This is a genomic window from Micromonospora radicis, from assembly GCF_003583405.1.
Taxonomy (GTDB): Bacteria; Actinomycetota; Actinomycetes; order Mycobacteriales; family Micromonosporaceae; genus Micromonospora; species Micromonospora radicis.
This window is the reverse complement of the sequence record NZ_QXEC01000002.1, coordinates 285,968-400,167: the sequence shown is the minus strand read 5'-3', so window position 1 is coordinate 400,167 and position 114,200 is coordinate 285,968. Positions and strand designations below refer to the sequence as shown.

Sequence of the window (114,200 nt, the reverse complement as noted above, 5' to 3'; positions counted from 1 at the left end):
CCGGCGCCCTGGTCAACGTGGCCGGTGTCGGCGTACTCAACCGCGCCGCCAACGACCCGGACGTGCAGAAGTTCGTGGACTTCCTGCTCGGCACCGAGGCGCAGACCTACTTCGCCGAGCAGACCTTTGAGTACCCGGTGGTGGCCGGGGTGCCCGGCCCGGCGTACGTGCCGGCGCTGGCCGACCTGGCGGTGCCGCAGATCGACCTGAACGACCTGGACACGCTGGACGCCACCGTGACCATGATCAAGAACTCGGGGCTGGTCCCCTGACCGCTCCGCCGACCAGCACAGGGCCGATCCGCACCGGGTCGGCCCTGTCCGGCGTACCCGGGCGGATGCGTCGGCTGGCGCCCCGGCCGGCGCTGCTCGCGGCCTCGACCGCCGCGGTGGCCGTCGCCCTGATCCCGCTGGCCTACCTCGCGGTGCGTACCGCCGAGGCCGGTTGGGACCGGATCGCCGCGGAGCTGTGGACCGAGCGGGTGGCGCTGCTGGCCCTGCGCAGCATCGGCCTCGCCGCGGTGGTCACCACCGGCTGCGTGCTGCTCGGCGTCGGCACCGCCTTCCTGGTCACCCGTACCGACCTGCCCGGCCGCCGGACCTTCGCGGTACTGGGTTCGCTGCCGCTGGCCGTACCGACCTACATCGCCGCCTTCTCCTGGGTCTCCGCGGCTCCCCGGCTGGAGGGGTTCTGGCCGGCGGCCCTGGTCCTCACCCTCTGCTCCTACCCGTACGTGCTGTTGCCGGTCGCGGCCGCGCTGCGCGGCGCGGACCCCGCGCAGGAGGAGGTCTCCCGGTCGCTGGGCCGCAGCGGCTGGCAGACCTTCACCGCGGTGACGTTGCGGCAGATCCGGCCGGCCACCGCCGCCGGTGCGCTGCTGGTCGCCCTCTACGTCCTCGCCGACTTCGGCGCGGTCGCCATCCTGCGCGCCGACACCTTCACCCGGGCCATCTTCATCGCCTTCGACCTGGGCTTCGACCGCACCGGAGCGCTGGTGTTGTCCAGCGTGTTGGTGGCCCTGACCCTGCTGCTGCTGACCGGTGAGACCGCCACCCGCCGTCGGGGTGCCCGGTACGCCCAACTCGGTGGCGCCCGGCGACCCGCGCCGCGGCTGTCGCTCGGCGCGGCTCGGTGGCCGGTCGTGGCAGCCCTGCTCGGTGTCGCCGGTCTCGCCCTCGGCGTGCCGGCGGTGAACCTGGCGCGACGGTTGGCGGCCGGCGTGTCCCGCCCGGGTGCGCTGACCGAGGTGCTCGCCGCAGCCGGCAACTCGTTGACCGTCTCGCTGGCCGGCGCGGCCCTGACCATGCTGCTGGCGCTGCCCCTGGGCCTGCTCGCGTCGCGGGCGCCCGGACCGCTGACCACCGTGTTGGACCGGCTGGCCTACCTGGCCCACGCCCTGCCCGGCGTGGTGATCGGGCTGTCCCTGATCTTCTTCGGCATCAACGTCGCGTACCCGCTCTACCAGACGCACTGGCTGCTGGCCCTGGCGTACGCCACGCACTTCCTGCCGCTGGCGGTCGGCGCGGTGGTCGGCGCGGCCGCGCAGTCCCCCGCCGGGCTGGAGGAGGTGGCGCGCTCCCTCGGGCGTGGTCCGTGGACGGTGCTGCGGACGGTGACCCTGCCGTTGACCCTGCCCGGCATCGGTGCGGGGGCGGCGCTGGTCTTCCTGGCGGGCATGAAGGAGCTGCCCGCTACCCTGCTGCTGCGACCCACCGGGATGAACACCCTGGCCACCGAGTTGTGGACCAGTACGGCCGTCGGCGCCTACGCGGCGGCGGCACCCTACGCGGCGCTGCTCGTGCTGATCTCGGCCGTACCCACCTGGCTGCTGGTCGCCCGCAGCGGACTGCTCGACAAGGAGAACCTGGCATGAGCGAGAGCGGAGCGGGAGAGCTGGCATGAGCGACGTCGTGCTCAGTGGCGTGGTCAAGCGGTACGGGCGGGTCACCGCCCTGGCCGGTGCGGACGTCAGCGTGCCCTCCGGTCAGCTGACCGCCGTACTCGGCCCGTCCGGCTGTGGCAAGACGACCCTGCTGCGTTGCCTGGCCGGATTCGAACGGATCGACGGTGGCGAGATCCGCATCGACGGTGACCGGGTCGCGGGCGGCGGCCGCCACGTGCCGACGCACCGGCGCAACATCGCCGTGGTGCCGCAGGAGGGCGCGCTCTTTCCGCACCTGAGCGTGGCGGACAACGTGGGCTACGGCCTGGACCGGGCGGCCCGCCGGTCCGACCGGGTCGAGCAGGTGCTGGCCCTGGTCGGTCTCGCCGGTTACGGCGCCCGGATGCCGCATCAGCTCTCCGGCGGGCAGCAGCAGCGGGTGGCGGTGGCCCGGGCCCTGGCGCCCCGGCCGTCGGTGGTGCTGCTGGACGAGCCGTTCAGCGCCCTCGACGCGGGGCTGCGGGCGGGCCTGCGGCAGGACGTACGCGAGGCGCTGCGCGCCGACGGTGCCACCGGCGTACTGGTCACGCACGACCAGGGTGAGGCGCTGTCGGTGGCGGACAAGGTGGTGGTGCTGCGCGACGGGCGGGTGGTGCAGGCCGCCGCGCCGACCACGGTCTACCGCGAGCCCGTCGATCCCTGGGTGGCCGGGTTCGTCGGCGACGCGGTGCTGCTGCCGGCGGTCGTCGAGCAGGGGGCCGCGCGGACCGCGCTGGGCGTGGTGCCGGTCGCCGGTCCGGTGACCGACGGTCCGGTGACCGTGCTGGTCCGGCCCGAGCAGGTGCGCTTCACCGCCGGCCCGGGCGCGGTCACCGCGACCGTCCTGCGGCACGACTTCCACGGTCACGACGCCCTGGTCGGGCTCCGGTTGGCCGACGGCACCCGGATCACCGCCCGGATCCTCGACGGCGCCGCCCCGCTGTCGCCCGGTGGCGAGGTCAGCGTGCAGGTCGACGGCGCCGCGCGGGCCTTCCCCAGGGACACGGCGGTGGGTCTGCCGGCGTCCACCGTGGTCGAACTGGCGGCGTAACCTCGCCGGCCGGTACCTGATCGGCGGTGACCGCGACGCGAAGCGGCCCGGCGGATCGCTGATCCGCCGGGCCGGTTCACATCCCGGTCAGTTGACCACGAACAGCAGGCGGTTCGGCGAGCCGGTGCCCGGGCTGGTGATCACGCCGGTGGTGGCGTTGTTGATCAGGTAGGTCTTGACCTGGGCGGGCGTCCAGGTCGGGTTGGCCGACAGCACGAGGGCGGCGGCGCCGGCCACGTGCGGCGAGGCCATCGAGGTGCCGTTGATCGTGTTGGTCGCGGTGTTGCTGGTGTGCCAGGCCGACGAGATGCTCGAGCCGGGCGCGAAGATGTGCACGCAGGAGCCGAAGTTCGAGAAGGACGAACGGGCGTCGGTGCTGGTCGTCGAGCCGACGGTGATCGCGGTCGAGGTGCGGGCCGGGCTGTAGTTGCAGGCGTTGGCGTTCGAGTTGCCGGCCGCCACGGCGTAGCTGATGCCGGAGGCGATCGAGTTGGCCACCGCGTTGTCGATCGTGCTGCTGGCGCCGCCGCCGAGGCTCATGTTCGCCACGGCCGGCTTGACCGCGTTGGCGGTCACCCAGTTCACGCCGTTGACCACGCTGGTGGTGGTGCCGCCGCCGGAGCAGTTGAGCACCTTCACCGCGACCAGGCGGACGGCCTTGGCCACACCGTACGTCGAGCCGCCGACCGTACCGGCGACGTGGGTGCCGTGGCCGTTGCAGTCGGTGTTGTTGCTGTCCACGGTGTTGGTGCCCCAGGTGGCCCGGCCACCGAAGTCGTTGTGCGTGGTCCGGATGCCGGTGTCGATGATGTACGCCCGGACGTTGGAGGCGGTGTTCGGGTAGGTGTAGGTGTTGCTCAGCGGCCGGTTGCGCTGGTCGATGCGGTCCAGGCCCCAGGTCGGGTTGTTCTGGGTGGCGTCGATCGACACCGCCTGGTCCTGCTCGACGTAGGCGACGGCCGGGTTGGCGGCGAGGCGGGCCGCCTGGTTCGGGGTCATCTTGGCGGCGAAGCCGGTCAGTGCCGCGCTGTAGACGTCGGAGACGCTGCCTCCGTACCGCTTGACCAGGTTGCTGGCCCGGTCCGGCACCGCGGCGCGGGCGGCCGACGAGCCGGCGGCACCGACCGCGTCGGTGCGCAGCACCACGAGGTAGCTTCCGCTGATCGCGTTCGAGGCACCGGCACCGCGGATCTCGCCGGTGGGTGCGGCGACCGCGGCGGTGGTGCTGGCCGCGGAGACGGCCGCCGCGGTGGCGACGACGGCGAACGCCCGGATGAGGCTGCGCCGCGCGGGGGATCCTGAGGACATCGTCTGCCTCCCTTACCTGGGCGGCCGACCGGGCTTCTGGCCGGGCGGTCCGCCCCGTGGACTGAGTTGCAGCAGATGCTAGCGTTGGATCGATGGATATAACAGAGATGCACTTCGATTGACTTTGAATGTCACGGGTGGTACCAGCCGGGCCCGACGTCACCAGGCAGGATGGCGGGGTGGACGGACACGACATGCTGCTCTCCCCCGCCGGTGTCGAGGCACTGCGGACCGCGCTGACCCGTACCAACTTCACCGCGGCCGGCATCGCCGCGCGGCTCGGTCCGCAGGCGACCGCGGCGGTGGCCCGCAACGACTTCCGGGCCGCCCTGCGCGCCACCACCGACGGCGACCCGCTCGCCACCCTGATCCGGGTGTTCATCTGCGAGCAGACCGAGCCGGAACCCGCCGTCGCCGCGGCCCTGGCCCCGTTGCCGATCGCCGACGCCCTCGATGCCGGGCTGGTCGAGCGGTACCGCGACGGGGTGCGGATGGGGCTGGACCTGGAACCGTACGGCGACGACTGGTGGGTGCTGGCGGACGTACCGGCCAGCGCCCGCCCCGGCCGTTCGCTGCACGCCGAGCACGTGCTCGGCATCGGCGGAGCGACCCAGACCATGATCGGCGCGGCGGTTCGTCGGCCGGTGGAGCGCGCACTGGACCTGGGCACCGGCTCCGGTGTGCAGGCGCTGCACCTGAGCACCCACGCACGGCAGGTCACCGCCACCGACGTGTCACCACGCGCGCTGCGCTTCGCCGCCACCACCGCCGCGCTCAACGGCCAGGACTGGGAACTGCTGCGGGGCGACATGGTGGCACCGGTCGCCGGTCGCCGCTTCGACCTGGTGGTGAGCAACCCGCCCTTCGTGGTCGGGCCGGGTGCCACCACCCACGTCTACCGCGACTCCGGCCGGGTCGGCGACGCGATCAGCGCCGAGTTGGCCGCCGCCGCGCCGGGGCTGCTCACCGAGGGCGGCACCATGCAGTACCTCGCCAACTGGGTGCACGTGTCCGGCGAGGACTGGGGCGAACGGGTGGCCGGCTGGTTCGCCGGCACCGGACTGGACGCCTGGGTCGTCCAACGCGAGGTCGCCGACCCGATGTCGTACGTCGACCTGTGGCTGACCGACGTCGGCGAGGCCGACCCGCAGCGGATGGCCGACTGGCTGGACTGGTTCGACGCGCACAAGGTCGAGGCGATCGGCTTCGGCATCGTCTCACTGCGGCGTGGCGGCCACGACGACCCGGTGCTGCGGGTCGAGGACCTGCGCCAGCGGGTCGAGGCGCCGCTGGGCGACCGGATCGCCACCTGGTTCGACCGCCACGACTGGCTGCGCGAGCAGGGCACCGAGGGGGTGCTGGCCGCCCGTTACCGCGCCACCGACGGCCTTCGACTGCACCAGGAGGCCACCATCGGCCCGGAAGGTTGGGGGGTGGACCGGCAGGTTCTCACCATGCCGCACGGACTGCGCTGGACCGAGGAGATCGACCCATTGGTGCTGGCCCTGGTCGGCGGCGCCGACGGGCGGCTGCCGCTGCGCGACCAACTCGCGCTGCTCGCCGCCGCGCACGACGTCACCGTGGACGAGTTGGCCGAGGCCGCCGGTCCGATCGTGGCGCACCTGGTCGAGCGGGGCTTCGTCGAGCCGGTGCGGCCGTGACGGCCACGGCGGACAAGGCTCGGTCCGAGGGCCGGGCGGTGGTGCGCTGATGCGGGCGGTGGTGCAGACCGTCGGCCGGGCCAGCGTCACGGTCGACGGCGAGGTGGTCGGCGCAATCTCCGACGGGCTGCTGGTGCTGCTCGGGGTGACCCACACCGACACCGCCGAGACCGCCCGGACGATGGCCCGCAAGGTGCACGAGCTGCGGATCCTCGATGACGAACGGTCGGCCGCCGAGGTCGGCGCGCCGATCCTGGTGGTCAGCCAGTTCACCCTCTACGGCGACGCCCGCAAGGGCCGCCGTCCGAGCTGGACCGCGGCGGCCCCGGCCGAGGTCGCCGAGCCGCTGGTCGGGGCGGTCGTCGAGGCGCTGCGCCAGCGGGGTGCGAGGGTCGAGACCGGCCGCTTCCGCGCCCACATGCTGGTCGAGAGCGTCAACGTCGGCCCTCGCACCGTCCTGCTCGACCTGTGCGGCGGCGCCTAGCCCTAGCCGAAGAGACCACGCCGCCGCAGGGACTGGCGCAACCAGTCGTCGAGTCGGGCCGCCCAGTCGGTCTGGTCGACGGTCGCGTACTCCACGGCGAACCGGCCGAAGGCGTCCCGCCCCGCGGTGAGCAGCCCACCGCGCCGGTCCAGTTCCAGCACCACCTGCAACTGCCCGGCACCGGCGACGAAGGTGACCTCCAGCTGGTTCATCGCGCCCGCGTACTGCGCGGCCGGGTAGAACTCGATCTCCTGGTAGAACGGCAGCGTCTGGTGTACGCCGTAGAGGTGTCCCCGCTCCACGTCGGCCCGGGCGAACCGGAAGCCGAGGCGCAGCAACGCGTCCAGGAGCCGCTGCTGGGCCGGCAGGGGGTGCACCGCCACCGGGTCCAGGTCGCCCTGGTCCAGGGCACGGGCCACCGCCAACTGCGTACGCAGCCCCACGGACATTCCCGGCAGGTGCTGCCCGTACAACACGGTGACCGGGGTCTCCCAGGGCACGTCGAACCGGAACGGAACGTCGTACCGCTGACCGGGCTCCAGCCGGAACGGCCCGGTGACCCGCTGCCGGTGGAACTGCTCGTCGGTGGCGTACCCGTTCTCGCCGCTGGCCACCTCGACCCGGGTGGAGAGCCCCAGGGCCAGGTACGACACGTCCACCGGGTGCTCGCCCCCGGTGACCATGACGGTGCCCTCCAGCCGGCCGCCCGGAAGGCAGTTCGGGTCGACCAGCACCGTCGCCACGGACGGGCCGCCGACGCCCATCGCCTGCCTGATCCGCTTGAAGACCACCGCTGCCTCCGTCGCCGGGTCGTCTGCCGCGCCACACCGACGGGCAGTCCCGTCGGCCGCAGGCACGGTAACCGGGTCGGACAGCGCCTATCACCGATTTGCCCGAACCCGTGGGTGAACGGCTGTCGGGTTCTCGATCGCCTCACTCCCGTTTTACGCCCCAACCGCCAAGCTGTGTTTCACCGGCAGAACGCGGCCGGGCGACAGAACGGGGAGACGGAGATGGCCCTGCAGATGATGGAGCACCGGATGCACGCCGGGACCGAGGCCGAGCCCGGCATGGACACCCTCACCGACCTGGACGCCACCGACGAGCGCGGCGTCTCCACCGACCTGGTTCGGGCCTACCTCAACGGAATCGGTCGGACGAAGCTGCTCACCGCAGCTCAGGAGGTCGACCTCGCGAAGCGGGTCGAGGCCGGGCTGTTCGCCGAGGAGAAGCTGGCCACCTGCACTCCGGTCTCCGTCGAACTGCGCGCCGACCTCCAGCTGATCGCCCGCGAGGGCCGGGCGGCGAAGAACCACCTGCTGGAGGCCAACCTCCGGCTGGTGGTGAGCATCGCCAAGCGGTACACCGGGCGGGGCATGGCCTTCCTCGACCTCATCCAGGAAGGCAACCTCGGCCTCATCCGCGCCGTCGAGAAGTTCGACTACACCAAGGGCTACAAGTTCTCCACCTACGCCACCTGGTGGATCCGCCAGGCCATCACCCGCGCCATGGCCGACCAGGCCCGCACCATCCGCATCCCGGTGCACATGGTCGAGCAGGTCAACCGGATGGTCCGGGCGCGCCGGGAGTTGGCCGTCTCGCTGGGCCGCGAGCCCACCGTCGCCGAGATCGCCCGCGCGCTCGACGTGCCCGAGTTCCAGGTGATCGAGCTGATCTCCTACGACCGGGAGCCGGTCAGTCTGGACCAGGCCGTCGGCGAGGACGGCGAGAGCGCGCTCGGTGACTTCGTCGCCGCCGCCGACCCGTCCGCCGGGCTGAACAACGCCGCCTCGCAGGGGGAACTGCGCAACGAGGTGAGCATCGTGTTGGCCACCCTCTCCCAGCGGGAGCAGGCGGTGATCCGGCTGCGGTTCGGGCTCGACGACGGCCGGCAGCGCACCCTGGACGAGGTCGGCCGCGAGTTCGGCCTGTCCCGCGAGCGGATCCGGCAGATCGAGAAGGTGACGCTGCTCAAGCTGCGGGCGCCGGAGCGGGCCCAGCGCCTGGAGACGTACGCCTGCTGACCCGGTGAGACGTCCACGATGTCGGCTTCGGCGGTTTCGCCGGGGCCGACATCTTCGTTGTCCTGCTTGACTCGGCCACACCGAGCCGGTAAACCTCTTGGTTATAGAACCGAGAGGTTATAGACAGTGCACATCGATCTGGACGCCACCTTCGCGGCGCTGGCCGACCCGACCCGACGGGCCATCCTCGCCCGGCTGGCCGGCGGCGAAGCGACCGTCACCGAACTCGCCGCGCCCTTCGCGATGAGTCAACCGGCGATCTCCAAGCACCTGCGGGTGCTCGAACGGGCCGGACTGATCAGCCGGACCCAGGTGGCGCAGCGACGCCCGTGCCGGCTGGAGGCGGGGCCGCTGCAGGAAGCCACCGCCTGGCTCGCGGCGTACCGCGAGCACTGGGCGCAGCGCTACCAGCGACTCGACGAACTGCTCGACGAACTGCGCGCGGGCGAGGAGGCCAGGGCGGGCGAGGAGGCCGACGCGGCCGAGCAGGCCAGGGCGGCCGAGCGGAGAGGCGGCGAGACGACGTGATCGACGACCACCTCGTCGTCGAGACACCCGGTGATCGGGAGATCGTGCTCAGCCGGATGTTCGACGCGCCCGCGCGGCTGGTCTTCGCCGCCTTCACCCGCCCCGACCTGCTGGTTCGCTGGTACGGCGCAGGCGGCTGGCGGCTGGTCGAGTGCGCGGTGGACCTGCGGGTGGGCGGGTACTGGCGATTCGTCTCCCAGGGGCCGGACGGGCAGCGGATGGGCCAGAGTGGGCACTACCGGCAGATCACACCGCCCCACCGCCTCGTCTACACCGAACTCTTCGACGACCAGTCGTACCCCGGGGAGACCCTGGTCGGCCACGACTTCACCGAACTGGCCGGGCGGACCACCGTCACCACCACGCTGCGCTTCGACACCCCGGACGGGCGGGCCACGGCACTGCGCTACCCGATGGCCCGCGGCGTCACCGAGAGCTACCTCCGGCTCGCCGAGTTGTTGGCGACGACAGCAGAAGGAAGATCATGAACTGGACCCTGGAAGTGGTGGTCGTGCCGGTCTCCGACGTGGACCGGGCCAAGGCGTTCTACGCCGACCAGGTCGGCTTCGTCGTCGACCACGACACCGTGATCAACGACGAGGCGCGGATCGTGCAGCTGACCCCACCCGGCTCGGGCTGCTCGATCGTGATCGGCAAGGGGGTCGTGCCGGACATGCCGCCGGGATCGTTGCAGGGGCTCCAACTCGTCGTACCGGACGTGCACGAGGCCCGCGCCGAGCTGCTCGACCGGGGCGTCGAGGTGAGCGAGGTCCAGGTGGTCGGGAAGAACCCGCGCCCGGTACCGGACCCGCTGGACAACGTCGGTTTCGTCTTCTTCGCCGACCCGGACGGCAACGCCTGGGCGGTGCAGCAGATCTCCAGCCGGGGTTGACGCCCAGGTCACAACCGGCGCGGACCGGTGTCGGGGCGGGCCGCCGCCGAGCCGATCCGGACGGTGGCGTGCAGCACCGACAGGCCGTCCGGGCGGGCCAGCACCGGGTTCAGCGTCAGGGCGCGGACCCGGGGCTGCTCGTCGGCCAGCCGCCCCACCCGCAGCAGCAGGTCGGCCAGGGCAGCGGTGTCCACCGGGGCGGCCCCCCGGTGTGCGCGCAGCAGCGGCGCCGCCCGGGGCGCCTCGACCAGTTCGGCGGCGTCGCGGTCGGTCAGCGGCACCGCCCGCCAGGCCCGGTCACCGAGCAACTCGGTGGCGACCCCGCCCAGTCCGAACCCGACGACCGGCCCGAAGGCCGGATCCTCCACCAGCTCCACCACGCAGGCCACCCCGGGCGGGACCATCGGCTGCACCAGCACGTCCGTGCCGAACGCCGCCGCCAGTTCCGCGTACGTCCGGCGTACGGCAGCGACGTCGGCCAGGTCGAGCCGTACCGCACCGAGGTCGAGCCGGTGCCGCAACCCACCCGCGGCAACCTTCAGCGCCACCGGGAAACCGAGCCGCTGCGCCGCCGCGACCGCCTCCTGCGCCGAGCCGACCCGGACCGACTCGACCACCTCGATGCCGTACGCGGCGAGCAACGCCGACCCGTCGGCGCCGTCGCCGCGCAGTGCCGCCTGCGCCGCAGCCGGGTCGACCCGGGGCAGCTCAGGTAGCGCCCCGGGCGGCCGACGCAGCCACTCCGCGTACGCGGTGACCCGGGCCAGGGCGCGTACCGCCTCCTCCACGCTCGGATACGCGGGCACGCCGGCCGGCGCCCGGCCGACCAGGAAGGTCGCCACCGCCGGCTTGGTGGCGGTCCGCGCGGCGGGCAGCGCGGCGGCGAAGTCCGCCTCGGTGCCGGTGAACTGGCCGGGCAGCGGCGGCGCGAAGAGGACCACCAGCGCGTCGACGCGCTCGTCGGCGGCGGCCGCGGCGAGCGCCTCGGCGAACTCGGCCGCGCTGGCCCGTGGCCCGACGTCACGGGGGTAGCCCGGTGCGACGGTCAGCCCCTGGGCGGCGCAGGCGGTGGCCGCCAGGCCGGTCAACGCCGAGGAGTTGCCCACCACACCGACCCGGTCACCGGCAGGCAGCGGCTGGTTGGCCAGCAGCACCCCGACGTCGAGCAGCTCGGCGACGGTGTCCACCCGGATCACCCCGGACTGGGCGAACAGTGCGCTCACCGCCAGCTCGTCCGGGCCGGCGGAGTCGCCCACCCCCGGTGGGCGGGCCGGCGAGGCCAACGCCACCACCGGCTTGTCCCGTCCGATGCGCCGGGCCAGCCGGGCGAACTTGCGCGGATTGCCGAAGGTCTCCAGGTACAGCATGATCACGTCGGTGGCCGGGTCGTCCTGCCAGTACTGCAGCAGGTCGTTGCCGGAGACGTCGGCCCGGTTACCGGCCGAGACGAAGCTGGACAGGCCGAGGCCACGGCGGTTCGCCTCGGCCAGCAGCGCCACCCCGAAGGCACCGGACTGGCTGAAGATGCCGACCCGGCCCGGCACCGGCAGGCGCGGGGCGAGGGTGGCGTTGAGGCGTACCGCCGGATCGGTGTTCGCCACCCCCAGGCAGTTCGGGCCGATCACCCGCATGCCCGCGGCGTGCGCCGCGCGGACCAGGGCCCGCTGCGTTGCGGCGCCCGCGACGCCCGACTCCGCGAAGCCGGCGGAGATGACCACCAGGCCGTGCACCCCGGCCGCGGCGGCGTCCGCGACCACCTCGTGCGCGGACTCCGGCGGCACCGCCACGATCGCCACGTCGACCGGCAACCCGGCGTCGGCCGCCGACGGGTACGCGGGCAGCCCGGCGACCCGCACCGCGCTGGGGTGCACCGGCACCACCGCGCCGGTGAAACCGCCGTCCCGCAGGTGCCCGAGCACCGCCGCACCGACCCCCTGACCGGTGGCGCTGGCCCCGTAGACGGCGACACCGCGGGGCGCCAGCAGCCGGGCGATGGAGCGGGCCTCGGTGCGGTGCTCACGCCCACGCTGCACCTCCAGGGTCGCCTCGGTCGGGGCGATCGGGAAGGTCAGGTGCACCACGCCGTCGGCGAACTGCCGCTGGAGTTGGTACCCGAAGTCGGCGAAGACCCGCAGCATGGCCCCGTTGGCCGGCAGCACCTCGGCGACGAAGTTGACGATGCCGGCCCGCCGGGCGGCGTCGGCGAGGTGTTCCAGCAGCACGGACCCGATGCCCCGCCCCTGGTAGGCGTCCTCGACCACGAAGGCCACCTCGGCGTCGGGCGCGGCCGGGCCGAGCCGTTCGTACCGCCCGACGGCCACGATCCGCTCGCCGGCCAGCACCACGAACGCCTCCCGGTCGACGTGGTCGACGTTGACGAAGCGCTGTAGGTCCCGCTCCGGGATGCGCGGGTACGGCGAGAAGTAACGCAGGTAGCGGGTGCGCTCGGAGAACCGGGAGTGCATGGCGACGACCGCCGGAGCGTCGGCGGGGCGGATCGGTCGCAATTGGACGGTGCTGCCGTCGCTGAGCAGTACGTCGACGGCTTGTTCGGCTGTGGTCACCTCGGGCGGCCCTCCCCCGGCCGGCTCAGTCGCGCGGATCGTACGGATCGAGGCCGAGCAGCGGGAAGACGGCCTTGCGGGTCGCCGCGATCGCCCGGTCCACCGGGCTCGGCTCACCGGTGGGCTGCCACGGCTCGTACCCCGGGTCGACGTCGTCGGTCATCCGCAACGGCACGTCGAGGCCGGGGCGGCGGGCCGCGGCCAACTCCCGCCACGCCGGTGGGGTCGGCGTGGCCGGTTCCAGCGGCGCGCCGGTGGCCACCGCCAACAGGTGCGCCCAGGCCCGGGGCACCACCTCCACCAGCGCGTACCCGCCACCGCCGGTGGCCACCCAGCGGCCGTCGCACAGCTCGTCGGCGAGCGCCCGCAGCGCCAGGTAGGTGGCCCGCTGCCCGTCCACCGACAGGTGCAGGTCGGCGAGCGGGTCGACGCGGTGGGCGTCCGCACCGCACTGGGTGAACAGCAGTTGGGGACGGAAGGCGCGCAGCACCGACGGGACGACCGCGTGGAAGGCGCGCTGCCAGTCGGCGTCCGCGGCGCCCGGCGGCAGCGCGATGTTGACCGCGGTGCCCTCGGCGCCCGGGCCGCCGGTCTCGTCCGGAAAGCCGGTGCCGGGGAACAACGCCAGCGGGGTCTCGTGCAGGCTGACGGTCAGCACCCGCGGATCGTCCCAGAAGATCTGCTGCACCCCGTCGCCGTGGTGCACGTCGACGTCCACGTACGCGATCCGCTCGGCGCCCAAGTCGAGCAGGCGGGCGATGGCTACCGCCGGGTCGTTGTAGACGCAGAACCCGGCGGCCCGGGCCGGCATCGCGTGGTGCAGGCCGCCGGCCACGTTCACCGCCCGGCGGGCCGCACCCCGCCACACCGCCTCGGCGGCGGCCACGGTCGCCCCGGCGACCAGGGCGCTCGACTCGTGCATCCCGTCGAAGACCGGGTTGTCCGAGGTGCCGAGCCCGAAGCCGGCGAAGAGCGGCTCCCGGGGGGCGATCCGCACCGCGTCCAGGTAGCGCGGGTCGTGCACCCGGGTCAGCAGCGCGTCGTCGGCCGGCGTGGGCCGCACCATCCGCACCCCGGGTCGGCGCAGGATGCCGAGTTCCCGGGCGAGCGCGACGGTCAGCTCCACCCGCACCGGATCGAGCGGGTGGTCTCCGAGGTCGTAGGCGAGCAGCGCCTCGTCCCACACCACCACCGTGTCGTCGGACATCTGCCCATGGTCGCACGCGGTCGGCTGGTCGGCCGGTCAGGCGTCGGCCGTACCGGAGGTGGCCACCGGGCGGTCCGGGTCGGCGACCCAGTTGCTCCAGGAGCCGACGTAGAGCGCCGCGTCCGGTCGGCCGGCGAGGTGCAGCGCGAGCACCGCCTGGGCGGCGGTCACCCCGGAGCCGCAGTACGCCCCGACCGGCGCGCCGGGAACGACCCCGGCGGCGGCGAACCGTTCACGCAGCACCTCGGCGGCGGGGAAGCGGCCCTCGGCGACGTACTCCGGCGCCGGCAGGTTCACCGCGCCCGGCACGTGACCGGCGACCGGGTCGACCGGCTCGTGCTCGCCCCGGTACCGCGGCGCGGCCCGCACGTCGAGCAGCAGACCGCTCTCGGCCGCGGCCAGCTCGGCGGCGCCGGCCGCGTCGAGCGCCGGCAGCGCACCGGGGCGGACGGTCAGGTCGCCCTCGGCCGGGTTCGGCTGCTCTGTGCTGGTCGGCAGGCCGGCGGCCAGCCAGGCCGGGTAGCCGCCGGTCAACACCCGTACCGGGCCGTGCCCGGCCCAGCGCAGCGTCCACCAGGCGCGGGCGGCGGACATGCCGTCCCCGCCGTCGTACACCACCACGGGGTGACCGGCGCGCACCCCGGCGGCCCGCAGCGCCGCCTGCAACGCGGCGGGGTCGGGCAGCGGGTGGCGGCCGGCCGGACCGGGCGGGCCGCAGAGTTCGGTGTCCAGGTCGACGAAGACCGCCCCCGGCAGGTGCCCCGCCCGGTAGTCGTCGCGGCCGGGCGGGCCGACCAGCCGCCAGCGGACGTCGAGCAGGGTGGGTGGGTCGGCCGTGTCGAGTTCGGCGGCGAGCCGCCCGGCCTCGACCAGAAGATCCTCGGTACCGGACATGAGGTCCAGTCAACACCATCGCCGGGGCCCGCCGCGGTTCGGCGACCGGCTGGGCAGGTGCGGCAGGGTACCATCGACCACTGGAGGGCCGCTGAAACCATGAAGTCTCACGACCTGGTCGATACGACCGAAATGTACCTGCGTACGATCCTCGAACTGGAGGAGGAGGGCGTGCCGCCGCTGCGCGCCCGGATCGCCGAACGGTTGCGCCAGAGCGGCCCCACCGTCAGCCAGACCGTCGCCCGGATGGAACGCGACGGCCTGCTCACCGTGGAGGGTGACCGGCACCTCACCCTCACCGCGCTGGGCCGCAACACCGCCGTGTCGGTGATGCGCAAGCACCGGCTAGCCGAGTTGCTGCTGGTCAACGTGATCGGGATGCCCTACGAGGAGGCCCACGAGGAGGCCTGCCGCTGGGAGCACGTGATGAGCGACGCGGTCGAGAAGCGGGTGTACGACCTGCTCAACCGGCCGACCCGGTCGCCGTACGGCAATCCGATCCCCGGCCTCGACGCCCTCGGCTCGCCCGGTCAGGCCGAGCCGGAGCCGATCGACGGTGAGCGCAACCTGGCCTTCCCCGGCCTCGCCGGCAAGGTCATCGTCCGGCGGATCTGCGAGAGCGTGCAGACCGACGCCGAGGTGCTCCGGCAGTTGCACGCCGCCGGCGTCGACCCGGGCGCCACCGTCACCGTGGCGCAGGAACGCGACGGGGTCTCCATCGACCGCTCCGGCGAGAGCGTCCGACTGCCCCGCGAGGTCGCCTCCCGGGTCTTCGTCGCCGCCACCTGAGCGCTCACGTCACGTACGGGCAGTGCCGGCAGCCCCGGCCACAGCAGGTGCCCCGGCGGGCCAGGAAGCCGGCCGTCAGCACGAACAAGCCGCTGGCCGGGTCGGGGTAGCCGGCCGCTCCGGCGGACAACGCGGCGGTGTGCGCGGCCAGGATCCGCGCCCGGTCCGGATGCCCGGGCGACAGCCGGGACGGATGCGGCTCGGTCAGGGGCCGATCCGCCAGGGGCAGGCGCTCTCCGCTCATCCGGGGCAGTCTAGGCACCGGCTGGGCGGGCGCATCCCGCCACCCGGTTGTCGATTCCCGCTGGCTCCCCCGGTCGCCGGGGCCGAGGATGAACAGCGACCCGAGGAGGAGCAACGATGCCCCAGTACGCAGTCCTGATCTACTCACCGGCCCCGGCCGACCCGCTGACACTCACGCCCGACTACGTGGCGCTGCTGGAGCAGTACCCGGCGCGGGTGGCGGAGCTGGGCGGGCAGATCGTCGCCGGGTACGCGTTGCAGCCGAGCACCGCGGCCACCGCGATCCGCGGCGACCTCGTCACCGACGGCCCGTTCATCGAGGCCAAGGAGGTGGTCGCCGGGTTCTTCGTGCTGGCGGCGCCGGACCTGGACGTCGCCCTGAAGATCGCCCAGCTCAACCCGGCCACCATCCACGGCGGGGTGGAGGTCCGGCCGCTGTTCGTGCCACCGGTCGAGTGAGCGGCGGCGAGCGCGGCGGTAAGCCGTCCACGACCGTCGAGGCCGAACGGGCCGTGGCCGACGCGCACCGCCGCGAATGGACCTTCGTTCTCGCCGCCACGGCCCGCGTCGCCGGTGACCTCGACCTCGCCGAGGAGTGCGTCCAGGAGGCGTACGTGGCCGCGCTCGACGCCTGGGCGCGAGACGGCGTACCGGACCGGCCCGGTGCGTGGCTCACCGCGACCGCCCGACGCAAGGCCGTCGACGTGCTGCGCCGACGGCAGGTGCTGCGCGCGAAACTGCCCCTGCTGGTGGAGCCCGAGGCCATCGAACCGGACATCCCGGACGAGGTGGCCGTACCGGACGACCGGTTGCGGCTGGTCTTCACCTGCTGCCATCCGGCGCTCGCCCGGGAGGCGCAGGTGGCGCTCACCCTGCGCCTGGTCTGCGGGGTGAGCACCGCCGACATCGCCCGCGTCTTCCTGGTCCCCGAACCGACCATGGCGGCCCGGATCACCCGCGCCAAGAAGAAGATCACCGCGGCCCGGATCCCCTACCGGGTACCCGAGGCCGCCGAGCTGCCCGGACGGCTGGACGCCGTGCTCACCGTCGTACACCTGCTCTACACCACCGGGCACACCGCCCCGACTGGCGGCGGCCTGGTCCACGCCGACCTGACCGCCCGCGCGCTGCACCTGGCAAGGACGCTGGCCACCCTGCTGCCCGACGAGCCGGAGGTACCCGGGCTGCTCGCGCTGCTGCTGCTCACCGACGCCCGCCGGGCCACCCGCGTCGACGCCGAGGGCCGGCTGCTGCGGCTGGCGGACCAGGACCGGTCCCGCTGGGACCGGGACGCCATCGACGAAGGGCACCGCCTGGTGCTCGACGCGTTCCGCACCGGACACCCCGGCCGGTACGCGGTGCAGGCCGCCATCGCCTCGCTGCACGCCCTGGCGCCCAGCTACGCCGCGACCGACTGGCCGCAGATCGTCCGGCTCTACGACACGCTGCTGGTCCGCTGGCCGTCACCGGTGGTCGCACTCAACCGGGCGGTGGCGGTGTCGATGGTAGACGGGCCCGAAGCGGCGCTGGCCGAGGTCGACGCCCTGGCACCGGACACCCGCCTCGCCGGCTACCACTACCTACCGGCGATCCGCGCCGAGCTGCTCGACCGCCTCGATCGCCGGGCCGAGGCCGCCGAGTCCTATCGCACCGCCCTGGCGCTTGTCGACAACGACGCCGAACGTGCCTTTCTCACCACCCGCCTGGCCGAACTCACCCCGCCCCGGTGACCCCACCCACCGGGAGCACCGAGGTCCGGACAGCGGGCGGCCCCGGACGAACCGTCGTCCGGGGCCGCTCGTTCGGGTGGCTGTCGGTCAGCTGCAACCGCTGGTGGAGCCGCAGCCCTCGCAGACGTAGCAGCTACCGGCCGGGCGCATCTTCGTACCGCAGGTGAAGCAGAGCGGTGCGTCGGCGGCCTTGCCGATCACGGCCTCCAGCAGTTCGGTGCTGGAACCGACCGACGGTGCCGGCTTGACCGCGGCGACGTCGGCGAGTTCCTGGGCCGGCTGGGCGATCGGGCCGGACTTCGGCTCCTCCGGCTTGACCTCCACCGGAGCGGAGGCGGCCATCGCGGTCAGGTCCGTGCCGTTGGCCTCCGCCTCGGCCTCGGCGGCCAGCTGGGCGGCCCGCTCCTTGGCGGTGAAGATGCCGATCTCGGCACGGCGCTCGTAGGGCAGGAAGTCCAGCGCCAGACGACGGAAGATGTAGTCCATCACCGAGGCGGCCATCCGCACGTCCGGGTCGTCGGTCATGCCGGCCGGCTCGAAGCGCATGTTGGTGAACTTGCTGACGTACGTCTCCAGCGGAACGCCGTACTGCAGGCCGATGGAGATGGCCACCGAGAAGGCGTCCATCACGCCGGCCAGGGTGGAGCCCTGCTTGGACATCTTGAGGAAGACCTCGCCGAGGCCGTCGTCCGGGTAGGACGAGGCGGTGAGGTAGCCCTCGGCGCCGCCGACGGAGAAGGAGATGGTCTCCGAGGGACGCTTCTTCGGCAGCCGCTTGCGCACCGGGCGGTACTCGACGACCTTCTCCACGACCTTCTCGACCTCGGTGCTGACCGGGGCCGGCTCGGCGGCCTTGTTGGGCTTCGCCACCGACAGCGGCTGGCCGACCTTGCAGTTGTCCCGGTAGATCGCCAGCGCCTTGAGGCCGAGCTTCCAGCCCTCGAAGTAGATCTTCTCGACGTCCTCGACGGTCGCCTGCTCCGGCATGTTGACGGTCTTGGAGATGGCACCGGAGATGAACGGCTGGACCGCCGCCATCATCCGGACGTGCCCCATCGGCGCGATGGACCGCTCACCCATGGCGCAGTCGAAGACCGGGTAGTGCTCCGGCTTGAGGCCGGGGGCGTCGATGACGTGGCCGTGGTCGGCGATGTGCTCGACGATCGCCTCGACCTGCTCCTCGGGGTAGCCGAGGCTACGCAGGGCGCGCGGCACGGTCTGGTTGACGATCTGCATCGAGCCGCCGCCGACCAGCTTCTTGAACTTGACCAGCGCCAGGTCCGGCTCCACGCCGGTGGTGTCGCAGTCCATCATCAGGCCGATGGTGCCGGTCGGGGCGAGGACGCTGGCCTGCGAGTTCCGCCAGCCGAACTTGTCACCGAGTTTGTTGCCCTGGGTCCACTGCCTGGTGGCCTCGCGGACCACGGCGGTGGCCACCGTGCCGGTCGGCTTGATCTCGTCGTTGGCGGCGGCGTGCTTACGCATGACCCGCTTGTGCGGCTCGGCGTTGCGGGCGTAGCCGTCGTACGCGCCGACCACACCGGCCAGCTCGGCGGAGCGGCGGTACGCCGTGCCGTTCATCAACGAGGTGATCGCGGCGGCCAGGGAACGGCCCTGATCCGAGTCGTACGGCAGGCCGGAGGCCATCAGCAGGGCACCGAGGTTGGCGTAGCCGATGCCGAGCTGCCGGTACGCCCGGGTGGTCTCGCCGATCTTCTCGGTCGGGAAGTCGGCGAAGCAGATCGAGATGTCCATCGCGGTGATGACCATCTCGACGCTGCGGACGAACTTCTCCACCTCGAAGCCACCGTCGGCACGCAGGAACTTCATCAGGTTCAGCGAGGCCAGGTTGCACGAGGAGTTGTCCAGGTGCAGATACTCCGAGCACGGGTTCGACGCGGTGATCCGGCCGGTCTCCGGGCAGGTGTGCCAGTCGTTGATGGTGTCGTCGTACTGCAGGCCGGGGTCGGCGCACTCCCAGGCGGCCTGGGCGATGGTGCGGAACAGCCCCTTGGCGTCGATGGTCTCGATGGTCTGCCCGTCGAGCCGGCCGCGCAGGTCGAAGCCGCCGCCGTTCTCCACCGCGGTCATGAACTCGTCGGAGACCCGGACCGAGTTGTTGGCGTTCTGGTACTGCACGCTGACGATGTCGGCGCCGCCCAGGTCCATGTCGAACCCGGCATCACGCAGCGCGCGGATCTTGTCCTCCTCGCGCGCCTTGGTGACCACGAACTCCTGGATGTCCGGGTGGTCCACGTCGAGGATGACCATCTTCGCCGCGCGCCGGGTGGCACCGCCGGACTTGATGGTGCCGGCCGAGGCGTCCGCACCGCGCATGAAGCTGACCGGACCGGAGGCGTTGCCGCCGGAGGAGAGCAGCTCCCGGGAGGAGCGGATCCGGGAGAGGTTCACCCCGGATCCGGAGCCGCCCTTGAAGATCAGGCCCTCCTCCTTGTACCAGTCCAGGATGGAGTCCATCGAGTCGTCGACGGCGAGGATGAAGCAGGCGCTGACCTGCTGCGGCGACGGCGTACCGACGTTGAACCAGACCGGCGAGTTGAAGCTGAACACCTGGTGCAGCAGCATCCAGGTCAGCTCGTGGGCGAAGACCTCGGCGTCGGCCGGGCTGGCGAAGTAGCCGTACTCCTCACCGGCGGTGCGGTAGGTGGTGACCACCCGGTCGATCAACTGCTTGAGCGACCACTCCCGCTCCGGGGTGCCCACCGCGCCCCGGAAGTACTTGGTGGTCACGATGTTGGCCGCGTTGACGCTCCAGCTCTCCGGGAACTCCACCCCGCGCTGCTCGAAGTTGATCGAGCCGTCCCGCCAGTTCGTCATCACGACGTCGCGCCGCTCCCAGGCGACCTCGTCGTACGGGTGGACGCCGGCGGTGGTCCAGACCCGCTCGACCTTGAGCCCCGCGCCCGCCTTGCTCCGTGCCCTGCTCGTTGTCACGCCATCCCCCGGCATCTCATCCGCCCCCTCGTCCGCGCGGCCCCGCGCGATCCGACTGTCACTAGCACTGAAGAAGTTCGTAAGTTCACTGCGCGGGGCCGGCGGCGGCGGTGGCCGCCTCGGCTCCCACGCCCGCACGGGCACGCGCGGCGGCCCGCAGCGTCTCGATCTCCCGCTCGAAGTCGGCGAGCGAGTCGAACGACCGGTAGACGCTGGCGAACCGCAGGTAGGCGACCTCGTCCAGGTCCCGCAGCGGGCCCAGGATGGCCAGGCCCACCTCGTGGCTGGGGATCTCGGCGGCCCCCTTGGCCCGGATGGTCTCCTCGACCCGCTGCGCCAGCAGCGCGATCGAGTCCTCGTCGACCGGACGTCCCTGGCACGACTTGCGCACCCCGCCGATGATCTTCGTGCGACTGAACGGCTCGGTCACCCCGCTGCGCTTGACCACCGCGAGCACCGCCTCCTCGACGGTGGTGAACCGCTTGCCGCACTCCGGGCAGGACCGCCGCCGACGGATCAGCTGGCCGTCGTCGGCCTCCCGCGAGTCGACCACCCGGGAGTCGGCGTGCCGGCAGTACGGACACCGCATTCGCCCGACCTCCTCGATCGATCACGGGGACACCCCGCCCGCCTCCGGGCACGCCGAATGGACGGCAGGGCCATCCCCGTAGGATGGCCGCCGGCTCGGCGGTACGGGAGTGCGGTCGGTAGTCGAACCCAACCTGTAGGCGACTTACGCCCGTGTGACTACTACATCTAGGGGTTGACCGTATGTCGCCAGCGATCCGCGGTCAAGTTGAACGGCGTGTCCGGCGCGTCACCCGACACCCCACCCGCTTCCCCCGTTCGCCGCAACCGGAGAGCCCAACGCCGACCGGTGGCCCCGGTTACCGTCCGCGCGCCATCGGATCCGCGACGCGCCGATCCGATCGAACACCCGTACGACCCGACGTACCATTTACCAGAACAGACGTACGACTGTCGCCCCTTTCCGGGTCGACGCGCGGAGAATAGGTCGTACAGATGTTTGAAAATGACCGATCTCACCTATACGGTCATGAACAGCCGGAGGCGACCATGGTCGACCAACTGTTCCGGCACCCACCGTACGCACCACGAGCCGCCGAGGCACCCAGCGCCGACCAGGGAGGACGGACGTGACCCAGGACCGGGCCAACCGGCCACAGAGCCCGCAGCAGAACAGCGAGGCGGGGCCGCCGGCGACCCGACGCCGCAGCGTCACCCGTGCCCGCACCGGGCAACCCGCCGTGCGCCCGGTGACCCCGGTGACCGGCTCCTACGCCGACCCGGCGACGGTCGACCTGACCGCCCGGCAGCGACGCATCCTCGACTTCATCCGCACCTGGGTGGAGCGGCACGGCTACCCGCCGAGCGTGCGCGAGATCGGCGAGGCGGTCGGGCTGGTCTCCCCGTCCAGCGTCGCCTACCAGCTCAAGGAGCTGGAGAAGAAGGGCTTCCTGCGGCGCGACCCGAACCGCCCGCGGGCGGTCGACGTACGCTCGCCCGGCGACGTCGACGACGAGCTGAGCCGCTCACAGCGTCCCACCCCGGCGTACGTGCCGATGCTCGGCCGGATCGCCGCCGGTGGGCCGATCCTCGCCGAGCAGTCGATGGAGGACGTCTTCCCGCTGCCCCGCGAGCTGGTCGGCGAGGGCGAGGTCTTCATGCTCCAGGTCAAGGGCGACTCGATGCTCGACGCCGCGATCTGCGACGGCGACTGGGTGGTCGTCCGGCAGCAGCCCACCGCCGACTCCGGTGAGATCGTCGCTGCCATGCTCGACGGCGAGGCGACCGTGAAGACCTACCGCCGACGCGACGGCCATGTCTGGCTGATGCCGCAGAACCCGGCCTTCGACCCGATCCCCGGTGACGACGCCACCATCATGGGTCGGGTCGTCGCCGTACTGCGCCGGATCTGACGCCCGGGCACCGCGACCGGTACCCGACCGCAGGTCAGTACCGGTCGCCCCGGTAGCCGTAGGTGCCGCCGGGCGGCTGGCCGTACGGCTCGGAGTTGTCCTCCCGGTAACGGCCCGACCGTCGACCACGGTGATCGGGGTCGACCGGGCCACCGCCCCGCCGGGGCGGCTCGGCACGGCCCCCGCCACGCGGCGGCTCCGCACGACCACCGCCAGCGCCGGGCGCGCCACCGGGTCGGCCGCCCCCACCGCCGCCGTAGACGCCACCACCGGCCGGCCGACCTCCGCCGCCACGTCCGCCGTAGACGGGTGCGGCCTCCCCGCCGGAGCGACCGCCACCCCCGCCGCCGTACATGCCGCCGGACGCCGGACGGGCACCGTTGCCCCCGCCGCCCCCGTAGACCGGCCCCGATCGGCCCCCGCCCGGGCGCTCACCGTTCGGCGAGCCGCCGTACCCGCCGGCGGCCGGAGCGCCGCCGTACACCCCGCCGCGTCCGCGGTCCTTCGCCCCACCGGGGCCGTCGTCCTTACCGGGGCCGTCGTCGTCCCGATCGCGGCCCTTACCGGCCGGGGCGGGTCGCTTGCGGGCCCGCAGGATGCCGAAGATGCCCGCGCCGACCAGCAACGCGCCGAGCACCCCCACGGAGGCGATCAGGTACGTGATGTCGTTGAGGGTCAACCCGTCGAGGAACGACTGGCCGGCGGACTTACGAGCCGCGTCCGGATCATCGGTCAGGTTCTTCGGGCCCTCGGTGGACGGGGCGTAGCTGAGGATGTCGACCGGCTCGTCGTCGTCCAGATGGCCGGCGTCGGAGACGGTCAGGAAGGTCTTCCCGTCGACGGAGTACGCGATGGCCTCGCCGAACGGGTCGGCCAACGCGGTGACCCGGGGCGTGCCGGTGGTCAGCGCGCCGACGATGTCGCCGTTCTGCACGTCGTACTCGAAGGCGTCGGCGTAGGTGCGCAGCACCACCCGGGAGCCGTCCGGCGAACGGGCGGCGCCGGTGATCGCCACGCGGCCGAAGGTGCTCAGCGGGTTCTCGGTGTCGGTCTTCGGCAGTTCCACCTCGCCGACCTTCTTCATCGGCACCGGCTCGGTGTCGCCCGTCTTCAACTCGCCGTCCGGGGTGAAGATCTCGGCCTTGCCGGCGGTCACCTTCGTGATGATCAGCGGCAGGTTGTCGTCGCCGATCACCAGTGCCTCGGCGTCGCGGGGCTTGCCGTCCGGGTACGACAGCCGGTGCAACTTCGGCTGCTGGTTGCCGCTGACCGGCATGCTCCAGACCGCCACCCGCTCGCGGCGCTGCCGGCTGGTGACGTTGTCACCGGTGTCGGCGATCCAGAGCGTCTTCTTGTCCGGCGAGACGGCGAGATCCTCGGTGTCGAAGGGCCCGGCGCCCGAGTACGGGACGTTGCGGACGACCTTGCAGTCCTTGTCGAGGTAGAAGACCTGCTTGCGATCGTCCCGGTCGGTGCTGTCGTTGATCACGATGTAGCCGGTGCGGGTGACCACCAGGCCCGACAACTCGCGCAGCCGCGGGTCGGTGACGCTGCACTGCTTCTTGCCCGCCTTCGCCAACGGAGACCCGAGCCCCGCCACCACCGCCGAGCCAGGTCCGGTCACCGCCGAGCCGGGGCCCGCCGCCACCGCCGGGCCGCCGCTACCGAGCGCGACGGACACCGCCCCGGAGGCGGGCGGCGGGGCCGCCACGGCGACACCGGTGACTGCCACGGTGGCCCCGAACAGGCCGAGCGCAACCGTGACCGAAGAAACAGTGCGGAGCATGAAAGAAGTGTCGCATGCCCGAAGTTTCCGCCGGGTGACGCCGCTTGAGCGTTACCCGGCGGTACGGACCGCCTGCACCGTGTCGCGGTACGGAGCCAGTTCGGCCGCGAGTGCCTCGTTGACCCGTACGTGCAGCATCGTCCCCTCCGGCAGGTGGGCGGTGCTGAGCACCTCGCCCTGTCGATGCACCCGGGCCACCAGGTCACCCCGGTCGTACGGCAGCACCGCGCGCACCTCGACCGCCGGACGGGGCAGCGACCGTTCGATGGTTTCGCGCAGCTCCTCGATGCCGCGACCGCGGTGCGCGGAGACGAACACCGCCTCCGGCCAGATCCGCTTGAGGTGCAGCAGGGTTTCCTCTTCGGCCGCGTCGGTCTTGTTGACCACCAGCAGCTCGGGCAGCCGGTCGGCGCCGACCTCGGCCAGCACCTCACGCACCGCCCGGACCTGCTCCTGCGGATCCGGATGGGTGCCGTCGACCACGTGCACCACCAGGTCGGCCTCGGCGACCTCCTCCAGCGTCGAGCGGAACGCCTCGACGATCTGGTGCGGCAGGTGCCGGACGAACCCGACCGTGTCGGAGAGGGTGTAGACCCGGCCGTCGGTCGTGGTGGCGCGGCGGGTGGTCGGATCCAGCGTGGCGAACAGCGCGTCCTCGACCAGCACACCCGCCCCGGTGAGCCGGTTGAGCAGGCTCGACTTGCCGGCGTTGGTGTAGCCGGCGATGGCCACCGCGGGCACCGCGTTCCGGGACCGGCGGGCCCGTTTGGTCTCGCGTACCGTGCTCATGGCCTTGATCTCCCGGCGCAGCCGGGCGATCCGGTGGCGGATGCGCCGCCGGTCCGTCTCCAGCTTGGTCTCACCCGGGCCACGCACACCCACGCCGCCGCCCGCGCCGCCACCGCGACCCGAACCACCGGTCTGCCGGGACAGCGTCTCGCCCCAACCACGCAGCCGGGGCAGCAGGTATTCCAGCTGGGCCAGCTCGACCTGCGCCCGACCCTCCTTGCTCTTGGCGTGCTGGGCGAAGATGTCCAGGATCAGCGCGGTGCGGTCGACCACCTTGACCTTGGTGCGCTGCTCCAGGTTGCGCAGCTGGGACGGGGAGAGTTCACCGTCGCAGATCACCGTGTCGGCGCCGGCGGCGAGCACCACCGCGCCGAGGTCGTCGACCTTGCCCCGGCCGATGTAGGTCGCCGGGTCGGGGCGGCTGCGCCGCTGGATCAGCCCTTCGAGCACCTGCGAGCCGGCCGTCTCGGCCAGCGCGGCGAGTTCGGTGAGGGAGTTGTCCGCGTCGGCCTGACTGCCCTCGGTCCAGACGCCCACCAGGACCACCCGCTCCAGCCGCAGCTGGCGGTACTCGACCTCGGTGACGTCGGTCAGTTCGGTGGAGAGGCCGGGGACCCGTCGCAACGCCTGCCGCTCGGAGAGTTCGTACTCACCGGTGGTGGTGTCTGGTTCGTCGTTGGGAACGTAGGTCTCCTGGTCTCGCAAGCGTCTCTCCCTGTCCGTTTCGGCGCACGTACCGATCAATCCTGACACGTGTCAACGCCCGTTGCACCTGCTATATGCCCACCGTCCGGCGCGGCAACAACGGGGGCGCCTGCTGACCGCCCGAGCAGGGCGAGTAGAAATGCGGACGAGCCGTTCAGCGCCGACGGAGGGACCAGCGTGGCCACCACTCGACTGCCCAGTGCCGGATTCTCGATCACGATCCGGATCGCCGTGCCCGCCGATGCCTCCTCGATCGGCCGCCTCACCACCTCGGTCGGTGAGGCGGGGGCGATCGTCACCGCACTGGACGTGGTCGACTCCGACCCGAACCACGTGATCGTCGACCTCACCTGCGACACCGCCGACTCCGGCCACGCCGACCAGGTGGTCGAGGCGCTGCGCGGGCTCGACGGCGTCGACGTGCGCAAGGTCTCCGACCGCACCTTCCTGCTGCACCTCGGCGGCAAGATCGAAGTGAGTCCGAAGGTCGCGCTGCGGACCCGCGACGAGCTGTCCCGGGCGTACACCCCGGGGGTGGCGCGGGTCTGCCAGGCGATCGCCGACAACCCGGCCGACGCCCGCCGGCTGACCATCAAGCGCAACACCGTCGCCGTGGTCAGCGACGGCTCGGCCGTGCTCGGGCTGGGCAACCTCGGGCCGGCCGCGTCGCTGCCGGTGATGGAGGGCAAGGCGGCGCTGTTCAAGCGCTTCGGTGGGGTGGACGCCTGGCCGGTGGTGCTGGACACCCAGGACACCGACGAGATCGTCGCCATCGTGAAGGCGATCGCGCCCGCGTACGGCGGGATCAACCTGGAGGACATCGCGGCTCCGCGCTGCTTCGAGATCGAGGCGCGGCTGCGCGAGGCGCTGGACATCCCGGTCTTCCACGACGACCAGCACGGCACCGCGATCTGCGTGCTGGCCGCGCTGACCAACGCGCTGCGGGTGGTCGGCAAGCAGCTCGCGGACGTACGGGTGGTGGTCTCCGGAGCCGGCGCGGCCGGCACCGCGATCATGAAGTTGCTGCTACGCCAGGGCGTCGGCGACATCATCGCGTACGACCGGCAGGGTGCCCTGCACCGCGGCCAGACCGGCCTGAACTCGGCCTGGCAGTGGCTGGCCGAGAACACCAACCGGGACGGCTACTCCGGTGACCTGGCCGGCGCGCTCGACGGCGCGGACGTCTTCATCGGGGTGAGCGCGCCGAACCTGCTCACCGGCGACGACATCGCCACCATGGCCAAGGACGCGATCGTCTTCGCGCTGGCCAACCCGGACCCGGAGGTCGATCCCCGGGAGGCCCGCAAGCACGCCGCCGTGGTCGCCACCGGCCGATCCGACCAGCCGAACCAGATCAACAACGTGCTCGCCTTCCCCGGCGTCTTCCGCGGCATGCTCGACGCCCACGCCGAGGAGTTCACCGAGGAGATGGCGCTCGCCGCCGCCCGGGCCATCGCCGACGTGGTCGGCGAGGAGAAGATCAACCCGACGGTCATCGTGCCCAGCGTCTTCGACTCCCGGGTCGCCCCGGCGGTCGCCGCCGCAGTCCGCGCCGCCGCCCAGAACCCGGCGATCACTCCCCCGCCGGCCGCCGACCCCGGCCCCGCCGACCTCCCCGAGATCGCCGCCACCGCCTCCGCCACCCCCTGACGGTCCCCCCACCCTCACCACCCACCCCCATCGGCGCCACCCGCCCTCGTCGCGCGACGATCACCCCCATCGCGCGACAGATCTTGCAGTTTCGGTCGGGGCAGAACGCCTGAAACTGGGCATTATCTCGACCGAAAGTGCAAGGTCGATGCGGCTCAGGCGCGCGGGCGCGGGACGCGGCTCAGGCGCGCGGGCGCGGGACGCGGCTCAGGCGCGCGGGCGCGGGACGCGGCTGGGCGGGGTGGTTAGGGGAGGGTCAGGGTGCCGGTGGCGATCAGGAGGGCGGGGCCGGAGAGCCAGCAGGAGTCGTCGGTGATGGTGACGGTCAGGCGGCCGCCGGGTACGTCGACGGCTACCGTGCCGACCTCCCGGGCCGCGTCGTCCAGGGCGACCGCGGCGACGGCGCAGGCGCCGGTGCCGCAGGAGAGCGTCTCGGCGGAGCCCCGTTCGTAGACCCGCATCAGCACGTGCCCGTCGATCCCGTCGATCGGCTCCGCCGGGGCGGTGAACTCGACGTTCACGCCGGATGGGAAGAGCGTCTGGTCGAAGCCGGGTGCCCGGGTCAGGTCCAGCCCGGCCAGGTCCAGCCCGGCCGGCACCGGGCAGACCAGGTGGGGGTTGCCGACGTCCACGGCCGTGCCGGGCAGGGTCAGGCCGCCCAGGGCGGCGGCTGAGGCCGCGTACCGCCGGGGGCGGCGCATCTCGACGGCGATGGCCTCGCCGTCGAGGCGGGCGTGGACCAGCCCGGCGCGGGTGGCCACCGGCAGCGGATCGGCGGTCGGCGTGGCCAGCCCGGTCTCCAGCAGGTAGCGGACGAAGACCCGGGCGCCGTTGCCACACATCTCGGCGAAGGAGCCGTCGGAGTTCCAGTAGTCCATGAACCACTCGGCTTCACCGGCCAGGGCGGCGCCGTCGGAGTGCTTGGCGGCGCAGACCACCCGCAGCACGCCGTCGGCGCCGAGCCCCCGCCGACGGTCGCAGATCGCCGCGACCAGCTCGGGCGTCAGTTCGAGCGCGCCGTCCGGGTCGGGCAGGATCACGAAGTCGTTGCCGGTGCCGTGTCCCTTGGTGAACTCCACGCCTCCATCATCGCGCAGCGTCGGTGAGGATTCGCAGCGCGGCCTCGACCAGTCCCGGATCGGCCGAGTCCCGCCAGTGCACCCGGGGGTCGCGCCGGAACCAGGAGCGTTGGCGGCGGACGAAGCGGCGGGTCGCCCGGATCGTCTCGTCGTGCGCCTCGCCCTCGGTCAGCTCACCGGCGAGGAAGCGCAGCACCTGCTGGTAGCCGAGGGCGCGGCTGGCCGTACGCCCGTCGGCAAGGCCCCGCCCGACCAGCGCCCGGGTCTCGGCGACCAGCCCGTCGGCCCACATCCGGTCGACCCGGGTCGCGATCCGTTCGTCGAGTCGGGCCGTGTCCAGGTCGACGCCGAGCTGGACGCTGGGGTAGTACGGCGTCGGTTCGGGCAGGGCGGCGGTGAACGGGCGACCGGTCAGCTCGATCACCTCCAACGCGCGGACGATCCGCCGGCCGTTGCCGGGCAGGATGCCGGCCGCCGCAGCCGGGTCGGCCGCGGCCAACCGGGCGTACAGCGGCGCCGGTCCGACCGCGGCCAGCTCCTCCTCCAGGCGTTCCCGGAGCACCGGATCGGTGCCGGGGAACTCGAACTGTTCCAGCACCGCCCGGACGTACAGGCCGGAGCCGCCCACCAGCAGCGGCACCCGGCCCCGGGCGACGATGTCGTCGACGGCGGCGCGGGCCAGCCGCTGGTACTCCGCGACGCTGGCCGGTTCGGTGACCTCCCAGATGTCGAGCAGGTGGTGCGGCACACCCGCCCGCTCGGCGACGGTGAGTTTGGCGGTGCCGATGTCCAGGCCCCGGTAGAGCTGCATCGAGTCGGCGTTGACCACCTCGGCGTCGAGGGCGTGCGCCAGGGCGATGCTCAACGCGGACTTGCCGGCCGCCGTCGGCCCGACCACGGCGACCACCGTGCCGGGGGCGATCACGGCCGCACCCAGTCCGCCACGAGGTAGCCCACCCCATAGGGCGCGCTGTGGTGGCGCAGTTCGCCGCGCCAGTCGCCGCCGGCCGCCCGGGCCGCGCCCGCGAGCACCTGCCAGGGCGCCCGACCGGCGACCCTGAGCTGCGCGGACCGGACCGGGTCCAGGTCGAGCAGCGCCTCGGCGTCCGCGTCGGCGAGGGCCTTCGCGACCATCCTGTCGTACGCCTCGGCGCGCGGGTCGGCGTAGCCGGGCGCCTTCTCGCCCCGGCAGGCCGACCCGTCCCCCATCACCAGCAGCGCCCACGGCTGGTTCGACCCGATCCGGGCACCGAGGGCGACACACGCCTCGACCGGCGCGTCGGTGGCGACGGTCGACATCCGCCAGCTCGTGGCACCGGCACCGGCGACCGGCCGGCGGCCCAGCAGCCACGCGCCGACGAGCAGGCTGAGCGGCAGGCGGTCGGTGCCGCCGCCCCGGTCGTCGGGCAGGCTGCCGAGCCGCACCTGCAGCGGCAGCCCCCAGGGCGCGAAGCTGCCCCGGAACGGGTAGTCGAGGTCGGCGGTGCGGTCGGCGGCGCCGATCACCAGGATGCGACGGGCACCCGAGTCCAGCAGCCGGCCGACCGCGTCGTCGCAGGCGGCGCGGAGGTCGTCCAGTTCGGGCGCGGCGGCACCGGCGACCTCGGGGACGAGCAGCGGCGGGTGTGGGCAGACGGCGGCGGCGACCAGTGGCACCCGGCAACCGTATCGGTCCGGCCGGGCCGCACCGGCGACCGAGGTGCCGTCGTTGTCGGGCCGGCCACGAAGCACCGGCGGCCGAGGTGCCGTCGTTGTCGGTCGGGCCGAGTCGCGAGGGCTTCGACACCGGCCCTAGGACACCGTATGGTCACGGTCGGCGATAGGCGCTCGACGTGGACCGGGGCGGACCTGTGACAATGCCCGGAGAAACTTGGCTGCGCGGTGGCGGGCCCGGGAGAGTCTCCCTGGGCACCGGGAGAACGAGGATGGGCACATGAGCGACTGGACTGCCTTCGGACGGGTGGACGCGGACGGCACCGTTTACGTCAAGACCGCCGACGGTGAGCGGGTGGTCGGATCCTGGCAGGCGGGAGCGCCGGAGGAAGGGCTGGCGCACTTCGCCCGCCGCTTCGCCGACCTGGTGACCGAAGTGGATCTGACCGAGGCGCGGCTCAACTCGGGCGCGGCTGACGGCAACCACTCCCTGACCACCATCCGCCGCATCCGCGCGTCACTGGCCGAGGCGCACGTGGTCGGCGACATCGACGCGCTCGCCGCCCGGCTGGACAAGCTCGCCACGGTGGCCGAGGAGAAGGCCGGTGAGGCCAAGGCCGCCAAGGAGGCCGCCCGCACCGAGGCCCTCGCGCGCAAGACCGCCCTGGTCGAGGAGGCGGAGAAGCTGGCCGCCGAGTCGACCGGCTGGAAGACCGCGGGCGACCGGTTGAAGGAGATCCTCGAGGAGTGGAAGAGCATCCGGGGGGTCGACAAGAAGACCGACGGTGAGCTGTGGAAGCGGTTCGCCGCCGCCCGCGACGGCTTCACCCGCCGGCGGGGCGCCCACTTCGCCTCCCTCGACTCGCAGCGCAAGCAGGCGCAGACGGTCAAGGAGGAGCTGGTCGCCGAGGCGGAGAAGATCAAGGACTCCACCGAGTGGGCGTCCACGGCCAACCAGCTCAAGGAGCTGATGAACCAGTGGAAGGCCGCGCCGCGCGCCTCCAAGGAGGCCGAGCAGCGCCTGTGGGAACGGTTCCGGGCCGCCCAGGACGCCTTCTTCACCCGGCGCAGTGAGGTCTTCTCGGCGCGGGACAACGAGCAGCGCGCCAACCTGGAACGCAAGCAGGCGCTGTTGGCGGAGGCCGAGGCCCTCGACGTCGACGGTGACCCGAAGGGTGCCCAGGCCAGGCTGCGGGACATCCAGGCACAGTGGCACGAGGCCGGCCGGGTACCCCGCGAGGCGGCGGCCGGGCTGGAGCGTCGGCTGCGCGCCGTGGACGAGAAGGTCCGCGAGGTGATGGACTCGGCGTGGCGCCGGACCACCCGGGAGGACAACCCGCTGCTGGCCCAGATGCGGGCGCAGGTCGCCGAGGCCGAGGAGCGGCTGTCCCGGGCCCAGGCCGCCGGTGACGCCCGGCGGATCAAGGAGGCCGAGCAGGCGCTGGCCGCCAAGCGGCAGTTCCTCCAGCTGGCCGAGCAGGCCGGCTGAGCAGAGCAGGCAAGCGCCGGCTCCGCCGAGCAGGCAAGCTGAGCCGAGCCGGCCGCTGCGACTGAGCCGACACGCGTAACGCCCCCGGTTCCCCGCGCGGGACCGGGGGCGTCGCGCATCCCGCGCCGCTGGTCAAGGCGTTGTTAGCGTACGACATTTACATCGACGCCGATCTGTGGTTACCTGAGGAAAGCGCTTGCCCCCCCGGGCGGGGCACGGGAGCCGTTCCGACCAGTTCATCCGACGGCAGGACCCACCAGCACGACCGCCACCGCAGCGTTGCCGCTGGGCACGGCAGCCACCGCCGCGGGGCGTACCTCCTGCCGACCGCACCGGACGACGCAGCCAGGCGTACCCACGGCGGACCACCACCATCCGGTCGCCGTACCAACCCGCGACGCGGACCCGTCCGGCCCATGCCGGCCACCGGTCCGCGACCACCAGCGTCTCGTCCGACCCGTTCCGTGAACCCAGAGGATGAGGAGAATGACCGTGCTTGCAATCGTCAAGCGGCGCCTGACCCGACGGCTGGCGGCGTTGGCCGCCACGGCTGTCGCGCTACCCGCGGCGCTCGTCGCGGTGACGGTGGCCCCGGCCTCGGCGGCGACCGTCGACACCAGCGCCTACTACGTGTTCGTCAACCGCAACAGCGGCAAGGCCATGGACCTGTGGAACTGGTCCACCGCCGACGGCGGCGAGATCCGGCAGTTCACCCGCGGCGACGGCAACAACCAGCAGTTCCAGTTCGTCGACGTGGGCAGCGGCTACTACCAGCTGCGCAACCGGCACTCCGGCAAGGTCGTCACCATTCCGAACTCGAACGACGGCGTGCAGGTCACCCAGGTGACCGCGAGCAGCGACACCAAGCAGCACTTCCGGCTCGCGGACTCCGCCAACGGCGACGTCCGGTTCATCAGCCGGCACAGCAACAAGGCCCTTGAGGTGTGGCAGTGGTCCACCGCCGACGGGGGCATGGTCTCGCAGTACGCCGACCACGACGGCGCCAACCAGCGCTGGCAGCTGATCCGGTTGGGCGGTGGCGGCACTCCCCCGACGAACCCGCCGAACCCGGCGCCGCAGACCGGGCTGGTCGGCTGGGCCACCCAGAACGGCGGCACCACCGGCGGCGGTAACGCCGGCACCACCACGGTCACCAACGCCTCGGCGCTGACCAGCGCGCTCAACTCCACCAGCGCGGCGGTGATCCGGGTGTCCGGCACCATCAACTGCTCGGGGATGCTGCGGGTGCGGTCGAACAAGACCATCCTCGGCAACGCGGGCGCGACGATCGTCGGTTGCGGCTTCACCATCAACGGCGACCGCAACGTGATCATCCGGAACCTGACCTTCCGGAACTGGGGCGACGACGCGATCAACATCGAGCAGTCGGCCACCAACATCTGGGTCGACCACAACACCTTCAGCGCCGGCTACGACGGTGCGGTCGACATCAAGCGCGGCTCCGACTTCATCACCGTGTCCTGGAACCGGGTCTTCGGCCACGACAAGTCGATGCTGCTCGGGCACAGCGACGACAACGCCAGCCAGGACGTCGGCCGGCTGCGGGTGTCGTACCACCACAACTGGTTCGACGGCAGCAACCAGCGTCACCCGCGGGTCCGCTTCGGCAACCCGGTGCACGTGTACAACAACTTCTACAGCAACGTGCGCGGCTACGGCGTGGCGTCCACGATGAACGCCGGCGTGCTGGTCGAGGGCAACTACTTCGAGAACACCCCGGACCCGTTCCACCGGGGTGAGGGCAACTCCGGGCCGGGTGGCCTGGTGGCCCGCAACAACCACTTCGTCAACTCGGGCAGCGGGCAGGCCGGTGGCAGCGTGGCCGGCATCCCGTACCCGTACACCCTGGACAGCGCGAGCAGCGTGAAGTCCATCGTGACGGGCGGCGCGGGCGCCGGCCGGATCTCGGTCTGACCCTGCGGCCAGGGCCTGTGTCGAAGTCCTCGGTCGAGCCGAGGCGGAGTCCAAACGGTGTCCAGCCAGGCGTCGCGCGAGCCGCCGCAGGCCGGCCCGGGACTTCGACACAGAGCCCAGGGCCGCGTAGCGCAGCCGCCACCGGGTTCCGCCGGGGTGTGGGTGGGCCCTGCCCCCTGAATACCGGGCCATTCAGGCAGCCCCAGGGCGGCCCCGAGTGGGGGTGGTGGGCCCTTTGCTCTGCTTCACTCCACGCAATGGTTTGGCCGGCTCAGCGATGCGTGGGTTGAAGCAGAGCAAAGACGCGCGGTGATGGGCGGTGGCACGGCCACACGCTGCCGGGCAGCAGCACCCGGAACCGGCGAGTGGCGGGTGGCGAGGTCAGGGTTGTCGGGTCAGGCCGACGATGGTGGCCAGGCGCGCGACGTCGGCCGCTGCGGGTCCGCGTTGGATGAGCTGGGCGAGGAGGGTACGAGCGACAGGGCGGCTGCGGACTTCGGTGGGGGCGATGCGGTCGGCGTGGAGCAGGGCTTGCCCGGCGCGGCTTGGCTCGCCGGTGTCGAGGTAGACCCGGGCGGCGTCGATGAGGTGGGCGGCGCGGTGTTCGGGCGGTAGGTGTTGCCAGCCCGCGCTGCGGGTGGCGTGAAGGTGGCGGTGGATGGCTTCGATGGTGTCGCCGAGTTGGTGTGCGGCGAGCACGCGGGCCACCTGGACGGCCGCCGGCCCGAAAGCGGTGTGGTGCGGGTCGGTGTCGCTGGCGCGTCGGTCGGCGAGAGTAGCGGCGTGGTCGAGCAGGTCGTGGGCGTTGCGGCGGTCGCCGTTGCCGGCGGCGGCGAGCCCGGCCTGGAGGAACAGGGTGCCGCGTACGGTTTCGTCGTCGGTGCTGTCCGCCGCGGTGAGGGCGGCGGTGAGCGCGAGGTGGTGGTGGCCGAGGGCGCGCAGCGCCTGTGCTACGGCGATGCTGGCGGCGGCGGTGAGGGCTGGACCACCGGCGGCGGCGCTGACGGCCCGGTCGGCGGCGAGCCAGGCGAGGTCGGGGTGGTCGAGTTTGATCAGTACGGCGGCGGTGATCCGGTTGGTGGACACCAGCAGGCTGCGGGTGCCGCGAGCGGCGTCGAGCAAGGCGGGTAGCGCGTCGAGGAGTTGCGGGTAGCGGGCGTGCTGGTAGGTCATCCAGGCGTACCCGACCTGCCGGCGCGCCTGGTCGGCCGTGACGGTGCGCTGGGGTCGGTCGCGGTAGCGGGCGAGGGCGGCACGAACCCCGTCGACCCCGTCCAGGCTGGGTGCGGTCGGTGGCGGTTGGCGTGGGCCGAGGAGCAGGTCCGGGTCGAGGCGCAGCACGTCGGCGATCTCCCGGATCACCGAGTAGCGGTCGAGCCGGCGTACGCCGCGTTCGATCTTGTCGACCCAGCTCTTCGACTTGCCGAGCCGGTCGGCGAACGCCTGCTGACTCATCCCCCGGCGGGCCCGCAGCTCAGCCACCCGCCGTCCGATGGGTACGGAGTTGTGGTCGCGTCGGTGCGGGCGGTTCATCGATCCCCCTGCACCGGCGGCGCGGCGTGCGTGGACTCCCCGCAGCGCGGACACCACCGCGACTTCACCTTGAACGCGAAGAGTCCAGCCACGAACCCCAGCAACACCCCACTGAGGATCATCATCACCAGCTCGACAACCACGAGCCCCCTCACCTCCCAGCGATGCCACATCGGACACACGATCTAAAACCAAGCCGTTGCGTGTGATAACCACAGTTGCGCATCACATGATGCAAAGCAAGGGACTGGGCATGATCTCCTAAATAAGCACGTGAGTCGGGGCAGACGAGCGACCCGGGCTTGGTGCAGAATCACTACATGCCTCGATTCGCACCCGCAACTCCGCGTTCCCGCCGACTCGGTCGAGAGTTGCGCAAGCTCCGCGATGCCAAGGGACTGACCGCAGAGGAGACTGCGAAGCTCGTTCGCTGTTCGACCTCCCGGATCAGCCGGATCGAGTCCGGCGAGATCAAACCCCGCGCCGGTGACGTCATGGAACTGCTGGTCACCTACGGCGTCCGGATCGACGACGAGCCCGGCACGTCACTGTTGGAGCTTGCCCGCGACCTGCGCGAAGAGGGGTGGTGGCAGCGCCTCGGTGGCAAGTACGCCACCTACATCGCCTACGAGACCGAGGCCGCCGAACTCAAGAACTTCGAGCCGATGCTGGTGCCGGGTCTACTCCAGACCGAGCGGTACGCCCGCGAAGTCAACATCATCGGCCGCGAGACCGACCCTGCAACCGTCGAGCAGCGGGTCACCGCACGCATGACCCGCCAGGAAGTCCTGCACCGGCAACCGACGCCGCTGCGGTTGCACGCCATCCTGTCCGAGGCATCCTTGCGGACCGAGGTCGGCGGGTCGGAAGTGCTGCGCGAGCAGCTCCACCACCTGGTCAAGGTCAGCCAACTGCCCAACGTCACGATCCAGGTGCTCCGCTTCGAAGCCGGCGCACACCTGGCGGACAGCTCCGGCTTCGCCCTGCTCAGCTTCGAGCACGACGACCCGCCGCTGGGCTACATCGAAACCCTGGCCGGTGAGCTGTTCCTCGAATCGAGCCGCGACCTGGCGCGGCTGTCAGCGGCGTACGACAATCTGAGGATGCTGGCGAGGTCGCCGGCCGAGTCGATGACGTTCGTCAAGGAGCTGAGCGAGCATGGAGCGTAACGTCTGGCGCACGTCGAGCCGTTCCGGCAGCAACGGCCAGTGCGTCGAAGTCCGCAACCGAGGCACCGAGATCGACGTACGCGATTCCAAGGCCCCCGCCGCCGGAACCCTGAGCTTCGCCCCTGCGGCCTGGGGCGCCTTCGTCAGCGGCATCAGGACGTACGGCACCCGCGCCTGAGCTGCGGCCGTCCGTGCCGTGTTCGCCGATCTTCACCACCTGAGCGCCGCCGGCGTGTCAGCCTTGGCCAGGGCTCGGATCAGGTCGCTGAGCGGTTGCCCGTTCTTGGCGTAGTTGCTCGAGCATGGCAGTGTCGGATGCCAGGTCCGGGTGGCCTACTTGGCGGTCGAGGTCGACGACCAGTTCAAGCTCACCGATGGCCTTGTCGAGATGTCCCTCGTCGCGATGGATCACCGCGATGTTGTATCGGGTGACGGCCTCGCCGGCACGGTCACCGACCTCCCGCGAGATGGCCAGGGCCTGCCCGAAGTAGGTGAGAGCCTGCTGCCGATCCCCCAGCCCGTCGTACACTGCACCGATGTTGGTTAGGGTGACAGCCTCGGCGACACGGTCACCGACCTCCCGCAGGATCGGCAGCGCCTGCCCGAAGTAGGTGAGAGCCTGCTGCCGATCCCCCAGCCCGTCGTACACGCGGCCGATGTTGTTCAGGGTGGCGGCTTCGCCGGCACGGTCACCGACCTCCTGCCGGATGGGCAGCGCCTGCCCGTAGTAGGCGAGAGCCCGTTGCCGATCCCCCAACCCGTCGTACACGAGACCGATGTTGTTCAAGGTGACAGCCTCGCCGGCACGGTCACCGACCTCCCGCACGATGGGCAGCGCCTGCCCGTAGTAGGCGAGAGCCTGCTGCCGATCCCCCAGCCTGTTGTACACGCGGCCGATGCTGGTGAGGGTGGCGGCTTCGTTGCCGTGGTCGTCGACCTCGCGATACAGGCGCAGGGCCTGCTCGTAGCTGTTCAGGGCAGGCCGGGGCTGCCCGGTGGCGGATTGCGCCCACCCCAGGTCATAACAGGCACCGGCGTCCGGGCCGAGGGTCAGGGTCGCGGTCGCGAGGGCCTCGACATCCGCGAACCGCGACGTGCGCAGCCACACCCTCGCCACCTGGCGACCGACCTGTCGGGCGATCGCCGGCTCCCGGCCTGCCACCGCCAGTCGGTGCACCTCCACCCACTGCGCAACCGTGGCCGCCGGCCCAACGCGAGTCAACGAATTCTCCACACCGGCCAGCACGATACGGCCGACACCGATCCGGCAGACCGCAACGACCAAGATCTGACAAAGACCGCACCAGCACGGTCGATCTAGGACGGTAGCGGTGGAGTCGATGCAGGTCAGTGCGAGGCGGCGCAGCCGGTCGTCGGCGCGGGCGCCACGGTCGGCGCGCCGACCGTGGGCAGCCCGAGCAACACCCCGGGGGTACGCGGCGACCGCCCGGCCTCGGCCGCGTCACCGGCCCGGGTCCGGCGGTGCGCCAGCGGTTCGCCGTCGGCGTTGAGATGGTGCGGCGCGGCGTAGCTGACCGTGGTGTGCACGATGTCGCCGGGCCGGATCACCCCCGCGTGGGAACCAGCGTCGAAGTGCACCAGGCGGCCGTCGCGGGCCCGGCCGGACATCCGGCCGGTGCGCTCGTCCTTGCGCCCCTCGCCGACCGCGACCAGCACCTCGACGGTCTCGCCGACCAGCTTGCGGTTCTCCGCCCAGGTGATCTCCTCGACGCAGGCGATCAACCGCTCGTAGCGTTCCTGCACGACCTGCTTGGGCAGCTGACCGTCCATCGTGGCGGCGGGCGTGCCGGGGCGCTTGGAGTACTGGAAGGTGAACGCGGAGGAGAACCGCGCCTCGCGGACCACGTCCAGGGTGCGCTGGAAGTCCGCCTCGGTCTCGCCGGGGAAGCCGACGATGATGTCGGTGGTGATCGCCGCGTCCGGCATCGCCGCGCGGACCTTCTCGATGATGCCGAGGTAGCGGTCGGCTCGGTACGAGCGGCGCATCGCCCGCAGCACGTCGTCGGAGCCGGACTGTAGCGGCATGTGCAGCGAGTGGCACACGTTCGGCGTCTCGGCCATCGCGGCGATCACGTCGTCGGTGAAGTCCTTCGGGTGCGGGCTGGTGAACCGCACCCGTTCCAGCCCGTCGATCTCCCCGCAGGCGCGCAGCAGCTTGCCGAAGGCGTACCGGTCGCCGAACTCGACGCCGTAGGAGTTGACGTTCTGCCCGAGCAGGGTCACCTCCAGCACGCCCTCGTCGACCAGGGCCCGCACCTCGCTGAGGATGTCGCCGGGGCGGCGGTCCTTCTCCTTGCCGCGCAGGGACGGCACGATGCAGAAGGTGCAGGTGTTGTTGCAGCCGACCGAGATCGACACCCAGCCGGCGTACGTCGACTCGCGGCGGGTGGGCAGCGTGGAGGGGAAGACGTCGAGGGATTCGAGGATCTCCACCTCGGCGGCGGTGTTGTGCCGGGCCCGCTCCAGCAGCACCGGCAGCGACCCGATGTTGTGAGTGCCGAAGACCACGTCGACCCAGGGCGCCTTGCGCACGATGTCGCCGCGGTCCTTCTGGGCCAGGCAGCCACCGACCGCGATCTGCATCCCCGGGTGCCGGTCCTTGACCGGCCGCAGATGACCGAGGTTGCCGTAGAGGCGGTTGTCGGCGTTCTCCCGGACCGCGCAGGTGTTGAACACCACCACGTCCGGGGTGTCGTCGGCCGCCCCCGCGCGGACGTAGCCGGCCTGTTCCAGCAGGCCGGAGATGCGCTCGGAGTCGTGCACGTTCATCTGGCAGCCGTAGGTTCGCACCTGGTAGGTGCGCGGGCTGCCCGCCGCTGCGGTAGTCATGACATGCACAGCGTATCCGGGCCCGGTGGCCCGGCCGGAACGAGGAGGAGCCGTGTGCCGAAGCATCAAGACGTTGCGTGAGCCGTACACCCCGCAGGTCACCGACGCGGACGTGGCGGCCGCGGCGCTGCAGTACGTCCGGAAGATCTCCGGGTTCCGGGCACCGGCGGCGCACAACGCCGAGGCGTTCGACGCCGCGGTGGCCGCGGTGGCCGCGGCCACCCGCACCCTGCTCGACGACCTGGTGGTCCGGGGCGGCACCCGCCAGGGGTGAGCCGGGCGCCGTCAGGCGGCGGCGAGAGCCGGGTTCACCGAGTCGGGGGCCCAGCGTGACCGGTGGCAACGGGACCAGCCCCGGCAGCGCGGGTCGGCCTCGGTGCACAGCCGGCGGTCGCTGAGGACCTCGCCGTCGTCGGTCTCCCGCACGTCGAAGTGCACCGGGCGGATGCTGCCGTCGGGGGCGACCAGCAGGTGCCGGGTCTCGTCGAGCGTGTCGTCCCGCAGCAGGCAGTTGCGGTCCAACTGCCGGGCCAGCGCCGCGATGCTGGGCAGTTCCGGCAGGCCGTCGGGCACGCCGTAACAGTCCACGATCGTGGCGAACTCGCCGGGTGCCTGCCAGACGTCGCAGACCACCGCGTACGTCGGCAGCCGTGCCGGGTCGGCGACCGCCAGCGGCATCACCACCCGACCGAGCGCGTCGGCCAGCGCCGGGTAGACCTCCACCGGTCGCACCTGGTCGATTCTCCAGTTCCACAGCTCGGTCATGCCGCCTCCTCGCTGTGCTCGTCCCACCGGCCTCGGATCGGGCCTTACAAACGATGGTGGGGGGCATTTGCCCCCAGGCGGGGGCAAGTTACCGGTCTGTGACCATTCTGGGCAAAATAACCCCCACGCCCATCGCCGTGAGTAGCGGGAAGATGACAGTTTATCGGGTATGGTGCGCGTTCCGCGAGCAACGCTCGCCACCGGCGCGCCCCGATCCGACCTCGCCGCGCCGACGCCGCCCGCCGGGTGTGCGCCGGTGCGGACCGGATGCGGCGATCAGCGCAGCACGACCAGGTGTTCACCGCGTGGCAGCAGCTCACCGATCACCGGGGCACCCGGCAGTTCCCCGGCCACCAGCAGGCCGCCGGAGGTCTGCGCGTCGGCCAGCAGCAGCCGGTCCACCTCACCCGCCGCGGCCAGGTCGGTCCACGGGGTCACCCACTCCAGGTTGCGGCGCGAGCCGCCGCTGACGTAGCCGTCACGGGCCGCCTCCCGGGCGCCGCCCAGGTACGGCACCCGGGCGATGTCGATCGCCACCGTCAGGCGGCTGGCGCGGGCCAGCTTCGAGGCGTGACCGAGCAGCCCGAAACCGGTCACGTCGGTGCCGCATCGCACCCCGGCCGTCACCGCCGCCCGCGCCGCGTCCCGGTTCAATGTGGTCATCGCGGCGACCGCCTCGGGAAAGCTGTCACCGGTGCGCATGTGCCGGGTGTTGAGCACACCGACGCCGAGCGGCTTGGTCAACGACAGCGGCACGCCGGGGCGCCCGGCGTCGAGGGTGATCAGCTCCTCGGGCCGGACCAGGCCGGTGACCGCCAGGCCGTACTTCGGCCCGTCGTCGTCGACGCTGTGCCCGCCGGCCAGGTGACAGCCCGCCGACCGGGCGACGTCGAGGCCGCCGCGCAGCACCTCCCGAGCCAGCTCCAGCGGCAGCACCTCCCGTGGCCAGCAGAGCAGGTTCAGCGCGACCAACGGTTCGCCGCCCATCGCGTACACGTCCGACAGCGCGTTGGTCGCCGCGATGCGGCCCCAGTCGTACGCGTCGTCGACCACCGGGGTGAAGAAGTCCGCGGTGGTCACCACGCCGGTCCGCGCGTCCAGCCGGACCACCGCCGCGTCGTCGCCGTGGTCGAGGCCGACCAACAGGTCGCCGGGGTCGAGGCCGACCAGCGAGTCCTCGGTGCCGGTGGCGGGGCCGAGGCCGGCCACCATCGCCTCCAGCTCACCCGGCGGGATCTTGCACGCGCATCCGCCACCACGGGCGTACCTGGTCAGCCGCACCGGCTCGGTCATCCTCACATGATCTCCGTCACCGCCCGCTCCCGCCACCCGACCCGGGCGATTCCGGACGCCCGGGCCCGATCCGCCACGGTGTTACCGCTCCGTGACCATCTGAGTTGCGTTCTGCCACGCGGCCCCGCCTACAGTGGCCGCTATCCCGGGGTCGACCGACCCCGAAAGCAACGAGGGGGACGGTGGACGACGTGACGACGGGCGAACCGCTCATCGTGCTGGACTCGGTCAACAAGTGGTTCGGGCCGCTGCACGTGCTGGACGACGTCTCACTGTCGGTGGGCCGGGGCGAGGTGGTCGTGGTCATCGGCCCGTCCGGCTCCGGCAAGTCGACCCTGTGCCGCACGATCAACCGGCTCGAGCCGATCAACTCCGGCACCATCACGTTCGACGGTCAGGCGCTGCCGGCCGAGGGCAAGCCGCTGGCCAAGCTGCGCAGCGAGGTCGGCATGGTGTTCCAGTCGTTCAACCTCTTCGCGCACAAGACGATCCTGGAGAACGTCACTCTCGGGCCGGTCAAGGTGCGCAGGGAGAAGCCGGCGGCGGCCCGCGAACGCGGTCTCGCCCTACTCGACCGGGTCGGCATCGCCAACCAGGCCGGCAAGTTCCCGGCCCAGCTCTCCGGCGGCCAGCAGCAGCGTGCGGCGATCGCCCGGGCGCTGGCCATGCAGCCCAAGGCGATGCTCTTCGACGAGCCCACCAGCGCGCTCGACCCGGAGATGGTGGGCGAGGTGCTGGACGTGATGACCTCGCTGGCCCGCGACGGCATGACCATGGTCGTGGTCACCCACGAGATGGGCTTCGCCCGGCACGCCGCCAACCGGGTCATCTTCATGGCCGACGGCAAGCTCGTCGAGGACGCCGCTCCGACGGAGTTCTTCGCCAACCCGCGCAGCGAGCGCGCCAAGGACTTCCTCTCCAAGATCCTCACGCACTAGGCATCTCAAGCGGAGCGGGCCGCGACCCGGCCGGCTCCACTCGAAGAAGGAGAAACAAGTATGCGAATGAAGCGGATGGCGGCTGTCGTCGCCGTTGCCGGCCTCGCGGTAGCGATGGCCGCGTGTGGCGGGGACAGCGACGAGGGTGGCACCGGCGCCGGTGGCGTCGTGGGCAAGGCCGAGGGCCAGAAGAAGCTGGTCATCGGCGTCAAGGCCGACCAGCCGGGCCTGGGCCTGCAGACCGGCAGCCAGTACGAGGGCTTCGACATCGAGATCGGGAAGATCATCGCGAAGGGCCTCGGCGTCGAGGAGAGCGGCATCGAGTGGAAGACCACCGTGTCGGCCAACCGTGAGCCCTTCATCGAGCAGGGCACCGTCGACCTGGTGGTGGCCACCTACACCATCAACGACGAGCGCAAGCAGAAGATCAACTTCGCGGGCCCGTACTACGTCGCCGGCCAGGACCTGCTGGTCAAGTCGGACTCCACCCTCACCGGTCCGGACCAGCTGGCCGGCAAGACGGTCTGCTCGGTCACCGGCTCGACCCCGGCCAAGCGGATCACCGAGAACTACCCGGACGCCAAGCTGGAGCAGTTCGACTCGTACTCCAAGTGCCTGCCGCTGCTGGAGAACGGCCAGGTCGACGCCGTCACCACCGACGACATCATCCTCGCCGGCTACGCCGCGCAGGACCAGTACGCCGGCAAGTTCAAGGTCGTCGGCAGCACCTTCTCCGACGAGCCGTACGGCATCGGCCTGAAGAAGGACGACACCGCCGGCTGCGAGAAGATCAACGAGATCCTCAAGGCCGCCGCCGAGGACGGCAGCTACAAGGCCGCCTGGGACGCCACCCTGGGCAAGAGCGGCACCCCCGCGCCGGAGCTGGACACCACCAAGCTGACCCACTGCGGCGCTGTCTGATCGAAACCGGAGCCGGCACCCCCTCGGGGTGCCGGCTCCGGCCTGCCAACGGCCGCCATCACGTGCCTCGGGAGCCGGAGCATGGACGTATTCACCGATCCGAAGAACTTCGAAGCGTACGTCTCGGGGTTTCTCTGGATCCTCAAGCTGACCGGCGCGTCCGCGGTCTGCGCGCTGGTGCTCGGCGTGCTGCTGGCCGCGATGCGGGTCTCCCCCGTACCCGTGCTGCGCGGCTTCGGCGCAGGCTGGGTCAACATCTTCCGTAACACCCCGCTCACGCTGGTCATCTTCTTCTGCTACTTCGGCCTGTACTCGACGCTCGGGCTGAGCCTGTCGCAGGAACTCGACCTCAACCGCTACTGGCTCGGCGTGATCGGTCTGTCGACCTACACCGCCGCGTTCGTCTGCGAGGCGATCCGCTCCGGCATCAACACGGTGCCGACCGGACAGGCCGAGGCGGCCCGCGCGATCGGCCTTTCCTTCGCGCAGACCCTGCGGATCGTGGTACTGCCGCAGGCCGCCCGGTCGGTTATCGCACCGTTCGGCAGCATCCTGATCGCGCTCTGCAAGAACGCCACGATCGTCGGCACCATCGGGTTGATGGAGTCCTCCAACGTGATGAAGGACCTGATCAACAGCTACGGCAACGCGGTCATCCTGATCTTCCTGGTCTTCGCCGGCACGTTCGCCGCGCTCCTCATCCCCACCGGCTACTTCTTCGGCTGGCTGGCCAACAAACTGGCGGTGAAGCGCTGATGAGCACCAGCAGCGTCCTCTACGACCACCCGGGGCCCCGCGCGCGGATCCGCAACACGGTGCTGAGCGTCATCTTCGGCGTCGCCGTACTCGCACTGCTCTACTGGCTCTACCGCAAGTTCGACCAGGCCGGTCAGTGGGAAGCCTGGCTGTGGAAGCCGTTCGCCGACCCGAAGACCTGGACGCAGTTCGTCCTGCCGGGCCTCTGGGCCACCCTCAAGGCAGCGTCGGTCGGCATGCTGCTCTCGCTCGCCTTCGGCATCATCTTCGCGGTCGGGCGGCTCTCCGAGCACTGGTGGATCAGTGTCCCGGCCGGCGCGGTGGTGGAGTTCTTCCGGGCCGTACCACTGCTGTTGATGATCTTCTTCGTCTTCTACGGCCTGCCGTGGGTGCTCAAGCAGCCGGTGAGCGCGTTCTGGGCCGTGGTGATCGGCCTGACCCTCTACAACGGGTCGGTGCTGGCCGAGGCGTTCCGGGCCGGCATCCGGTCCGTACCCAGCGGGCAGTCCGAGGCGGCGTACGCCATCGGCATGCGCAAGACCCAGGTCATGCAGTTGATCCTCATCCCGCAGGCGGCCCGGGCCATGTTGCCGATCATCGTCAGCCAGCTGGTGGTGCTGCTCAAGGACACCGCGCTCGGCTACATCGTGGCCTACCCCGAGCTGCTCCAGCGCGGCGTCAACGACCTCGCCGCCAACTACGGCAACATCATCCCCGCAGCGATGGTGATCGCGGTCATCTACATCGTGATCAACTCCCTGCTCACCTGGTTCGCCGGCTGGCTCGACCGGCGCAGCCGCACGCGGGCCTTCCGGGTACCGAGGCAGACCGCCCCGGCCGGCACGCCCGGCGCCACCCCCGAGGGCGGCGCCACGGTCACCGAGCCGCAGGGCTGAACCGAACACCACGACGCGGCGCCGGCCAACCTGGCCGGCGCCGCGCCCCCTCCGCACAGCTCAGCGGGCGATCTCGGTGACCCGGGACTCGCGGACCACGGTCACCCGGATCTGTCCCGGGTAGGTCAGCTCCTCCTCGACCTGCTTCGCCACGTCACGGGCCAGCACCGCCGCGCCGATGTCGTCGACGTCGTCCGGCTTGACCATCACCCGGATCTCCCGGCCCGCCTGCATGGCGAAGACCTTGTCCACGCCCTGCTTGCCGGCGGCGATCTCCTCGATCCGCTCCAGCCGCTTGACGTACGCCTCCAGGCTCTCCCGCCGTGCCCCCGGGCGCCCACCGGAGCAGGCGTCCGACGCCTGGGTCAGCACCGCCTCGACGGTCTGCGGCGGCACCTCGTTGTGGTGCGCCTCGATGGCGTGCACCACGTCCTCGCTCTCGCCGTACTTGCGGGCCACGTCCGCCCCGATGATCGCGTGACTGCCCTCCACCTCGTGGGTGAGCGCCTTGCCGATGTCGTGCAGGAACGCCGACCGCTTGATCAACGGCACGTCCAGGCGCAGCTCGGCGGCCATGATGCCGGCGATGTGCGCGGTCTCCACCAGGTGCTTGAGCACGTTCTGCCCGTACGAGGTGCGATAGCGCAACCGGCCCAGCAACGTGACCAGCTCCGGGTGGATCTCGGTGATCCCGACCGCCACCAGCGCGTCCTCGGCGGCCCGCTCACACAACTGGTCCACCTCCTGCCGGGCCAGGTCGTGCACCTCCTCGATCCGGTGCGGGTGGATCCGCCCGTCGAGCACCAGCTTCTCCAGCGTCAACCGCCCCACCTCCCGGCGCACCGGATCGAAGCAGGACAGCAGGACCGCCTCGGGGGTGTCGTCGATGATCAGGTTCACCCCGGTCACCGACTCGAAGGCCCGGATGTTGCGGCCCTCCCGACCGATGATCCGGCCCTTCATCTCGTCGCCCGGCAGGTGCAGCACGCTGACCACGCTCTCGGCGGTCTGCTCGCTGGCCACCCGCTGGATCGCGTCGACCACGATGTGCCGGGCCCGCTGCTCGGCGGTGGACCGGGCATCCGACTCGATGTCCCGCACCAACAACGCGGCCTCCCGCTTGGCCTGGCCCTCGATCGCCTCGACCAACTCGGTACGGGCGGCGTCGGCGGTCAACCCGGCGACCCGCTCCAACTCCCGCCGCCGCAGGTTCTCCGCCTCGGCCAGCTCCTCCTCCCGTACCGCGAGCGCCGCCTCCCGCTCGGCGAGCGCGGCACTGGCGGCGGTCAGCTGGCGTTCCCGCTCGGCGAGCCGCTCCACCTCCTCGGTGTGCAGCCGCTCCCGCTCGTCCATCCGGGCCGCCCGCCGCTCCACCTCGGCGGCCTGCTCCCGGGTGGTCGCGGCGAGCACCGCCACCTCCCGCTCACCGCTGCGCCGCGCTGCGGTCCGCAACTGCTCCGCGTCCGCCTCGGCCTGCTTGTGCGCCCGTTCGAGGACCGTGTCCGCCTCCGCCCGGGCGTCATCGAGCACCCGGCGGGCCTCCGCTCGGGCCGCCTTCGCCTCCGCCTTGGCCGCTGCCGCCTCCGTGCGGGCAGCCGCCGCCGCGGACTTCGCCACGTCGATCGTGCTGTTGACCTCGTCGGCGGCGGTACGCAACGCCGCCAGCGACTGCTCCTGGCGATCCTTCTCCGCGATGTAGGCCGGATCCTCAGGTGCCGGCGGCGCCTGCAGACCCCGCAGCAGCCGGGCCCCGAAGACCACCGCGCCCACCACCACCAGCGTCAACACCAGCACGGCGAGCAGGAGTACGACGTCGAACGCGCTCATGCCGGCACTCCACTACGTCGCGTACCGGCCGGCTCCGGCGACCGCCCTGAACTCTGCTCGTCCTCGTCGGCGGCCCCGGCGTCCGCGCCGCCGCAGGCGTCCCGCCCCGCACTCATGCCGACCCTCCGCCACGCCGCCGCGTACCGCCCGGCGCCGTGGACGCACCGAGCCGGACGATTCGCCCGCTCATGCCGGCCACCTGGACCTCTGCCGCCTCGCCATGGCGCGCCTCCCCTGAACGTCGCGCCGTAGGAACTGCCGGTGGGCACGCTCCTACGGCTCTGGACGCCCGACCGGAGCGCATGGCCGTGGGGTGGCTTTCTCCGCCGACGGTGCCCTCGGGACCGTCGGCGAGCCGGGTGCAGTTGTCACGTCGGCTCCGGACCGGCCTGTCCGGAGCTGACGTCAGCGGCCGATGATACCGGCCAAAGTGATGCAGTTCTGTTACGCGATCTATGTTGTGCGCTTAGCCTGCGCTTGGTCGGGCAATGTGAGCCTTTATGGCGAGGCTAGGTCTCCGGCGGCCTCCGGTCAAGAAGTCATGATCAAACCACCCGGACGGAGAGAAGTTGCATCATCACTCACTGTCAAACACGAGTCGGACGCCCGGGGACAAACAAGACGACTAGCGCGGCGCCCCGACCGTTCAGGCGGCACCCAACGCGACCGCAGCAGCCACCAACGCGGCATTGTCGGCAGCCGGCGACCCGTCGGGCAACAGGACCGTGTCCTCAAGACCGACCCGGGTGTCGAGACCCCGCCGAACCGCCTCGCCCAACACCGCCCACACCCGGGCACCCTCCGCGTGCAGCAACACCGCCGGACCGCCCCGCCCCAGCGCGTCGAGCATCGCCGCCGCGTCCGCCAGAGCCACCTCGGGCGAATCCGCCATGCACTCGACCAGCACCCGACCGACCGGCACCCGCCACCGCTGGTACGCCCGGACCGCCGCCACCGTCCACAGCCCGGCCTCCACCAGCACACCCCGCTCGTGCAGGGCCTGCGCGACCGCCTCCGCCCCCGGCTCGTGCGCGTTGACCGAGGCGAAGTCCGGCAGCACCGTCCAGGCGCGTACCGCGGCCACCCGGGCCAGCGGATCCGGCTCGATCCACGCCCCCGTACTCACCCCGACCGGCAGACCCGGCACGGCGGCCCGGATCGCCACCACCGCGTCGGCGATCACCGCCGGACGCAACGACTCGACCCCCTCGCCGGTACGCGGATGGACATGCACCGCGCCGACGCCCAACGCCGCACACCGGGCCGCGTCCGCTGCCAACTCGGCCGGACTCAACGGCACGGCGGGATGCGAGTCCCGGCCACGGCCACCGTTGAGGCACCCCTTCAGCATCGACCCTCCTCAGACGGCCCCCACCGCGGCGCCCTCCGGCAACCCTGATCACCCACACCATGGCACCGGAAACACCCGCCGGTCAGTCGATCGGGCCACCGGCCGCGGGATCCCCCTCGGCATCGGCGAGCGCGTCGGCGTCGATCTGCTCTGCGAACTCCGCCGCCTCGGCGCTCTGCGCGGCGAGCGCGTCCTTCACCGCCCGGATCGCCACCCCAGGCGGGTAACCCTTGCGGGCCAGCATGCCGACCAACCGCCGGAACACCGCCTCCGGCTCACCCCGAGCGGAGCGCAGCTTCCGGTCCACCAGCTCCCGCGCGGTCTGTGCCTCGGTGGTCTCGTCCAGCTCGCCGAGCGCCGCGCTCGCGGTGTCACCGTCCACCCCGCGCTGACGCAGCTCGTTGGCGAGGGCCCGGCGGGCCAGCCCCCGACCGGCATGCCGGCTGGCGACCCAGGCCCGGGCGAACGCGGCGTCGTCGATGATGCCGACCTCGTCGTAGCGGTCGAGGACCGCGTCGGCGGTCTCCTCGGAGATGCCCCGGCGGGCCAGCGCGGCGGCCAACTCGGCGCGGGTACGCGGGCGGACCGCGAGCTGCCGCAGGCAGATCTCCCGCGCCACCTCGGCCTCGTCCCGGGGCGCGGCATCGTCCCCGCCGGCCCGACCGCCGGTATCACCCTCGGTGCCCGGGTCGGACTCGCCGCCGGCCGCACGGCGGCCTCGACGGGGACGCGGTGTGGAGTCACCCGCACGGGGTGGGCCGGCATCCCAGCCCCGCCCCGTGCGGGCCCGTCGTCCTGCCACTGGTCAGGCTCAGAAGTCGACCGGCGGCAGCTCCGGGCCACCGGCGGCGTCACCCGCGCCGACCCCGACGCCGAGCTTCTCCAGGATCTTCTTCTCGATCTCGGCGGCCACGTCCGGGTTCTCCCGGAGGAACTCGCGGGCCTTCTCCTTGCCCTGACCGAGCTGGTCCCCCTCGTAGGTGTACCAGGCGCCGGACTTCCGGATGATCGCCTGCTCGACGCCGACGTCGATCAGCGAACCCTCGCGGGAGATGCCCTTGCCGTACATGATGTCGAACTCGGCCTGCTTGAACGGGGAGGCGACCTTGTTCTTCACGACCTTGACCCGGGTGCGGTTACCGACCACGTCGGTGCCGTCCTTCAGGCTCTCGATCCGCCGCACGTCGAGCCGCACCGAGGCGTAGAACTTCAGCGCCCGACCACCCGTCGTCGTCTCGGGACTCCCGAACATGACGCCGATCTTCTCGCGGAGCTGGTTGATGAAGATCGCGGTGGTCCCGGTGTTGTTGAGCACACCGGTGATCTTCCGTAGCGCCTGGCTCATCAGCCGCGCCTGCAGACCGACGTGGCTGTCGCCCATCTCGCCCTCGATCTCGGCGCGCGGCACCAGCGCGGCGACCGAGTCGATCACGATGATGTCCAGCGCGCCGGACCGGACCAGCATGTCCGCGATCTCCAGCGCCTGCTCACCGGTGTCCGGCTGGGAGACCAGCAGGGCGTCGGTGTCGACGCCGAGAGCCTTGGCGTACTCCGGGTCGAGCGCGTGCTCGGCGTCGATGAAGGCGGCGATGCCGCCGTTGCGCTGGGCGTTGGCCACCGCGTGCAGGGCGACCGTGGTCTTACCGCTGCTCTCCGGGCCGTAGATCTCGATGACCCGACCGCGCGGCAACCCGCCCACGCCGAGGGCGACGTCGAGGGCGATGGAGCCGGTGGGGATGATCGCGGTCTGCACGACCGGCCGCTCCCCCAACCGCATCACCGAACCCTTGCCGAACTGCTTGTCGATCTGAGCGAGAGCAAGGTCTAGCGCCTTCTCCCGGTCAGGACCTGCCGCCATCGTTGCCACCCCTGCCTTCGCCGGCGTCTTTCCTGAGCTTCGCGTCACGCGGGACACGCTAGGCGCTGGGTCCGACAGAAAACCAGCCGACGGGCCGTGGCCTGTGGACGAGCACCCCGCTGTGGACAATAGCCGAACAGGTGTACGACTCGGCAAGAGACACGCGGAAGTAACGAAACGACTGCTCAGCGTAGCCGGGTGGGGACCCGGTCGGGATAGGCGGCGACCACCGCCCGCCACACCACGTTGGTGCGTTCACCGGCGGCGAGCGCCTGCTCGATGGTCTGCCCATCGAGCTGCGACAGCACCTGGTCGCGGGCGATGCTGGCCGCGTATCCCGGCCCGAACGCCTCCTCCAGTCGCGCCCAGAAGTCGGTCAGCCGCACGATGCTCGCTCCTCCTCGTCCGGTGCGCCCGTCCGCACCGGACGCAACGCTAGCGCCAGCAGCGGGGTCACCGCGACCGCGGCGAGCAGGCTGAGCACCGGATAGCCCGCCACCTGCATGACAAACCCGCTGACCGCGCCGGCCAGCGCCCCGGCCAACCCCATCAGCAGGTCGGACAGGCCCTGGGCGACGGGACGGACCCCGTCGGGCACCGACTCCGACAGCAGGGTGGAGCCGGCCACCATGGTCGCCGACCAGCCGAGCCCGAGCAGCACCAACCCGACGGTGAGCCGGGGGGTGTGGTGCCCGGCGGTGCCGGTGACCGCGCAGGCGGCCAGCAGGGTGGCGATCCCGCCGAGGATGACCGCGCGGCGGCCGAACCGGTCGGCGAGCCAGCCGACCACCGGGGCCAGCGCGTACATGCCGGCGATGTGCAGGCTCAGCACCAGGCCGACCACCGGCAGCACCTCGTCGACGGCGTAGAACTCCCGCAGGTGCACCGGGGCCATCGCCATCACCGCCACCATCACCAGGTGGCCGACGGCCACGGCGACGATGCCGAGTCGGGCGGCGGGTCGGACGCGTACCACCGACCAGGCGGCGCGCATGCCGGCACCGCGGCGGGCCGGCGACGCCGGTGCGGCGAACGGCTCGGCCGCTACGCCGCCGGGCGCCGGGCGGGTGGCGGCGCCCACCGGACCGACCGGGCCGGTGGCACCCGCCGCGCCGGCCCCGGCGTCGGTGCCCGCCGTGCCAGCGGCGGCGGTGTCGGTGCCGCCCATCGCGGCGGCGGTGTCGGCGGCGGCGAGGCGGCGGGCGGTGAGCAGCGGGTCTGGTCGCAGCCCCAGCAGGATCACCCCGGCGGCGAGCACGAACGCGGCGGCGCTGAAGGCGAACGGGGCCGACAGCGCCGGCAGCCCCCAGCCGCTGCCGGTGCGGTCGGCGAGCGCGGCGAAGTTCGGTGCGGCCACCGCGCCGACGGTGGTGGCCCAGACGACCAGGGACAGCTGCCGGGCCCGGCGCCGGGGCGCGGCCAGGTCGACGGCGGCGTAGCGGGCCTGCAGGTTGGCGGCGGAGCCACCACCGAAGAGCAGCATGCCGGCGAAGAGCAGCGGCACCCATCCGGTCGCCGCGGCGAGCACCACCACGACACCGCCGAGAGCACCGACGGTGTACGCGAAGGCCAGGCCCGGGCGGCGGCCGTGCCCGGTGGTGATCCGGGTGACCGGTACGGCCAGCAGCGCACCACCGACGACGGCGGCGCTCAGCGCCAGGCCGGCCACGGCGGTGCCGGCGATCTCGGCGGCGAGCAGCGCGCCGACGGCGATGCCGATGGTCACCCCGATCCCGCCGATGATCTGGGTGGTGAAGAGCAGGCGCAGGCTCCGCCGTTGGATCGGTGCCCGGTCCGGTGGAGCGGGTGCGGTGGTGGTGGTCAGGTCGGTGCTCATCGGATCCGTGATGCCGCCGACCCGTGCGGCTATCCCCGCTGTGACGCCCTCGGACAGGGCGTTCCAGTCGCTACGCATGGTTCACCTTCCCGGGTTACCTGCCTTCGCCCGGCTGGGGCGGGCTGAGCGGGCAGCAGGACTCCGCCTCACCGTGCCAGAACTCCATCTCGACCCGGCAGCCGGTCCTGTGCAGCGCCGCGAGCGTGAACGTCACGTCGGCGCCGTCCATCATCCCCGCGGTCAGGATCGGGATGTGGTGGACGAAGCCCCCGGCGATCTGCTCGCAGGCGGCGGCGTAGGTGCGGGTGACGTGACCCTCGGTTCCCGGGGCATCACCCCGCCCCTTCCGCGGTCGAGCGGGCGCTTGCCCAGCTGAGGAAGCGCTCCCTCAGATCCTGCTCCGGGCTGAGCTGGGCAAGCTGCGCGCGGGCGTCCTCCAGGAGGGACGCGAGGTAGATCAGCAGGGCCGTTCGGTCGCCGCGGTACTCGACCAGCAGGGACAGCTTCGCCGGCTGGCAGGGCCACTCCGCACCACAGTTACGGCAACGCCAGAGCGGGCGCATCGCCTCGTGCGGCGTCAGCCGAGGCATCAGCGGATGTACCGCTCGATAGCGGTGGCGTCAGCGTCGGACAGCTCCTTGAACCAGAGGATCCGCCGCACGACGACCGGAGCCGACTGCCCCTGCTCGTCGGCCAGGTCGACCAGGGCCTCCCGCAGCAGGCTGGTGAGGAACCGCTCCATCACGTCCGCCTCGTCCTCCCGCACCCCGTCCTCGCCGCGCCAGAGGGCGCAGGGCCAGTTGGAGTTGCAGACGACGCACAACCAGCCGGGCCGGGCCGGGGAGTGCCGCAGGTAGTACGGCAGGTTCACGAGGAGGCTCACGAGCGGCCCCCGTTCGCCCGCCACTGCTGGGCTCGCGTCAGCCACCCGGCGCGGCCGAGGCTGTTCGGCGCGTCCCGGCGCAGATCCTCCAGCGGGAGCGCCTGGGTGGGCTGGCGCATCCAATCGGGCAGGCTCGCACCGCGCCTGCGCCGGGGCAAGCTCGGCAGGACCGTCCTCGGGCAGCGGAACCGACGGGCACGCATGGCTGTCTCCTCAAGGCTGCTTGGTGGAGGGGCCGCCCGGCAACGGGGGAAGCCGGGCGGCCCCGCTGGCAAGATCCGCCCGCGCCCTCCTCGGCAGGCGAGCGGATCCGCATGCGTGACAGTCTTGTAAGGACGGCACTACTCTCGGAAGGCACCTCGGGCAGGTGGGCGGCGCTGGCGGAGTGGGCGCATGGCATGCGGAGGGGTGAGTAGTTGATCTTTACCTTTGGGGGACGCTGAATGGCCGAGCTACCGCACCCTCTCGCCGCCTTCGTCGTGGCCGAGATCAGGCGCGCCCGGGGAACCAGCGGGATGACGCAAGAGGCGTTCGGGCGTGGCGCAGGCTTCTCCGCCTCGCACGTCAGCGCAGTGGAGGGCGGAACGCGAGCACTCACAATGGACTTCATCCGAGGCGCGGACCGAGCGCTGAACAACGGCGGGCTGTTCGAGCGCCTGGTAGAGAAGCTGGGCGTGCCGGCGTGGTTCCTGCCCTGGCTGGACGCCGAGCGCGCCGCCACCCAGCTCAGGTGCTTCCAGCCCAGCCTCGTCCCCGGACTACTCCAGACCACGGACTACGCCCGAGCGGTGATCCGCTGCGACGACACGCTCAGCGACGACGAGGTAGACAAGCGGCTCGCCGATCGGATGAATCGGCAGGAGATCCTGACCGGGGAGAGCGCCCCTCAGTTCGTTGCGGTGATCGCTGAAGCGGTGCTGCGCCGGGCCAGTGAGGACTTCCGCGACGTGATGGCCGGGCAGATAAAGCACTTGCTCGCGCTGGCCGAGCGACCCAACATCAGCGTGCACCTCCTTCCCGACGAGGTCAGCATGCACGTCGGGCTTACCGGCCCGTTCAGCCTTGCTCGGTCTCCGGAGCACCGCTGGCTCGGCGAGATGGAGAACCAACTCGGCGGGGTAGTGGTCGACAAGGAGGACGATGTGGATACTCTGCTCTCAAGGTGGGAGACGGTGCGCAACGAAGCCCTCCCCCGCCGTCAGTCGATCGAGCTGATGAAGGAAGTTGTGAACTCGTGGACCTAAACGGCGCTACGTGGCGCAAGTCAACTCGCAGTGGCTCCGGCGGCGGGAACTGCGTGGAGGTTGCCGACAACCTCCCCGGTGTCGTCCTGGTCCGTGACACGAAGGACCGCGACGGCGGCACCCTCCACTTCAGCCCCGACAACTGGCAGGGCTTCGTCAACCTGGCGAAGCAGATCGGCCCCGTGGGCTGACCCGACACAGAGCAGCCCCCCAGCGCGATGCCGGGGGGCTTCTTCGTGCCCACAGTGGCGCGTCGAACGCCACTGGCGGAGCCGGAGGATCTCCACTTCCGGAACCTGACAGTGCTCACGCGCTGAAACCGGTGGGTGGGGCGGGGCGGGCCGCGCGGGCCAGCGCGTCGGCCAACCCGGGCAGCTCGGCCTCGCCAAGGGCACTGACGGTGAGCCGCAGCGCGGGCGGCCCGGCGATGCGGTAGAGCGAGCCGGGGGCGGCCAGCCACCCGGCGTCCCGCAGCACGGTCGAGGCGACGGTCTCGTCGGTCACCGGTAGCCACACGTTGATGCCGCTGCGCCCGTGGGCGGGCAGACCCCGGTCGGCCAGGGCGGCGACCAGCCCGGTCCGCCGTCGTTCGTAGCTGTCGGCGGCCCGCTCGATCAGGGTGGCCACCGCCGGGTCCTGCCACAGCGAGAGGACGAGGCGTTGCAGCACGGTGGAGACCCATCCGGCGCCGACCCGGGCCCGGCCGGCCACCCGGGCGACGGTGATCTCGTCGCCGGCCAGCACGGCCAGTCGCAGGTCGGGGCCGAACGGCTTGCTCACCGAGCGCAGGAAGGCCCAACTCGTGGTGGCGCCGGCCAGCGGGTGCAGCGGTACGCGGGCCAACTCGGCCGCGTGGTCGTCCTCGATCAGCAGCAGGTCGGCGTACCCGGCGAGCAGGGCACGCAGCGCGGCGGCCCGGTCGGCGGAGAGGGCCGCGCCGGTAGGGTTCTGCGCCCGGCTGGTCACCACCAGCGCCCGCGCTCCGGCGGCGAGGGCGGCGGCCACCCCGTCGACCGTGGGCCCGTCGTCGTCGACCGGTACGCCGATCGGCCGCAGCCCCAGTGCCGCGATCAGGTCGAGCAGGCTGGCCCAGCCCGGATCCTCCACGGCGACCGGGTCACCGGGGCGCAGGTGTGCGCCGAGCAGGCGTTCGATGCCGTCGAGAGCGCCACCGGTGAGCGTGACCTCCGCCGGTGGCACCCCGTCGGCGGCCAGTCGCGTCCGGGCCGCCTCGGCGACCTCCGGCAGTACCCCGACGTCGGGGTAGCCGACCGGCTGACCGACGGCTGCGGCCAGCCGGGCCAGGTGCGGGCCCAGCGGCGGCAACAGCCGTGGGTCGGGTTCGCCACGGGACAGGTCCCGCAGGCCGGGGGCGGGTGGCGGGCGCAGCGCCGCGCGGCGGGCGGCGACGGGTGGGCGTGGTCGTACCCGGGTGCCGTGCCGGCCGGCGGTGACGACCAGGCCGCGTTGGCGTAGTTCGGCGTAGGCGCGGGCGACGGTGGCCGGACTGACGGCCAGTTCGGTGGCGAGGGCCCGGACCGGTGGCAGGGGGTCGCCGGGGGTGAGGGCGGCGTGGCGGATGCCCGATTCGATGCTGGCCGAGATCTCGGCGGCCGTCGCACCGGTTACCTGATAGCGTGCTGACACAAACAGAAGATTGTACTAGCACGAAGGTGGGAGCATGTACGCGCCAACCGCCCGCACCACCGCCAGCCGCTCCCGGGACCGGATGAGCTACGACCGGGACGCCGCACACGCCGTGCTCGACGAGGCGTACCACTGCGCGCTCGGGTTCACCGTGGACGGTGCGCCACGGGTGCTGCCCACCCTGCACGTCCGCGTCGGCGACACGCTCTACCTGCACGGCTCCACCGGAAGCCGGCCGCTGCTGGCCGCCCGGGGCGACGGGTTGCCGGTCTGTGTGACGGTCACCCTGCTCGACGGGCTGGTCTACGCCCGCTCGCAGTTCCACCACAGCGCCAACTACCGGTCGGTGATCGCGCACGGCACCGCCCGGCTGGTCACCGACGAGGCCGAGAAGACCGACGCCCTCACCGCCCTGGTGGAGAAGGTCGGCGCGGGCCGGGCCGCGGACAGCCGCCCGCCGAACCGGCGGGAACTGGCCGAGACCGCCGTACTGGCGCTGCCCCTGGTCGAGGTGTCGGTACGCGCCCGCGCCGGTGGCGTCGCCGACGAGCCGGCCGACCACGCGCTGCCACACTGGGCCGGAGTGGTGCCGCTGCGGGCGACCGCCGGGCTGCCCGAGCCGGACGACGGCGTCGCCGTGCCCGTGCCGGCGTACCTGCGGCCGGCCCGCACGCCGTGGCACGAGCCGGTTCCGCTGCGCGGCACGCACGTGCTGCTGGAACCGCTGGACCTCACGCACGCCGAGGAGTTGTTCGCCGCCACCGCCGATCCCGAGGTGTGGCGGCACTTCGGCACCCGTCAGCCGACCGACGTGGCCGCCCTGGCCGCGATCGTCCGGGGCTACCTGGCCGCCGGGCACCGGGGCGAGCAGGTGCCCTGGGTGCAGCGGTGCGCGGTGACCGGCGCGGTGGTCGGCAGCACCTCGTACTACGAGATCGACCCCGAGCGGCGGTCGGTGACCATCGGGTACACCTTCCTCGGCCGACCGTGGTGGCGTACCGGCATCAACACCGAGGCCAAGCTGCTGCTGCTCGACCGCGCCTTCGGCGAGCTGGGGGCGGTCCGGGTGGCCTGGCACACCGACATCCGCAACGAGCGGTCGCAGCGGGCCATCGAACGACTCGGCGCCACCCGGGAAGGGGTGCTGCGGATGCACCGGCTGCGCCCGGACGGCTCGTGGCGGGACACCGTGCAGTACTCGATGACCATCGACGAGTGGCCGAACGCACAGGTCAGGCTGCGGGAAAGGCTTCGCGCGCAGGCACCCGTGGCGCCATGATGTCCAGCGTGCTGGGGATCACCGACATCTGGACGTACGTGCTGGGCACCGTGGCCATCATCCTGCTACCCGGACCGAACTCGCTGTTCGTACTCTCCACCGCCGCCCGGCGCGGGGTGGGCACCGGCTACCGGGCGGCCGGCGGCGTGCTCGTCGGCGACGCCGTGCTGATGTTCCTCTCCGCCGCCGGAGTGGCATCGCTGCTCAAGGCGTACCCACCGGCCTTCCTCGTGATCAAGTACGCGGGTGCGGCGTACCTGGGCTATGTCGGGTTGACCATGCTGCGGGGAGCCTGGCGGCGCTGGCGGGACCGCAACGACCCGGACACCCCGCGACTGATCGACGCCGCGCAGCCGGCGGAGATGCGCAGCCCGTTCCGCAAGGCCATGATGATCAGCCTGCTCAACCCGAAGGCGATCCTGTTCTTCGTCTCGTTCTTCATCCAGTTCGTCGACCCGACGTACCCCTGGCCGGCGCTGTCGTTCCTGCTGCTCGGCCTGATCGCCCAGGTGACCAGCCTGCTCTACCTAACTGCGTTGATCTTCACGGGCACCTTCCTGGCCGTCCAGTTCCGCCGTCGTCGGCGGCTGGCGGCCGGCGCGACCACCGCCGTCGGTGCGCTCTTCCTCGGCTTCGGCCTCAAGCTCGCCGCCGGCTGAACGCCCGGGAGGATCACCGGCCGGCCGGCGACGGTCGGATGCCGTCGCCGCCACCGGGCGACCGTCAGGTGCCGTCGCCGCCACCACCGCCGCCGACGCCCGCGCCGCCGGCCGTGCCGCCCAGTCCGAAGCCGGGCGGGATCGGCTCGTCCGGCGGGCGGCTGACGTGGGCCGACTCGGTGATGGTGGCCGACCAGTCGGCGTGGGCCGCCGCGGCGGCGTGCCGGTTGATCGTCTCGCGCAGCCAGCCGTCCACGGTGGCCACCCAGTCCCGCCGTTCGGCGCCGACGTGCCAGATCCGGAACCGGCTGATGCTGGTGTGCGTGATGCCGGCCAGCGCCAGCCGCCGGTCGCACCAGAGGATCACCTCCAGGCCGGCGGAGTCGGTCACGAAGATCACCTCAAGCTCGGTGATCGGCCCGGCGTAGAGCGGGCCGACCCAGAAACCCCACCGCTGGTGCACGGGCAGCGTCTGCGCCACCCCGGGCAGCCGGCCGTCGACCAGGCCGGACTGGCGCGCGCTGAAGCCGAGGGTGTCCAGGGCGGCGAGCACGTGTTGCTGGGTGGGCAGCGGGTGGACGAAGACCGGCACCATGGCGCCCTGGTCCACCGCCGGTTCGATCGCCACCTCGGTACGCAACCCCATCCGCAGACTGAGCAGCGGTACGCCGCCGAGCGTGGTCAGCGGGGTCTCCCAGGGCAACGGGAACTCGAACGGGATCGACCGGGCCCGGCCCGCCCGCAGCACCAGCGGGCCGGCGACCTGCGCCGAGTGGAACTGCAACAACCGCCGGGGCGCCTCCGGATCGTCCGACTCGACCGTGCTGACCAGGCCGAGCCGGACGTGGTAGACCGGAACGTCCACGGAACCGGCGATCAGGTTCACCCGCCCCGGCAGTCGTAGCCCGGGGCGGGTGCTGGGATTGGCCAGCGCGGTCTGCACCGTCAGGCCCGTACCGCCCGACTCCGGTGACACCCCCGTCAGCCGCACCCGTGTCGCTCCTACCTGAGTCGGCGCACCGCGCGCGGAATTGGATCCGTCTCGTCGTCGAACTCCCCGATGACCTCCTCCAGCAGGTCCTCCAGCGCGACGAAGCCGACCGGTCGGGTCGGGCCGCCGCCGTTGCGGACCAGGGCCAGCTGGGACTGGCGGGCCCGCATCGCGGCCACCGCCTCGGTGACCGTCGCGGTGTCCGGCAGGGTGATCGCGTCGTTCATCAGATCCGCCGCGGTGGCGTCCGGCCGGACCGCGGTGGCCCGCACCGCCTCCCGTACGTGGACCAGGCCGCAGACGTCACCGGCAGTGTCCAGCACCGCCAGCCGCGACCGGCCGCTGTCCCGGCTGACCTGCTCGATCCGGTCCACCGGGTCGTCCCGGCGCACCGTCACCATCCGGTCGAACGGCTCCATCACCTGCGCGACCGTGGTCCCCTGCAACTCCAGCATGCTGGTCAGCAGTTCGTGCTGGGCGGCACCGAGCAGGCCGTGTTCGCGGGACTGCTCCAGCAGCATCCGCAGCTCGTCCGGGCCGTGCACCTGGGCCAACTGGTCCTGCGGGTTGACCTTCACCAGCCGCAGCAACGCGTTGGCGACCGCGTTGAGCACCGACAGCACCGGCCGGGCCACCCGGGCGAAGGCCCGGAACGGCAGGGCCAGCAGCAGCGCGGAACGCTCCGGGTGGGTGATCGCCCAGGACTTCGGGGCCATCTCGCCGACCACCAGGTGCAGGAAGGTGACCAGGCTCAGCGCGAAGATCAGCGCGACCACGTGACTGGCGCCGTACGGCAGGCCGACGGCGTGCAGCAGCGGGCTGATCAGCCGTTCGATCGCCGGTTCGGCCAGCGCACCGAGGCCGAGCGTGCACAGCGTGATGCCGAGCTGCGCGCCGGCCAGCATCAACGACAGCTCGCGGACACCGTCGAGGGCCGCCTTGGCCGCCCGACCGCCGCTGGCCGCCGCCTGTTCCAGGCGGTACCGCTTGCTCGCCACCAGGGCGAACTCGGCGGCGACGAAGAAGCCGTTGAGCGCCAGCAGGACCACCGAGGTGATCAGCGCGAATCCGGTGCTCATGCGGTCACCTCGTGGCCACGGGCGAGCTGCAGACGTACCGAGTCGGCCACGTGCCGGTCGACGGCGAGCACCTCGACGAGGGCTCGCGGCGCGACCCGGCCGTTGTCGCCGTCCACCGGCAGGTTGATCTCCAGCCGGTCGCCGACCTCGGGCACCCGGCCCAGCTCCCGCATGACCAGCCCGGAGAGGGTGTCGTACTCGGGGTGTTCGGGCAGGGAGATGCCGGTGCTGTCGGCGACCTCGTCGATCCGCCAGCGGGCCGGCACCACCCACGAGCCGTCCTCCTGCCGCGCGGGTGCCCGCTCGGGCGGGTCGTCCTCGTCGCGGATCGGGCCGACCAGTTCCTCGGCGATGTCCTCCAACGTGATCACGCCGGCGAAGCCGCCGTACTCGTCGACCACGCAGGCCAGCTGACGGTGCCCGGAGCGGAGCCGGTCCAGCACCGTCGGCAGCGGCAGCGTCTCCGGCACCAGCAACGGTGGGCCGGCCACCGCGCTGACCGGGGTGGTGGCGCGCCGCGCCGGGGGTACCCGCAGTACGTCGGCGATGCCGATCACGCCGACCAGGTCGTCGACGCCCTCCGCACCGCGGACCGGGAACCGGGACCGGCCGGTTTCGAGCAGCTCGACCACCCGGCTGACGTTCTCGTCGGCCCGTACCGTGTGCACGTCGACCCGCGGCACCATGGCCTCGCCGGCGGTCAGCTGCCGGAAGTCGAGCCCCCGGTCGAGCAGCGCGGACATCTCGGCGTCGAGGTGCCCCTCGAGCCGGGACTCGGCGATGATCTGTTCCAGATCCTCCGGGGTGGCGCCGCTGGGCAGTTCCTCGATCGGCTCGATGCCGACCCGGCGCAACAGCCGCACCGCGGCCCGGTCGAACAGCTTGATCAGTGGACCGGCGACGGCCAGGTACATCAGGGTGGATCGAGCCAGGGCCCGGGCGACCGGCTCGGGCCGGGCGATGGCTAGGTTCTTCGGCGCCAGCTCGCCCAGCACCATCTGCACGATGGTGGCGATCACCAGAGCCAGCGCCACCGACAGCGGCAGGCTGACCGAGGTGGGTACGCCGGAGACGCCGAACAGCTCGGCCAGGCCGGCGCCGAGGTAGGGCTCGGCCATGTAACCGACCAGCAGGGTGGTGACGGTGATGCCGAGCTGGGCACCGGAGAGCATGAACGACAGCCGCGCGGTGACTTCCAGGGCTCGGGCGGAGGCCTGGTCGCCCTCGACGGCGCGCTGCTTGAGCTTGCCCCGGTCGACGGCGACGTAGCCGAACTCCTGCGCGACGAAGTAGCCCGTCGCGACGGTCAGAACGATGATCAGAGTAAGACCGACGAAGATCAACACGGGACGCTCAGGGCTCCCGGGGCCGTCGGGTCGTATGGATGCCGGGGCTTACCCGGCTGGCTACTGCTGCCCTCCTGGGCAGAAGAGTCGATCATGCCGTCATTCTACCGGTCCGGCCGCCGCCACCGGCGGCATGCGGCGAGGCACCCCCGACCCGAGGTGGTGGTGCGTGGCGAGCCCTCCGGGCGGGCGTACCGACCGCGAAACCCGGCGGCGACGACGGCGACCCGACCCGGACTGACGGTGCGCGCGTCGATCACGACTCCGCCCCCTCCGCCCGCGCCACACCAAGATCACGAGCGGTCGGCGGGCGGTCGGCCAGATCGTCCGCTTCGAGCAGCTGTCGGTCCAGCCGCCCGGTGCGGTACGCGGCCCGTCCGATCATCTGGGCGGCGACCGGTGCGGTGGCCAGTTGGAAGAGGGCGATCAGCGCGATCATGCCGATGTCGGAGAGGGTACGCAGCCGCAGCGACACCCCGAGCAACAGCAGCAGCACCCCGAGGACCTGCGGCTTCGTCGCCGCGTGCATCCGGGTCGGCGCGTCCGGGAAGCGCAACACCCCGATCGCGGCGGCCAGGCTCAGCAGCGCACCGGCGACCAGACTGGCCGCACCCAGCCAGTCGGCCACGTCGCCCAGCGTCACCCCGCCGAGCAGGTCGGCGGCCGAGGCCACCCCGCCGAGCAGGTCGGCGGCGGCCGGGGTCAGAACACCGAGCCGGTCGGCGGCGGCCGGGGTCACGGCCGTTCCCGGACGGCGAAGCGGACCAGGGAGACCGAACCGACGAAGCCGAGCAGGGCGAGCACCACCAGCACCGGCAGCGTGGTCGCGTGCCGGTTGATCGCCGCCTCCGCGCCCACCGCGCCGACCATGGTGGCCAGCAGCATGTCGGCGGCGATCACCCGGTCCAGCAGCGACGGGCCGCGGTAGAGCCGGGTGAGGGCGAGCAGGGCGGTCACCGACAGCAGGCCGGCCAGGACGGCGATCAGGACGACGCTCACGAGGACTCCTTGTCGGCGGGACCGGCGGGGCCGGCGGGATCGGCGGGATCGGCGGGGCCGGCGGGATCGGGCCGGTCGGCCCGCTGGGCGGGATCGGCGTTGAGCCGGCGTACCTCGGCCGCCGAGCCGACCGCCGAGATGATCCGACGTTCCACCTCGCGTACCTGGTCGCGGGCGTCGGCGAGGTCGCTCGGTCGGCGTACGTCGAGCACGTGCACGTAGAGCGTCGCGCTGGCCCGGTCCACCTCGACGATCAACGTGCCCGGCACCAACGAGAGCGCCTCGGCGGTCAGCGCCAGGTTGAGGTCGGTGCGTACCCGCAACCGCACCGCGACGATGGCCGACCGGGGGACGTAGCCGGGCTGCACCGCGATCCGGGCCACATGTGCACTGGCCCGGACCAGCTCGACGACGAAGCTCGCGGCGAACACCAGCAGTCCACGTGGGCGCAGCCGACCACTGAAGGAGACCGGTGGAAGCGGGAAGAACAGCAGCACCACCGTGGCCACCGCCAACCCACCGAACAGGTTCGCCCAGCTGAAGTCGCCCCAGAGCAGGTTCCAGACCAGCACCAGCCAGCCGAGCGCGATCGCCTGGTCGCGCCACCGGCCCAGCCGGTCCCGGACCCGCCGGCCGGGCTCGACCGCCACGTCGGCGCCGGGGTCCGCGCCGGTCACGGCGGCCCGCCCAGTTCGGCGCCGGTCACGGCGGTCCGCCCGGCAGTACGGCGTGGATGTACGGGGTACGGTCGCGCAGGTCGATCGCGGCGCCGGTGGTCACGTCGAACAACGGACCGGCCACCACGGTCAGGCCGACCCCGAGAATGACCAGGACGGTGGTGGCGCCGACAGTCAACGCCGGCAGCGGCGCGGTCGACGGCACCGTCTGGCAGGGCGTACGCCAGAAGACCATGCTCCACGCCCGGCTGGCGACGTAGAGGGTGAGCAGGCTGGTCAGGGTGCCGACCGCCACCAGCGTCCAGGCCAGCGCGCCACCGGCGGCCACGCCGGCCTGGAGCAGGCCGAGCTTGCCGAGGAAACCGGAGAACGGCGGGATGCCGGCGAGGTTCATCGCCGAGACGAAGAAGAGCACCCCGAGCAGCGGCGTCAGGCGGGCCAGCCCGCCGAGCCGACGGAGGTCGGTGCTGCCGGTGCGCTGTTCGACCAGGCCGGCCACCAGGAAGAGGGTGGTCTGGATGGTGATGTGGTGCACCACGTAGAAGATCGCGCCGACGAGCCCGGCGACCGTGCTGAGCCCCACCCCGAAGATCATGTAGCCGATGTGGCTGACCAGGGTGAACGACAGCAGCCGCTTCATGTCCGACTGGGCCACCGCGCCGAGGATGCCGACCAGCATGGTCAGTCCCGCCACCACCAGCAGCAGCGTGCCGGCCTGCTCGCCGGGGAAGAGCAGGGTCTGGGTCCGGATGATCGCGTACACGCCGACCTTGGTGAGCAGACCGGCGAAGACGGCGGTGACCGGGGCCGGTGCGGTCGGGTAGCTGTCCGGCAGCCAGGCCGAGAGCGGGAAGACCGCCGCCTTGATGCCGAAGGCCAGCAACAGCATCAGCTGCAGGCTCAGCCGTACGCCGTCGGGCAGCGCGTCGAGCCGCGCGGCGAGGTGCGCCAGGTTGAGGGTGCCGGTCGCCGCGTACACCAGGCCCACCGAGATCAGGAAGATCATCGAGGCCAGTACGTTGACCACCACGTACGTCGAGCCGGTACGGATCCGCAGCGGGGTGCCGTTCAGGGTGATCAGGACGAAGCTCGCGGCGAGCAGCATCTCGAAGCCGACGAAGAGGTTGAACAGGTCACCGGCGAGGAAGGCGTTGGTCACGCCGGCGGTCAGCACCAGGTAGGTGGGGTGGAAGATGGCCAGCGGCGCGCTCTCGCCGGTCTCCCCCTGCCCCTGCCCGATCGAGTAGAGCAGCACGCAGAGGGTCACCGCCGAGGAGACCACCAGCATCAACGCGGCCAACTGGTCGGCGACCAGCACGATGCCGACCGGCGCGGGCCACGCGCCGATCTGGACCACCAGCGGCCCGTGCCGGTACGCCTGCACCAGCAGCACCGACGCCACCACCAGGGTGGCGGCCAGGCAGCTCACGCTGACCAACCGCTGCGGCAGTGGACGGTTCACCAGCAGCAGCGTCAGGGCCGCACCCAACAACGGCAGCAGCACCGGCAGCGGGACGAGTGCGGTCATCGCCACCCCCGCTGCGGGCGGCGCGCGTACCGGCTCATCGGGGCCCCTTCCCGCGCCACCGCTGCCAGGGCGCCGGCGTGTCGACCTGCTCGGGGTCGTCCTCCGGTGGCTCGCTGCCCAGGTCGGAGGCGGAGATCTCCTTACGCGCGGCGCGGCGCACGATCCGCTGGTCCTCGATGTCGTCGGGCACCTCGTCGTCGCCGGTCAGGAACCAGCTGCGATAGCTGATGGCCAGCAGGAACGCGGTGAACCCGAGGGTGATCACGATGGCGGTGAGCACCATGGCCTGGGGCAGGGCGTCGCTCATCTCCGCCGGGTCGGTGACACCGACCACCGGCGGGCCGCCGGACCGCCCGCCGAAGATGATCAGAAGGTTGACGCCGTTGCCGACCAGGATGACGCCGAGCAGGATCCGGGTCAGGCTGCGTTCCAGCAGCAGGCTCACCCCACAGCCGACGAGCACGCCGATCGCGACGAAGGACACCAGGTTGGCGCCGGACTCTCTCATCGGGACCCCCCACGGCGTTCCACGGCGAGCCCCCCCTGCGCCCCGCGACCGGCGGCCTCGATGTTCCGGTCCACCTCGGCGCCGAGGCTGCGCAGCACGTCCAGCGCCAGCCCGATCACCACGAGGTAGACACCGACGTCGAAGAAGAGCGAGGTGATCAGGTAGAAGTCGCCGACCACCGGCAGCCACAGGTCGACCTTGACGCTTTCCAGCGCGGCGCCACCGGCCAGCAGGGACGCCACCGCACCGCCGACCGCCAACGCCAGGCCGGCGCCGAGCACCGTGCCGGCACCCACCGGCGCGGCCTCGGCCAGCTCGTACCGGCCACCCGCGAGGTACCGCATGGTGAGCGCGAGGCCGGCCACCAGCCCGCCAGCGAACCCGCCGCCGGGCGCGTTGTGACCGGAGAAGAGCAGGTAGAGCGAGAAGAGCACCGCGGTGTGGAAGATCAACCGGGTGACCACCTCCAGCACGATCGACCGGTTCCGTTCGCGCAGGGTGGCGCCGCCCCGCAGCCACACCCGCCGGCCGGCGACCGGCTCACCCCGATCGGCCTCCAGCCGGCGCGGTCGCGGCCCGGTCCGGGACTGCTGGAAGACCAGGCTGGCCACCCCGGTGGCGGCCACCACCAGCACCGCCAACTCCCCCAGGGTGTCCCAGGCCCGGATGTCGACGAGCGTCACGTTCACCACGTTGCGGCCGTGGCCCTGCTCGACGGCCAGGCTCGGGAACCGTTCGGAGATGCTGGGTGCCTGCCGGGCCGAGGTGGCGGCCACGGCGAGGCCGGCGACCGTCAACCCGACCGTCAACCCGATCATGCGGCGGATCCAGCGGCTACTGCGCAACGGGCGTACCGAGAACCGCTCCGGCAGGCGCCGCAGCACCAGTACGAAGATCGCGATGGTCACGGTCTCCACCAGGAACTGGGTCAGCGCCAGATCCGGCGCCCCGTGCAGCACGAACAGCATCGCGGTGCCGTAGCCGGTCATCCCGACCAGCAGCATGGCGGTCAGCCGGCGGCGGGCCCCCACCGCGAGCAGGGCGCCACCGGCGATGACCACCAGCACCACCGGCTGCACCGGGCTCGACCACAGGTCGATCGAGTGCGCCCAGGGCCGGATCACCAGCAGTACCCCGCCGGGCACGGTGGAGAGCACCACCAGGATGAGGCCGAGGTACTGCGGCAGCGAGCCCCGCTGGGTGACGCTGGTGACGTCCACCGCGGTCCGGTCGAAGCGATGGGTGATCCACTCGTACCCCTGCTGGCCGGTCACCGGCGAGCGCACCCTTGCCAGCGCCGGGGCGAGCGGGCCGCGCAGCGCGAACAGCACGGCACCCCCGACCAGGGTCACCCCGGACAGGCCGAGCGGAAGGTGCAGACCGGGCCAGAGCGCCAGGTGCGCGTCGACCGTGCCGAAGAGTTCGGCGTACGGGTGCAGGAGGTTGTCCAGCGCTCCCGCCGCCGTACCGGCGACCAACCCGGCACCGGCCAGCACCGTCGGCGGCACCAGCATCGGTAGCGCCACCCGGCGCAGTCTGGTCGGCGCCACCCCGGGGCGGGCGCCGAACGCACCCCAGACGAACCGGATGCTGTAGGCCACCGTCAGCACGGTGCCGACGACCAGCACCGCGAGGACCAGCGGCCGGTCGGTGAAGGCGGCGAACACCGCCTCCTTGGCGACGAAACCGACCAGCGGTGGCAGGCCGGCCATGGACGCGGCGGCGAGCACCGCCACCCCGGCCAGGAACGGCGAGTCGCGCCACAGCCCGGACAGTTTCCGCAGGTCGCGGGTACCGGCACCATGGTCGATGACGCCGACCACCAGGAACAGCGCCGACTTGAACAGGGCGTGGGCGAGCAACATCGCCACGCCGGCCAGCGCGGCGTCGGCGGTACCGACCCCGACGGCCACCGCCAGCAGCCCGAGCTGGCTGACCGTACCGTAGGCGAGCAGCAGCTTCAGGTCGGTCTGGCGCAGCGCCGCCCAGCCACCCAGCACCATGGTGACCAGCCCGGCGACCAGCACCACCGGCCGCCAGGGGCCGACCACGGCGAGCATCGGGGCGAGCAGGCCGAGCAGGTAGATACCGGCCTTCACCATCGCCGCCGCGTGCAGGTACGCGCTGACCGGCGTCGGCGCCGCCATCGCCACCGGCAGCCACGAGGTGAACGGCAGCAACGCCGACTTGGACAACGCACCGAGCAGAATCAGCAACACCGCCACGACCAGGTACGGCCCGCCGGGCAGCGGCCGTTCGGCCAGTTCGGACCAGCGGTAGGTGCCGGCGTGGTGGCCGAGCATGATGAACCCCACCAGCATGGCCAGGCCGCCGAGGGTGGTCACGATCAACGCCTGGGCCGCGGCCCAGCGGGCCGACCGCCGCTCGGTACTGTGCCCGATCAGCAGGTACGAGAAGACCGTGGTCAACTCCCAGCAGACGTAGAGCAGCAGCAGGTCGTCGGCGAAGACCAGCCCGAGCATCGCCCCGGCGAAGCCGACCATCACCCCGGCGTACCGGGCCATCCCGGCGGCGTCGGGCGGGAAGTACCGCGCGCTGTAGACCAGCACCAGCGCGCCGACGCCGCCGACGAGCAGGGTCAACAGCCAGGACAGCGTGGTCGTCCGCAACGCCAGGTCCAGCCCCAGCTGCGAGATCCACGGGTACGTCTCGGCGACCGCGCCGCCCTGGGCCACGTCCGGCGTACGCAGCACCGCCCAGCCGAACGCGGCGGCGGGTGCGAGCGCCAACGGGTAGCAGGCACGCGGACCCCACCAACGCACCAGCAGCGGTGCCACGAGGGCCGCCACGAGGTGCAGGATCAGCAGTACCAGCACGCGCGCTCCCCGGTCGAGGTGGCCGCGGCGCCCGTTCCGCGTGCTTGGCGCCTAGAAGCGATCAAACGGCACTCCGGCCCCCAATGCCGCCAGTTTCCCGAGAAATACCCATATCTGGCGTCTAGGCGCCCCCACCCCACGCCCCGCCCCACGCCACCCCGTGCGTGCTCCACCCCACGCCACGCCCCCACGCCACCCCGTGCGTGCTCCACCCCGCCCCGCCCCACGCCACCTGTGCGTGCTCCACCTCACGCCCCGCCCCCCGCGCCACGCCACCCCGTGCGTGCTCCGCCCCACGCCCACGCCGCCCCATGCGTGCTCCACCCCACGCCGCCCCGTGCGTGCTCCACCCCACGCCCCGCCCACGCCACCCCATGCGTGCTCCATCCCACGCCCCACCCCACGCGCCACGCCGCCCCGCGCCACCCCGTGCCACGCCGCCCCGCGCCACCCCGTGCCACGCCGCCCCGCACCCGCACCCGCACCCGCACCCGCACCGCCCCACGCCCGACCCCGCGATCTTGCAGTATTGGACGGGATAAAAGCCGCTTCTCATACCAAACTTGCGACGGGAAGCGCAAGATCGCGAGGGCGGACGGCTCGCCCTGCCGCGTTGCCGCGCGCCGAGGTGGGTCGGCTCGCCCTGCCCCTTGCCGCCCGCTCTGCCGCCGGACGATGCGGGATGGCGGCTGCCCCTGCTCAAGGTCACGCTCGATCCGGGATCGAGGGGCCTCAACCGCGCTCGGAAAACACTCGATCCCGGATCGAGCGTGACCTTGCCGGCGCGGTGCCAGCCTGGGCGAGGCGAAGTACCGCGCAGAGGCTGATACCCCACGAACCTGTGGGGCAGGGCACGCCGCGAACCAATGACACAGGGCGGGGCCACCTCAAGCGCCGCGAACAGCCGGGCGGGGCAGGGTATGCCGCGAACAACGGGACGAGGGCAGGGCGCGCCGCGAACCACTGGACGAAGGCAGGGCCACCGCAAGCACCGCCAACCGCGGGACGGGGCGGAAGCGGATCGCGAACAGCGGAACCGGAGCCCATCGCGAGGAAATGGGGCGGGGCGGGAGGCGGCCGCGAACGGTGGAGCAGGAGACGGGCCGTGAACGGTGGAGCAGGAGGCGGCCGTGAACGGTGGAGCAGGAGGCGGCCGTGAGTGGTGGATCAGGTGCGCGAAGGGCTGGGAGCGTCGGCGTCGCGTACGGGGCGGCTCTCGACCATCAGGTCGGGGCGACCGAGCCGTCCGGCCGCCTTGTTGACCAGCCGCTGGGCGGCGGCCAGGGAGCGGACGGAGAGTAGCCGGCCGCGGCTCTCCCGGCGTAGCACGAAGTAGTGCACGGCAACCCGTACCTGCGCCCGGTCGGCGGCGCTGGCCTGGGCGGTGACGAGGACCAGTTCCCGCAGGCAACCGGCGAGCCGTTCGGCCAGTTCCAGGTCCGCGCCGTGCAGGCCGGCACGGAGGGTGGCGACGTGACTGTCGACCTTGCGGATCAGGACGTCGCAGTTGGACCCAGAGTTCCGCTCCTCGACGGCCATCCGATCCCCTCCACCGCTCACCACGCCGCGAGTGAAGTTACTTTATGTTGCCTGCTGCAATCAAGCAGTTAAGTGAGACTTAACGGATTGAACAGTCAAATAGCCGCGAGCGTCTTAACTCGTACACAACCGTACGGTCCAGCGTCGGCGGGTGTCGGTACCCGCAGGCAGGATGGGGGGCGTGGCGGATTCCATCGGAGGCTCGGGTGCGGCGGTGCTCTCCCGCTTCGGCACGGCGACCCGGGAGTGGTTCGGCGCGGCGTTCGCCGCGCCGACGGCGGCGCAGGTCGGTGCCTGGGCGGCGGTCGCCGCCGGGCGCCACGCCCTGGTCGTGGCGCCGACCGGTTCGGGCAAGACCCTGGCCGCCTTCCTCTGGTCACTGGACCGCCTCGCCCGTGAGCCGGCCCCGGCCGACGCCCGGCACCGGTGCCGGGTGCTCTACGTCAGCCCACTCAAGGCGCTCGCGGTCGACGTCGAACGTAACCTGCGTGCCCCGCTCGCGGGCATCCGGCAGGCCGCCACCCGGCTCGGGCTCACCCCGCCGGACATCACCGTCGGGATGCGTACCGGTGACACGCCGGCCGACGAGCGGCGGGCCTTCGCGCGTACCCCGCCGGATGTGCTCATCACCACCCCGGAGTCACTGTTCCTGCTGCTCACCTCGGCCGCCCGCGACTCGCTGCGCGGCGTCCAGACGGTGATCGTCGACGAGGTGCACGCGGTGGCCGGCACCAAGCGCGGTGCCCACCTCGCGCTCTCCCTGGAACGCCTCGACGAGCTGCTGCCCGCCCCGGCGCAGCGGATCGGCCTCTCCGCGACGGTCCGGCCGGTCGACGAGTGCGCCCGGTTCCTCGGCGGCGCCCGGCCGGTCGACGTGGTCGCACCGGCCACCGCCAAGACGATCGAGGTCAGCGTCCAGGTGCCGGTGGAGGACATGACCCGCCTCGACGAGCAGGAGGCACCGCTGGACGATCTCGCCGGCCCGCGTACGGCGTCGATCTGGCCGGCGGTGGAGGAACGGGTCTACGCGCTGATCCGGGCCCACCGCTCGACCATCGTCTTCACCAACTCCCGGCGCAGCGCGGAACGGCTCTGCGCTCGGCTCAACGAACTCGCCGCCGAGGAGACGACGCCCGAGCAGGCGACCGCGTCGGTCACCCGACCGGCCCGGACACCCGCGGAGATGATGGCGCAGGCCGGGGCGGTCTCGGGCGCCCCACCGGTGATCGCCCGGGCGCACCACGGCAGCGTCTCGCGGGAGGAACGGCGGCACATCGAGGAGTCGCTCAAGGCCGGTCAGCTGCCCGCCGTGGTCGCCACCTCCAGCCTCGAACTCGGCATCGACATGGGCGCGGTCGACCTGGTGGTACAGATCGAGGCGCCGCCCAGCGTGGCCGCCGGCCTGCAACGCGTCGGCCGGGCCGGGCACCAGGTCGGCGCGGTGTCCCGTGGGGTGGTGCTGCCCAAACACCGCGGCGACCTGCTCTCCTGCGCCGTGGTGGCGGAGCGGATGAGCGACGCCGCGATCGAGGAGCTGCACCACCCCCGCAACCCGTTGGACGTACTGGCCCAGCAGGTCGTCGCGATGGTCGCGCTGGACCAGTGGCGGGTCGGCGACCTGGCGGCGGTGGTCCGCCGGGCGGCGCCCTTCGCCGAGCTGCCCGACTCGGCGCTGCACGCCGTGCTGGACATGCTCTCCGGGCGCTACCCGTCGACCGCCTTCGCGGAACTGCGTCCCCGGCTGGTGTGGGATCGCGCCACCGACGTACTGACCGGCCGCCCCGGCGCGCAGCGACTCGCGGTGACCAGCGGCGGCACCATCCCGGACCGGGGCCTGTTCGGGGTCTTCCTGGCCGGGGCGGAACGCGCCGCCCGCGTCGGTGAACTGGACGAGGAGATGGTCTACGAGTCCCGGGTCGGCGACGTGTTCCTGCTCGGCTCGTCGTCCTGGCGGATCGAGGAGATCACCCCGGACCGGGTACTGGTCTCCCCCGCCCCCGGGCAGGCCGCCAAGATGCCGTTCTGGAAGGGCGACCAACCGGGCCGACCGGTGGAGCTGGGCCGGGCGATCGGGGCCCGGGTCCGCACGCTGCTGCGGCAGGACGACGCGACGGCCACCGCCACGTTGCGGACCGCCGGGCTGGACGACTGGGCCGCCGGCAACCTGCTGGCGTACCTGCGCGAGCAGCAGGCGGTGACCCGGTCGCTGCCGGACGACCGGACGGTGGTGGTCGAGCGGTTCCGCGACGAGCTGGGTGACTGGCGGCTGGCCGTGCACAGCGTCCTCGGCGCCCGGGTGAACGCACCCTGGGCGCTGGCCATCGGCCGGCGCCTCGCCGAACGGCACGGCGTCGACGCGCAGGTGCTGCCCGCCGACGACGGCATCGTCGTACGCCTGCCGGACACCGCCGAGAGCCCACCCGGCGCCGACGTCGTCGCCTTCGACCCGGACGAGATCGCCCAGCTGGTGGAGGAGTCGGTCGGCACGTCGGCACTGTTCGCGGCCCGGTTCCGCGAGTGTGCCGCACGGTCGCTGCTGCTGCCCCGCCGCGACCCGCGCCGCCGCCAGCCGCTGTGGCAGCAACGGCAACGTGCCGCCCAACTGCTCGACGTGGCCCGCGAGTACGCCGACTTCCCGGTCACCCTGGAGGCGGCCCGGGAGTGTCTCCAGGACGTCTTCGACGTGCCCGCCCTGGTCCAGGTGATGCGCGACCTCGCCGGCCGTCGGGTCCGGCTGGTCGAGGTGGAGACGCCCCGACCGTCACCGTTCGCCCGCTCCCTGCTCTTCGGCTACGTCGGTGCGTTCCTCTACGAGGGCGACGCCCCGCTCGCCGAGCGCCGGGCCGCGGCACTCGCGCTGGATTCGGCCCTGCTCGGCGAGCTACTCGGCCGCGTCGACCTGCGCGAGTTGCTCGACCCGGCGGTGCTCGCCGAGACCGAGCGGCAACTGCGTTGGCTGACCCCGCAGCGCCGCCCCCGCGACGCCGAGGACGTGGTCGAGCTGCTGCGCCAGCTCGGCGACCTGAGCACCGACGAGTTGGCCGAGCGTGGGGTGCCCGACGGGTGGCTGACGGAGCTGGCGGCCACCCGCCGGGTACTGCGGGTCCGCATCGCCGGGCAGGACCGCTGGGTGGGGGTGGAGGACGCCGGGCGGCTGCGGGACGCGCTCGGGGTGGCGCTGCCGGTGGGGGTCGCCGAGGCGTACCTCGCACCGGGCGCCGATCCGCTCGGTGACCTGGTCGCCCGGTACGCGCGTACCCACGCCCCGTTCGCGGCGGCCGGCTGCGCGGCCCGGTTCGGGTTGGGGGTCTTCGTGGTGGAGCAGGCGCTGCGCCGGCTGGCCGCCACCGGACGGGTGGTCTCCGGCGAGTTCACCCCGGACGCGGTCGGCACCCAGTGGTGCGACGCGGAGGTGTTGCGCCTGCTGCGCCGCCGGTCGCTGGCCGCACTGCGCCGGGAGATCGAACCGGTGCCGCCCCGGACGCTGGCCACCTTCCTGCCCCGCTGGCAGCAGGTCGGCTCCGCGGCGCGGGGGGTGGAGGCGGTGGCCGCCGCCGTCGAGCAGTTGCAGGGCGCGTCGGTGCCGGCGTCGGCGCTGGAACGGCTGGTGCTGCCGGCCCGGGTGGCCGACTACTCCCCCGCGTTGCTCGACGAGCTGTGTGCCAGCGGCGAGGTGGTGTGGGCCGGTGCGGGTGCGATCTCCGGCGGGGACGGCTGGGTCAGCCTCGCGTACGCCGACGTGGCACCGCTGCTGCTGCCGCCGCCGGACGACGCGCTGGCCCGCACGCCCCGGCACGACGCGGTGCTCGACGCCCTCGGCGACGGGCAGGCACTGTTCTTCCGGGCCCTGGCCGACCGGGTCGGCGCCACCGACGACGCCGAGCTGACCACGGTCGTCTGGGATCTGGTCTGGGCCGGGCACCTGACCAACGACACCCTGGCCCCGTTGCGTACGGTGCTCGGCGGCGGTGGCGCGCACCGGGCCCGCTCGGCTGTGGCGCGCAGCCGCTACCGGCGGCCGGGTCGGGTGGCCCTGCCCAGCCGCAATGGGCCGCCCACGGTGGCCGGCCGCTGGTCCCGACTGCCGGAGCGGGACACCGACCCGACCCGGCGGGCCGCCGCCCTGGCCGACGTCTTGTTGGAGCGTCACGGGGTGCTCACCCGGGGCGCGGTCGTGGCGGAGCAGGTGACCGGGGGCTTCGCCGCGGTCTATCCGGTGCTGGCCGCGTTGGAGGAACGTGGCGCGGCCCGGCGCGGCTACTTCGTCGACGGACTGGGCGCGGCGCAGTTCGCGGTGCCCGGCGCGGTCGACCGGATCCGCGCCCTGGCCGAGCCGCTGGGCACCGGGCCCACCCGGGGCGGCCCGGCCCTGGTGCTGGCCGCCACCGACCCGGCGAACCCGTACGGTGCGGCGCTGCCCTGGCCGGAGCGGGTGGTCGACTCCGGTGACGCGGCGCCGCCGGCCACCGGTCACCGCGCCGGCCGCAAGGCCGGCGCCCTGGTCGTACTTGTCGCCGGTGACCTGGTGCTGTACGTGGAGCGGGGCGGGCGCACGATCCTCTCCTTCACCGACGACGTCGACGCGTTGGCCGCCGCCGGCAAGGCACTGGCCGGCGCGGTCGGGTCCGGCGCGTTGGGGCCGATCTCGGTGGAGCGCGCCGACGGCGAGGCGGTGGGTTCGTCCCCGCTGCGCGACGCGCTCACCGCCGCCGGATTCCGTGCCACCCCGCGCGGCCTGCGGCTACGTGCCTGAACCGCCGCCCAACCGCCGCGCCAGAACCGCCCAACCGCCGCGCCTGAACCGCCGCCCAACCGCCGTGCCAGAGCCGCGCGGCTGCGGCCCGATCGGGACGGGCGGGCTCAGCGCAGGCCCGCCAGCACCTTCTCGTAGCGGGGGCGGTCGGCCTTCGGCGTGGGCGCCTCCAGGTAGTTGAGCACCACCGTGCCGCTGCGGTACGACGCACCGGTCCACCGCTGCGCCATGTCGTCGGCGCTGCTCTCGTCGGGGAAGACGTACACGGCGACGCCGTCGGTCACGACCAGCTCCGAGCAGCCCAACCCGAGCCCGTCCGGTCCACACTCGACGGCGCGGTCCCGGGAGTTGCCGGCCTTCAACCCGGCTTTGCGGAAGGCCGCGACGACGTCCCGGGCGCTGGGTGCCCCCGCCTGGCGGGGCGGCAACTCCACCGGCGGTGCACTCAGCGGCAACCGCTGGGCGCTGCTGCCGGCGCTCGGCGCGGCCGGCGCGGTGGCACCACCGACGGGCGCGGTGGCGGTCGGCGCGGTGGCCGGATCGGCCGGCGCCGCGGTGGTGTTCTCCGGCGGGCCGGGCGGTAGTTCCGGGGTCGGCCCGGTGGGCCCGGCGGACGGGGGCGCCGCCGGTCCAGCGGCGGGCGGGCGGTCCGGGTCACCGCCGCAGGCCGAGAGCGCGGCCGCAGCCGTGAGCAGGACGACGGCCGACAGGATCCGGTTGGTCACCCTGGCAGTCTGCCCAATCGGCCCGGTCTCGGGCAGTGGCCGGTCGGTCAGCGCCGCTGTCGCTTTTCCGCCACGATGGACGATCACCCGGGCCGTCGGCAGCGGCCGGTACCGGCCGTAACATCCGGTGTCGTGACGAGCAGTACGCGCAGCCCCGCACCGGCCGAGGTCGTCTCGTTGACCACCGACTACGGGCTGGCCGACGGGTTCGTGGCGGCCTGCCACGGCACCATCGCCCGGCTCGCACCGCGGCTGCGGGTGATCGACGTGACCCACCTGGTGCCACCGGGAGACGTCCGCCGGGGCGCGACGGTGCTCGCGCAGACCACGCCGTACCTGCCGTACGGGGTGCACGTGGCGGTGGTCGACCCGGGCGTCGGTACGGCCCGCCGGGGGATCGCCCTGGCCACGGCGGGCGGGCTGCTGGTCGGGCCGGACAACGGCCTGCTGCTCGACGCCGCCGACGCGCTGGGCGGGGTGGACCAGGCGGTGGAGCTGACCAACCCCCGTTGGCTGGCGCCCCGGGTCTCGGCGACCTTCCACGGCCGGGACGTGTTCGCGCCGGTCGCGGCCCGACTCGCGGTGGGCGCGCCGCTGCCCGAGGCCGGCCCGGCGGTCGACCCGTCGACGTTGGTGCGGCTGCCGGAGCCGGTGGTGCGTCCGGAGCCGCACGGGTTCGTCGCCGAGGTGTTGACGGTGGACCACTTCGGCAACGTCCAGTTGGCCGCCCCGGCCGATCTGCTGGCCGCGCTACCGGCCCGACTGCGGGTCCGCCCGGCGGGCGACCGGACCGGTGGACACCGGGCGGTGCACGGGCGTACCTTCGCAGACGTCCCGGTCGGCGCCCTGCTCGCGCACGTCGACTCGGCCGGCCGGGTCGCCCTCTCGGTCAATGGTGGCCGGGCGGCCGAGTTGCTCTCCGCCGTCCCCGGTACGCTGCTGCGGGTCGACGGACTCGCCGCCTCCTGACCGGTCCGGCGCCACACGCTCGAAACGTCCACTGTGGAAGGCTGTCGGGGTGGAAGATCGCTGGGTGCCTGCCGCCTGTCCCTGCTGCGCGTCCCGGACCGGCGGTGGCACCTGTCCGGTCTGCTTCTGGACCGACGACGGCCAGGGTGATGCCGACGCCGAGGTGGTGCGCGGTGGCGTGAACGGGGATCTGAGCCTGACCATGGCCCGGCTCAACTTCGCCGTCTACGGCGCCTGCCACCCCCGCTACCAGGACCTGGTGCGCGCTCCCCGGCCGGAGGAACTGCCCTGACGACGCGGCCGGGCCGGTGTCACCCGACACCGGCCCGGCTCGGCGTACCGAATCAGCAGGGCGACACCGAACCACCCCAGACCGCCGAGATGTACGCGTGGCTGACGAACTGCCCGCTGGCCAGCCGGTTCCACCGGTTCGTGGTGCGGTACGGACCGCTCACCGTCTGCCCGGTCACGTAACACTGGACGGGCACGTTGGCGTACCGGGCGGCCAGGCCCCGTGTCGCGTACGAGGTACCCGGGCCGGATCGGATGTTCAGCGGTCCGTCGCCGACCACCCCTCGGGGCCCGCTACCGGTCCACAGGTACGCGACGTCGACCCACGAGTTCGTGGTGAGCTGCAGCCCGTCCCAGAAGGTCCCGTCGGCCAGGTCGATGCCGGCCGGGTTGAGCACCACCCGACCGAACTGGTCCCGCCCGCCGTTGTAGCCGGACTGGTACGCGGCCTGCGCCTGCGGCCGGCCCTGCGGCAGGTCCTTCCAGTTCTCCCGTACCGCGCTGGGGTTCCAGTAGTCGTCGCGGGTGTTCCACGGGCCGACGTCCCAGACCGGCGCGTACTCGCAGCGGCTGCCGCTGGTGGTGCAGACCCGGACGGTGTAGTCACCGGAGTTGCGCGGGGACAGGCCACGGCGCGACGGCAGGGCCACGAAGTGGTCCCGGGGCGCCACGGTGTGCCCGTTGGCGGTCGTCTCGCCGACCAGGCCGATCCGGGTCGCGTACACCCGGTAGGTGGGGCCAGGGGTGGCGGCGGTGACGGCGACCCGGTCGGCGGTCAGCCGGACGGTACGCACCTCGGCGGTCGCGCCGGACGCGCCGGCGCTGAGCACCACCCGGGCCTGCACCTGGCGGACCGGCTGGTCGAAGACGGCGGCCGGGACGGCGTCGCGCCACTCGGTCCAGCCACTGGTACGCCAGCCACGGACCTGGACGGTGGCGGTGGCGCCGGACTTGGCGGCGGCGGCGACCTCGGCCCGCACCCGGGTCGCCGGGCGGCTGAGGTTCCGCGTCGGGGTCACCAGCATGCCCTCGGCGACGGCGCTGCGCGGAGCCGGTGCGGCAGGTGGCCGGGCGTCGGCCAGCCGCAGTCCGGTCCGGGTGTGCCGGACGTTGACGTCGTCGGCATCGACGACGGAGAGGTCGGCGTGCCAGCGGTCGGCCCGGGCGGCCGAGGCGGGTGCGGGTTGCAGGGACACGGTGAGTACCGCGGCCATGGCGAGCGTGAGGACAGGGATACGGGGAAACTTCATGGGCATTCCTCCAGATAGTTCCCCCGATAGTGCCTATATGCATAGATCCACTAGAAGGGCAGTACAGATAGCGATACACGTGAATTGGGCTCGGCTGGGGGAGAATGGCGAGATGCCCGAGGGTGACACCGTCTGGAACACCGCCCGCGTACTGACCCGCGCGCTGGCCGGCACCCGGCTCACCGGCACCGACTTCCGGGTACCCCGGCTGGCCACCACCGATCTCACCGGATGGCGGGTGGACGAGTGCGCCAGCCGCGGCAAACACCTGCTGCTCCGGCTGGCGGATCCGACCGGCGCGGACGGCTGGACCCTGCACTCGCACCTACGGATGGACGGCACCTGGCGGACGTACGCCCCCGGGGAGCGGTGGAGCGCCCGACCGGCGCACCTGATCCGGGTGGTGCTGCGCGCACCGACCGCGACCGCCGTCGGCTACCACCTGCACGACGTGGCCCTGGTACCGACCACCGAGGAGGACCGGCTCGTCGGCCACCTCGGCCCCGACCTGCTCGGCCCGGACTGGGATCCGGCCGAGGCCGCGCGCCGGCTGGCCGAACACCCCGAGGAGACCATCGCGGAGGCCCTGCTCGACCAGCGCAACCTGGCCGGCGTCGGCAACATCTACAAGTGCGAGGTGCTGTTCCTGCGCGGGATCCACCCCCGGACGCGCGTGCGGGAGGTGCCCGACCTGCCCGGCCTGGCCGCCCTGGCCCACGACCTGCTGGCCGCCAACCGGGGCCGGTGGGCCCAGAGCACCACCGGCTCGCTACGCCGCGGGCAGACCAGCTACGTCTACGGGCGGCGCGCCCAGCCCTGCCGCCGCTGCGGCACCGCCATCCGTAGGGAGGAACTCGGCGAGCGGGTCACCTACTGGTGTCCGCGCTGCCAGCCCGCCGCCGGGCCGGCCTGACCGTCCGACCAGGACGGCCCGGCCCACCTGGGCCAACACCCGATCGGCACGACACCCGCCCGACGCGACAGCCGGCCGGGGTGGCGTCCGACCGGGGTGGCGCGGGCCGACACGCCGAATGAGCAGCAGATTGACACGATTGGGTACTTCCTTAACCGGCCCGTCACGTCGCATGCTGCGGTTGAGCGCTCACGGATTGTCAACACAGTGCGCCGAGGTCCACCACGTCGGGGTGGTGGCCGGCACGCCCCGATCACCGGGAGAGCCATGGCCGTGTTCCGCAGACTCCGGTCGACCTGGCTCGACCGGGCCGCCCACACCGACCAGCCGGGCGTGCCCGCGGCCGTCCCCGACGCCCGAACCGACCCGGACCCGCCGGACACCGCCAGCAGCACCCCCGGCGACGACACCGCCAGCAACGCCCCCGGCGACGGCACCGCCACCACCGGCCGGATCGGCACGGCCGGCCGCCGGGGCGGCATCAGCACGACCGGCCACGCCGGCACCGCCACCCCGGCCAGCCTGGATCCGACCGAGACCCCCCGCTGCTTCGGCTCGGTACCCAACCACGCGTACAGCCCGCTGCCGGTCCTCGACGCCAGCGGGACCGTGCTGGCCGGCACCGGGATCCGCAAGTTCGTCGACCCGCTGCCCGGCCTCGGCGCCCTGGGTCGTACGCCGCTCGGCGCCCACCTGCCGGTCGCGGTACCCGACACCATCACCCATCCGGGCTGCGACTACTACGAGATCGGCCTACAGGAGTACACCCAGCGGCTGCACCGGGACCTGCCGGCGACCCGGTTGCGCGGCTACCGGCAGCTGAACCTGGGCACCGACGGCGACGGGCACAACACGGTCGTCCCGCCGCCGCACGCCTGGCACCTCGGCCCGGTCGTGCTGGCCCGCCGGGGCCGGCCGGTACGGATCAAGTTCATCAACCAGCTGCCCACCGGCCCGGCCGGCGACCTCTTCCTGCCGGTGGACGCGACCGTGCCCGGCGCCGGTGCGGGCCCGCTCGGCGGCCCGGCACCGTACCCGCAGAACCGGGCGGTGCTGCACCTCAGCGGCGCGGCCACCGGCTGGATCAGCGCCGGCAACCCCGGCCAGTGGATCACGCCCGCCGGTGAGATCACGCCCTACCCGACCGGGGTGGAGCTGAGCCACGTACCGGACATGGCGCACCCCGGCCAGGGCGCCACCACGCTGTACTACCCGAACGAGCAGAGCGGCCGGCTGCTCTGGTTCCACGACAACACGCTCGGGCTGTCCCGGCTGACCGTCTACTCCGGACAGGTGGGGCTCTACCTGCTCGGCGACGAGGCGGAGGAGCGGCTGGTCGCCGACGCGGTACTCCCCGCCGACCAGCTGCCCCTGGTCTTCGAGGACAAGACCTTCGTACCGGACGACGCGCAGCTCGCCGCCCAGGACCCCACCTGGGACCGGGACCGCTGGGGCACCCGGGGCAGCTTCTGGCACCCGCACGTCTACCAGCCCCGGCAGAACCCGTACCGGCCGGACGGCGGCAACCCCACCGGCCGGTGGGACTACGGCCCGTGGTCGCGTACCGTGGCCGCCGCCGACGGTTCACCCGCGGCAGCGGTACCGAATCCGCGCCACGACCCGGACGCCGACCCGGACGAGCCGCCGGAGGTACCCGGCGTGCCGCACCCCAGCGCCGTGCCCGCCGTGTACGGCGACACCGTGCTGGTCAACGGCGCCGCCTACCCGTACCTGGAGGTCGAACCCCGGGTGTACCGGTGGCGGATCCTGAACGCCTGCACCGACCGGTGGCTGAACCTGCAGCTGTACCGGGCCGGCTCCGACGCACCGATGTGGACGCCGCAGGGTCGGCTGTCCGACGCCGACGCCGGTGAGGTCCCGATGGTCGACGCCGTCGCGGCACCCGGCCGACCGGCCGACTGGCCCACCGACGGGCGGCCCGGTGGCGTGCCCGACCCGGACGCCCGCGGACCCGAACTGATCCGGATCGGCAACGAGTGCGGGCTGTTGCCGGCCCCCGTGGTGGTCCCCAACCGGCCGGTCGGCTTCCGGTACGACCGCCGCGATCCGACCGTGCTCACCATCGACGGACACGCGCTGCTGCTGGCCCCCGGGGAACGCGCCGACGTGCTGGTGGACTTCGCCACCGTCGCACCGGGCAGCACGCTGCTGCTCTACAACGACTGTCCCGCCCCGTTCCCCGCCTTCGACCCCCGCTACGACCTGCACAGCGCCGCGCCGGACCAGACCGCCGGGGGTGGCGCGCCGCCGGCCGTGCCCGGGTACGGCCCGAACACCCGCACCCTGATGCAGCTGCGGGTGGTCGGCACCCCGGCCGAGCCGTACGACCTGGACCGGCTGCGCCAACGCCTGCCCGGCGCGTACGCGACCAGTCAACGTCCGCCGATCGTGCCCGAGCCCGCGTACGACCCCTGCTTCGGCACGGTCACCGCCGGTCCGACCCGGATCCCGGTGCACGCCACGGCTGTCGAGTTCGTCCCGGCCGGCGCCGCCGCGCCGGTGACCCTGCCGCTGACCGTGAAGGCGGTACGGCAGGTCTTCGAGCCGGAACACGGCCGACTCACCGGTCGACTCGGGGTGGTGCACCCGCACGCCGGGCCGCGCGCCGAGGACGTGCTCGCGCTCGGGCCGACCGACCCGGCCACCGAGGTCCTGCACGTCAGCGACCCGGCCGTGCCGGTCGGTGCGCCCGGCGACGGCACCCAACTGTGGCGGGTACGCGGCACCGGACGGCAGAGCCACCCGATCCGCTTCGAAGGGTTGGACGTCCAGGTGGTCGGGCGGGTCGCCCGGGACGGCACGATCCGGGCGCCGCATCCGGGCGAGTCCGGCTGGAAGCAGATCGTCCGGGTCGACCCGGCCGAGGACGTGATCCTGGCGCTACGACCGGAGGCGCCGCCGCTCCCGTTCAAGATCGGCGACAGCGTACGGCTGCTCGACCCGGCCCGACCAGCCGGCGTACGCATCGGCTCCACCCCGGTCAGTCCGCTCGACGGACGGCCGGCGGCGGTGACCAACCAGCTGGTCAACCAGGGCTGGGAGTACCGCTGGTCGAGCGCCGCGGCCGGCGACCGCGACCAGGGCATGAGCCGGCCCCTGGTGGTGCGCGTGTCGCCCCGGGCACCCAGCGGCCTGAACGCCACCCCCGCGCCCGGTTCGGCGACCGCCCTACCGGCGATCAACCTGACCTGGACCGGCAACGGCAGCCACCCCCCGGCCACCAGCCAGCTGTTGCAGCGCGCCACCGACCCCACGTTCACCGGCGGGCTGACCGAGATCACCGTGGCGGCCACGGCGACCCGGTACACCGACGCCACGATCACCCCGGGCGTCACGTACCACTACCGCATCCGCGCCGAGAACGCGGCGAGCTGCTCCGCCTGGTCGAACAGTGTCCCCGCCGCGGTGCAGCTCGCCGCACCGACCGGACTGGCCGCGACCATCCCGCCGGCCGCGCCGCTGCGGGTCGCGCTGCGCTGGGCCAACCGCTCCTTCGCCACCGGCATCGACGTGCAGCGGGCCACCAACCCGACCTTCACCAGCGGGCCGGGCACCACCGCCATCGGTGTCGGCGACCACCACCTCGACCCGGCGGTCGCCCCCGACACCACGTACTACTACCGGGTCCGCACCACCTACCTGGGTGCCGCCTCGCCCTGGTCGACGGTGGCCACGGTGACCACCCCACCGACCCCCGGCGTACCGACCTCGGTCAGCGTGGCCACCAGCGCACCCGGCCCGGACACCGCGACCGTGGTGTTGGGCTGGGCGGCCAGCACCCCGGCCGGTCAGGGCGCCGGGTTCACCGTGGAACGGGCCCTCGACGCCGCCTTCACCCGGGAACCGGCCACCTTCACCGTCACCGGCCGGGGCTTCACCAACACCGGGCTGGCCCGGGGTGTCACGTACCACTACCGGATCCGCTCGTTCAACGTGGTCGGCGCCTCCCCCTTCACCGGCCCCGTCCCCGTCACCACCCCGGACTGATCAGGTTGACCGTCACCACAGGCCCCGACGCGTTGCCGCACTCGCTCACGCGAGACCTTGGACAGTTTCCGTTAGCTGCTAACGGAAACTGTCCAAGATCCCTGGCCTTCTCCCACTACGGGAGACCTTAGGAGTTACCGTGCCGCCGCAGCGTGAGCATCACACCCGCCCACTGAACGTGGGCGGGCGGGGTCAGCGGGTGGGGGCGGGGCGGCCACGGAGTTCGGACAGGGCCGAGGCGAAGCCGTGCAGCAGGTCGGTGGCCTCCGTCAGGCGGGCGGCGGCCGGGTGTTCGACCTCCGGGCGGTACTCCTCGGCGAGGTAGCCGGCAGCGGCCACCACCAGCCGCTCGTACGCCGCCACGCCCGCCTCCAGCTGGCCGGTCAGCGCCTGGTGCGCATCCGCCAGCGGGCCGCGCGCGTCCGCCGGGGCGAGCTGCACGGCCCGTTCCACGCTGGCCACCCGGTCCGCCAGCTCCCGCAATGACTGCTCGGCGGTCGCCGCCTCCGCCACGGCCGGCTCGGCGAGGCCGGTCAGCCGGCCGGACATCGACGCCATCGTCGCGGCGGCCCGGTCCAGCCGTTCCCACGGCCGCGCGGCGCTGGTGCCGCGCAGCGCACCACGGGAGCGGGCCCGGCGCACCTCGGCCACCACGCCCGCGCCGACCGGCAGCCGCTCCACGGCGGCGACCAGCCGGGCCCGGTTGCGGGCGGCGGCCTGGGCCGGGTCGAGAGCGGGCGGGGCCGGTTGGGCGGCCAGCGCCCGCAGGTCGGCCCAACGCCAGCCGGCCAGCGCCGTGGCGGCGCCCGCGGCGGCGGCCCAGAAGGCGTCGGCCAGCCCGATACCCGCGTACGGCGTCAGGATGACGGTGGCGCCGCCGAGCCCACCGGCCAGTACGCTCCACCGCCGGGCGGAGCGGCGTAGCTTGCCCAGCCGGCGGAAGTAGCGGGTGCGCTCGTCTGCGGCCACCGTCGCCTCCTCGATCCTCCGGTCAGCCGGCGGCGCTCGCGTCGCCGGTGCCCCGGTCCCGGTTCATGTTGGCCCGGATCTCGTCCAGCCGGGCGACACCCGGGTCGGCGGCCGCCGGCTGCGCGCCGCCGACCGCGCCGCGCCCGGCGGCGCCGCCCAGCTGCTCGCCGGCCATGCTGGCGCGGATCTGGTCCAGCCGGGCCGAACCGGCCACGTCGAGCGTGGCCTTCTGGATCTCCAGCATCCGCCCCTCGGCGGAGTTGCCGGCCAGCTCGGCACGGCCCATCGCGGTGGCGTAGCGGCGCTCGATGCGGTCGCGGACCTCGTCCAGGCTCGGCGTGGTGCCCGGCGCGGTGAGCGCGGACATCGACTCCAGCGAGGCGGCCACCGTCTCCTGCATCTTGGCCTGCTCCAGCTGGCTGAGCAGCTTGGCGCGCTCGGCGAGCTTCTGCTGGAGGATCATCGAGTTGTTCTCCACCGCCCGGCGGGCCTGGCCGGCCGCGGCGAGCGCCTGGTCGTGCAGGGTCTTCAGGTCCTCGGCGCCCTGCTCGGCGGAGACCAGTTGGGAGGCCAAGGTCTGCGCGGACTGCTCGTAGCGCCCGGCCTCCGCCTCGTCGCCCTTGGCCCGGGCCTGGTCGGCGAGGACCAGCGCCTGCCGGGCGTTGGACTGCAACCGCTCGACGTCGGACATCTGCCGGGACAGCTTCATCTCCAGCTGCCGTTGGTTGCCGATCACCGCGGCGGCCTGCTGGACGAGCGCCTGGTGCTGCCGGTGCGCCTCGTCGATGGCCTGCTGGAGCTGCACCTTGGGATCGGCATGCTCGTCGATTCGGGCGCCGAAGAGCGCCATCAGGTACTTCCAACCCTTGACGAACGGGTTAGCCATCTCCGCGGTATCCCCTCAGTAACGTCGCTGCGCCAGCCCTCACGTCGGGTGGCCCAGCTCGGCCACCGACGATGGTGGGTCCATCGTCCCAGCCGACCACCAGTACGGCATCCGTACCGGCGACGAGGGGACGTCCGCGATCAACCCTACGCGGCGGTCGCCACCCGAGACCATCGGCCGACGGGCCCGAGCGGCCACGGCACACTCAGGCGGCGCAGACCACATCCCGGTCGGCGCGCTCGGCGGACCGGACCCGGGTGCTGCGCAGGGTCGCCTTGAGCGGGGACTCCTGGTGCACCGAGACGGCCACACCGTCGCCGCTGACCTGGCGTACGCCCCGGCCGGTGGCCTTGGCGACCGCGGCACCGGCGCCCACCGGCGTCGGCTCGGCCGGCTCGTCCTGCACCGGCACCAGCACGCCCGGCAACTGCTCGGCGAGCGCCACGGTGTCACTCACCTCACGCAACAGCTCGGAGAGGCGGGCGCCCAACGCGTCGCAGATCGCGGCGAGCAGTTCGCTGGAGGGTTCCTTCTGGCCGCGTTCGATCTCGGACAGGTAGCCCAGGCTGACGTTGGCGGCCGACGAGACCTCACGCAGCGTGCGGTGCTGCCCCTGCCGGCGCGCCCGTAGTGCGTCACCGATCACCCGGCGTAGCAGGACCATCGCACCTCCCCTGAGGGACACGGTTCGCCCGGCCGTGCGGCCCGGCGGCGGCACCGGCTCCGTCGCCGGAGCCTTCCCGCAACCGTACCCGGTGCGAGCCGCCACGACATCCCGCCCCGCCCGGCTACTCCGCCGCGCGGGTACCGCGCCCGACCCCCGTGCCGGTCCGCACGTGCTCGGTGAGCAGCCGCAGCGCCTCGGTCACGCTGGCACCCCGGATCTGGTCCCGCCCACCGTCGAGGTCCAGTTGGCGCACCTCGGTACCGTCCGGACCGGCCACCGCGACGAAGACCAGCCCGACCGGCTTGCCGTCCTGCGGCTGCGGGCCGGCCACCCCGGTGGTGGCCAGGCCCCAGTCGGCCCCGCAACGGCGCCGGCCACCCTCGGCGAGCGCCGCCGCCACATCGGCGTCGACCGGCCCGCGCTCGGCCAGCAACGCTGCCGGTACGCCGGCCAGGTGCTCCTTCAACTCGGTCGCGTACACCACCAGCCCGCCCCGGTAGACGACGCTCGCCCCGGCGATCTCCACGATCGTGGCGGCGAGCAGCCCTCCGGTCAGCGACTCGACGGTGGCCACCGTCTCCCGCCGCTCGGTGAGGCGGTGCACCACCCCGGCCGCCGCGCTGCCCATGGCTCCTTCGGCTTCTCTGACACCCACGTCTGGCATCCTTCCCGACCGGGCCGGGTTCTACTCGCGCGGCGCCCGGACGCGGTGAACCCGGTGGCGGTGCACTCCGCTGGCGGCGCGCTCAGCCACGCGTCCTGCGCAGCCGCAGCGCCTGGGCGACGTAGTCGAAGCCGGTGGCGACGGTCACCACGACCGCGGCGGCCATGATCCAGGGACCGACCACGGCCAACGCGACCGGCATCGGCCACAGGTACCAGGTGATGGCGATGATCTGCAGGGCGGTCTTGACCTTGCCGCCTCGACTGGCGGCGATCACCCCGCGCCGGATCACCCAGAAGCGCAGCGCGGTGATGCCCAGCTCACGGGCGAGGATGAGCAGCGTCACCCACCACGGCAACCGGTCGTACCAGGACAGCAGGAGCAGGGCCGCGCCGGTGAGCGCCTTGTCGGCGATCGGGTCGGCCACCTTGCCGACGGCGGTGACCAGCGAGAACCGGCGGGCGATCCAGCCGTCCACCAGATCCGTCACCGAGGCGACGGCGAAGATCACGCAGGCGGTGACCTGCCAGCCGGGGCGCGTCATGCCGGAGACGGCGACCGAGGCCGCGAAGACCGGCACCAGCATCAGCCGCAGCGCGGTCAGCGCGTTGGCGGCGTTCAGCACCGGTACCCGGGCCACCACCGGCGTCGGCGTCGACCCCGTCGCGCCGGTCATCGGCCCCCGCTCGGGCAGCACACCGGACAACTCCCCCGCCTCGTCCTGGCCCGCGGTCACCGTACCGCGCCGGGCGCCGCCGAGATCATCTCCTCCGGTACGGCGACCAGGTCGACGCCCTCGGTGCCGGTCACCGTGGCGCGGACCAGGTCACCCGGGCGCAGCGCGGCCAGGTCGACCCCGCCGCCGTCCGGCGCGACCAGGGTGGTCGAGCCGTCCACCTCCGGCGCCTGGTGCGCGGCCCGCCCCTCGACGACGCCGCCGTCGACCGAGTCGACAAGCACCTCGACCGTCGAGCCGAGCCGGTCCTCGGCGCGCTGCGAACACAGCTCGTCGGCGAGGGCGCTGAGCTTGTCGTACCGGCGCTTGACGGTGGCCGCGGAGACCTTGCCGGCCAGCCCGGCGGCCTCGGTGCCGTCCTCGTCGCTGTAGTCGAAGACGCCGATCGCGTCGAGCCGGGCCGCGGTGAGGAACCGGACCAGTTCGTCGACGTCGGCCCGGGTCTCACCGGGGAAGCCGACGATGAAGTTGCTCCGCGCCCCGGCCTCCGGCGCCAACGCCCGCGCGGCGGCGAGCAGCTCCAGGAACCGGTCGGTGGAGCCGAAACGCCGCATCCGGCGCAACACCGGCTCACTGGAGTGCTGGAACGACAGGTCGAAGTAGGCCGCCACGCCCGGCGTGGTGGCGATCGCCTCGACCAGACCCGGCCGGGTCTCGGCCGGCTGGAGGTAGCTGGCCCGGACCCGGACGATGCCGTCGATCGCGGCGAGCTGCGGGAGCAGCTTCTCCAACGCCCGGGGGTCACCGAGATCCTTGCCGTACGAGGTGGAGTTCTCGCTGACCAGGACCAGCTCGCGGACGCCGGTCTTGGCCAGCCACTCGGCCTCGGCGAGCAACTCGTCCGGGGTGCGGGAGACGAAGGCGCCCCGGAAGGCGGGGATGGCGCAGAACGCGCAGCGCCGGTCGCAGCCGCTGGCCAGCTTCAGCGAGGCGACCGGACCGCTGTCGAGCCGGCGACGCAGCACCGTCCGCAGGTGCGCGGGGGTGTGCTCGTCGACGTCGGCGGCGCGGCCGTGGCCGGGCAGCGACACCGTGCTGTCCCGGCGGGCGACCGGGGTCAGCGGCAGCAGCTCCCGCCGGTCCCGGGGGGTGTGCGCGGTGAACTCGCGGCCTTCGACCACCGCGTCCAGCCGGGCGGCGATCTGCGGGTAGTCGTCGAAGCTGAGCACCGCCTGGGCCTCGGGCAGGCTGTCGGCCAGCTGCCGGCCGTACCGCTCGGCCATGCAGCCGGCGGCGACCACCTTGGCGCCGGTGTCGGCGGCGGCCAGCAACGTCTGGATGGAGTCCTGCTTGGCCTTCTCCACGAAGCCGCAGGTGTTGACCACCACCACGTCGGCGCCCTCGCCGTCGGTGGTCACCTGCCAGCCGTCGGCGTGCAGGCGGGCGGCCAGTTCCTCCGAGTCGACCTCGTTTCGGGCGCAGCCCAGGGTCAGCAGGGCGACCCGTCGGCCGTCGGCCGACGGCTGCGCCAGGTCGTGGTCCGGCGCCGGGTGCGCCGAGCTGGAGCCGGAAGGAGAGGTGGCAGACACCATCCGAGGGTACCGGGCCGCCGCGGCCGGCTCGGCGGGGCGGCCGCCGCCACACCGGCAGCCGGACCCGGCACGGCGGGTGGCGGCCCGGGTCAGCCGGCGGCGGCCGGGGCGAGGGTGCGGACCAGGTGGTCGAGGAGGAAGACCTCGGTGCCGGCCAGGCCGACCGAACAGAAGACCGAGAGCTGGTCCGCGTCGGTGCGGCCGGACGCCGCGCCGGCCAGCACCGCGCCCAGGTCACGCAGTCGTGCGGCGTACGGCGGTTCGGCGGCCAGCATCGGCGGGAGGTACGCCCCGGCCTGCGCCGGTGAGTCGGTGACCAGCACGGCGGCGGCGTCCAGCAGGTCGCTGCCGAACTCGGCGCGGCCCCGCTGTTTGAACCCGACCGCGTTCAGGTGGGTGCCCGGGGCCAGGTCGGCGGCGGTCAGCACCGGCGTCGGGCTGGTGGTGGCGAGCACCACCACGTCCCGGTCGCGTACCGCCGCCCGGGCGCTGTCCACGGCCCGGGCGCCGAGGCCGAGTTCGGCGCGGATCCGGGCGGCGAACGCCTCCCGGCGGGCCGCCGAGCGGCTGTACACGGTCACCTCGCGCAGCGGGCGCACGGCGGCGGTCGCCCAGACCTGGGTCCAGGCCTGACCGCCGCAGCCGATCACGCCGAGGGTGGCCGATTCCGGGCGGGCGAGGGCATCCACCGCGACCCCGCCCAGCCCGCCGGTACGCCGGGAGCCCAGCTCCTCCCCCACGGCCACCGCCCGCACCGCGCCGGTGCCCGCGTCGTGCAGCACCACCAGCTGTTCGGCCTCCGGGTGCCCGAAGGTGTCGTACGACCGATACCCGTACCACTGCCCGACCAACTGCCCGGCGGTGAGCACCAGCCGGCCGCCGGCCAGCGGTGCGGCGGTCCGCGGCGGTGCCACCAGCCGCCCCTGGTACGCGGCCAGCAACGCCTGACGCATCGCCGCCACCGTGGTCGCGGCGTCCAGGGTGGCGGAGACCTCCGGGTCGGAGACGAGCAGCGTCATGTCTCCATCGTGCAAGGTGAAGCGAGGTTGAGGTCCACTCGGGGTGATCGGGCTCACCCGCCTGCGGCGCCCGGCGCGGTGCTACGGTCGGCCCCGGTGGCCCGCGTGGCCATCCCGGACGAGTCGTGGGCGTACCCGGTCAGGCCAAGACGCCCCGTGGCTGGACCCGACTCGTCCCGGCGCCCCGGTGGCCCGGGCGGCCCCGAGAGGTGACCCGATGGCCTGGATCGTGCTGGTGCTCTCCGGACTGCTGGAGACGGCGTGGGCGGTCGCCCTGGACCGCAGCGCCGGCTTCACCCGACCCCTGCCCTCCGCCGTCTTCGCGGTCACGCTGGTGCTGAGCATGGCCGGCCTGGCGTACGCGCTACGGGAGATCCCGGTCGGCACCGGCTACGCGATCTGGGTGGGCATCGGTGCGACCGGCACCGCCCTGGTGGGGATGCTCGCGCTGGGCGAGTCGGCCAGCCTGCCCCGGATCCTGTGCCTGCTGCTGGTCGTCGCCGGGGTGGTCGGCCTGAAGATCTACCACTGACCGCCGCCGGGCAGCAGGTGCTTGGCGAGTCTCCGCAGTGGGTAGAGATCGGACGCCAGAGGCAGACTCACCATCCGGAGGCAGACATGGCCACCAGCACCGCCCGCTCGACCAGTGCCGCTCGCATCTGCACCATCGTGGGCTTCGTGTGCGCGGTACTCGCGCTGCTACTCAACCCGATCCTCTTCGGAGTGATCGGCCTGGTCCTCGGCGTCGTCGGCGCGGTGCTCGGCGACAAGCCGCTGGGCTGGTACGCCGCTGGCGCCAACGTGGTCGCCATGCTGCTCAGCATGCTGATCCTGAGCGCGCTCTGAGCACGCCCGACCAAGGGCCCGTCACCTGCGGTGGCGGGCCCGAGGTGTGTCCGGGACCGGCCGAACGGTACGCGGTCACTCGCCCGCGCCGCGCAGCCCCTCCAGGACCTCCTCCAGTTCGTCCGGCTTGACCAGCACGTCGCGGGCCTTGGAGCCCTCGGAGGGGCCGACCACGCCGCGGGTCTCCATCAGGTCCATCAGCCGGCCCGCCTTCGCGAAACCGACCCGCAGCTTGCGCTGCAACATGGAGGTCGAGCCGAACTGCGAGGTGACCACCAGTTCGACCGCCTGCACCAGCAGGTCCAGGTCGTCGCCGATGTCCTCGTCGATCTTCTTCTTGCCGTCCTGCGCGGGGGCCAGCACGTCCGGGCGGAACTCCGGCTCACGCTGGTCCTTGCAGAACTTGACCACGTCGTTGATCTCGCGCTCGGTGACCCAGGCGCCCTGGATCCGCACCGGCTTCGACGCGCCCATCGGCAGGAACAACCCGTCGCCCCGGCCGAGCAGCTTCTCCGCGCCCGGCTGGTCGAGGATGACCCGCGAGTCGGCGAGTGACGAGGTGGCGAACGCCAGCCGGGACGGCACGTTGGCCTTGATCAGGCCGGTCACCACGTCGACCGAGGGGCGCTGGGTGGCGAGCACCAGGTGGATGCCGGCGGCCCGGGCGAGCTGGGTGATCCGGACGATGGAGTCCTCCACGTCGCGGGGCGCGACCATCATCAGGTCGGCCAGCTCGTCCACGATCACCAGCAGGTACGGGTACGGGCGCAGCTCGCGCTCGCTGCCCGGTGGCGCCTTGATCTCGCCGTTGCGTACCTTCCGGTTGAAGTCGTCGATGTGCCGGACCCCGTTCGCGGCGAGGTCGTCGTAGCGCATGTCCATCTCACGGACGACCCACTCCAGCGAGTCGGCCGCCTTCTTGGCGTTCGTCACGATCGGCGTGACCAGGTGCGGGATCCCCTCGTAGCCGGTCATCTCGACCCGCTTCGGGTCGATCAGCAGCAGCCGCACCTCGTCCGGCGTGGCCCGGGTCAGAATGGACATCAGCAGGCTGTTCAGGCAGCTCGACTTGCCCGCGCCGGTGGCGCCCGCGATCAGGATGTGCGGCATCTTGGCGAGGTTGGCCACCACGTAGCCGCCCTCGATGTCCTTGCCGAGGGCGACCAGCATCGGGTGGTGGTCGCTGGTGGCGGCCCGGGAGCGGAGCACGTCGCCGAGGGCCACGTTCTCCGGGTCGGTGTTCGGGATCTCCACGCCCACCGCGCTCTTGCCCGGGATCGGGCTGAGGATGCGGACGTCCGGCGACTTCACCGCGTACGCGATGTTGCGGGAGAGCTGGGTGATCCGCTCGACCTTGACCCCGTGCCCCAGCTCGACCTCGTAGCGGGTGACCGTCGGACCACGGGTGAACCCGGTGACCGCGGCGTCCACGTCGAACTGCTCGAAGACGCCGGTCAGCGCGGCGATCACCTCGTCGTTGGCCTTGCTGCGGGTCTTCGGCGCGGCGCCGCTGCCGAGTATGTTCGCCGGGGGCAGGGTGTAGTCGCCGGCCAGGCCGGTCAGCGCCAACTGCTCGGCCCGGGTCGGCGCGGGCGAGTGCTCCGGCGGTTCGGCCGGCCTGCGGCTCGCCGGCACCCGGGACGGCGCCTTGCGTGGCAGAACGACGGTCTCCTGCAGGTCCACGTCGTCCAGGTCGTCGAAGTCGTCCGGATCGACCGGCGGTGGGGTCCGCTTCGTCGGGCGACGCCGGGCCGGCGCGGCGGTGGCCTCCTCGGTCTCCGGGTCGTCCTGGCCCACCACGGCACCGGCGAGCAGGCCGAGCCGCTCGGGAATCTTGTTGATCGGGGTGGCGGTGACCACCAGCAGGCCGAAGACGAGCAGCAGGATCAGCAGCGGTACCGCGACCCAGGCGGTGACCGCGCGTTCCAACAGGCTGCCCACACCCGCACCCACCAGGCCGCCGGCGAAGTCACGCTCGACCGGATCGACCGGCTGCTGACCGATGTGCAGCATCGCGGCGGTGGCGACCAGCATGGAACCCCAGCCGACCAGCCCCCGCCCCCGGTGCTCGGGGTCGCCGGGCTGGCGCATCAACCGCCAGGCACCGATGCCGAGCAGCACCGGCACCACGATCGAGATGGCGCCGAGGAAGAGCCGGACCGTGTCGGCCAGCCGGGCACCGACCGGACCGGCGGCCGAGAACCAGAGCGCCGCGGCGCTGAGCAGAGCGAGCCCGATCACGAACAGCCCGGCACCGTCACGGCGGTGCTCCGGGTCGAGGTCGCGGGCCGAGGCGGCCTGCCGGCCGGCGGCGCGTACCGCCCAGCCGACGCCGTGCGCCAGGCCCATCCAGAGCGCACCGACCGCCCGACCGACGTAGGCGGCCGGGCCCGGACCCCGGGCCGGGGCACGGCGACGCGCGGACGTGCTGGTCTTCTTGGCCGGTTGACGGGCACGGTTGTTCGCGCCACCGCGCGGCGACGCGCCGCGCCGCCGGCTCGCCTGAGAGGTACGGCCCGCCATAGCATCACCGTAACGGCGGGCCCCGCGATACGCCGGTCTTCCTGGTCGCGTCCGCGTGTCGCAGCGCGACCCCCACCGTGTGCCGTGATATCTGCCTGGCGAAGGGGTGCCGATGGCGTCGCCGGAGTTCGAGGACGATCTGGACGGTCCGCTGGCCGGGCACCCGGCCGAGCTGCGGCCGTTGACCCACGACCTCGTCGCCGCCGTGCTCGCCAACCGGGGGCACCCGGTGACCGTCGACCCCGGCGGGAGCCTGGTCGGCCGCTGGCCCGACGCGCACATCTGGTTCCTGCGCAGCGGTGACGCCGGGGAACTGCTCCAGGTCCGTACCGTCGCCATCCACCCCTTTCCGGTCGAGACCGTGCCCACGCTGCACGAGTTCTGCAACAGCTGGAACCGGGACCGGTTCTGGCCGAAGGCCTTCGTCCACGTCGACGACGCCGGCCGGGCCCGGGTCTGCGGTGAGGTGACCACCGACCTGGAACGGGGGGTCACCCCGCACCAACTGGACCGGCTGCTCGACCGGGGCGTCCGCGCCGGCTGCCGGCTGGTCGCCGAGGTGGGCCGGCTGGCGGGGACGGCGCGACCGTGACCGGGTGGACCACCGGCGGCCGGGCACGCCCACGATCCGCGCTGCCCGGCGGCGCGCGGGCCGATCGGCGGGCCGCCGACGCGCTGGTCGAGGCCCGGGACATGCCCGACGGTGAGGCCCGCATCGCCGAACTGGAACGCGTCGCCGCGCTCGCCGAGGCCACCGGTGACCCACGGGCCGCGGTGGACGCCTGGTCCGAACTTGTCGAGGCCCACCTGCGTGGGGGCGAACGCTGGCGGCTCGTCGAGCCGGTCCGGCGCTGCCTCGACGCGGCGACCCGGTCCCGCCCCCCGGCCGGGTCCGCCCACCGCGTCGGGCCAGACGACGAGACGTCACGGCGCTACCAGCGGTACGCCGTCGAGGCGCTGCTCGGCACCCCCCGCATCGGGCTCGACCAGGCCCGGAACCTGCTCGACGGGTTGACCGACCCGGTCCGGACCGACGACGAGTCGGCGCTGGTGGCCCAGTTGCGCTGCCGCGTCGCCGAGCACGTCGGCGACGAACCCGCCGCCCGGCACTGGCTGCGCCGTTGGCGGGCCGCCGCGCCGGACCCGGCCGCCGGCTGCCCCGACTGTCTGCCGGTACGCCAGGCCGAACTGCTCGCCGGTTGGGGCGACTGGGCGGAGGCGCTCGCCGCCGTCGAGCCGGTACTCGACGGCCCCGCCCACTGCACCGCCCAGCCGGAGGCGGCCCTGGCGGGCGCCTTGCTGCCCTGGTTGCGGGCGGGCGCGGCGCAGCGGGCGGCCCAGGCGCACGTCCGGGCGTACCGCCGGCACCGGTCGGCCCCCGACGGGTTCGCCCACCTCGCCACCCACCTGCGCTACTGCGCACTCGGCGGGCACCTCGACCGGGGGCTGGAGATCCTCGTCGAACAGTTGCCGCGACTGGACCAGCCGCACGACGACCTGTCCGTGATGGAGTTCGCCGCGGCGGGCGCGCTGGTCTGCGCCCTCGCCGCCGAGGGCCGCGACGACCGGACGGTACGCCGGCCGGCGTACCGGGGCCGGCCGGTCGCCGTGGTGCCGGTGACCGCCCTCGGTGCCGACCTGCTCGCCGCCGCCACCGCCCTGGCCGGCAGCTTCGACGCCCGCAACGGCACCGGTCACCAGTCCGGTCGGATGGCCGCCTGGCTGGCCGAACGACCGACCGCACCGCCGGTGCCGTTGCCCGACGACGACCCGGCCTCACCGACCGACGAGGCGAGCGACGAGGCGAGCGACGGGCCGTGGGGCACCGACGGGCCGTGGGGGCACCAGGGTGTCGGGGACGACGATTCCAGGGCGGACAGCGCCGGGGACGACGACGGGCCGTCGGCGCGGGAGGTGGGCGCGCTGACCGTGGAGATGATCACCACCGTGCTGGATCGGCGCGGCGACGGGTACACCCTCGACGCCGCCGGCACGGTGCTCGGCCGCTGGGGCGCCGCGGTGATCCAGTTCCGGCGGGCCGGGGAACGCGGCGACGTCCTGCACGCACGGGTGGTCGCCGACCGCCGGCTGCCGGCCACCCGCCGCGCCGAGGCGTACGCGTTCTGCAACGGGTGGAACCGGGATCGGCTGCTACCCAAGGCGTACGTGCACGACCCCGGCGACGGTGACCTGGTGCTCGCCGGTGAGGTCGCCACCGACCTGGCGTACGGGGTGGCCCCGACCCAGGTCACGGTCCTGGTCGACGCGGCGGTACGGACCGGCGTCGCGTACGCCGAGGCGGTCGCCGCGCTGCCCTGACCCCGAGCGGACCGGCCCCGGGTTCGGCCGCGGTGGCGGCCAACGGCGCAGGCGGCGGCGCGATCGGCGGCGCAGCGGACCCCGGCCCCGGCGGCGGGCCCGGCAGGTCCAGCACCCCGCCGGGCCCGACCGGATCAGCGCCGGCCGCTCAGCGAGCGGAAGTTCTGCGTGGTGACCAGGGTCAGGTTGTTCCGTTGCAGGATCTCGTTGACCGGCTGGTAGAACGTCGTGCCGCCACGGACGCAGTCACCCGAGCCGCCGGAGGTGACGCCCTGCGCCTGGTTGCCGGAGATCCACGAACCGCCGGAGTCGCCCGGTTCGGCGCACACGTTGGTCCGGACCAGGCCGCTGACCAGTCCTTCGGGGTAGCGCACGGTTGCGTTGCGGGCCTGCACCGTGCCGCAGCGGACCCCGGTGGTGGAACCGGACCGGCAGATCGACGAGCCGGCCGGCACCTCCTGGGAGCCGGCGACCCGGGCGATGCCGCCCCGGAAGTCGGTCACCTCCGGCAGCACCGTGGTGTTGCTGTTCACCTGAACGAAGGCCCAGTCGTCGCCGGGGAAGGAGGAGGCCCGGAAGACGCCCTGCGGTGATCCGTCGAAGTGGGTGGTGCGGTCGCCGACCCGGCCGCAGTGTCCGGCGGTGACGAAGCCACCCACCACCGCGAAGCCGACGGAGCAGCGGCCGGCGCCGTTCAGGTACGCCTCGCCGCCGCGTACGTCGACGAAGAGCCGCGGCTGCGCCTCGGTGGCCATCCGGACCGCCTGCCGGGGCACCCCGGCGCGGGCCACGAACCGCCAGCCGGCCGACTCGGAGCCCGGCTCGGCGAGCACCACGACGCTGTTCGAGGCGACGTCGACGTACCAGCCCGAGACCTGCTGAGCCCCGGCCGCGGCCCGGTCCATCCGGGTCTTCAACGCGTCGAGTTGCCCGACCCCGCGCTCGACCACCTTCGGTACCGCGCCGGTGGCCCGGACCCGCCGCGCCTCGGCGGGATCGGCGACCGCCACGTTGAGCTGACTGCCGTCCGCGCTGAGCCAACTGCCGCCGTAGTCCGCGCCGAGTTCGGTCCGCAACTGGTCGACCACCCCGGTCGCCCAGCGTTCGGTCTTCAGCCGCGCCGCGACCTGCGCCTGGTCCAGGCCCAGGTCGCGGCGCAGCGCCTCGACGACCTCCGGATCCGCGCCCTCGACCACCGCCGGGCCGGTCGGCGGCGCGCTACGCGGCGCGCCGCCGTCACCGGCGAACGACGGCAGGGTCACCGCCGCCGCCGCGCCCACCGCCGCCACCACGACACCGATGGCTGTGAATCTCCTGCGGTCCATCCGCCACGCTCCTCCCGGCCGGCGTGGGCACGCCTGCCGGGTCGGAGTACGGGCGAATCGCCCGAACGGTTCAGACTTCCACGACAGTGGGGACGATCATCGGGCGTCGGCGGTAGGCGTCGTTGACCCAGCGGCCCACGGTCCGGCGGACGATCTGCTGGAGCTGGTGCGGGTCGGTGATGCCGTCCGCGGCGGCCCGGTTGAGCGCCTCGGTGACCAACGGGATCACCGCGTTGAACGCCGCCTGGTCCTCGGAGAAGCCCTTGGCCGACACCGTCGGGCCGGCGACCACCTTGCCGGTGACCGAGTCCACCACGACGGTCGCGGCGATGAACCCGCCGTCACCGAGGATCCGCCGCTCGGTGAGCAGCGACTCGCTGACGTCACCGACGGCCAGGCCGTCGACGTAGACGTACCGGCTCTTGACGTGCCCGACCAGACTGGCCCGCCCCTCCACCAGGTCGACCACGTCGCCGTCCTCGCAGAGCACCACCCGGTCCGGCGCGACACCGGACTCGATGCCGAGCCGGGCGTGCGCGCGCAGGTGCCGCCACTCGCCGTGCACCGGCATCAGGTTGCTGGGGCGTACGACGTTGAGCAGGTAGAGCAGCTCACCGGCGGGGGCGTGCCCGGAGACGTGCACCTTGGCCACGTCCTTGTGCACCACCACCGCACCGGCGCGGGCCAGCCGGTTGATCACCCGATAGACCGACGTCTCGTTGCCGGGCACCAGCGACGAGGCCAGCACCACCGTGTCGCCCGGGGCGATGGTGATGTGCCGGTGGTCGCCGCTGGCCATCCGCCCCAGGGCGCTCATCGGTTCGCCCTGCGAGCCGGTGGACATCAACACGATCTGTTCCGGCGGCATCGAGGTCGCCTCGTCGAGGCCGACGACCAGCCCGGCGGGGATGTTGAGCAGCCCCAGGTCGCGGGCGATCCCCATGTTGCGCACCATGGACCGGCCGATCAGCGCGACCTTGCGGTTGTGCTCGACCGCCGAGTCGAAGACCTGCTGCACCCGGTGCACGTGCGAGGCGAACGAGGCGACGATGATGCGGCCCCGGGCCCGAGCGAAGATCGAGTCGAGGACCGGGCCGATCTCCCGCTCCGGCGTGACGAAGCCGGGGATCTCCGCGTTGGTGGAGTCCGACAGCAGCAGGTCGACGCCCTCGGCGCCGAGCCGGGCGAAGCCGGCCAGGTCGGTGATCCGGCCGTCCAGCGGCAGTTGGTCCATCTTGAAGTCGCCGGTGTGCAGCACCAGCCCGGCCGGGGTACGGATGGCCACCGCCAGCGCGTCCGGAATCGAGTGGTTCACGGCGAAGAACTCGCACTCGAACGGGCCGAGCCGTTCCCGGCCGCCCTCGCGCACCGTCAGCGTGTACGGCTGGATCCGCCGCTCGGCCAGCTTCGCCTCGACAAGTGCGAGGGTGAACTGCGAGCCGACCAACGGGATGTCGGACTTGTGGGCGAGCAGGTACGGCACCGCACCGATGTGGTCCTCGTGACCGTGGGTCAGCACGATCGCCTGGATGTCGTCGAGCCGGTCGAGGATGGGCCCGAAGTCGGGCAGGATCAGGTCGACGCCGGGCTGCTCCACATCGGGAAAGAGCACACCGCAGTCGACGACCAGCAACTTCCCGTCGTACTCGAAGACGGTCATGTTCCGACCGATGGCGCCGAGCCCACCGAGCGGGATGATCCGCAATCCGCCCTCCGGCAGCGGCGGGGGAAGTTGGGCCTCCTCGTTGTGCGCCTCGGTCACGCGTTCACCTCATTCTGCGACACCGTCACCCGGCGTCGGTACGGTCGTTTGATCATTCGGCAAGTGGCAGGCCCGCTGCCGCGCAGTCGGCGCGCAGCTGGGCCAGCTGGTCTTCGGTGGCATCCACCAACGGCGGCCGGACCGGGCCGGCCGGCAGGCCCTGCACGGTCAGCCCGGCCTTGACCAGGATCGTGCCCTGGGTACGGAAGATGCCCGTGAACAGCGGCAGCAGTCGACGGTGCAGCGCCAACGCGGTCGCCATGTCCCCCGCGTCGTACGCGTCGATCATCTGCTTGGTCGCGGCACCGGTGAAGTGCGTCGAGGTGCCGACCACGCCGACCGCGCCGACGGCCAGCGCGGGCAGGGTCAACGAGTCCTCGCCGCTGTAGAACGCCAGCTCGGTACGGCTGGTCACCCAACTGGTCGCGGTCAGGTCACTCTTGGCGTCCTTCACCGCGACGATCCGGCCGTGTTCGGCGAGACGGACCAACGTCTCCGTCTCGATCGGCACACCCGACCGGTGCGGGATGTCGTAGAGCATCACCGGCAGCCCGGACGCGTCGGCCACGGCGGTGAAGTGACGCAGCAACCCGGCCTGCGGCGGCTTGTTGTAGTACGGCGTGACCACCAGCAGCCCGTGCGCGCCGGCCTTCTCCGCCGCAGCAGACAGCTCGATGGTGTGCCGGGTGTCGTTGGTACCGACCCCCGCCAGCACCCGCGCGCGGTCACCCACGGCCTCCACCACGACGCGGATCAGCAGTTCCTTCTCGGCGTCGGTGGTGGTCGGCGACTCGCCGGTGGTGCCGTTGACCACCAGCGCGTCGTTGCCCTGCGTCGCGACGAGGTGGTCCGCCAGCCGGGCGGCACCGTCGAGGTCGAGCGCGCCGTCGGCGGTGAACGGGCTGACCATGGCCGTGATCACCCGACCGAAGGGGCGGGACACCGCCCGAACCGGTGTGTCAACGTGGTCGTGCGTCATGAAGACAACCTAGCGGACAGCCGGCGGGGGTCCGCCGGGGAAGGGCTCATGACCCCTCGGCGTGCGGGCGGACGGCCGTTCATGACCCTGGGCGTACGGGCGGGCGCCCGCTCAGGACTGCTGGGCGTACGGGCTGGCCGCCACCTCGGTGCCGTCGGGCAACGTGGAGATGGCGAAGTCGGCGAAGACGTTCGGCGCGACCCGCTGCAACTGCCGCAGGCACTCCACCGCCAGCTCCCGGATCTCCACGTCGGCGTGCTCGGTGGCGCGCATCGCGATGAAGTGTCGCCACGCCCGGTAGTTCCCGCTCACCACGATCCGGGTCTCGGTGGCGTTGGGCAGTACCGCACGGGCCGCCTGCCGGGCCTGCTTGCGCCGCAGTGTCGGGTTCGGCTCGTCGGCGAAGCGCTGCTCAAGCCCTTCCAGCAGCTCGTTGTACGCGCGTACGCTCGCTTCCGCCGCCTCGACGAACCGCTTGTGCAGCTCCGGGTCCTCGGCGATGACGGTCGGCTCGACCATCGCCGCGTCCCGCTCCGGCACGTACCGCTGGGACAGCTGCGAGTACGAGAAGTGCCGGTGCCGGATCAGCTCATGCGTGAACGAGCGGGACACGCCGGTGAAGTAGAAACTCACCGAACCGTGCTCCAGCACCGAGAGGTGCCCGACCTCCAGGATGTGTGCCAGGTAGCCGGCGTTGGTCGCGGTGACCGGGTTCGGCTTCTTCCAGCTCTGGTAGCAGGCCCGCCCGGCGAACTCCGCGAGCGCCTGCCCCCCGTCGGCATCCGTCGACCACGGCACGTCCTGCGGCGGGTCGAAGTGGGTCCACGCGATCAGCTTGACCTGGGGCTGCACCATCTCCGGCATGACGCGACTCTAACCCCACCCACCCCGCACGCCCTCCCCGCCCCGCCCCGCGCGCCCTCTCCGCCCCGCCCCGCACGAGATCTTGCACCTATGGTCGGCGAAGTGCACCCTTCACACCGTGAAGGGCGTGCGCGGGGGTTAGACGTATAGGGCGGTGAAGGGGGGCCAGGGGAGGTTGCGGGCCACCGAGAAGGCCAGCCAGGCGCCCAGGAAGACGCCGACCAGCTTCGGGCCCACCCGCAGCTCCGGCAGCCGCCAGCCGAACGCCTGCTTGCCCGCCCAGGCGACGAAGAAGTACGCCAGGAAAGGCAACGCGAGGACGAAGAGGAAGTGGTGCCGGGCGGCCGCCGGCAGGTCGGCGTGCAGCACGTACCAGAGGGCCCGAGTGCCACCACAGCCCGGACAGTCCAGCCCGGTGGTCAGCTTGAGCAGACAGGTCGGCAGGGCATCCGGCGCCGACCGGGTGGGATCGCTGAGCAGCGTGTAACCGATGCCGGCGGCGACGCAGCCGACCGCGGCCAGCGGCACCACCCAGCGCGGGGTGCGGTCGTAGAGCCGGGCGACGAACCGGGAGAGCCGGTCCGGCTCGGCCACCGGGTAGCCGGCCGGGTAGCCCGCCGGCCATCCACCAGGCCCGACACCGCCCGACCCCACACCATCAGGCCCGACCTCGCCCGGCCCGATACCGCCCGGCCCGAGAGCATCCGGTCCGGGACCGTGCGGACCGGCGCCGTCTGGCCCGGCAGCGAGCGGCTCGCCGGTCGGTGGCGGTGGCTGGGCAGCCGGTCGGTCAACACTCGTCACGAAGCTCACCGTACACCGGCGACGCCCACCAACGCGGCGGCCAGCGGGGCGGCCAGGTCGCCGGCGGCCGGCGGTGCCACCGCGTCCAGACCGAGCCAGCCGGCCAGCCGGTACAGCTCGGCGGCGAGCGCCACGGCCGTCTCGCCGGGATCGACGCCCGGCTCGGCCCAGGCGGCCGGCACCAGCAGTACCCCCGCCTTGCGGTCGGCCTTCAGGTCGACCCGGGCGGTGAACCGCTCACCCTGCCGGAACGGCAGCACGTAGTACCCGTGCACCCGCTGCGGTGCCGGCACGTAGATCTCGATGCGGTAGCTGAAGTCGAACAGCCGCTCGGTGCGGGCACGTTCCCAGACCAGCGGGTCGAAGGGGCTGACCAGCGTGTTGCCGCGGACCCAGCGGGGCAGCCGGGCGTCGGCGTGCAGCCAGGCGGGCTGGCGCCAACCCTGCACCGTCACCGGGCGCAGCTGGCCGGCGTCGACCAGGTCGGCGATGGCCTGCCGGGCCCCGGCCACCGGCAGGCGGAAGTAGTCGCGTAACTCCGCCTCCGCGGCCACGCCGAGCGAGCGGGCAGCGATGCCGACCAGCGTGCGGTACGCCTCGGCGTCGCTCGGGGTGGGCGCGTCGAGGACCGCCGCGGGCAGCACCCGCTCGGGTACGTCGTAGCGACGGGCGAACGAGGTGGTGCGCTGCGCGGCGCACACCTCGCCGGCCCAGAAGAGGTACTCCAGTGCCTGTTTCACCGCCGACCAGTTCCACCCCCAGTTGCCGGTCTGGCGCGGCGCGTCGTGCTCGATCTCGGCGACCGTGAGCGGGCCCCGGGCGGCCACCTCGTCGCGTACCCAGGCCACCAGCTTCGGCTGGTCCTGGGCGATGCGGCGCATGCCACCCCAGGCGTCGGAATGTGCCCGGGCCATCCGCCAGCGCAGCGCCGGATGCAGACCGACCGGCACCAGGGACGCCTCGTGTCCCCAGTACTCGAACAGCTCGCGGGGGCGTCGGTAGGCGGCCGAGTCGAGCAGCGCGGTCGGGTAGGGCCCGATGCGGCTGTAGAGCGGCAGGTAGTGCGCCCGTTGCAGCACGTTCACCGAATCCATCTGGATCAGACCGACCCGGTCGAGCACCCGGCGCAGGTGACGGCGGGTGGGCGCCGCGGTGGGCGCGGGGTCGGCGAAGCCCTGTGCGGCCAGCGCGATCCGCCGGGCCTGGGCGAGCGAGAGCGATTCCGGTGCGACCATCGCAGGCAGGCTACGCCAGACGTACGACACCCGTGCGCGACGCTGGACCTGCCGCGCCCGGCCGCGTAGAACGGCAGACATGCCGACCATCCGCCGGGAGCAACCCGCCGACGCCGAGGCGATCGCCCGGGTGCACGTGAACGGCTGGCGGGCCGGCTACGCCGGGATCATGCCGGACGAGGTGCTGGCCCGGCTCAACCCGGTCGCCTGGGCGCAACGCCGCCGCGATCTGGGTACCGCCGACCCGGAGCACCCCTTCACCACCCTGCTCGCCGAGACCGACGGCGTCCTCGCCGGGTTCACCACCTTCGGCCCGTACCGCAACGACCAGGACCGGGGCGACCTGGATCCGGCGTACGGCGAGGTGGTGGCGATGTACGTGGCGCCGGAGCACTGGGGCGACGGCACCGCGACGGCCCTGTTCGCCGCAGCCCGGACCGGACTGGTCGAGCGGGGGTGGACGGAGTACCGGCTCTGGGTGCTGGCGGACAACCACCGGGCCCGCCGGTTCTACCAGCGGGCCGGACTGTCACCGGACGGTGAGCGGTCGACCTACCAGGTGCCGCTGTCCGGCGGGCGTACGCCGCTCGATCTGGTCGAGCTGCGCTACACCGGCCGGCTCGCCGGGTGAGTCTGGACCGGCCGGCTCGCCGGGTGAGTCCGGCGCCGTCGGCATCGCGGCGGGCCGGCGCAGCGGCAGGAAGGCCAACAGCGCCAGGCTGATCCACACATAGGTGTTGCTGAACAGGAACCCGTCGATCCCGGTGAAGTCACGCTCCCAGGCCCAGACGATCCGGCTGGTCAGGAAGGCGTACCCGACGATCGCGGCGAGCAGCAGGAGACGGCGCCGCCGACTACGCGACGGCGCGGCCATGCCGTTGTCGACCAGCAGCAGCAGGCCCGGCAGCAGCCAGACCAGGTGGTGCACCCAGGTGACCGGGCTGACCAGGCACATCACCGCGCCGGTCAGAGCCAGACCGGCGGCGAAGTCCCCGGCGGACGCGGCGGCGCGGCAGCGCCACACCCACAGCGCCACCGTCGCGGCGACCAGCGCCAGCCAGGCCAGCGTGCTGGGGCTGGTCGGGTCGAGCCGGGCGACCACGCCCCGCAGCGACTGGTTGGAGACGAAGGCCAACTCGCCGACCCGGCCGGTGTTCCACAGCGCGGTGGTCCAGAACTCCCGCGAGGCGTCCGGGAACAGCGCCGCGGCCAGCACCGTCGCCCCGGTCGCGGCGCCCACGGCGGTGACCGCCGCGCGGACGCGGCCGGTGACCAGCAGGTAGACGATGAAGATGCCCGGGGTGAGTTTGATCGCGGTGGCCAGGCCGATGCCGACCCCGGCCCACCGGCTGCCGCCCGGCAACAGCCGGACCAGGTCCACCGCCACCAGGAACAGCAGCAGCGTGTTCACCTGGCCGAAGTTGATGGTCTCGCGCATCGGCTCGAAGGCCGCGGCCAGGCAGAGCGCCACCGCGAAGGCGAACCAGCGGGTCCAGCCGGCCCGCCGCGCCACCGGGTCGAGCAGCCACCAGATCAGTACGGCGCTGGTCGCCACACCGGCGGCCACGCTCACCACGATCGCCGCGTGCCAGGACAGGTACGCCATCGGCAGCATCAGCAACGCGGCGAACGGCGGGTACGTGAAGCCGTACTGGGTTCCCGGGCGCAGGTAGTCGTAGAGTTCCCCGCCATCGCGTGCCCACCAGACCAGCGCACCCCGGTACACCTGCAGGTCGAAGAAGCCGTGCCGGGCCGCCGCCACGGACAGGAAGGCGGCCACCGCGACGGCGAGCACGAGCACCGCGATGATCTGCCCGACCGTCCGCCTGGCACCCTGCGCCACCGTCGCCTCCCTCACCCTGCGTAGGCTGTCGTCCCATGGCTCTCGGGTTTGTCCGCCCGGCGCGTCCCGAGGACGCCGGCGAGATCGCACGTATCCAGCTCGCGACCTGGCGGGTCGCCTACCGACGGCTGCTGCCCCGGCAGGTGCTGGCCGACCTCGACGAGGCGTGGCTCGCCCAACGCTGGGAAGCGGCGGTACGCCAGCCACCCGGCGACAGCCACCGGGTGCTGGTCGCCGTCGAGCAGGCCGAGCAATCGTATCTGGTGGGTTTCGCCGCCTCCGGTCCGGTCGATCCGGAGGCGTTGGCCCCGAACGAGCCCGCCGAAGCGCTCGGACCGGAGGTCGTCGCGGTGACCGACCTGCTCGTGGAGCCGCGCTGGGGTCGGCGTGGACACGGCAGTCGGCTGCTCGCCGCCAGCGTCGACCTGTGGCGGGAGTCCGGTTTCACCCGGGCACTGGCCTGGGTGTTCGAGGGCGACCAGGCGTCCCGCAAGTTCCTCACCACCGCCGGCTGGGAACCCGACGGCGCGGGTCGTGCCCTGGACGTCGACGACATGCTGGTCCCCCAGCTCCGCCTGCACGTCGCCCTCCCCACCGAGCCACCCGAGGCGACCTGACCGGGGGCCCAGCCGAGCGATGCCGAGCGGTGCCGAGCCGAGCCGGCCGAGCCGGCCGAGCCGAGCGAGCCGGCCGAGCCGAGCGGCTACCCGGGCCGGTCGGCTTCAGAACGCTGATTTCACAGTGAAATAAAAATCTCACCATGAAATCACGCCGGTCCCCGGATCTGCTTTGGCCAGGATCCGCGGGCGGACCCGGCCCGGCGGCGCCCGGCCCGGCCGTGCATAACCCGACCAGGGCCGCTCAGTCGAGCAGGGGGTCCAGGGCGAGGGTCAGGCCGGGACGGCTGCGGACCGCGCGGACCGCGAGCAGTACGCCGGGCATGAACGAGACCCGGTCGTACGAGTCGTGCCGGATGGTCAGCGTCTCGCCGGTGGTGCCGAAGAGCACCTCCTGGTGGGCGACCAGCCCGGTGGCCCGGACCGCGTGCACGCGTACCCCGTCGAGGTCGGCACCGCGGGCGCCGGGCACCTCGTCGGCGGTGGCGTCCGGCACCGGCCCGAGACCGGCCTCGGCACGCGCCGCGGCGATCAGGCGGGCGGTGTGCGTGGCGGTGCCACTGGGCGCGTCGAGCTTGCGCGGGTGGTGCTGCTCGATGATCTCGACCGACTCGAAGTACCGGGCCGCCCGGGTGGCGAACTGCATCATCAGTACGGCGCCGATGCCGAAGTTCGGGGCGATCACCACGCCCAGGCCCGGCTTGCCGGCCAGCCAGCCGCGCACCTGGTCGAGGCGCTGCTCGGTGAAGCCGGTGGTGCCGACCACCGCGTGCACGCCATGGTCGACGCACCAGCGCAGATTGTCCATGACGACGTCGGGGGTGGTGAAGTCGACGACCACCTGCGCACCCGCGTCGGTCAGCTCGGACAGTGCGTCGCCCTGGTCGACCGTGGCCACCAGCTTCATGTCCGCTGCTCCGTCGACCGCTTTGCACACCTCGGCGCCCATCCGGCCGCCGGCACCCAGTACGCCGACCCGGATCGTGCCCTGTTCCCGCTCGTCAGTCACGCGGCACAACCTATCCCAATCGTGACGCCGACGACCCACGAGTAACCCACCGCCACGCGAGGTGGCCGGGGGTGCGGGTCAGGTGGGGAAGTCGGAGTTGGCGAACGGCCCCACCACGGCCAGGGACATCGGCCGGGCGAGCAGGTCGGCGGCGAGGGTGTTGACGTCGTCCAGGGTGACCGCGTCGACCCGGTGGAGCAGCTCGTCGACCGGCATCAGGTCACCGTAGAGCAGCTCGCCCTTGGCCAGCCGGCTCATCCGGGAGCCGGTGTCCTCCAGGCCGAGCACGAACGAGCCCTTGCTCATCCCCTTGCCGCGGGCGAGTTCGTCCTCGGTGATGCCGTGCGCGGCGGTCCGGGCCAACTCCGCCCGGGTCAGTTCGAGCACCTCGTTCACCCGCCCTGGCGCGCAGCCGGCATAGACGCCGAACAGGCCGCTGTCGGCGTACTGGCTGGCGTAGGAGTAGACCGAGTAGGCCAGTCCACGCCGCTCGCGAATCTCCTGGAACAGCCGGCTGGACATGCCGCCGCCGAGCACGTTGTTCAGCACGCCGAGGGCGAACCGCCGCTCGTCGACCCGATCGATGCCGGGGCAACCGAGTACGACGTGCGCCTGCTCGGTCTCCTTCGGCTCCACCACGGTGCTGGCGGCCCGGGTGCGTACCGCCGGGTTGGCCGGCCGGTACGGCGCGGGAGTCGCCGGGTCGGTGTCCAGCGGGCTGTCCCGCATCGCCTGCCGGACCAGCCGGACCACGGTGGCGTGGTCGAGGTTGCCGGCGGCGGCGATGACGATCTGCGGTGCCACGTAACGGCGCCGGTAGAAGGACTGGATCTGGCGGCGGGTCATCGGGGTGACCGTGTCGGCGGTACCGGAGATCAGCCGGCCCAGCGGGTGGTCACCGTAGACGGCCCGGGCGAACAGGTCGTGTACCTCGTCGCCGGGCTCGTCGTCGTGCATGGCGATCTCCTCCAGGATCACGCCCCGCTCGGTCTCCACGTCGGCCGGTTCCAGTACCGAGTCGGCGACCAGGTCGCACATCACGTCGATGGCCAGCGGCAGGTCCTCGTCCAACACCCGCGCGTAGTAGCAGGTGTACTCCTTCGTGGTGAAGGCGTTGGTCTCCCCGCCGACCGCCTCGATGGCCGAGGAGATCTCCAGCGCACCCCGCTTGTGGGTGCCCTTGAAGAGCAGATGTTCCAGGAAGTGCGCGGCGCCGGCCTGCGACCCGGTCTCGTCGCGGGAACCCACCGCCACCCAGATGCCGAAGGAGACGCTGCGCATCGCCGGGATCGCCTCGGTCAGTACGCGCAAGCCGCTCGGCAGCACCGTGCGGCGCACCGTACCGCCCAGCGGGTCCTCGCTCAACGTCCGGGTGACCGCCCGGGTCGAGCCGCCGGCCGCGCGCACGGTGCCGGTGGCGTGCCGGGCGCTGCCGGGCGGGGTCGCCGCCGGGCGAGCCGCGGGAAGGGACGAACGCCGGGTGCGACTCACGGCAACCTGCTTCCAGTACGAGAGGGGTGTTCGGTGACGAACCGGCCGGGCGACGATGTCGCCCGGCCGGTCAGCGGTTCAGTACAGCGGTGCGGAGATCAGCTGTGCCGGGTGCGACGCCGGGGACGGGAGTCGCCACCGCCCTCGCCACCGTCGCCGCCGCCCTCGCCCCGCTCTGGGCCACGGCCGCCCCGGTCGCCGCCACGCTCCCGGTCGCCCCGGTCCCGCGGGGCACGGTCGCCCCGGTCCCGGCCGGCCGGCCGGTCCCCGCCCTCCTCGGCGGCAGCCGGTGCCTCGGCACCCTCCGGGCGGACCTTGTCCAGGTAGATCTTGCCGCGCTGGTCGATGTCGGCGATTGCGACCTCGACCCGGTCGCCGACGTTGAGGAAGTCCTCGACCCTCTCGACCCGCTTGCCGTCGCCCACCTTGGAGATGTGCAGCAGGCCGTCGCGGCCGGGCAGCAGCGAGACGAACGCGCCGAACGGCGCGGTCTTGACCACCGTGCCGAGGAAGCGGTCACCGGCCTTCGGCATGGTCGGGTTGGCGATCGCGTTGATCCGCTCGACCGCGGCCTGCGCCGACGGGCCGTTGGTGGCGCCGACGTAGATGGTGCCGTCGTCCTCGATGGAGATCTCGGCGCCGGTCTCGTCCTGGATGGCGTTGATGGTCTGACCCTTCGGCCCGATCACCATGCCGATCTTGTCGACCGGGATCTTCACCGTGGTCACCCGAGGCGCGTAGTCGGACATCTCGGCCGGTGCCTCGATCGCCCGCTGCATCACGTCCAGGATGGTCTGCCGGGCCTCGTACGCCTGCTGCAGCGCGGCGGCCAGCACGTCCGACGGGATGCCGTCGAGCTTGGTGTCCAGCTGCAGGGCGGTGACGAAGTCCCGGGTGCCGGCGACCTTGAAGTCCATGTCACCGAAGGCGTCCTCGGCACCGAGGATGTCGGTCAGCGTCACGTACTGGGTCTTGCCGTCGACCTCGTCGGAGATCAGGCCCATGGCGATGCCGGCCACCGGCGCCTTCAGCGGCACACCGGCGGAGAGCAGGCCCAGCGTGGAGGCGCAGACCGAACCCATCGAGGTGGAGCCGTTGGAGCCGAGCGCCTCGGAGACCTGGCGGATGGCGTACGGGAACTCCTCGCGCGAGGGCAGTACCGGCAACAGCGCCCGCTCGGCGAGGGCACCGTGCCCGATCTCGCGGCGCTTCGGCGAACCGACCCGACCGGTCTCACCGGTCGAGTACGGCGGGAAGTTGTAGTTGTGCATGTAGCGCTTGGACTTCTCCGGGGAGAGGGTGTCCAGCGCCTGCTCCATGCGCAGCATGTTGAGCGTGGTGACGCCGAGGATCTGGGTCTCGCCACGCTCGAACAGCGCCGAGCCGTGCACCCGGGGCAGCACGCCGACCTCGGCGCTGAGCGGACGGATGTCGCGCGGGCCACGGCCGTCGATGCGGACCTGCTCGCGCAGCACCCGGCTACGCACCTCGGACTTGGTCAGCGAGCGGAAGGCGGCGGAGATCTCCTTCTCCCGCCCCTCGAAGCGCGGGCCGACCTCCTCCACCAGGCGGGCCTTCACCGCGTCCAGGGCACCCTCGCGGTCCGCCTTGCCGGCGATCTGCAGCGCCTCGGCGACGTCCGCACGGGCGAACTCGGCCACCGCGTCGTACACGTCGTCCTGGTAGTCCAGGAAGACGGGGAACTCGGCGACCGGCTTGGCGGCCACGTCGGCCAGCTCGCTCTGCGCCCGGCACAGCTCACGGATGGCCGGCTTGGCGGCCTCCAGACCGCTGGCCACGACCTCCTCGGTCGGCGCGGCGGCACCGCCGGCGACCAGCTTGGTGGTGTTCACGGTGGCCTCGGCCTCGACCATCATTATCGCGACGTCGCCGTCCGCCAGGGCGCGACCGGCCACCACCATGTCGAAGGTGGCCCGCTCCAGCTCCTCGTAGGTCGGGAAGGCGACCCACTGGCCGTCGACGTGGGCCATCCGGGTGGCCCCGATCGGACCGGAGAACGGCAGGCCGGAGAGCTTGGTCGACATCGAGGCGGCGTTGATCGCCACCACGTCGTACGGGTGCTGCGGGTCGAGCGCGAGGATGGTCTCGACGACCTGGACCTCGTTGCGCAGGCCCTTGACGAACGACGGGCGCAGCGGCCGGTCGATCAGCCGGCAGGTGAGGATGGCGTCCTCGCTGGGCCGGCCCTCGCGGCGGAAGAACGAGCCGGGGATGCGACCCGCGGCGTACATCCGCTCCTCGACGTCGACGGTCAGCGGGAAGAAGTCGAACTGCTCCTTCGGCTGCTTTCCGGCGGTGGTGGCGGAGAGGACGACCGTCTCGCCGAGCTGGGCGATGACGGAGCCGGCGGCCTGGCGGGCCAGCCGACCGGTGGAGAAGGTGATCTCACGGGTGCCGAACGACCCGTTGTCGATCACGGCGGTACGGGTTTCGGTGCCGAGTTTGGTCTCGGTCATGGTGCGGCAATGCTCCTTCGCATCGGGGGCCACGAGCGGGAGCTGTACCGACGGCCGGTCTTCGATCGAAGCGCCCGGGACCACCGGCGAGATGCCGGGGCGCCCGGAGGCCACTACCGGAGACCGGGTACGCCGACGGCTCCCCTGTCTGGGTGCTCGCGGCCCGTGTCTCGAGGTGGGACGCCGACGGGGAGCGGCCCGGTCAGGGCCGCTCCCCGTCACGTCACCGGCGCAGGCCGAGTCGCTCGATGAGCGACCGGTAGCGGTTGATGTCCTTCTTCTGCACGTAGTTGAGCAGCCGACGGCGGCGGCCGACCAGCAGCAGCAGCCCACGGCGGCTGTGGTGGTCGTGCTTGTGCACCTTCAGGTGCTCGGTGAGGTCAGCGATCCGCTTGGTGAGGACCGCGACCTGCACCTCGGGCGAACCGGTGTCGCCCTCGACGGTCGCGTACTCCTCGCGGATCTTGGCCTTGGACTGCTGGTCGAGCGCCATGTTCTCCCTGTTTCAGTGGGTTGTCGATGTGGTCGGCAGGGGCCAGACTCGGGCACCGCTACCGGACCGTCCTCGCACCCGCGGCGTCGAGCAGACATGCGAGGACCCACGTCGGTCAGCCGACGTCTCCGCCAGCCTACCAGCACCTCGTCCCGATCGCCCGGATGAGGCCCGTCAGGCCAGCGCCCGGCGGGTCCGCTCGACGTCCTGGGCGATCTGGGCGACCAGCGGCTCGATCGAGTCGAACCGGACCTGCCCCCGCAGGTGCGCCACGAAGTCCAGGGCGAGCCGCTCACCGTACAGGTCGCCGGCGAAGTCCAGCGCGTACGCCTCGACCCGACGCTCCCGGCCGGAGAAGGTGGGGTTCGTGCCGATCGACACGGCCGCGCCCAGCGGCTGCCGCTGCCCCCGCCGCACCAGCCGGGCGGCGTAGATGCCGTCGGCGGGGATCGCGGCGTACCGGTGGCAGAGCAGGTTGGCGGTCGGGAAGCCCAGCTCACGACCGCGCTGGTCGCCCCGGACCACCACCCCCTCCAGGCGGTGCGGGCGGCCCAGCGCGGCCGCCGCCGCGGCCACGTCGCCCGCGTCGACGCAGGAGCGGATGTACGTCGAGGAGAAGACGGTCCCGGCCTCGGCCACCAGCGGGGCGCCCTCGACCGCGAAGCCGAACGTACGGCCGAGGCGTTCCAGCAGCGCAACGTCCCCGGCCGCCCGGTGCCCGAAGCGGAAGTTCTCCCCCACCACGACCAGCGCGGCGTGCAGGTGCTCGACCAGCACGTCGTGCACGAACGCCTCGGCGGGCAGCCGGGAGAACTCGGCGGTGAACGGCACCACGCAGAGCACGTCCACCCCCAGCGCCTCGATCAGCTCCGCCTTGCGGGCCGGCTCGCTGAGCACCGCCGGGTGGGACCCGGGCCGGACCACCTCGGCCGGGTGCGGGTCGAAGGTGACCACGACCGACTGCACGCCCAGCTCGCGGGCCCGGGCCACGGTGTGCGCGATGGTCGCCTGATGGCCCTTGTGAACACCGTCGAAGACGCCGATGGTGACGACCGACCGCCCCCAGCCACCCGGCGCCGCGTCGTACCCCCGCCACCGCTGCATGCTGCTCCTCCCTGTCGTACCGCCGGCCGAGGCGGTCGTCCCGCCGCCGGCCGAGGCGGTCGTCCCGCCGCCGGCGTCCCGCCGGTCAGGCCGGGGCGAGCACGATCTCCGCACGGGCCCGGCCGGCCCGCTCGCTGACGATAGCGATCAACCCGCCGGCCGGATCGAAGACCGCGTACGGGCCGGTGTGGCCGACCGGGTCGAGCGGGCCGCCGTGGGAGAGCACCCGCGCCTCGTCCGCGGTGGCGTCCCGGCGCGGGAAGAACCGGCCGGCCGCGGCGGCCAGCGGCAGCTCGACCACCTCGGGGGCGCGTCGTTCCAGCTCGTCGAGGGTGGCGGCCTCGGCGAGGGTGAAGCCACCCACGGCGGTACGCCGCAGCGCGGTGAGGTGACCGCCGACCCGCAGCGCGAGGCCGGCGTCCCGGGCGATCGCCCGGATGTAGGTGCCGGTCGAGCAGGCCACGTCGACGTCTACGTCGACCACGTCCGGCTGGTCGCGCCGGATGGCCAGTACGTCCAGCCGGGACACGGTGACCCGACGGGCCGGCAGGTCGACGCTCTCGCCCTCGCGGACCCGCTTGTACGCCCGCTGACCGTTGATCTTGATGGCGCTCACCGCGCTGGGCACCTGGTCGATCTCGCCCGTCGACGCGCTCAGCGCGGCCCGGATCGCCTCGTCGGTCAGTCCGCCCGCGGGCGCGCTGGCGATCACGTCACCCTCGGCGTCGTCGGTGACGGTCGCCTGTCCGAGCCGGATGGTGGCGGTGTAGCTCTTGTCCGCGCCGATCACGTACGTGAGCAGGCGGGTCGCCCGGCCGACGCCGATCACCAGCACGCCGGTGGCCATCGGGTCGAGGGTGCCGCCGTGCCCGACCCGGCGGGTACGCGCGAACCGGCGGATCCGCGCCACCACGTCGTGCGACGTCATGCCGCCCGGTTTGTCCACCACGATCAGACCGTCTGTGCTCACGACGTGCAAGCCTGCCAGATCCGGTCGGCCGGGTCGGCGGCGGAGGAGCGCCGGGGGCGAAACCGGTTTCCTCGGCTGGTGACGGGGTGTCACGATGGGTGAATCGACGTCGACCGAGGCGAGGCGTCGACGGACCACGGGGAGACCACGATGACCAGGAACGGCAGACCCGCCGGGGCGACCGAGGAACCGGTCGGCCTGCGTACCCCCCGAGCACCGAGCACGCTGCCCGAGTGGATGCTGAATCCGCCACCGCCCCGACGCACCGTCGGGGTCCGGATCGGCCAGGCGGTCCGCGCGCTGCCCGGCGCCGAGCGGCTCCGCCGCCGCTGGCACCGGTGGCAGCTGCGGGAACGCCTCTACCAGCGGTACCCGAACGCGGTAAAGATCCTCGCCATGGTGATCTCCTGGTTCGTAATCATGATTCTGGTGTCGATCGCCTACGCCCTCTACGCCCAGGTCTGATCAGGCGACCCCGCTCGGGGTGCGCTCGGTACGGACCGCGCCGGTCACCGCCCAGGCGCCGCCACGCAGCCGCAGCAGCAGCCCGACCAGGCGGATCACCACGAACAGCAGCAGCCCGCCCCAGATGCCGCCGAGCCCGAGGTCGTAGGCGTAGGCCAGCCAGATCGCCGGCAGGAAGCCGCCGAACGCACCGGCCACGGTGAGGTTGCGCAGGTAGCGGATGTCCCCGGCGCCGATCAGCACCCCGTCCAGGGCGAACACCACACCCGCCAGCGGCAGCATCACCACGAACCAGGGCCAGGCCAGCAACGCCTGCCCGTGCACCGCCGAGTCGGAGCTGAACCAGGTCGGCACCACGCCGGTGCCGGCCGCGGCCAGCGCGGCGAACGCCGCGCCGCAGAGCACGCCGAGCCGGCCGATTCGCCGGGCCAGCGCCCGGGCCGCCGGGGCGTCGTCGGCGCCCAGCGCGGCGCCGACCAGTGCCTGCGCGGCGATGGCCAGCGCGTCGAGCACCAGCGCCGCGAAGAACCACAGCTGCACCGCGATCTGGTGGGCGCCCACCGCGGCGGCGCCGAACCGGGCGGCGACCGCCGTGGCGGACAGGAAGCTGGCCTGGAAGGCCACCCCACGGATCAGCAGGTCCCGGCTGAGCACCAACTGCTGGCCGATGACCCGGGGACGCGGGCGCAGCGCCACCCGCTCGGCCACCAGTGCGGCGGCGAAGAGCACACCGGAGAGGGTCTGCGCGATCACGTTCGCCACCGCCGAGCCGTTCAGGCCCATCCCCAACGGGTACACCAGGATCGGGCAGAGCACCGCGGAGAGCAGGTTGGGCCCGACCACGAAGAGCAGGGGCCGGCGGGTGTCCTGCACGCCGCGCAGCCAGCCGTTCCCGGCCGCGGCCAGCAGCAGACCGGGCGCACCGAACGAGGCGATCCGCAGCCACTCGGCGGCGGCCACCGCGACCTCGCCACCGCCGGCCAGTACGCCGGCCAGCGCGCCACCGCCGAACTGCATGCCGACGACGACCAGCAGGCCCACACCGAAGGCCAGCCAGGACGCCTGGACTCCCTCGGCGACCGCGGCGGCGCGATCACCGGCACCGAAGCGACGGGCGGCCCGCCCGGTCGTGCCGTACGCGACGACGGTGCCCAGCCAGGCGGTGAGGGTCATCACCGTCCCACCGACGGCGACCGCGGCCAGCGGTATCCGACCCAGGTGGCCGACCACGGCGGTGTCGACCAGGACGTAGAGCGGCTCGGCGGCGAGAACCACGAGGGCCGGCAGGGCGAGCGAGGCGATCCGGCGCGGCGAGGCGACCCGGTCGGCGGTGACGGTGGGCTGGCTCATCGCCGCTGATCGTGGCATGCGATGAGTAAGGACAGCAAGGGAGGACGGTACTTACCGGATGCGGCCCGCGCCACACCGGTCCGGCGGCGAGCCGGGCGGAAGGGAGCGGCCGGGTTGCACGGGGCGGGTCAGCCGGCGACGGGCGACCTGTCCGGCGGTGGCGCCGTACGCGCGAGACGGCTCGACGTCACCGCCGGTCGCGTACGGTCACTGACGGGTGTCCATGGAGGTCTGCAGGGCGCGGCGAGCCTGCTCACGGGCCTCGTCGGTGTTCTCGGGCTTGGGCTTGGTGGGCATGGTGGACCCCTTCCAGGGCGCGCACCACCGAGCGCGGCGGCGCGTCACGGGCGGGTGGCGAGAGCGCCCGGACACCGCCTCCGGGATCGCCGGAGCGGCGAGTGGGCGACGTGGCGGCCCGGGTCGATCGACCCTGGAGGGAAGCGGCGCCGGGTATGGCTCCGCCCTCCCTTGACCTGCACCAGAAAGGCGCCGGCCGATTCCCAAGTTATCGTTCAGGTCCACATGCTGCGCGCTGTTCCCGCGATCTGGACGAGTCGACTAGCCGTCAACGGGCCAGGAAATGCCAGCCGACCCACCACCAGAAGCCGAACAGGCCGATCCGCCCGACCGGCACCGGCCCCACCTCGTACCGCATCACGTACGCGCAGACCTCGCCCAGCGTCGGTATCCGCGACCCCTCCCGGCGAGCCAGCCACTCGACCAGCCCGAACAGGGCCAGCCCGACCAGGAATCCACCGATCGCCAGCGTCCGCATCATCGCCGCACCAGTCCCCAGAACGCCGACAGCCAGACCAGCCAACCGGCGGAACGCACCAGCCGGTCCTCCAGCAGGGGATCCGCCAGCCGGGAGAAGGTGGGGAAGTCGTCACCGGCCGCGGCGAAGAAGGTGGCCCCCTCGAAGACCCCGAAGACCAGCACCGGCAACGTCCACCAGACGGCGCCCGAGGCGAGCCGCTGCGGCGCCGGCCGGCGCGGCACCCGATTGGTCAGACCGAGCCAGATGAGCACACCACCGGCGCCGAAGACGTACAGGTTCGCCTCCGTCGAGAAGGACGGGAAACGACCGCCCACCAGGGAGAGCGCGACGAGCACCGGCACGCAGACGACCGGACGCTCCCAGGTACGGGGTGCCTCGACGGCGAGTTCGTGGGGTTGCTCCATCATGCGATTCTCCCCGTCCGGTCCAGGCTGGGAAACGTCAACACCCCCGGAGGCGACCCTGATCTCACCCCTGCCGGGCGACACCGCCGTCCGGCGCGGGAGCCGACAGCTCGACCCGGATCCGCTCGACCACCTCGTCGACGGTGCCCCGGCCGGTGAAGCCGGCCGCGAGCCGGTGCCCACCGCCGCCCAACGCGTCCGCCACCCGGGCCACGTCGACCGCGCCCTTGCTGCGTAGCGACACCGCCCACTCGGCCGGTCCGGTCTGCTTGACCACACAGCTCACGTCGGCCTCGGCGGTGCACCGGACCGGATCGATGAGCGCCTCCAGCACGTACGGCCGCTGGTCGTGCCGGGCCAGGTCGTCCAGCGTCGCGTAGGTCCACACCAGGCCGTGCCCACCGGCGGCGGCCGGCTCCAGCCGGGCCCGGCCGAGCACCTCGCCGAAGAGCCGCACCGCGCCGAACGGCCGGCTGTCGAACACCCGCCGTGAGATGTCACCCGGACGGATCCCGGTGGCCAGCAGGCGGGCCGCCATCTCGTGCACGGCCGGGGTGGTCGCGTCGAACCGGAACGAGCCGGTGTCCGTGCTCAGCGCCACGTACAGGCACTCGGCGATGCCGGCGTCGAGCGGGACGTCGAGCCGGGCCAGCAGCTCCTCGGCGACCACCGA

105 protein-coding genes and 1 riboswitch (2 of these 106 running past the window's edge) are annotated in these 114,200 nt (G+C 72.8%); of the genes, 39 read left to right on the top strand and 66 right to left on the bottom strand.

Annotated elements, in window-relative coordinates:
• The 3 genes from D2L64_RS04480 to D2L64_RS04470 form a co-directional block, all read left to right on the top strand.
• Positions 1-272 carry the end of an iron ABC transporter substrate-binding protein gene (locus D2L64_RS04480; RefSeq protein ID WP_119573478.1) on the top strand. 757 nt of this gene lie to the left of the window's left edge, so 272 of the gene's 1,029 nt are visible here — the last part of the coding sequence; its start codon lies off the left edge, out of view; the stop codon is at positions 270-272.
• Positions 273-337: 65 nt separating this feature from the next.
• The gene (locus tag D2L64_RS04475) at positions 338-1,873 is read left to right on the top strand and encodes an ABC transporter permease (protein ID WP_119573374.1); all 1,536 of its coding nucleotides are present in this window, start codon (positions 338-340) and stop codon (positions 1,871-1,873) included.
• Positions 1,874-1,898: 25 nt separating this feature from the next.
• Positions 1,899-2,972 (top strand): ABC transporter ATP-binding protein, encoded by a 1,074-nt coding sequence (locus D2L64_RS04470; RefSeq protein ID WP_119573373.1) that lies wholly within the window; start codon positions 1,899-1,901, stop codon positions 2,970-2,972.
• Positions 2,973-3,059: 87 nt separating this feature from the next.
• Here the strand turns inward: D2L64_RS04470 and D2L64_RS04465 are convergent, their stop codons facing one another.
• Positions 3,060-4,280 (bottom strand): S8 family peptidase, encoded by a 1,221-nt coding sequence (locus D2L64_RS04465; RefSeq protein ID WP_119573372.1) that lies wholly within the window; start codon positions 4,278-4,280, stop codon positions 3,060-3,062.
• Positions 4,281-4,459: 179 nt separating this feature from the next.
• Here D2L64_RS04465 and D2L64_RS04460 point away from each other — a divergent pair, with 179 nt between their 5' ends.
• Both D2L64_RS04460 and dtd read left to right on the top strand, forming a co-directional pair.
• Positions 4,460-5,941 carry a DUF7782 domain-containing protein gene (locus tag D2L64_RS04460; protein WP_199714393.1) on the top strand — a complete coding sequence of 494 codons (1,482 nt, stop codon included), beginning with the start codon at positions 4,460-4,462 and terminating at the stop codon, positions 5,939-5,941.
• Between the two features lie 49 nt (positions 5,942-5,990).
• Complete coding sequence (gene dtd, locus D2L64_RS04455; protein ID WP_119573371.1) at positions 5,991-6,425, top strand: D-aminoacyl-tRNA deacylase; 435 nt, start codon at positions 5,991-5,993, stop codon at positions 6,423-6,425.
• A 2-nt stretch (positions 6,426-6,427) separates the two neighbouring features.
• Here the strand turns inward: dtd and D2L64_RS04450 are convergent, their stop codons facing one another.
• Entirely contained in the window at positions 6,428-7,216 is a 789-nt protein-coding gene (locus D2L64_RS04450) for a sporulation protein (RefSeq protein ID WP_119573370.1), read from the bottom strand.
• 222 nt (positions 7,217-7,438) lie between these two features.
• Between D2L64_RS04450 and sigB the strand changes: the two genes are divergently transcribed.
• From sigB to D2L64_RS04430, 4 genes are all read left to right on the top strand, one after another.
• Positions 7,439-8,449 carry an RNA polymerase sigma factor SigB gene (gene sigB / locus D2L64_RS04445; RefSeq protein ID WP_119573476.1) on the top strand — a complete coding sequence of 337 codons (1,011 nt, stop codon included), beginning with the start codon at positions 7,439-7,441 and terminating at the stop codon, positions 8,447-8,449.
• 126 nt (positions 8,450-8,575) lie between these two features.
• Entirely contained in the window at positions 8,576-8,977 is a 402-nt protein-coding gene (locus D2L64_RS04440; RefSeq protein WP_119573369.1) for an ArsR/SmtB family transcription factor, read from the top strand.
• A gap of 56 nt (positions 8,978-9,033) precedes the next feature.
• Positions 9,034-9,465: an SRPBCC family protein gene (locus D2L64_RS04435; protein ID WP_199714408.1), complete on the top strand. Its 432-nt coding sequence runs from the start codon at positions 9,034-9,036 to the stop codon at positions 9,463-9,465.
• Positions 9,462-9,869: a VOC family protein gene (locus D2L64_RS04430; RefSeq protein WP_119573367.1), complete on the top strand. Its 408-nt coding sequence runs from the start codon at positions 9,462-9,464 to the stop codon at positions 9,867-9,869. Before D2L64_RS04435 ends, D2L64_RS04430 begins: the two co-directional genes overlap by 4 nt.
• A gap of 8 nt (positions 9,870-9,877) precedes the next feature.
• Here the strand turns inward: D2L64_RS04430 and D2L64_RS04425 are convergent, their stop codons facing one another.
• The 3 genes from D2L64_RS04425 to D2L64_RS04415 are packed head-to-tail and all read right to left on the bottom strand — an operon-like array spanning position 9,878 to position 14,534.
• Positions 9,878-12,433, bottom strand: a complete 2,556-nt coding sequence (locus D2L64_RS04425; RefSeq protein ID WP_119573366.1) for a bifunctional acetate--CoA ligase family protein/GNAT family N-acetyltransferase — start codon at positions 12,431-12,433, stop codon at positions 9,878-9,880.
• 25 nt (positions 12,434-12,458) lie between these two features.
• Positions 12,459-13,640, bottom strand: a complete 1,182-nt coding sequence (locus tag D2L64_RS04420; RefSeq protein WP_119573365.1) for an acetoin utilization protein AcuC — start codon at positions 13,638-13,640, stop codon at positions 12,459-12,461.
• 36 nt (positions 13,641-13,676) lie between these two features.
• Positions 13,677-14,534 (bottom strand): sulfurtransferase, encoded by an 858-nt coding sequence (locus tag D2L64_RS04415; protein ID WP_119573364.1) that lies wholly within the window; start codon positions 14,532-14,534, stop codon positions 13,677-13,679.
• 99 nt (positions 14,535-14,633) lie between these two features.
• On the opposite strand from D2L64_RS04415, the gene D2L64_RS04410 reads away from it, so the two are divergent.
• The gene (locus D2L64_RS04410; RefSeq protein ID WP_119573362.1) at positions 14,634-15,323 is read left to right on the top strand and encodes a metal-dependent transcriptional regulator; all 690 of its coding nucleotides are present in this window, start codon (positions 14,634-14,636) and stop codon (positions 15,321-15,323) included.
• Positions 15,324-15,327: 4 nt separating this feature from the next.
• On the opposite strand, the gene D2L64_RS04405 is transcribed toward D2L64_RS04410, so the two are convergent.
• Positions 15,328-15,567 (bottom strand): DUF5522 domain-containing protein, encoded by a 240-nt coding sequence (locus tag D2L64_RS04405; RefSeq protein WP_119573360.1) that lies wholly within the window; start codon positions 15,565-15,567, stop codon positions 15,328-15,330.
• A 116-nt stretch (positions 15,568-15,683) separates the two neighbouring features.
• On the opposite strand from D2L64_RS04405, the gene D2L64_RS04400 reads away from it, so the two are divergent.
• Positions 15,684-16,025 (top strand): YciI family protein, encoded by a 342-nt coding sequence (locus D2L64_RS04400; protein WP_119573358.1) that lies wholly within the window; start codon positions 15,684-15,686, stop codon positions 16,023-16,025.
• A 53-nt stretch (positions 16,026-16,078) separates the two neighbouring features.
• Positions 16,079-17,296: an RNA polymerase sigma factor gene (locus tag D2L64_RS04395; protein WP_233558766.1), complete on the top strand. Its 1,218-nt coding sequence runs from the start codon at positions 16,079-16,081 to the stop codon at positions 17,294-17,296.
• A gap of 87 nt (positions 17,297-17,383) precedes the next feature.
• Here the strand turns inward: D2L64_RS04395 and D2L64_RS04390 are convergent, their stop codons facing one another.
• Positions 17,384-20,266 carry a vitamin B12-dependent ribonucleotide reductase gene (locus tag D2L64_RS04390; protein WP_119573354.1) on the bottom strand — a complete coding sequence of 961 codons (2,883 nt, stop codon included), beginning with the start codon at positions 20,264-20,266 and terminating at the stop codon, positions 17,384-17,386.
• Between the two features lie 70 nt (positions 20,267-20,336).
• Positions 20,337-20,840 (bottom strand): transcriptional regulator NrdR, encoded by a 504-nt coding sequence (nrdR, locus tag D2L64_RS04385; RefSeq protein ID WP_119573352.1) that lies wholly within the window; start codon positions 20,838-20,840, stop codon positions 20,337-20,339.
• 568 nt (positions 20,841-21,408) lie between these two features.
• Between nrdR and lexA the strand changes: the two genes are divergently transcribed.
• Positions 21,409-22,191: a transcriptional repressor LexA gene (lexA, locus tag D2L64_RS04380; protein ID WP_119573350.1), complete on the top strand. Its 783-nt coding sequence runs from the start codon at positions 21,409-21,411 to the stop codon at positions 22,189-22,191.
• 34 nt (positions 22,192-22,225) lie between these two features.
• Here lexA and D2L64_RS04375 read toward each other — a convergent pair whose 3' ends face one another.
• On the bottom strand, positions 22,226-23,977 hold the full coding sequence (locus D2L64_RS04375) for an SMP-30/gluconolactonase/LRE family protein (RefSeq protein WP_119573348.1): 1,752 nt from the start codon (positions 23,975-23,977) through the stop codon (positions 22,226-22,228).
• A gap of 51 nt (positions 23,978-24,028) precedes the next feature.
• Positions 24,029-25,471 carry a GTPase HflX gene (gene hflX, locus D2L64_RS04370; RefSeq protein ID WP_119573346.1) on the bottom strand — a complete coding sequence of 481 codons (1,443 nt, stop codon included), beginning with the start codon at positions 25,469-25,471 and terminating at the stop codon, positions 24,029-24,031.
• 177 nt (positions 25,472-25,648) lie between these two features.
• On the opposite strand from hflX, the gene D2L64_RS04365 reads away from it, so the two are divergent.
• Positions 25,649-27,121 (top strand): NAD-dependent malic enzyme, encoded by a 1,473-nt coding sequence (locus D2L64_RS04365; RefSeq protein ID WP_119573344.1) that lies wholly within the window; start codon positions 25,649-25,651, stop codon positions 27,119-27,121.
• A gap of 245 nt (positions 27,122-27,366) precedes the next feature.
• Here D2L64_RS04365 and dapF read toward each other — a convergent pair whose 3' ends face one another.
• The 3 genes from dapF to D2L64_RS04350 are packed head-to-tail and all read right to left on the bottom strand — an operon-like array spanning position 27,367 to position 29,856.
• The gene (gene dapF, locus D2L64_RS04360) at positions 27,367-28,200 is read right to left on the bottom strand and encodes a diaminopimelate epimerase (protein ID WP_119573342.1); all 834 of its coding nucleotides are present in this window, start codon (positions 28,198-28,200) and stop codon (positions 27,367-27,369) included.
• 7 nt (positions 28,201-28,207) lie between these two features.
• On the bottom strand, positions 28,208-29,122 hold the full coding sequence (gene miaA, locus D2L64_RS04355; protein ID WP_199714406.1) for a tRNA (adenosine(37)-N6)-dimethylallyltransferase MiaA: 915 nt from the start codon (positions 29,120-29,122) through the stop codon (positions 28,208-28,210).
• A complete protein-coding gene (locus D2L64_RS04350) occupies positions 29,122-29,856 on the bottom strand; it encodes a class III extradiol ring-cleavage dioxygenase family protein (RefSeq protein ID WP_119573475.1) in 735 nt (244 codons plus the stop codon). Before D2L64_RS04350 ends, miaA begins: the two co-directional genes overlap by 1 nt.
• A 277-nt stretch (positions 29,857-30,133) precedes the next feature.
• Between D2L64_RS04350 and D2L64_RS04345 the strand changes: the two genes are divergently transcribed.
• Positions 30,134-31,342 (top strand): DUF349 domain-containing protein, encoded by a 1,209-nt coding sequence (locus tag D2L64_RS04345; RefSeq protein ID WP_119573340.1) that lies wholly within the window; start codon positions 30,134-30,136, stop codon positions 31,340-31,342.
• 486 nt (positions 31,343-31,828) lie between these two features.
• A complete protein-coding gene (locus tag D2L64_RS04340; RefSeq protein WP_233558752.1) occupies positions 31,829-33,277 on the top strand; it encodes a pectate lyase family protein in 1,449 nt (482 codons plus the stop codon).
• Between the two features lie 381 nt (positions 33,278-33,658).
• On the opposite strand, the gene D2L64_RS28215 is transcribed toward D2L64_RS04340, so the two are convergent.
• A complete protein-coding gene (locus D2L64_RS28215) occupies positions 33,659-34,810 on the bottom strand; it encodes a helix-turn-helix domain-containing protein (protein WP_119573338.1) in 1,152 nt (383 codons plus the stop codon).
• Positions 34,807-34,953, bottom strand: coding sequence for a hypothetical protein (locus tag D2L64_RS27490; RefSeq protein ID WP_199714410.1), 147 nt, complete (start codon positions 34,951-34,953; stop codon positions 34,807-34,809). The genes D2L64_RS28215 and D2L64_RS27490 overlap by 4 nt, the downstream gene beginning before the upstream one ends.
• A gap of 177 nt (positions 34,954-35,130) precedes the next feature.
• Here D2L64_RS27490 and D2L64_RS04330 point away from each other — a divergent pair, with 177 nt between their 5' ends.
• Complete coding sequence (locus D2L64_RS04330) at positions 35,131-35,979, top strand: helix-turn-helix domain-containing protein (RefSeq protein ID WP_119573336.1); 849 nt, start codon at positions 35,131-35,133, stop codon at positions 35,977-35,979.
• Complete coding sequence (locus tag D2L64_RS04325) at positions 35,969-36,157, top strand: DUF397 domain-containing protein (RefSeq protein ID WP_119573334.1); 189 nt, start codon at positions 35,969-35,971, stop codon at positions 36,155-36,157. The genes D2L64_RS04330 and D2L64_RS04325 overlap by 11 nt, the downstream gene beginning before the upstream one ends.
• Before the next feature lie 57 nt (positions 36,158-36,214).
• Here the strand turns inward: D2L64_RS04325 and D2L64_RS04320 are convergent, their stop codons facing one another.
• Positions 36,215-37,264, bottom strand: coding sequence for a tetratricopeptide repeat protein (locus D2L64_RS04320; RefSeq protein WP_233558751.1), 1,050 nt, complete (start codon positions 37,262-37,264; stop codon positions 36,215-36,217).
• A 62-nt stretch (positions 37,265-37,326) separates the two neighbouring features.
• Positions 37,327-38,829: a tRNA (N6-isopentenyl adenosine(37)-C2)-methylthiotransferase MiaB gene (gene miaB, locus D2L64_RS04315; RefSeq protein ID WP_119573330.1), complete on the bottom strand. Its 1,503-nt coding sequence runs from the start codon at positions 38,827-38,829 to the stop codon at positions 37,327-37,329.
• A gap of 52 nt (positions 38,830-38,881) precedes the next feature.
• On the opposite strand from miaB, the gene D2L64_RS04310 reads away from it, so the two are divergent.
• Positions 38,882-39,103 (top strand): DUF2277 family protein, encoded by a 222-nt coding sequence (locus D2L64_RS04310; RefSeq protein ID WP_119573328.1) that lies wholly within the window; start codon positions 38,882-38,884, stop codon positions 39,101-39,103.
• An 11-nt stretch (positions 39,104-39,114) separates the two neighbouring features.
• On the opposite strand, the gene D2L64_RS04305 is transcribed toward D2L64_RS04310, so the two are convergent.
• Complete coding sequence (locus tag D2L64_RS04305; protein WP_119573326.1) at positions 39,115-39,594, bottom strand: hypothetical protein; 480 nt, start codon at positions 39,592-39,594, stop codon at positions 39,115-39,117.
• A gap of 276 nt (positions 39,595-39,870) precedes the next feature.
• Positions 39,871-40,887, bottom strand: a complete 1,017-nt coding sequence (gene selD, locus D2L64_RS04300) for a selenide, water dikinase SelD (RefSeq protein ID WP_119573324.1) — start codon at positions 40,885-40,887, stop codon at positions 39,871-39,873.
• 182 nt (positions 40,888-41,069) lie between these two features.
• Here selD and D2L64_RS04295 point away from each other — a divergent pair, with 182 nt between their 5' ends.
• The 4 genes from D2L64_RS04295 (at position 41,070) to D2L64_RS04280 (ending at position 44,398) form a co-directional block, all read left to right on the top strand.
• Positions 41,070-41,825, top strand: a complete 756-nt coding sequence (locus D2L64_RS04295) for an amino acid ABC transporter ATP-binding protein (protein ID WP_119573322.1) — start codon at positions 41,070-41,072, stop codon at positions 41,823-41,825.
• 60 nt (positions 41,826-41,885) lie between these two features.
• Positions 41,886-42,746, top strand: a complete 861-nt coding sequence (locus tag D2L64_RS04290; protein ID WP_119573320.1) for a glutamate ABC transporter substrate-binding protein — start codon at positions 41,886-41,888, stop codon at positions 42,744-42,746.
• 81 nt (positions 42,747-42,827) lie between these two features.
• The gene (locus D2L64_RS04285; RefSeq protein WP_119573318.1) at positions 42,828-43,502 is read left to right on the top strand and encodes an amino acid ABC transporter permease; all 675 of its coding nucleotides are present in this window, start codon (positions 42,828-42,830) and stop codon (positions 43,500-43,502) included.
• Positions 43,502-44,398, top strand: coding sequence for an amino acid ABC transporter permease (locus tag D2L64_RS04280; protein WP_119573316.1), 897 nt, complete (start codon positions 43,502-43,504; stop codon positions 44,396-44,398). Before D2L64_RS04285 ends, D2L64_RS04280 begins: the two co-directional genes overlap by 1 nt.
• 60 nt (positions 44,399-44,458) lie before the next feature.
• Here the strand turns inward: D2L64_RS04280 and rny are convergent, their stop codons facing one another.
• From rny to D2L64_RS28210, 9 genes are all read right to left on the bottom strand, one after another.
• Positions 44,459-46,225: a ribonuclease Y gene (gene rny, locus D2L64_RS04275; protein ID WP_119573314.1), complete on the bottom strand. Its 1,767-nt coding sequence runs from the start codon at positions 46,223-46,225 to the stop codon at positions 44,459-44,461.
• A 646-nt stretch (positions 46,226-46,871) separates the two neighbouring features.
• On the bottom strand, positions 46,872-47,576 hold the full coding sequence (locus D2L64_RS04270) for a 3-keto-5-aminohexanoate cleavage protein (protein WP_119573312.1): 705 nt from the start codon (positions 47,574-47,576) through the stop codon (positions 46,872-46,874).
• 82 nt (positions 47,577-47,658) lie between these two features.
• Positions 47,659-48,378, bottom strand: a complete 720-nt coding sequence (locus D2L64_RS04265; RefSeq protein ID WP_119573310.1) for a regulatory protein RecX — start codon at positions 48,376-48,378, stop codon at positions 47,659-47,661.
• Positions 48,379-48,387: 9 nt separating this feature from the next.
• Positions 48,388-49,434 (bottom strand): recombinase RecA, encoded by a 1,047-nt coding sequence (gene recA / locus D2L64_RS04260; RefSeq protein ID WP_119573308.1) that lies wholly within the window; start codon positions 49,432-49,434, stop codon positions 48,388-48,390.
• A 185-nt stretch (positions 49,435-49,619) separates the two neighbouring features.
• Entirely contained in the window at positions 49,620-49,820 is a 201-nt protein-coding gene (locus D2L64_RS04255; protein ID WP_119573306.1) for a DUF3046 domain-containing protein, read from the bottom strand.
• Positions 49,811-51,271, bottom strand: a complete 1,461-nt coding sequence (locus D2L64_RS04250) for an MFS transporter (RefSeq protein ID WP_119573304.1) — start codon at positions 51,269-51,271, stop codon at positions 49,811-49,813. The genes D2L64_RS04255 and D2L64_RS04250 overlap by 10 nt, the downstream gene beginning before the upstream one ends.
• Before the next feature lie 332 nt (positions 51,272-51,603).
• Positions 51,604-51,861 carry a flavin reductase gene (locus D2L64_RS04240; RefSeq protein WP_119573300.1) on the bottom strand — a complete coding sequence of 86 codons (258 nt, stop codon included), beginning with the start codon at positions 51,859-51,861 and terminating at the stop codon, positions 51,604-51,606.
• Complete coding sequence (locus tag D2L64_RS04235) at positions 51,861-52,154, bottom strand: hypothetical protein (RefSeq protein WP_147376177.1); 294 nt, start codon at positions 52,152-52,154, stop codon at positions 51,861-51,863. The genes D2L64_RS04240 and D2L64_RS04235 overlap by 1 nt, the downstream gene beginning before the upstream one ends.
• Positions 52,151-52,273, bottom strand: a complete 123-nt coding sequence (locus tag D2L64_RS28210) for a hypothetical protein (RefSeq protein WP_267898654.1) — start codon at positions 52,271-52,273, stop codon at positions 52,151-52,153. The genes D2L64_RS04235 and D2L64_RS28210 overlap by 4 nt, the downstream gene beginning before the upstream one ends.
• A gap of 324 nt (positions 52,274-52,597) precedes the next feature.
• Here D2L64_RS28210 and D2L64_RS04225 point away from each other — a divergent pair, with 324 nt between their 5' ends.
• Together D2L64_RS04225 and D2L64_RS04220 are read left to right on the top strand one after the other, a co-directional pair.
• Positions 52,598-53,398, top strand: a complete 801-nt coding sequence (locus D2L64_RS04225) for a helix-turn-helix domain-containing protein (protein WP_119573294.1) — start codon at positions 52,598-52,600, stop codon at positions 53,396-53,398.
• Positions 53,389-53,589, top strand: coding sequence for a DUF397 domain-containing protein (locus D2L64_RS04220; protein ID WP_119573292.1), 201 nt, complete (start codon positions 53,389-53,391; stop codon positions 53,587-53,589). The genes D2L64_RS04225 and D2L64_RS04220 overlap by 10 nt, the downstream gene beginning before the upstream one ends.
• 115 nt (positions 53,590-53,704) lie before the next feature.
• Here D2L64_RS04220 and D2L64_RS04215 read toward each other — a convergent pair whose 3' ends face one another.
• Positions 53,705-55,045: an aminotransferase class I/II-fold pyridoxal phosphate-dependent enzyme gene (locus D2L64_RS04215; RefSeq protein ID WP_119573290.1), complete on the bottom strand. Its 1,341-nt coding sequence runs from the start codon at positions 55,043-55,045 to the stop codon at positions 53,705-53,707.
• 34 nt (positions 55,046-55,079) lie between these two features.
• Between D2L64_RS04215 and D2L64_RS04210 the strand changes: the two genes are divergently transcribed.
• Entirely contained in the window at positions 55,080-56,324 is a 1,245-nt protein-coding gene (locus D2L64_RS04210) for a bifunctional pyridoxamine 5'-phosphate oxidase family protein/GNAT family N-acetyltransferase (RefSeq protein WP_119573288.1), read from the top strand.
• Positions 56,321-56,983: a leucine efflux protein LeuE gene (leuE, locus tag D2L64_RS04205; RefSeq protein ID WP_119573286.1), complete on the top strand. Its 663-nt coding sequence runs from the start codon at positions 56,321-56,323 to the stop codon at positions 56,981-56,983. Before D2L64_RS04210 ends, leuE begins: the two co-directional genes overlap by 4 nt.
• A gap of 64 nt (positions 56,984-57,047) precedes the next feature.
• Here leuE and D2L64_RS04200 read toward each other — a convergent pair whose 3' ends face one another.
• From D2L64_RS04200 to D2L64_RS04155, 10 genes are all read right to left on the bottom strand, one after another.
• Positions 57,048-57,974, bottom strand: coding sequence for a sporulation protein (locus D2L64_RS04200; protein WP_119573284.1), 927 nt, complete (start codon positions 57,972-57,974; stop codon positions 57,048-57,050).
• An 11-nt stretch (positions 57,975-57,985) separates the two neighbouring features.
• Complete coding sequence (locus tag D2L64_RS04195) at positions 57,986-59,053, bottom strand: hemolysin family protein (RefSeq protein ID WP_119573282.1); 1,068 nt, start codon at positions 59,051-59,053, stop codon at positions 57,986-57,988.
• On the bottom strand, positions 59,050-60,399 hold the full coding sequence (locus tag D2L64_RS04190; protein WP_119573280.1) for a hemolysin family protein: 1,350 nt from the start codon (positions 60,397-60,399) through the stop codon (positions 59,050-59,052). The genes D2L64_RS04195 and D2L64_RS04190 overlap by 4 nt, the downstream gene beginning before the upstream one ends.
• Before the next feature lie 256 nt (positions 60,400-60,655).
• Positions 60,656-61,138 carry a monovalent cation/H(+) antiporter subunit G gene (gene mnhG / locus D2L64_RS04185; protein ID WP_407663052.1) on the bottom strand — a complete coding sequence of 161 codons (483 nt, stop codon included), beginning with the start codon at positions 61,136-61,138 and terminating at the stop codon, positions 60,656-60,658.
• The gene (locus tag D2L64_RS04180) at positions 61,135-61,398 is read right to left on the bottom strand and encodes a monovalent cation/H+ antiporter complex subunit F (RefSeq protein ID WP_119573278.1); all 264 of its coding nucleotides are present in this window, start codon (positions 61,396-61,398) and stop codon (positions 61,135-61,137) included. Before D2L64_RS04180 ends, mnhG begins: the two co-directional genes overlap by 4 nt.
• A complete protein-coding gene (locus tag D2L64_RS04175; RefSeq protein ID WP_119573276.1) occupies positions 61,395-62,075 on the bottom strand; it encodes a Na+/H+ antiporter subunit E in 681 nt (226 codons plus the stop codon). The genes D2L64_RS04180 and D2L64_RS04175 overlap by 4 nt, the downstream gene beginning before the upstream one ends.
• A 25-nt stretch (positions 62,076-62,100) precedes the next feature.
• Positions 62,101-63,603, bottom strand: coding sequence for a Na+/H+ antiporter subunit D (locus D2L64_RS04170; RefSeq protein ID WP_119573471.1), 1,503 nt, complete (start codon positions 63,601-63,603; stop codon positions 62,101-62,103).
• Between the two features lie 34 nt (positions 63,604-63,637).
• On the bottom strand, positions 63,638-64,111 hold the full coding sequence (locus tag D2L64_RS04165) for a Na(+)/H(+) antiporter subunit C (protein WP_119573274.1): 474 nt from the start codon (positions 64,109-64,111) through the stop codon (positions 63,638-63,640).
• Positions 64,108-66,948: a Na+/H+ antiporter subunit A gene (locus D2L64_RS04160; protein WP_119573272.1), complete on the bottom strand. Its 2,841-nt coding sequence runs from the start codon at positions 66,946-66,948 to the stop codon at positions 64,108-64,110. The genes D2L64_RS04165 and D2L64_RS04160 overlap by 4 nt, the downstream gene beginning before the upstream one ends.
• A gap of 1,167 nt (positions 66,949-68,115) precedes the next feature.
• Complete coding sequence (locus tag D2L64_RS04155) at positions 68,116-68,487, bottom strand: hypothetical protein (RefSeq protein ID WP_119573270.1); 372 nt, start codon at positions 68,485-68,487, stop codon at positions 68,116-68,118.
• A gap of 172 nt (positions 68,488-68,659) precedes the next feature.
• Here D2L64_RS04155 and D2L64_RS04150 point away from each other — a divergent pair, with 172 nt between their 5' ends.
• Positions 68,660-73,240 (top strand): ATP-dependent helicase, encoded by a 4,581-nt coding sequence (locus D2L64_RS04150; protein WP_119573268.1) that lies wholly within the window; start codon positions 68,660-68,662, stop codon positions 73,238-73,240.
• Between the two features lie 107 nt (positions 73,241-73,347).
• On the opposite strand, the gene D2L64_RS04145 is transcribed toward D2L64_RS04150, so the two are convergent.
• On the bottom strand, positions 73,348-73,965 hold the full coding sequence (locus D2L64_RS04145; protein WP_119573266.1) for a hypothetical protein: 618 nt from the start codon (positions 73,963-73,965) through the stop codon (positions 73,348-73,350).
• Between the two features lie 132 nt (positions 73,966-74,097).
• Between D2L64_RS04145 and D2L64_RS04140 the strand changes: the two genes are divergently transcribed.
• Both D2L64_RS04140 and D2L64_RS04135 read left to right on the top strand, forming a co-directional pair.
• Positions 74,098-74,934, top strand: coding sequence for an SAM hydrolase/SAM-dependent halogenase family protein (locus D2L64_RS04140; RefSeq protein ID WP_233558750.1), 837 nt, complete (start codon positions 74,098-74,100; stop codon positions 74,932-74,934).
• A gap of 64 nt (positions 74,935-74,998) precedes the next feature.
• Positions 74,999-75,226 carry a CPCC family cysteine-rich protein gene (locus D2L64_RS04135; RefSeq protein WP_233558749.1) on the top strand — a complete coding sequence of 76 codons (228 nt, stop codon included), beginning with the start codon at positions 74,999-75,001 and terminating at the stop codon, positions 75,224-75,226.
• Between the two features lie 52 nt (positions 75,227-75,278).
• Here the strand turns inward: D2L64_RS04135 and D2L64_RS04130 are convergent, their stop codons facing one another.
• Positions 75,279-76,475, bottom strand: coding sequence for a hypothetical protein (locus D2L64_RS04130; protein ID WP_119573260.1), 1,197 nt, complete (start codon positions 76,473-76,475; stop codon positions 75,279-75,281).
• A 112-nt stretch (positions 76,476-76,587) separates the two neighbouring features.
• Here D2L64_RS04130 and D2L64_RS04125 point away from each other — a divergent pair, with 112 nt between their 5' ends.
• Positions 76,588-77,388, top strand: coding sequence for a DNA-formamidopyrimidine glycosylase family protein (locus D2L64_RS04125; RefSeq protein ID WP_119573258.1), 801 nt, complete (start codon positions 76,588-76,590; stop codon positions 77,386-77,388).
• 267 nt (positions 77,389-77,655) lie between these two features.
• On the top strand, positions 77,656-81,396 hold the full coding sequence (locus D2L64_RS04120) for a hypothetical protein (RefSeq protein WP_119573256.1): 3,741 nt from the start codon (positions 77,656-77,658) through the stop codon (positions 81,394-81,396).
• Positions 81,397-81,588: 192 nt separating this feature from the next.
• On the opposite strand, the gene pspM is transcribed toward D2L64_RS04120, so the two are convergent.
• The 7 genes from pspM to D2L64_RS04085 form a co-directional block, all read right to left on the bottom strand.
• Positions 81,589-82,365: a phage shock envelope stress response protein PspM gene (gene pspM, locus D2L64_RS04115; RefSeq protein WP_119573254.1), complete on the bottom strand. Its 777-nt coding sequence runs from the start codon at positions 82,363-82,365 to the stop codon at positions 81,589-81,591.
• A 22-nt stretch (positions 82,366-82,387) separates the two neighbouring features.
• Entirely contained in the window at positions 82,388-83,251 is an 864-nt protein-coding gene (locus tag D2L64_RS04110) for a PspA/IM30 family protein (protein WP_119573252.1), read from the bottom strand.
• Between the two features lie 205 nt (positions 83,252-83,456).
• Positions 83,457-83,915, bottom strand: coding sequence for a helix-turn-helix domain-containing protein (locus D2L64_RS04105; RefSeq protein WP_119573250.1), 459 nt, complete (start codon positions 83,913-83,915; stop codon positions 83,457-83,459).
• Between the two features lie 124 nt (positions 83,916-84,039).
• Complete coding sequence (locus D2L64_RS04100; protein ID WP_119573248.1) at positions 84,040-84,546, bottom strand: CinA family protein; 507 nt, start codon at positions 84,544-84,546, stop codon at positions 84,040-84,042.
• Positions 84,547-84,664: 118 nt separating this feature from the next.
• The gene (gene pgsA / locus D2L64_RS04095; protein WP_119573470.1) at positions 84,665-85,258 is read right to left on the bottom strand and encodes a CDP-diacylglycerol--glycerol-3-phosphate 3-phosphatidyltransferase; all 594 of its coding nucleotides are present in this window, start codon (positions 85,256-85,258) and stop codon (positions 84,665-84,667) included.
• Positions 85,259-85,314: 56 nt separating this feature from the next.
• The gene (gene rimO / locus D2L64_RS04090) at positions 85,315-86,850 is read right to left on the bottom strand and encodes a 30S ribosomal protein S12 methylthiotransferase RimO (protein WP_233558748.1); all 1,536 of its coding nucleotides are present in this window, start codon (positions 86,848-86,850) and stop codon (positions 85,315-85,317) included.
• An 89-nt stretch (positions 86,851-86,939) separates the two neighbouring features.
• The gene (locus D2L64_RS04085; protein ID WP_119573245.1) at positions 86,940-87,869 is read right to left on the bottom strand and encodes an ornithine cyclodeaminase family protein; all 930 of its coding nucleotides are present in this window, start codon (positions 87,867-87,869) and stop codon (positions 86,940-86,942) included.
• A 92-nt stretch (positions 87,870-87,961) separates the two neighbouring features.
• Positions 87,962-88,028: riboswitch (guanidine-III (ykkC-III) riboswitch) on the top strand.
• Between the two features lie 58 nt (positions 88,029-88,086).
• Between D2L64_RS04085 and D2L64_RS04080 the strand changes: the two genes are divergently transcribed.
• Complete coding sequence (locus tag D2L64_RS04080; protein ID WP_119573243.1) at positions 88,087-88,401, top strand: DMT family transporter; 315 nt, start codon at positions 88,087-88,089, stop codon at positions 88,399-88,401.
• 86 nt (positions 88,402-88,487) lie between these two features.
• Positions 88,488-88,715, top strand: coding sequence for a hypothetical protein (locus tag D2L64_RS04075; RefSeq protein WP_119573241.1), 228 nt, complete (start codon positions 88,488-88,490; stop codon positions 88,713-88,715).
• Between the two features lie 75 nt (positions 88,716-88,790).
• Here the strand turns inward: D2L64_RS04075 and D2L64_RS04070 are convergent, their stop codons facing one another.
• Positions 88,791-91,238: an FtsK/SpoIIIE family DNA translocase gene (locus D2L64_RS04070; protein WP_119573239.1), complete on the bottom strand. Its 2,448-nt coding sequence runs from the start codon at positions 91,236-91,238 to the stop codon at positions 88,791-88,793.
• Between the two features lie 112 nt (positions 91,239-91,350).
• Here D2L64_RS04070 and D2L64_RS04065 point away from each other — a divergent pair, with 112 nt between their 5' ends.
• Together D2L64_RS04065 and D2L64_RS04060 are read left to right on the top strand one after the other, a co-directional pair.
• Positions 91,351-91,830, top strand: a complete 480-nt coding sequence (locus D2L64_RS04065; protein ID WP_119573238.1) for a type III secretion system chaperone family protein — start codon at positions 91,351-91,353, stop codon at positions 91,828-91,830.
• Entirely contained in the window at positions 91,827-93,557 is a 1,731-nt protein-coding gene (locus D2L64_RS04060; protein WP_407663051.1) for a YbjN domain-containing protein, read from the top strand. Before D2L64_RS04065 ends, D2L64_RS04060 begins: the two co-directional genes overlap by 4 nt.
• Positions 93,558-93,691: 134 nt before the next feature.
• Here the strand turns inward: D2L64_RS04060 and D2L64_RS04055 are convergent, their stop codons facing one another.
• The 6 genes from D2L64_RS04055 to D2L64_RS04030 all read right to left on the bottom strand — a co-directional run bounded on the left by D2L64_RS04055 (position 93,692) and on the right by D2L64_RS04030 (position 100,526).
• Positions 93,692-94,882 carry a S1 family peptidase gene (locus tag D2L64_RS04055; protein WP_119573236.1) on the bottom strand — a complete coding sequence of 397 codons (1,191 nt, stop codon included), beginning with the start codon at positions 94,880-94,882 and terminating at the stop codon, positions 93,692-93,694.
• A 70-nt stretch (positions 94,883-94,952) separates the two neighbouring features.
• Positions 94,953-96,644 (bottom strand): ribonuclease J, encoded by a 1,692-nt coding sequence (locus tag D2L64_RS04050; protein WP_119573234.1) that lies wholly within the window; start codon positions 96,642-96,644, stop codon positions 94,953-94,955.
• A 52-nt stretch (positions 96,645-96,696) separates the two neighbouring features.
• Complete coding sequence (gene dapA, locus D2L64_RS04045; protein ID WP_119573232.1) at positions 96,697-97,623, bottom strand: 4-hydroxy-tetrahydrodipicolinate synthase; 927 nt, start codon at positions 97,621-97,623, stop codon at positions 96,697-96,699.
• Positions 97,624-97,734: 111 nt separating this feature from the next.
• On the bottom strand, positions 97,735-98,478 hold the full coding sequence (gene thyX, locus D2L64_RS04040) for an FAD-dependent thymidylate synthase (RefSeq protein ID WP_119573467.1): 744 nt from the start codon (positions 98,476-98,478) through the stop codon (positions 97,735-97,737).
• A gap of 147 nt (positions 98,479-98,625) precedes the next feature.
• Positions 98,626-99,300: a DUF2752 domain-containing protein gene (locus D2L64_RS04035; RefSeq protein ID WP_407663050.1), complete on the bottom strand. Its 675-nt coding sequence runs from the start codon at positions 99,298-99,300 to the stop codon at positions 98,626-98,628.
• Positions 99,297-100,526: a winged helix-turn-helix domain-containing protein gene (locus tag D2L64_RS04030; protein WP_119573228.1), complete on the bottom strand. Its 1,230-nt coding sequence runs from the start codon at positions 100,524-100,526 to the stop codon at positions 99,297-99,299. Before D2L64_RS04030 ends, D2L64_RS04035 begins: the two co-directional genes overlap by 4 nt.
• A 79-nt stretch (positions 100,527-100,605) precedes the next feature.
• Between D2L64_RS04030 and D2L64_RS04025 the strand changes: the two genes are divergently transcribed.
• A complete protein-coding gene (locus D2L64_RS04025) occupies positions 100,606-101,157 on the top strand; it encodes a GNAT family N-acetyltransferase (RefSeq protein ID WP_119573227.1) in 552 nt (183 codons plus the stop codon).
• Here D2L64_RS04025 and D2L64_RS04020 read toward each other — a convergent pair.
• Positions 101,056-102,369 carry a glycosyltransferase family 87 protein gene (locus D2L64_RS04020; RefSeq protein WP_119573225.1) on the bottom strand — a complete coding sequence of 438 codons (1,314 nt, stop codon included), beginning with the start codon at positions 102,367-102,369 and terminating at the stop codon, positions 101,056-101,058. The genes D2L64_RS04025 and D2L64_RS04020 overlap by 102 nt on opposite strands.
• A gap of 35 nt (positions 102,370-102,404) precedes the next feature.
• On the opposite strand from D2L64_RS04020, the gene D2L64_RS04015 reads away from it, so the two are divergent.
• The gene (locus D2L64_RS04015) at positions 102,405-102,986 is read left to right on the top strand and encodes a GNAT family N-acetyltransferase (RefSeq protein WP_119573223.1); all 582 of its coding nucleotides are present in this window, start codon (positions 102,405-102,407) and stop codon (positions 102,984-102,986) included.
• A gap of 244 nt (positions 102,987-103,230) precedes the next feature.
• Here the strand turns inward: D2L64_RS04015 and dapB are convergent, their stop codons facing one another.
• From dapB to truB, 6 genes are all read right to left on the bottom strand, one after another.
• On the bottom strand, positions 103,231-104,004 hold the full coding sequence (gene dapB, locus D2L64_RS04010) for a 4-hydroxy-tetrahydrodipicolinate reductase (RefSeq protein WP_407663049.1): 774 nt from the start codon (positions 104,002-104,004) through the stop codon (positions 103,231-103,233).
• Positions 104,005-104,073: 69 nt separating this feature from the next.
• Positions 104,074-105,402, bottom strand: a complete 1,329-nt coding sequence (locus D2L64_RS04005; RefSeq protein WP_119573466.1) for a M16 family metallopeptidase — start codon at positions 105,400-105,402, stop codon at positions 104,074-104,076.
• Between the two features lie 182 nt (positions 105,403-105,584).
• Positions 105,585-107,963, bottom strand: coding sequence for a polyribonucleotide nucleotidyltransferase (locus D2L64_RS04000; protein WP_119573465.1), 2,379 nt, complete (start codon positions 107,961-107,963; stop codon positions 105,585-105,587).
• A gap of 223 nt (positions 107,964-108,186) precedes the next feature.
• Positions 108,187-108,456, bottom strand: coding sequence for a 30S ribosomal protein S15 (gene rpsO, locus D2L64_RS03995; protein ID WP_111243763.1), 270 nt, complete (start codon positions 108,454-108,456; stop codon positions 108,187-108,189).
• A 174-nt stretch (positions 108,457-108,630) separates the two neighbouring features.
• On the bottom strand, positions 108,631-109,560 hold the full coding sequence (locus D2L64_RS03990) for a bifunctional riboflavin kinase/FAD synthetase (protein ID WP_119573219.1): 930 nt from the start codon (positions 109,558-109,560) through the stop codon (positions 108,631-108,633).
• Between the two features lie 85 nt (positions 109,561-109,645).
• Positions 109,646-110,530, bottom strand: a complete 885-nt coding sequence (gene truB / locus D2L64_RS03985; RefSeq protein WP_119573217.1) for a tRNA pseudouridine(55) synthase TruB — start codon at positions 110,528-110,530, stop codon at positions 109,646-109,648.
• A gap of 150 nt (positions 110,531-110,680) precedes the next feature.
• Here truB and D2L64_RS03980 point away from each other — a divergent pair, with 150 nt between their 5' ends.
• A complete protein-coding gene (locus tag D2L64_RS03980; protein ID WP_233558747.1) occupies positions 110,681-110,995 on the top strand; it encodes a hypothetical protein in 315 nt (104 codons plus the stop codon).
• Here D2L64_RS03980 and D2L64_RS03975 read toward each other — a convergent pair whose 3' ends face one another.
• From D2L64_RS03975 to D2L64_RS03960, 4 genes are all read right to left on the bottom strand, one after another.
• Positions 110,996-112,345, bottom strand: coding sequence for an MATE family efflux transporter (locus tag D2L64_RS03975; protein WP_119573215.1), 1,350 nt, complete (start codon positions 112,343-112,345; stop codon positions 110,996-110,998). It abuts the gene before it with no gap.
• 565 nt (positions 112,346-112,910) lie between these two features.
• Entirely contained in the window at positions 112,911-113,120 is a 210-nt protein-coding gene (locus tag D2L64_RS03970; RefSeq protein ID WP_199714404.1) for a DUF6186 family protein, read from the bottom strand.
• A complete protein-coding gene (locus D2L64_RS03965; RefSeq protein ID WP_119573463.1) occupies positions 113,120-113,527 on the bottom strand; it encodes a hypothetical protein in 408 nt (135 codons plus the stop codon). The genes D2L64_RS03970 and D2L64_RS03965 overlap by 1 nt, the downstream gene beginning before the upstream one ends.
• A 64-nt stretch (positions 113,528-113,591) precedes the next feature.
• On the bottom strand, positions 113,592-114,200 hold the 3' portion of the coding sequence (locus D2L64_RS03960) for a DHH family phosphoesterase (RefSeq protein ID WP_119573462.1). 480 nt of this gene lie beyond the right edge of the window; only the last 609 of its 1,089 coding nucleotides appear in the window; its start codon lies off the right edge, out of view; it ends in the stop codon at positions 113,592-113,594.

Coding starts and splice junctions, on each gene's coding strand:
- D2L64_RS04475 (WP_119573374.1), top strand. CDS start 338: ATGCGTCGGCTGGCGCCCCGGCCGGCGCTGCTCGCGGCCTCGACCGCC.
- D2L64_RS04470 (WP_119573373.1), top strand. CDS start 1,899: ATGAGCGACGTCGTGCTCAGTGGCGTGGTCAAGCGGTACGGGCGGGTC.
- D2L64_RS04465 (WP_119573372.1), bottom strand. CDS start 4,280: ATGTCCTCAGGATCCCCCGCGCGGCGCAGCCTCATCCGGGCGTTCGCC.
- dtd (WP_119573371.1), top strand. CDS start 5,991: ATGCGGGCGGTGGTGCAGACCGTCGGCCGGGCCAGCGTCACGGTCGAC.
- sigB (WP_119573476.1), top strand. CDS start 7,439: ATGGCCCTGCAGATGATGGAGCACCGGATGCACGCCGGGACCGAGGCC.
- D2L64_RS04435 (WP_199714408.1), top strand. CDS start 9,034: ATGTTCGACGCGCCCGCGCGGCTGGTCTTCGCCGCCTTCACCCGCCCC.
- D2L64_RS04430 (WP_119573367.1), top strand. CDS start 9,462: ATGAACTGGACCCTGGAAGTGGTGGTCGTGCCGGTCTCCGACGTGGAC.
- D2L64_RS04420 (WP_119573365.1), bottom strand. CDS start 13,640: ATGTCCGACGACACGGTGGTGGTGTGGGACGAGGCGCTGCTCGCCTAC.
- D2L64_RS04415 (WP_119573364.1), bottom strand. CDS start 14,534: ATGTCCGGTACCGAGGATCTTCTGGTCGAGGCCGGGCGGCTCGCCGCC.
- D2L64_RS04410 (WP_119573362.1), top strand. CDS start 14,634: ATGAAGTCTCACGACCTGGTCGATACGACCGAAATGTACCTGCGTACG.
- D2L64_RS04405 (WP_119573360.1), bottom strand. CDS start 15,567: ATGAGCGGAGAGCGCCTGCCCCTGGCGGATCGGCCCCTGACCGAGCCG.
- D2L64_RS04400 (WP_119573358.1), top strand. CDS start 15,684: ATGCCCCAGTACGCAGTCCTGATCTACTCACCGGCCCCGGCCGACCCG.
- D2L64_RS04390 (WP_119573354.1), bottom strand. CDS start 20,266: ATGCCGGGGGATGGCGTGACAACGAGCAGGGCACGGAGCAAGGCGGGC.
- nrdR (WP_119573352.1), bottom strand. CDS start 20,840: ATGCGGTGTCCGTACTGCCGGCACGCCGACTCCCGGGTGGTCGACTCG.
- D2L64_RS04375 (WP_119573348.1), bottom strand. CDS start 23,977: ATGCTCCGCACTGTTTCTTCGGTCACGGTTGCGCTCGGCCTGTTCGGG.
- D2L64_RS04345 (WP_119573340.1), top strand. CDS start 30,134: ATGAGCGACTGGACTGCCTTCGGACGGGTGGACGCGGACGGCACCGTT.
- D2L64_RS04340 (WP_233558752.1), top strand. CDS start 31,829: ATGACCGTGCTTGCAATCGTCAAGCGGCGCCTGACCCGACGGCTGGCG.
- D2L64_RS28215 (WP_119573338.1), bottom strand. CDS start 34,810: ATGAACCGCCCGCACCGACGCGACCACAACTCCGTACCCATCGGACGG.
- D2L64_RS04330 (WP_119573336.1), top strand. CDS start 35,131: ATGCCTCGATTCGCACCCGCAACTCCGCGTTCCCGCCGACTCGGTCGA.
- D2L64_RS04325 (WP_119573334.1), top strand. CDS start 35,969: ATGGAGCGTAACGTCTGGCGCACGTCGAGCCGTTCCGGCAGCAACGGC.
- miaB (WP_119573330.1), bottom strand. CDS start 38,829: ATGACTACCGCAGCGGCGGGCAGCCCGCGCACCTACCAGGTGCGAACC.
- D2L64_RS04305 (WP_119573326.1), bottom strand. CDS start 39,594: ATGACCGAGCTGTGGAACTGGAGAATCGACCAGGTGCGACCGGTGGAG.
- selD (WP_119573324.1), bottom strand. CDS start 40,887: ATGACCGAGCCGGTGCGGCTGACCAGGTACGCCCGTGGTGGCGGATGC.
- D2L64_RS04290 (WP_119573320.1), top strand. CDS start 41,886: ATGCGAATGAAGCGGATGGCGGCTGTCGTCGCCGTTGCCGGCCTCGCG.
- D2L64_RS04285 (WP_119573318.1), top strand. CDS start 42,828: ATGGACGTATTCACCGATCCGAAGAACTTCGAAGCGTACGTCTCGGGG.
- D2L64_RS04280 (WP_119573316.1), top strand. CDS start 43,502: ATGAGCACCAGCAGCGTCCTCTACGACCACCCGGGGCCCCGCGCGCGG.
- rny (WP_119573314.1), bottom strand. CDS start 46,225: ATGAGCGCGTTCGACGTCGTACTCCTGCTCGCCGTGCTGGTGTTGACG.
- D2L64_RS04270 (WP_119573312.1), bottom strand. CDS start 47,576: ATGCTGAAGGGGTGCCTCAACGGTGGCCGTGGCCGGGACTCGCATCCC.
- recA (WP_119573308.1), bottom strand. CDS start 49,434: ATGGCGGCAGGTCCTGACCGGGAGAAGGCGCTAGACCTTGCTCTCGCT.
- D2L64_RS04250 (WP_119573304.1), bottom strand. CDS start 51,271: ATGAGCACCGACCTGACCACCACCACCGCACCCGCTCCACCGGACCGG.
- D2L64_RS04240 (WP_119573300.1), bottom strand. CDS start 51,861: ATGCCTCGGCTGACGCCGCACGAGGCGATGCGCCCGCTCTGGCGTTGC.
- D2L64_RS28210 (WP_267898654.1), bottom strand. CDS start 52,273: ATGCGCCAGCCCACCCAGGCGCTCCCGCTGGAGGATCTGCGCCGGGAC.
- D2L64_RS04225 (WP_119573294.1), top strand. CDS start 52,598: ATGGCCGAGCTACCGCACCCTCTCGCCGCCTTCGTCGTGGCCGAGATC.
- D2L64_RS04210 (WP_119573288.1), top strand. CDS start 55,080: ATGTACGCGCCAACCGCCCGCACCACCGCCAGCCGCTCCCGGGACCGG.
- leuE (WP_119573286.1), top strand. CDS start 56,321: ATGATGTCCAGCGTGCTGGGGATCACCGACATCTGGACGTACGTGCTG.
- D2L64_RS04195 (WP_119573282.1), bottom strand. CDS start 59,053: ATGAGCACCGGATTCGCGCTGATCACCTCGGTGGTCCTGCTGGCGCTC.
- D2L64_RS04170 (WP_119573471.1), bottom strand. CDS start 63,603: ATGACCGCACTCGTCCCGCTGCCGGTGCTGCTGCCGTTGTTGGGTGCG.
- D2L64_RS04165 (WP_119573274.1), bottom strand. CDS start 64,111: ATGAGAGAGTCCGGCGCCAACCTGGTGTCCTTCGTCGCGATCGGCGTG.
- D2L64_RS04155 (WP_119573270.1), bottom strand. CDS start 68,487: ATGGCCGTCGAGGAGCGGAACTCTGGGTCCAACTGCGACGTCCTGATC.
- D2L64_RS04150 (WP_119573268.1), top strand. CDS start 68,660: ATGGGGGGCGTGGCGGATTCCATCGGAGGCTCGGGTGCGGCGGTGCTC.
- D2L64_RS04130 (WP_119573260.1), bottom strand. CDS start 76,475: ATGAAGTTTCCCCGTATCCCTGTCCTCACGCTCGCCATGGCCGCGGTA.
- D2L64_RS04125 (WP_119573258.1), top strand. CDS start 76,588: ATGCCCGAGGGTGACACCGTCTGGAACACCGCCCGCGTACTGACCCGC.
- D2L64_RS04120 (WP_119573256.1), top strand. CDS start 77,656: ATGGCCGTGTTCCGCAGACTCCGGTCGACCTGGCTCGACCGGGCCGCC.
- D2L64_RS04110 (WP_119573252.1), bottom strand. CDS start 83,251: ATGGCTAACCCGTTCGTCAAGGGTTGGAAGTACCTGATGGCGCTCTTC.
- D2L64_RS04105 (WP_119573250.1), bottom strand. CDS start 83,915: ATGGTCCTGCTACGCCGGGTGATCGGTGACGCACTACGGGCGCGCCGG.
- D2L64_RS04100 (WP_119573248.1), bottom strand. CDS start 84,546: ATGGGCAGCGCGGCGGCCGGGGTGGTGCACCGCCTCACCGAGCGGCGG.
- pgsA (WP_119573470.1), bottom strand. CDS start 85,258: ATGACCGGCGCGACGGGGTCGACGCCGACGCCGGTGGTGGCCCGGGTA.
- rimO (WP_233558748.1), bottom strand. CDS start 86,850: ATGGTGTCTGCCACCTCTCCTTCCGGCTCCAGCTCGGCGCACCCGGCG.
- D2L64_RS04085 (WP_119573245.1), bottom strand. CDS start 87,869: ATGACGCTGCTCGTCTCCGACCCGGAGGTCTCCGCCACCCTGGACGCC.
- D2L64_RS04080 (WP_119573243.1), top strand. CDS start 88,087: ATGGCCTGGATCGTGCTGGTGCTCTCCGGACTGCTGGAGACGGCGTGG.
- D2L64_RS04075 (WP_119573241.1), top strand. CDS start 88,488: ATGGCCACCAGCACCGCCCGCTCGACCAGTGCCGCTCGCATCTGCACC.
- D2L64_RS04070 (WP_119573239.1), bottom strand. CDS start 91,238: ATGGCGGGCCGTACCTCTCAGGCGAGCCGGCGGCGCGGCGCGTCGCCG.
- D2L64_RS04065 (WP_119573238.1), top strand. CDS start 91,351: ATGGCGTCGCCGGAGTTCGAGGACGATCTGGACGGTCCGCTGGCCGGG.
- D2L64_RS04055 (WP_119573236.1), bottom strand. CDS start 94,882: ATGGACCGCAGGAGATTCACAGCCATCGGTGTCGTGGTGGCGGCGGTG.
- dapA (WP_119573232.1), bottom strand. CDS start 97,623: ATGACGCACGACCACGTTGACACACCGGTTCGGGCGGTGTCCCGCCCC.
- thyX (WP_119573467.1), bottom strand. CDS start 98,478: ATGGTGCAGCCCCAGGTCAAGCTGATCGCGTGGACCCACTTCGACCCG.
- D2L64_RS04030 (WP_119573228.1), bottom strand. CDS start 100,526: ATGGTCGCACCGGAATCGCTCTCGCTCGCCCAGGCCCGGCGGATCGCG.
- D2L64_RS04025 (WP_119573227.1), top strand. CDS start 100,606: ATGCCGACCATCCGCCGGGAGCAACCCGCCGACGCCGAGGCGATCGCC.
- D2L64_RS04015 (WP_119573223.1), top strand. CDS start 102,405: ATGGCTCTCGGGTTTGTCCGCCCGGCGCGTCCCGAGGACGCCGGCGAG.
- D2L64_RS04000 (WP_119573465.1), bottom strand. CDS start 107,963: ATGACCGAGACCAAACTCGGCACCGAAACCCGTACCGCCGTGATCGAC.
- rpsO (WP_111243763.1), bottom strand. CDS start 108,456: ATGGCGCTCGACCAGCAGTCCAAGGCCAAGATCCGCGAGGAGTACGCG.
- D2L64_RS03990 (WP_119573219.1), bottom strand. CDS start 109,560: ATGCAGCGGTGGCGGGGGTACGACGCGGCGCCGGGTGGCTGGGGGCGG.
- D2L64_RS03980 (WP_233558747.1), top strand. CDS start 110,681: ATGACCAGGAACGGCAGACCCGCCGGGGCGACCGAGGAACCGGTCGGC.
- D2L64_RS03975 (WP_119573215.1), bottom strand. CDS start 112,345: ATGAGCCAGCCCACCGTCACCGCCGACCGGGTCGCCTCGCCGCGCCGG.
- D2L64_RS03970 (WP_199714404.1), bottom strand. CDS start 113,120: ATGCGGACGCTGGCGATCGGTGGATTCCTGGTCGGGCTGGCCCTGTTC.
- D2L64_RS03965 (WP_119573463.1), bottom strand. CDS start 113,527: ATGGAGCAACCCCACGAACTCGCCGTCGAGGCACCCCGTACCTGGGAG.